This window comes from Arthrobacter sp. MDT1-48-3 (genome assembly GCF_054511015.1).
On sequence record NZ_JBTNDL010000005.1, the window covers coordinates 57512 to 171232 of the forward strand.

General features: G+C 68.5%; 104 protein-coding genes, 5 tRNA genes and 1 other RNA gene (2 of these 110 only partly in view). 46 read left to right on the forward strand and 64 right to left on the reverse strand.

Annotated elements, in window-relative coordinates; translation table 11 throughout:
• Positions 1–306, forward strand: partial view of a sulfurtransferase gene (locus tag ACX80L_RS12275; protein ID WP_459289974.1) — the 3' end only. Its footprint begins 612 nt before the window's first position; 306 of the gene's 918 nt are visible here — the last part of the coding sequence; its start codon lies off the left edge, out of view; its stop codon occupies positions 304–306.
• Positions 303–743, forward strand: coding sequence for a SufE family protein (locus tag ACX80L_RS12280; protein WP_133080610.1), 441 nt, complete (start codon positions 303–305; stop codon positions 741–743). The genes ACX80L_RS12275 and ACX80L_RS12280 overlap by 4 nt, the downstream gene beginning before the upstream one ends.
• On the opposite strand, the gene ACX80L_RS12285 is transcribed toward ACX80L_RS12280, so the two are convergent.
• A complete protein-coding gene (locus ACX80L_RS12285; protein WP_459289976.1) occupies positions 727–1995 on the reverse strand; it encodes an alpha/beta hydrolase family protein in 1269 nt (422 codons plus the stop codon). The two genes, ACX80L_RS12280 and ACX80L_RS12285, sit on opposite strands and share 17 nt — an antisense overlap.
• 89 nt (positions 1996–2084) lie before the next feature.
• Here ACX80L_RS12285 and ACX80L_RS12290 point away from each other — a divergent pair, with 89 nt between their 5' ends.
• The 9 genes from ACX80L_RS12290 to ACX80L_RS12330 all read left to right on the forward strand — a co-directional run bounded on the left by ACX80L_RS12290 (position 2085) and on the right by ACX80L_RS12330 (position 11975).
• Positions 2085–2570, forward strand: coding sequence for a universal stress protein (locus ACX80L_RS12290; RefSeq protein WP_133080612.1), 486 nt, complete (start codon positions 2085–2087; stop codon positions 2568–2570).
• A 14-nt stretch (positions 2571–2584) separates the two neighbouring features.
• Positions 2585–3010 carry a peptide-methionine (R)-S-oxide reductase MsrB gene (msrB, locus tag ACX80L_RS12295; protein ID WP_133080613.1) on the forward strand — a complete coding sequence of 142 codons (426 nt, stop codon included), beginning with the start codon at positions 2585–2587 and terminating at the stop codon, positions 3008–3010.
• A gap of 240 nt (positions 3011–3250) precedes the next feature.
• Positions 3251–4615 carry a DUF6421 family protein gene (locus tag ACX80L_RS12300; RefSeq protein ID WP_459289979.1) on the forward strand — a complete coding sequence of 455 codons (1365 nt, stop codon included), beginning with the start codon at positions 3251–3253 and terminating at the stop codon, positions 4613–4615.
• Entirely contained in the window at positions 4612–5331 is a 720-nt protein-coding gene (locus ACX80L_RS12305) for an SDR family NAD(P)-dependent oxidoreductase (protein WP_459289981.1), read from the forward strand. Before ACX80L_RS12300 ends, ACX80L_RS12305 begins: the two co-directional genes overlap by 4 nt.
• Positions 5332–5338: 7 nt before the next feature.
• Positions 5339–6409 (forward strand): threonine aldolase family protein, encoded by a 1071-nt coding sequence (locus ACX80L_RS12310; protein WP_133080616.1) that lies wholly within the window; start codon positions 5339–5341, stop codon positions 6407–6409.
• Positions 6410–6516: 107 nt separating this feature from the next.
• On the forward strand, positions 6517–7143 hold the full coding sequence (locus ACX80L_RS12315) for a DUF3000 domain-containing protein (RefSeq protein WP_133081008.1): 627 nt from the start codon (positions 6517–6519) through the stop codon (positions 7141–7143).
• Between the two features lie 83 nt (positions 7144–7226).
• The gene (locus tag ACX80L_RS12320) at positions 7227–8516 is read left to right on the forward strand and encodes an HRDC domain-containing protein (protein WP_133080617.1); all 1290 of its coding nucleotides are present in this window, start codon (positions 7227–7229) and stop codon (positions 8514–8516) included.
• 49 nt (positions 8517–8565) lie between these two features.
• Positions 8566–9852, forward strand: coding sequence for a thiolase family protein (locus tag ACX80L_RS12325; protein ID WP_459289983.1), 1287 nt, complete (start codon positions 8566–8568; stop codon positions 9850–9852).
• Positions 9849–11975, forward strand: a complete 2127-nt coding sequence (locus tag ACX80L_RS12330; protein WP_459289985.1) for a 3-hydroxyacyl-CoA dehydrogenase NAD-binding domain-containing protein — start codon at positions 9849–9851, stop codon at positions 11973–11975. Before ACX80L_RS12325 ends, ACX80L_RS12330 begins: the two co-directional genes overlap by 4 nt.
• A gap of 107 nt (positions 11976–12082) precedes the next feature.
• Here ACX80L_RS12330 and ACX80L_RS12335 read toward each other — a convergent pair whose 3' ends face one another.
• From ACX80L_RS12335 to ileS, 5 genes are all read right to left on the reverse strand, one after another.
• Entirely contained in the window at positions 12083–13048 is a 966-nt protein-coding gene (locus ACX80L_RS12335; protein ID WP_459289987.1) for an aldo/keto reductase, read from the reverse strand.
• A 62-nt stretch (positions 13049–13110) separates the two neighbouring features.
• Positions 13111–13527: a nucleoside-diphosphate kinase gene (gene ndk, locus ACX80L_RS12340; protein ID WP_133080621.1), complete on the reverse strand. Its 417-nt coding sequence runs from the start codon at positions 13525–13527 to the stop codon at positions 13111–13113.
• Between the two features lie 90 nt (positions 13528–13617).
• On the reverse strand, positions 13618–14049 hold the full coding sequence (locus ACX80L_RS12345) for a DUF4233 domain-containing protein (protein WP_133080622.1): 432 nt from the start codon (positions 14047–14049) through the stop codon (positions 13618–13620).
• A 7-nt stretch (positions 14050–14056) separates the two neighbouring features.
• Positions 14057–15442 (reverse strand): bifunctional folylpolyglutamate synthase/dihydrofolate synthase, encoded by a 1386-nt coding sequence (locus ACX80L_RS12350; RefSeq protein WP_459289990.1) that lies wholly within the window; start codon positions 15440–15442, stop codon positions 14057–14059.
• On the reverse strand, positions 15435–18731 hold the full coding sequence (gene ileS, locus ACX80L_RS12355) for an isoleucine--tRNA ligase (protein ID WP_459289992.1): 3297 nt from the start codon (positions 18729–18731) through the stop codon (positions 15435–15437). The genes ACX80L_RS12350 and ileS overlap by 8 nt, the downstream gene beginning before the upstream one ends.
• A 422-nt stretch (positions 18732–19153) precedes the next feature.
• Between ileS and ACX80L_RS12360 the strand changes: the two genes are divergently transcribed.
• Complete coding sequence (locus ACX80L_RS12360; RefSeq protein WP_459289994.1) at positions 19154–20509, forward strand: cytochrome P450; 1356 nt, start codon at positions 19154–19156, stop codon at positions 20507–20509.
• A 65-nt stretch (positions 20510–20574) separates the two neighbouring features.
• Here ACX80L_RS12360 and ACX80L_RS12365 read toward each other — a convergent pair whose 3' ends face one another.
• The 4 genes from ACX80L_RS12365 to ACX80L_RS12380 all read right to left on the reverse strand — a co-directional run bounded on the left by ACX80L_RS12365 (position 20575) and on the right by ACX80L_RS12380 (position 22729).
• Entirely contained in the window at positions 20575–20970 is a 396-nt protein-coding gene (locus ACX80L_RS12365) for a DUF7793 family protein (RefSeq protein WP_133080626.1), read from the reverse strand.
• 123 nt (positions 20971–21093) lie between these two features.
• Positions 21094–21408, reverse strand: a complete 315-nt coding sequence (locus ACX80L_RS12370) for a winged helix-turn-helix domain-containing protein (protein ID WP_208741298.1) — start codon at positions 21406–21408, stop codon at positions 21094–21096.
• Positions 21405–21854, reverse strand: coding sequence for a hypothetical protein (locus ACX80L_RS12375; RefSeq protein ID WP_208741300.1), 450 nt, complete (start codon positions 21852–21854; stop codon positions 21405–21407). The genes ACX80L_RS12370 and ACX80L_RS12375 overlap by 4 nt, the downstream gene beginning before the upstream one ends.
• Before the next feature lie 74 nt (positions 21855–21928).
• On the reverse strand, positions 21929–22729 hold the full coding sequence (locus ACX80L_RS12380; RefSeq protein WP_459289997.1) for an SDR family oxidoreductase: 801 nt from the start codon (positions 22727–22729) through the stop codon (positions 21929–21931).
• 135 nt (positions 22730–22864) lie between these two features.
• Between ACX80L_RS12380 and ACX80L_RS12385 the strand changes: the two genes are divergently transcribed.
• A complete protein-coding gene (locus tag ACX80L_RS12385) occupies positions 22865–24385 on the forward strand; it encodes a SulP family inorganic anion transporter (protein WP_459289999.1) in 1521 nt (506 codons plus the stop codon).
• 53 nt (positions 24386–24438) lie between these two features.
• Positions 24439–27063 carry a valine--tRNA ligase gene (valS, locus tag ACX80L_RS12390; RefSeq protein WP_459268160.1) on the forward strand — a complete coding sequence of 875 codons (2625 nt, stop codon included), beginning with the start codon at positions 24439–24441 and terminating at the stop codon, positions 27061–27063.
• A 68-nt stretch (positions 27064–27131) separates the two neighbouring features.
• Here the strand turns inward: valS and ACX80L_RS12395 are convergent, their stop codons facing one another.
• Positions 27132–27749, reverse strand: coding sequence for a mycothiol-dependent nitroreductase Rv2466c family protein (locus ACX80L_RS12395; protein WP_459290001.1), 618 nt, complete (start codon positions 27747–27749; stop codon positions 27132–27134).
• A 209-nt stretch (positions 27750–27958) separates the two neighbouring features.
• Between ACX80L_RS12395 and ACX80L_RS12400 the strand changes: the two genes are divergently transcribed.
• Positions 27959–29467, forward strand: coding sequence for a glyceraldehyde-3-phosphate dehydrogenase (locus tag ACX80L_RS12400; RefSeq protein ID WP_459290003.1), 1509 nt, complete (start codon positions 27959–27961; stop codon positions 29465–29467).
• Between the two features lie 63 nt (positions 29468–29530).
• Here ACX80L_RS12400 and clpX read toward each other — a convergent pair whose 3' ends face one another.
• From clpX to ACX80L_RS12425, 5 genes are all read right to left on the reverse strand, one after another.
• Positions 29531–30823, reverse strand: a complete 1293-nt coding sequence (gene clpX / locus ACX80L_RS12405; protein WP_133080633.1) for an ATP-dependent Clp protease ATP-binding subunit ClpX — start codon at positions 30821–30823, stop codon at positions 29531–29533.
• A gap of 164 nt (positions 30824–30987) precedes the next feature.
• A complete protein-coding gene (locus ACX80L_RS12410; RefSeq protein WP_133080634.1) occupies positions 30988–31662 on the reverse strand; it encodes an ATP-dependent Clp protease proteolytic subunit in 675 nt (224 codons plus the stop codon).
• Positions 31663–31702: 40 nt separating this feature from the next.
• The gene (locus ACX80L_RS12415) at positions 31703–32329 is read right to left on the reverse strand and encodes an ATP-dependent Clp protease proteolytic subunit (protein WP_279628600.1); all 627 of its coding nucleotides are present in this window, start codon (positions 32327–32329) and stop codon (positions 31703–31705) included.
• A gap of 252 nt (positions 32330–32581) precedes the next feature.
• Positions 32582–34102, reverse strand: coding sequence for a trigger factor (gene tig, locus ACX80L_RS12420; RefSeq protein WP_459290005.1), 1521 nt, complete (start codon positions 34100–34102; stop codon positions 32582–32584).
• Positions 34103–34171: 69 nt separating this feature from the next.
• A tRNA-Pro gene (locus ACX80L_RS12425) sits at positions 34172–34245 on the reverse strand.
• A gap of 114 nt (positions 34246–34359) precedes the next feature.
• Between ACX80L_RS12425 and ACX80L_RS12430 the strand changes: the two genes are divergently transcribed.
• Positions 34360–34430, forward strand: a tRNA-Gly gene (locus tag ACX80L_RS12430).
• A gap of 97 nt (positions 34431–34527) precedes the next feature.
• On the opposite strand, the gene ACX80L_RS12435 is transcribed toward ACX80L_RS12430, so the two are convergent.
• On the reverse strand, positions 34528–35406 hold the full coding sequence (locus ACX80L_RS12435; protein ID WP_459290007.1) for an Fpg/Nei family DNA glycosylase: 879 nt from the start codon (positions 35404–35406) through the stop codon (positions 34528–34530).
• Complete coding sequence (locus ACX80L_RS12440) at positions 35399–35869, reverse strand: ribose-5-phosphate isomerase (protein WP_133080637.1); 471 nt, start codon at positions 35867–35869, stop codon at positions 35399–35401. Before ACX80L_RS12440 ends, ACX80L_RS12435 begins: the two co-directional genes overlap by 8 nt.
• Positions 35870–36078: 209 nt before the next feature.
• Here ACX80L_RS12440 and pepN point away from each other — a divergent pair, with 209 nt between their 5' ends.
• The 4 genes from pepN to ACX80L_RS12460 all read left to right on the forward strand — a co-directional run bounded on the left by pepN (position 36079) and on the right by ACX80L_RS12460 (position 40495).
• The gene (gene pepN / locus ACX80L_RS12445; RefSeq protein WP_133081010.1) at positions 36079–38631 is read left to right on the forward strand and encodes an aminopeptidase N; all 2553 of its coding nucleotides are present in this window, start codon (positions 36079–36081) and stop codon (positions 38629–38631) included.
• A 70-nt stretch (positions 38632–38701) separates the two neighbouring features.
• Positions 38702–39202 (forward strand): OsmC family protein, encoded by a 501-nt coding sequence (locus ACX80L_RS12450; RefSeq protein WP_208741316.1) that lies wholly within the window; start codon positions 38702–38704, stop codon positions 39200–39202.
• A gap of 124 nt (positions 39203–39326) precedes the next feature.
• Positions 39327–39959, forward strand: a complete 633-nt coding sequence (locus ACX80L_RS12455) for a mechanosensitive ion channel domain-containing protein (protein ID WP_133080639.1) — start codon at positions 39327–39329, stop codon at positions 39957–39959.
• Complete coding sequence (locus ACX80L_RS12460; RefSeq protein WP_133080640.1) at positions 39956–40495, forward strand: globin domain-containing protein; 540 nt, start codon at positions 39956–39958, stop codon at positions 40493–40495. The genes ACX80L_RS12455 and ACX80L_RS12460 overlap by 4 nt, the downstream gene beginning before the upstream one ends.
• Before the next feature lie 121 nt (positions 40496–40616).
• On the opposite strand, the gene ACX80L_RS12465 is transcribed toward ACX80L_RS12460, so the two are convergent.
• Positions 40617–41285, reverse strand: coding sequence for a hypothetical protein (locus tag ACX80L_RS12465; RefSeq protein WP_459290009.1), 669 nt, complete (start codon positions 41283–41285; stop codon positions 40617–40619).
• 7 nt (positions 41286–41292) lie between these two features.
• Positions 41293–41757 carry an acyl-CoA thioesterase gene (locus tag ACX80L_RS12470; protein ID WP_459268154.1) on the reverse strand — a complete coding sequence of 155 codons (465 nt, stop codon included), beginning with the start codon at positions 41755–41757 and terminating at the stop codon, positions 41293–41295.
• A gap of 201 nt (positions 41758–41958) precedes the next feature.
• On the opposite strand from ACX80L_RS12470, the gene tesB reads away from it, so the two are divergent.
• Entirely contained in the window at positions 41959–42879 is a 921-nt protein-coding gene (tesB, locus tag ACX80L_RS12475; RefSeq protein ID WP_459290011.1) for an acyl-CoA thioesterase II, read from the forward strand.
• Between the two features lie 128 nt (positions 42880–43007).
• Here tesB and ettA read toward each other — a convergent pair whose 3' ends face one another.
• Positions 43008–44690 (reverse strand): energy-dependent translational throttle protein EttA, encoded by a 1683-nt coding sequence (ettA, locus tag ACX80L_RS12480; protein ID WP_133080644.1) that lies wholly within the window; start codon positions 44688–44690, stop codon positions 43008–43010.
• A gap of 56 nt (positions 44691–44746) precedes the next feature.
• The gene (gene ssb / locus ACX80L_RS12485) at positions 44747–45349 is read right to left on the reverse strand and encodes a single-stranded DNA-binding protein (RefSeq protein WP_459290014.1); all 603 of its coding nucleotides are present in this window, start codon (positions 45347–45349) and stop codon (positions 44747–44749) included.
• Between the two features lie 195 nt (positions 45350–45544).
• On the opposite strand from ssb, the gene ACX80L_RS12490 reads away from it, so the two are divergent.
• Positions 45545–45988, forward strand: a complete 444-nt coding sequence (locus ACX80L_RS12490; RefSeq protein ID WP_133080646.1) for a DUF6098 family protein — start codon at positions 45545–45547, stop codon at positions 45986–45988.
• 74 nt (positions 45989–46062) lie between these two features.
• Here ACX80L_RS12490 and ACX80L_RS12495 read toward each other — a convergent pair.
• From ACX80L_RS12495 to mptB, 3 genes are all read right to left on the reverse strand, one after another.
• Positions 46063–46135: transfer RNA gene (locus ACX80L_RS12495), tRNA-Arg, on the reverse strand.
• A gap of 68 nt (positions 46136–46203) precedes the next feature.
• Complete coding sequence (locus ACX80L_RS12500) at positions 46204–46623, reverse strand: DUF3224 domain-containing protein (RefSeq protein WP_133080647.1); 420 nt, start codon at positions 46621–46623, stop codon at positions 46204–46206.
• An 83-nt stretch (positions 46624–46706) separates the two neighbouring features.
• Positions 46707–48227, reverse strand: a complete 1521-nt coding sequence (gene mptB / locus ACX80L_RS12505) for a polyprenol phosphomannose-dependent alpha 1,6 mannosyltransferase MptB (protein WP_208741324.1) — start codon at positions 48225–48227, stop codon at positions 46707–46709.
• A 350-nt stretch (positions 48228–48577) separates the two neighbouring features.
• On the opposite strand from mptB, the gene orn reads away from it, so the two are divergent.
• From orn to def, 4 genes are all read left to right on the forward strand, one after another.
• Complete coding sequence (gene orn / locus ACX80L_RS12510) at positions 48578–49180, forward strand: oligoribonuclease (RefSeq protein WP_208741325.1); 603 nt, start codon at positions 48578–48580, stop codon at positions 49178–49180.
• 124 nt (positions 49181–49304) lie between these two features.
• Positions 49305–49377 (forward strand) — tRNA-His (locus ACX80L_RS12515).
• Between the two features lie 163 nt (positions 49378–49540).
• Positions 49541–50701 carry an acyl-CoA dehydrogenase family protein gene (locus ACX80L_RS12520; protein WP_459290016.1) on the forward strand — a complete coding sequence of 387 codons (1161 nt, stop codon included), beginning with the start codon at positions 49541–49543 and terminating at the stop codon, positions 50699–50701.
• Positions 50702–50706: 5 nt separating this feature from the next.
• Positions 50707–51279 carry a peptide deformylase gene (gene def / locus ACX80L_RS12525; RefSeq protein WP_459290018.1) on the forward strand — a complete coding sequence of 191 codons (573 nt, stop codon included), beginning with the start codon at positions 50707–50709 and terminating at the stop codon, positions 51277–51279.
• Between the two features lie 33 nt (positions 51280–51312).
• Here the strand turns inward: def and ACX80L_RS12530 are convergent, their stop codons facing one another.
• From ACX80L_RS12530 to ACX80L_RS12540, 3 genes are all read right to left on the reverse strand, one after another.
• A complete protein-coding gene (locus ACX80L_RS12530; RefSeq protein ID WP_459290020.1) occupies positions 51313–52614 on the reverse strand; it encodes an MFS transporter in 1302 nt (433 codons plus the stop codon).
• A 1515-nt stretch (positions 52615–54129) separates the two neighbouring features.
• Positions 54130–54330 carry a hypothetical protein gene (locus tag ACX80L_RS12535; RefSeq protein ID WP_133080652.1) on the reverse strand — a complete coding sequence of 67 codons (201 nt, stop codon included), beginning with the start codon at positions 54328–54330 and terminating at the stop codon, positions 54130–54132.
• A 303-nt stretch (positions 54331–54633) separates the two neighbouring features.
• Positions 54634–55905, reverse strand: a complete 1272-nt coding sequence (locus ACX80L_RS12540) for an ATP-grasp fold amidoligase family protein (protein WP_459290022.1) — start codon at positions 55903–55905, stop codon at positions 54634–54636.
• Between the two features lie 403 nt (positions 55906–56308).
• Here ACX80L_RS12540 and ACX80L_RS12545 point away from each other — a divergent pair, with 403 nt between their 5' ends.
• The gene (locus ACX80L_RS12545; RefSeq protein ID WP_459290024.1) at positions 56309–57430 is read left to right on the forward strand and encodes an alginate O-acetyltransferase AlgX-related protein; all 1122 of its coding nucleotides are present in this window, start codon (positions 56309–56311) and stop codon (positions 57428–57430) included.
• Positions 57431–58058: 628 nt separating this feature from the next.
• Here the strand turns inward: ACX80L_RS12545 and ACX80L_RS12550 are convergent.
• Positions 58059–58544: a hypothetical protein gene (locus tag ACX80L_RS12550; RefSeq protein ID WP_459290026.1), complete on the reverse strand. Its 486-nt coding sequence runs from the start codon at positions 58542–58544 to the stop codon at positions 58059–58061.
• Between the two features lie 283 nt (positions 58545–58827).
• On the opposite strand from ACX80L_RS12550, the gene ACX80L_RS12555 reads away from it, so the two are divergent.
• The gene (locus tag ACX80L_RS12555) at positions 58828–58959 is read left to right on the forward strand and encodes a hypothetical protein (RefSeq protein WP_459290028.1); all 132 of its coding nucleotides are present in this window, start codon (positions 58828–58830) and stop codon (positions 58957–58959) included.
• 233 nt (positions 58960–59192) lie between these two features.
• Here the strand turns inward: ACX80L_RS12555 and ACX80L_RS12560 are convergent, their stop codons facing one another.
• Complete coding sequence (locus ACX80L_RS12560) at positions 59193–60407, reverse strand: choice-of-anchor P family protein (protein ID WP_459290030.1); 1215 nt, start codon at positions 60405–60407, stop codon at positions 59193–59195.
• A gap of 422 nt (positions 60408–60829) precedes the next feature.
• Positions 60830–61226, reverse strand: an RNA gene (rnpB, locus tag ACX80L_RS12565) — RNase P RNA component class A.
• An 80-nt stretch (positions 61227–61306) separates the two neighbouring features.
• Here rnpB and ACX80L_RS12570 point away from each other — a divergent pair.
• Complete coding sequence (locus ACX80L_RS12570) at positions 61307–62068, forward strand: YaaA family protein (RefSeq protein WP_459290032.1); 762 nt, start codon at positions 61307–61309, stop codon at positions 62066–62068.
• Positions 62069–62071: 3 nt separating this feature from the next.
• On the opposite strand, the gene ACX80L_RS12575 is transcribed toward ACX80L_RS12570, so the two are convergent.
• From ACX80L_RS12575 to ACX80L_RS12585, 3 genes are all read right to left on the reverse strand, one after another.
• Entirely contained in the window at positions 62072–63007 is a 936-nt protein-coding gene (locus ACX80L_RS12575) for a reverse transcriptase-like protein (protein WP_459290034.1), read from the reverse strand.
• Between the two features lie 2 nt (positions 63008–63009).
• Positions 63010–63753: a CT398-like coiled coil hairpin domain-containing protein gene (locus ACX80L_RS12580; protein ID WP_133080664.1), complete on the reverse strand. Its 744-nt coding sequence runs from the start codon at positions 63751–63753 to the stop codon at positions 63010–63012.
• An 85-nt stretch (positions 63754–63838) separates the two neighbouring features.
• Positions 63839–64765 (reverse strand): Nif3-like dinuclear metal center hexameric protein, encoded by a 927-nt coding sequence (locus ACX80L_RS12585; RefSeq protein WP_459290036.1) that lies wholly within the window; start codon positions 64763–64765, stop codon positions 63839–63841.
• A 105-nt stretch (positions 64766–64870) separates the two neighbouring features.
• Here ACX80L_RS12585 and msrA point away from each other — a divergent pair, with 105 nt between their 5' ends.
• The 3 genes from msrA to epsC all read left to right on the forward strand — a co-directional run bounded on the left by msrA (position 64871) and on the right by epsC (position 67092).
• Positions 64871–65395, forward strand: a complete 525-nt coding sequence (msrA, locus tag ACX80L_RS12590) for a peptide-methionine (S)-S-oxide reductase MsrA (RefSeq protein WP_208741727.1) — start codon at positions 64871–64873, stop codon at positions 65393–65395.
• A gap of 110 nt (positions 65396–65505) precedes the next feature.
• The gene (cysK, locus tag ACX80L_RS12595; protein ID WP_459290038.1) at positions 65506–66441 is read left to right on the forward strand and encodes a cysteine synthase A; all 936 of its coding nucleotides are present in this window, start codon (positions 65506–65508) and stop codon (positions 66439–66441) included.
• A gap of 63 nt (positions 66442–66504) precedes the next feature.
• Positions 66505–67092 (forward strand): serine O-acetyltransferase EpsC, encoded by a 588-nt coding sequence (gene epsC, locus ACX80L_RS12600; RefSeq protein WP_133080667.1) that lies wholly within the window; start codon positions 66505–66507, stop codon positions 67090–67092.
• A gap of 58 nt (positions 67093–67150) precedes the next feature.
• Here the strand turns inward: epsC and gndA are convergent, their stop codons facing one another.
• Positions 67151–68590, reverse strand: a complete 1440-nt coding sequence (gene gndA / locus ACX80L_RS12605) for an NADP-dependent phosphogluconate dehydrogenase (RefSeq protein WP_133080668.1) — start codon at positions 68588–68590, stop codon at positions 67151–67153.
• A 232-nt stretch (positions 68591–68822) separates the two neighbouring features.
• On the opposite strand from gndA, the gene rlmN reads away from it, so the two are divergent.
• The 3 genes from rlmN (at position 68823) to ACX80L_RS12620 (ending at position 71934) form a co-directional block, all read left to right on the forward strand.
• Entirely contained in the window at positions 68823–70049 is a 1227-nt protein-coding gene (rlmN, locus tag ACX80L_RS12610; RefSeq protein WP_459290040.1) for a 23S rRNA (adenine(2503)-C(2))-methyltransferase RlmN, read from the forward strand.
• A 97-nt stretch (positions 70050–70146) separates the two neighbouring features.
• Positions 70147–70222: transfer RNA gene (locus tag ACX80L_RS12615), tRNA-Val, on the forward strand.
• A 689-nt stretch (positions 70223–70911) separates the two neighbouring features.
• A complete protein-coding gene (locus tag ACX80L_RS12620; protein ID WP_459290042.1) occupies positions 70912–71934 on the forward strand; it encodes a glycosyltransferase family 61 protein in 1023 nt (340 codons plus the stop codon).
• A 348-nt stretch (positions 71935–72282) separates the two neighbouring features.
• On the opposite strand, the gene ACX80L_RS12625 is transcribed toward ACX80L_RS12620, so the two are convergent.
• From ACX80L_RS12625 to ACX80L_RS12650, 6 genes are all read right to left on the reverse strand, one after another.
• Positions 72283–73560, reverse strand: a complete 1278-nt coding sequence (locus ACX80L_RS12625) for an ATP-grasp fold amidoligase family protein (RefSeq protein ID WP_459290044.1) — start codon at positions 73558–73560, stop codon at positions 72283–72285.
• Positions 73561–73827: 267 nt separating this feature from the next.
• On the reverse strand, positions 73828–74043 hold the full coding sequence (locus ACX80L_RS12630; protein WP_208741349.1) for a hypothetical protein: 216 nt from the start codon (positions 74041–74043) through the stop codon (positions 73828–73830).
• A 44-nt stretch (positions 74044–74087) separates the two neighbouring features.
• Entirely contained in the window at positions 74088–74573 is a 486-nt protein-coding gene (locus ACX80L_RS12635) for a hypothetical protein (protein WP_459290046.1), read from the reverse strand.
• Between the two features lie 235 nt (positions 74574–74808).
• Positions 74809–75654 carry an NAD-dependent protein deacetylase gene (locus tag ACX80L_RS12640; RefSeq protein ID WP_432206152.1) on the reverse strand — a complete coding sequence of 282 codons (846 nt, stop codon included), beginning with the start codon at positions 75652–75654 and terminating at the stop codon, positions 74809–74811.
• Positions 75655–75764: 110 nt separating this feature from the next.
• Positions 75765–76229 carry a redoxin domain-containing protein gene (locus ACX80L_RS12645; protein WP_459290048.1) on the reverse strand — a complete coding sequence of 155 codons (465 nt, stop codon included), beginning with the start codon at positions 76227–76229 and terminating at the stop codon, positions 75765–75767.
• A 2-nt stretch (positions 76230–76231) separates the two neighbouring features.
• Positions 76232–76651: a DUF3052 family protein gene (locus ACX80L_RS12650; protein ID WP_133080676.1), complete on the reverse strand. Its 420-nt coding sequence runs from the start codon at positions 76649–76651 to the stop codon at positions 76232–76234.
• Between the two features lie 355 nt (positions 76652–77006).
• Here ACX80L_RS12650 and aceE point away from each other — a divergent pair, with 355 nt between their 5' ends.
• The 6 genes from aceE to fabF all read left to right on the forward strand — a co-directional run bounded on the left by aceE (position 77007) and on the right by fabF (position 84983).
• On the forward strand, positions 77007–79760 hold the full coding sequence (gene aceE / locus ACX80L_RS12655) for a pyruvate dehydrogenase (acetyl-transferring), homodimeric type (RefSeq protein WP_133080677.1): 2754 nt from the start codon (positions 77007–77009) through the stop codon (positions 79758–79760).
• Positions 79761–79882: 122 nt separating this feature from the next.
• A complete protein-coding gene (locus ACX80L_RS12660) occupies positions 79883–81211 on the forward strand; it encodes a PucR family transcriptional regulator (RefSeq protein WP_459290051.1) in 1329 nt (442 codons plus the stop codon).
• A gap of 78 nt (positions 81212–81289) precedes the next feature.
• Positions 81290–82255 carry an ACP S-malonyltransferase gene (locus tag ACX80L_RS12665; protein ID WP_459290053.1) on the forward strand — a complete coding sequence of 322 codons (966 nt, stop codon included), beginning with the start codon at positions 81290–81292 and terminating at the stop codon, positions 82253–82255.
• On the forward strand, positions 82252–83313 hold the full coding sequence (locus ACX80L_RS12670) for a beta-ketoacyl-ACP synthase III (RefSeq protein ID WP_459290055.1): 1062 nt from the start codon (positions 82252–82254) through the stop codon (positions 83311–83313). Before ACX80L_RS12665 ends, ACX80L_RS12670 begins: the two co-directional genes overlap by 4 nt.
• 76 nt (positions 83314–83389) lie before the next feature.
• Complete coding sequence (locus tag ACX80L_RS12675; protein WP_133080681.1) at positions 83390–83635, forward strand: acyl carrier protein; 246 nt, start codon at positions 83390–83392, stop codon at positions 83633–83635.
• 112 nt (positions 83636–83747) lie between these two features.
• Positions 83748–84983, forward strand: coding sequence for a beta-ketoacyl-ACP synthase II (fabF, locus tag ACX80L_RS12680; protein WP_133080682.1), 1236 nt, complete (start codon positions 83748–83750; stop codon positions 84981–84983).
• A gap of 127 nt (positions 84984–85110) precedes the next feature.
• On the opposite strand, the gene ACX80L_RS12685 is transcribed toward fabF, so the two are convergent.
• The 6 genes from ACX80L_RS12685 to ACX80L_RS12710 all read right to left on the reverse strand — a co-directional run bounded on the left by ACX80L_RS12685 (position 85111) and on the right by ACX80L_RS12710 (position 90579).
• Positions 85111–85614, reverse strand: coding sequence for a DUF3145 domain-containing protein (locus tag ACX80L_RS12685; protein WP_133080683.1), 504 nt, complete (start codon positions 85612–85614; stop codon positions 85111–85113).
• A gap of 213 nt (positions 85615–85827) precedes the next feature.
• Positions 85828–86760 carry a tyrosine recombinase XerC gene (locus ACX80L_RS12690; protein ID WP_459290058.1) on the reverse strand — a complete coding sequence of 311 codons (933 nt, stop codon included), beginning with the start codon at positions 86758–86760 and terminating at the stop codon, positions 85828–85830.
• A 30-nt stretch (positions 86761–86790) separates the two neighbouring features.
• The gene (locus tag ACX80L_RS12695; RefSeq protein WP_459290060.1) at positions 86791–87396 is read right to left on the reverse strand and encodes a methylated-DNA--[protein]-cysteine S-methyltransferase; all 606 of its coding nucleotides are present in this window, start codon (positions 87394–87396) and stop codon (positions 86791–86793) included.
• Positions 87393–88682, reverse strand: a complete 1290-nt coding sequence (dprA, locus tag ACX80L_RS12700; protein WP_459290062.1) for a DNA-processing protein DprA — start codon at positions 88680–88682, stop codon at positions 87393–87395. The genes ACX80L_RS12695 and dprA overlap by 4 nt, the downstream gene beginning before the upstream one ends.
• Positions 88679–90214, reverse strand: a complete 1536-nt coding sequence (locus ACX80L_RS12705) for a YifB family Mg chelatase-like AAA ATPase (RefSeq protein WP_459290064.1) — start codon at positions 90212–90214, stop codon at positions 88679–88681. Before ACX80L_RS12705 ends, dprA begins: the two co-directional genes overlap by 4 nt.
• Positions 90214–90579: a YraN family protein gene (locus ACX80L_RS12710; RefSeq protein ID WP_459290066.1), complete on the reverse strand. Its 366-nt coding sequence runs from the start codon at positions 90577–90579 to the stop codon at positions 90214–90216. Before ACX80L_RS12710 ends, ACX80L_RS12705 begins: the two co-directional genes overlap by 1 nt.
• Positions 90580–90769: 190 nt before the next feature.
• Between ACX80L_RS12710 and ACX80L_RS12715 the strand changes: the two genes are divergently transcribed.
• Positions 90770–91063, forward strand: a complete 294-nt coding sequence (locus ACX80L_RS12715; protein WP_459290068.1) for a hypothetical protein — start codon at positions 90770–90772, stop codon at positions 91061–91063.
• 16 nt (positions 91064–91079) lie between these two features.
• Here the strand turns inward: ACX80L_RS12715 and ACX80L_RS12720 are convergent, their stop codons facing one another.
• The 13 genes from ACX80L_RS12720 to ffh form a co-directional block, all read right to left on the reverse strand.
• Complete coding sequence (locus ACX80L_RS12720; RefSeq protein ID WP_087075985.1) at positions 91080–91403, reverse strand: DUF2469 domain-containing protein; 324 nt, start codon at positions 91401–91403, stop codon at positions 91080–91082.
• A gap of 7 nt (positions 91404–91410) precedes the next feature.
• On the reverse strand, positions 91411–92151 hold the full coding sequence (locus tag ACX80L_RS12725) for a ribonuclease HII (protein ID WP_459290070.1): 741 nt from the start codon (positions 92149–92151) through the stop codon (positions 91411–91413).
• Complete coding sequence (lepB, locus tag ACX80L_RS12730; protein WP_459290072.1) at positions 92148–92990, reverse strand: signal peptidase I; 843 nt, start codon at positions 92988–92990, stop codon at positions 92148–92150. The genes ACX80L_RS12725 and lepB (ACX80L_RS12730) overlap by 4 nt, the downstream gene beginning before the upstream one ends.
• A gap of 83 nt (positions 92991–93073) precedes the next feature.
• Positions 93074–93679, reverse strand: coding sequence for a signal peptidase I (lepB, locus tag ACX80L_RS12735; RefSeq protein ID WP_459290074.1), 606 nt, complete (start codon positions 93677–93679; stop codon positions 93074–93076).
• 88 nt (positions 93680–93767) lie between these two features.
• The gene (rplS, locus tag ACX80L_RS12740) at positions 93768–94127 is read right to left on the reverse strand and encodes a 50S ribosomal protein L19 (protein ID WP_087075993.1); all 360 of its coding nucleotides are present in this window, start codon (positions 94125–94127) and stop codon (positions 93768–93770) included.
• 214 nt (positions 94128–94341) lie between these two features.
• Positions 94342–95133 (reverse strand): tRNA (guanosine(37)-N1)-methyltransferase TrmD, encoded by a 792-nt coding sequence (gene trmD, locus ACX80L_RS12745; RefSeq protein ID WP_459290076.1) that lies wholly within the window; start codon positions 95131–95133, stop codon positions 94342–94344.
• The gene (rimM, locus tag ACX80L_RS12750) at positions 95133–95708 is read right to left on the reverse strand and encodes a ribosome maturation factor RimM (protein ID WP_133080693.1); all 576 of its coding nucleotides are present in this window, start codon (positions 95706–95708) and stop codon (positions 95133–95135) included. The genes trmD and rimM overlap by 1 nt, the downstream gene beginning before the upstream one ends.
• Positions 95709–95814: 106 nt before the next feature.
• A complete protein-coding gene (locus ACX80L_RS12755) occupies positions 95815–96060 on the reverse strand; it encodes an RNA-binding protein (protein WP_104118497.1) in 246 nt (81 codons plus the stop codon).
• Between the two features lies 1 nt (position 96061).
• Entirely contained in the window at positions 96062–96466 is a 405-nt protein-coding gene (rpsP, locus tag ACX80L_RS12760; RefSeq protein ID WP_104118496.1) for a 30S ribosomal protein S16, read from the reverse strand.
• 154 nt (positions 96467–96620) lie between these two features.
• Positions 96621–97520, reverse strand: a complete 900-nt coding sequence (locus ACX80L_RS12765) for a VOC family protein (protein WP_459290078.1) — start codon at positions 97518–97520, stop codon at positions 96621–96623.
• A 58-nt stretch (positions 97521–97578) separates the two neighbouring features.
• Positions 97579–98685 carry an amidohydrolase family protein gene (locus tag ACX80L_RS12770; RefSeq protein WP_459290080.1) on the reverse strand — a complete coding sequence of 369 codons (1107 nt, stop codon included), beginning with the start codon at positions 98683–98685 and terminating at the stop codon, positions 97579–97581.
• 25 nt (positions 98686–98710) lie between these two features.
• Positions 98711–99421 (reverse strand): alpha/beta fold hydrolase, encoded by a 711-nt coding sequence (locus ACX80L_RS12775; RefSeq protein ID WP_459290082.1) that lies wholly within the window; start codon positions 99419–99421, stop codon positions 98711–98713.
• Positions 99422–99429: 8 nt separating this feature from the next.
• Positions 99430–101016, reverse strand: coding sequence for a signal recognition particle protein (gene ffh, locus ACX80L_RS12780; protein ID WP_459290084.1), 1587 nt, complete (start codon positions 101014–101016; stop codon positions 99430–99432).
• A 179-nt stretch (positions 101017–101195) separates the two neighbouring features.
• Here ffh and ACX80L_RS12785 point away from each other — a divergent pair, with 179 nt between their 5' ends.
• Complete coding sequence (locus ACX80L_RS12785; RefSeq protein WP_244186251.1) at positions 101196–102635, forward strand: glucose-6-phosphate dehydrogenase; 1440 nt, start codon at positions 101196–101198, stop codon at positions 102633–102635.
• A 103-nt stretch (positions 102636–102738) separates the two neighbouring features.
• On the opposite strand, the gene ACX80L_RS12790 is transcribed toward ACX80L_RS12785, so the two are convergent.
• The 3 genes from ACX80L_RS12790 to ftsY all read right to left on the reverse strand — a co-directional run bounded on the left by ACX80L_RS12790 (position 102739) and on the right by ftsY (position 105804).
• Entirely contained in the window at positions 102739–103077 is a 339-nt protein-coding gene (locus ACX80L_RS12790) for a P-II family nitrogen regulator (protein WP_043445797.1), read from the reverse strand.
• Entirely contained in the window at positions 103074–104405 is a 1332-nt protein-coding gene (locus ACX80L_RS12795) for an ammonium transporter (RefSeq protein WP_459290086.1), read from the reverse strand. The genes ACX80L_RS12790 and ACX80L_RS12795 overlap by 4 nt, the downstream gene beginning before the upstream one ends.
• A gap of 205 nt (positions 104406–104610) precedes the next feature.
• Complete coding sequence (gene ftsY / locus ACX80L_RS12800; protein ID WP_208741381.1) at positions 104611–105804, reverse strand: signal recognition particle-docking protein FtsY; 1194 nt, start codon at positions 105802–105804, stop codon at positions 104611–104613.
• A gap of 64 nt (positions 105805–105868) precedes the next feature.
• On the opposite strand from ftsY, the gene ACX80L_RS12805 reads away from it, so the two are divergent.
• Positions 105869–107212: an MFS transporter gene (locus tag ACX80L_RS12805; RefSeq protein ID WP_459290088.1), complete on the forward strand. Its 1344-nt coding sequence runs from the start codon at positions 105869–105871 to the stop codon at positions 107210–107212.
• A 44-nt stretch (positions 107213–107256) separates the two neighbouring features.
• Here the strand turns inward: ACX80L_RS12805 and smc are convergent, their stop codons facing one another.
• Positions 107257–110871 carry a chromosome segregation protein SMC gene (smc, locus tag ACX80L_RS12810; protein ID WP_459290090.1) on the reverse strand — a complete coding sequence of 1205 codons (3615 nt, stop codon included), beginning with the start codon at positions 110869–110871 and terminating at the stop codon, positions 107257–107259.
• Between the two features lie 240 nt (positions 110872–111111).
• Between smc and ACX80L_RS12815 the strand changes: the two genes are divergently transcribed.
• Together ACX80L_RS12815 and ACX80L_RS12820 are read left to right on the forward strand one after the other, a co-directional pair.
• Positions 111112–112137 (forward strand): 3-oxoacyl-ACP synthase III, encoded by a 1026-nt coding sequence (locus ACX80L_RS12815; RefSeq protein WP_459268126.1) that lies wholly within the window; start codon positions 111112–111114, stop codon positions 112135–112137.
• A protein-coding gene (locus ACX80L_RS12820) for an alpha/beta fold hydrolase (protein ID WP_459290092.1) crosses the window boundary here: on the forward strand, positions 112131–113721 show its 5' portion. It continues 1040 nt past the right edge of the window; only the first 1591 of its 2631 coding nucleotides appear in the window; it begins with the start codon at positions 112131–112133; its stop codon lies beyond the right edge, outside the window. Before ACX80L_RS12815 ends, ACX80L_RS12820 begins: the two co-directional genes overlap by 7 nt.

Consider the following 113721-nt stretch of genomic DNA (forward strand, 5'->3'; position numbering starts at 1 on the left):
ACCGCGCGCTCCGTCCCCTGGGCGCGTGCGGCCGCCGAGGACGGGACCTTCCGGACGCGCGCGGAGCTCGACGCCATCTACCGCGGCGAAGCCGGCCTGCAGGACGGCGACGACGTCGTCGCCTACTGCCGGATCGGAGAACGGTCGAGCCACACGTGGTTCGTCCTGACGCACCTGCTCGGCTTCCCGAACGTGCGCAACTACGACGGCTCCTGGACCGAATGGGGCAATGCTGTGCGCGTACCGATCGTCCGGGGCACCGAGCCCGGCGACGTGCCCGCGAGCCCGGTACGGGCGGCCCGATGACCACCGGGGCCGTCCCGGCGAAGCTCGCCGAGATCATCGACGACTTCCAGGACCTGACGGAGCCGGACCGGCTGCAGCTCCTGCTCGATTTCTCCCGGGAACTCCCGGACCTGCCGGAGCGCTACGGGAACCACCCCGAGCTCCTGGAGCAGGTGGTCGAGTGCCAGAGCCCGCTCTTCCTCACCATGGAGATCGGCGAGGAGCCCGAGCGCCGCGTGCACCTGTTCTTCTCCGCCCCGCCGGAGGCTCCCACGACCCGCGGATTCGCCGGCGTGCTGCTCGAGGGACTCGACGGGCTGCCTGCCGCGGACGTCCTCGCCGTTCCCGACGACGTCCCCGACCGTCTCGGCCTGACCCGGGCGATCACCCCGCTGCGCATGCGCGGCATGGCCGCGATGCTGGGCCGGATCAAGCGGAAGATCAGGGAAGCGCAGTAGTCTCCGGGCCGGGCACCTTCCCACCGGGGAGGGCCCGGCCGTTCAGGTGTGCGTCCAGCCAGCGTTCGACGACGGCCTCCCACCGTTCCGGATCGAGGTTCCACTCCTTCGTGTGGCGGGCGCGGTGGAACCGCTCGAGGGTGACGAAGGCCGGGTTCCTGGCGGCCAGTTCCGCCGAGGGCCCGATGGGCACGAACTCGTCGTCCTCGCTGTGCAGGACGAGCGTGGGCAGGGTCAGCTGCTCGGCGCGGGCGATCCAGTCCATGCTCTTGAGATCCAGTGGGGCTGCCAGTCCGGTGATCCGCCGTGCGCGCCGGCTGGCGAGGAGGTACTGCCCGAACCGCCCGACAGGGGCGGGGATCCGGTTCAGCTCGGCGTGGTGCGCGAGCACCTCGATCCAGTTGACGACGGGGCCGTCGAGCACCAGCGCGGCGATGCGCCGCCGGTGCCGGGAGAGGTCGGCGGTCTGCAGGACGATCGCGCCGCCCATGGACCAGCCGAAGAGCACGACGTCGCGGGCACCGGAGGACACGGCGAAATCGATCGCGGCGTCGACGTCGTGCCACTCCGTCATCCCGAGGCCGTAGCGGCCGTCCGGCGCGGACGGCGCCTCGCCGTCGTTCCGGTAGGACAGGACGAGGCTGGTCATGCCGAGCCGGCGCGCCGGCGGTACGGCGCGCAGCGCCTCCGCCCGGGAGGCTCCGCGGCCGTGCACCATGATGGCCCAGGTACGGGCAGGAGCTTCAGCGCGGACGAGCCAGGCCGGGGCCGAGCCGCCCTCGACGGGGATGCTCACCTCCTCCTCGGCGAAACCCATCGCGGCCGGTGACGGGTAGACGGCCCCGCCCCACCACCCGCGGGTCGCCGAGGTCAGGTCGCCCGCATAGACCTCCTCCACCTCACGCTCCACCGTCCCCTCCCGGGGCACGTAGGACCGGATGGCGCCCACGCGGGCGTGGCCCGCTCCCCCGTCGAAGTGCAGGCTGTAGGTACCCTCGATGGTCGTGTCCTCGTTCGCGGGGAGGATCACGGTGCGGTTGCCCGCCTGTCCGACCACCGCGAGGATCTCCAGGTTCTCGTCGCGCCTGCGCGCCGGTGTGACGATCTGCCGGGCGAAGTACACGGCGAGCCCGGACACCGCGCCGGCCGCGGAGGACGCGAGCGCGGCTCCCGCGCCCACCCCGAGTGCGGTCCACTTGAGCCAGGGAGCCCGAACCCGCTGCGTCGCGGCCGTCGACGTTCCAGTTGCCATAGCTCCATTTCTACCCTGCGCCGCAGGCGCCGTCGATTCGCGGCCCTGCAGCACCGCGGGCGGGCGGGGCGCCGCAGTACAGTGGCGCCATGAGCCGAACAATACTGGTGCTGACCGAGGAAGCCCTGACCCACCCCGATCTCCGGAACCTGCGGACCCTGCAGGGTGAGGACCCCGCCGAGGTCGTCGTCCTGATCCCCGAGGACCGCAACGAGTCCGTCCTGGGCGAGTTCTTCCGCCACCTGAGCCTCCTCGAGGTCGGTGAGGCGTTCCGCTCGTTCTCCGGCGACGACCGCCGCCATGACGAAGCCGCCGCCCGCACCGCCCTCGACGCGTCCCTCCGCCTGCTGCGGGACGAGGGGTTCGCGGCGGGCGGGCGCACGACGACGGGGAATCCCGTGGACGCCCTCGTGCGGGAGGCCACGGAGAGTGGGGCCGAGCAGGCGGTGGTGATCACGCGTCCGCACGCCATGGCCGACACGTTCCACACCGACTGGGCCAACAGGGCACAGGACAAGCTCGGTATCGCCGTGCTGCACCTGTACTCGGGTTCGGGATTTATCGGCGACTCGTAGGCGTTGCACCGGATATGACTACCGAACGCGACACCTACCGGCCCGAGATCGAGAAGTCCGATGACGAGTGGCGCCGGGAACTGACTCCCCAGGAGTTCCAGGTCCTGCGCAAGGCGGGCACCGAGCGCCCCTACACCGGGGAGTACTACGACGCGAAGACGGCCGGCACCTACGCCTGCCGCGCCTGCGGTGCCGATCTGTTCACGAGCAACGAGAAGTTCGACTCGCACTGCGGGTGGCCCTCGTTCTGGGCGCCGCTGGCGGACGACAGGGTGCGGTACCTGCATGACAGGTCGATGGGCATGGAACGCATCGAGGTGCGCTGCGCCAGATGCGACTCCCACCTCGGGCACCTGTTCAAGGGCGAGGGCTTCGACACCCCCACGGATCAGCGGTTCTGCATCAACTCGATCTCCATGAAGCTCGTTCCGGCGGAGTAGCCCGGACGAGAGCGTGCGGAAAGGCCGGCCGCGAGCCGGCCTTTCCCGTGTCCGGCGTGTCCGGGTACGTCCCTTGTGCGTCCCATAGCGGGGAAAGCCGGTCTGGTCCTCTCCCGCGGTCGTCCGCCTCCGAGCATAAGACTTTCTGGAACTTCTCCCTTCGGAGTGTAAGAGGAGCTGTCCTGGTTGCTACGCTCGCGGCAACGGATCCGACATCCACGACCAGAGAAAGCAGGAGCCATGACCGTCACCCCCCTCGCGCCCGTCGACACCACGCCCCAGGAGCAGCCCGCCTGGCTCTCCCTCAAGGCAGCAGCCCAGGAGCTGCGCCTGTTGCAGGTCAAGGACGGTTCCATCCCGGAGCCGGAGCACCACGCTCCGGCCGCCGAGCTCACGGCCGCCATCACGGCCGCGATCACGGAGCTCGCTCCCCTGTTCCCCCACGACGCCGAGTACCTCCGGCGCACCGTCACGGCATTCGACGCCTGGCGATCGAGCGGATTCGCCGTTCCCGACTTCCTCGAGCCGCTGCTCGCCTTCCAGCCCCAGCAGGACCGCACGGACGGCCTCCAGCACCTCGTGGTGTTCCCCATGTACACCCAGAACGGCAGCACCAGCCGGCTCGTCGAGGCGGTGCTGATCGAGGTCCTCTGGCCCGAATTCATCGCCGAGCTCGAAGCGGGCGCATACTCGAACGGCCTGTTCGTGCCCATCCGATTCCTCGACTTCACCGAGGGCTACAACACGAACTCCGCCGTCCTGTTCCCCGAGACCGTCGCGGTGAGCGAGACCCCGACCTTCACCTGGGGAGCCATCTTCGCCGACCGCGAGGCCGCCCGGTTCCGCCGCGTGGTCCGGGCAGCCGCCGACATCACGCGCCTGGAACTGCCGCAGGACGCCCTGGAACTCCTCGACGACCAGAAACTCACCGAGGAGACCTTCGTGATGTGGGACCTCATCCACGACCGCACGCACATGCGCGGCGACCTCCCCTTCGACCCCTTCATGATCAAGCAGCGCATGCCCTTCTTCCTGTACTCGCTCGAGGAACTGCGCTGCGACCTCACCGCCTTCCGTGAATCCGTGACGATCGAGAAGGACGAGGACGCGTCACCCGAGGCGCGGAAGCACGCGAAGCTCGTGCAGTACGCGGTCATCTTCGACCGCATCTTCCGCTTCAGCATCACCGGCAGCCGCGTGCGCAACTACGACGGCCTCGGCGGACAGCTCCTGTTCGCGTGGATGCACCAGCACCGCGTCCTGCACTGGACCGACACCGAGCTCACCATCGACTGGGACGAGGCGGCGGACGTCGTCGTCGCCCTCGGCGAGCAGATCGAGCAGCTGTACTGGCGCTCGATCGACCGGCCGAAGATCGCGCACTGGCTGGCCGCCTACGACCTGGTATCCGCCACGGTCACGCCGCACCCCGCATCGGTCTGGGCCAAGGGTCCCGACGCGCTCGAGCTCCTCGGCCCCCCGCGTGGCCTGACCGACGCCGTGCTCGACGACGAGTTCCCGCTCTCGATGTTCTTCGAGGCCCTCGACCGCAAGATGAAGCCGGTCATCGAGTCCACCGCGGGCATCACGGCGGACGCGGCATGAGCGAGAGCACCGGCGGCCGGACCGCCGTCGTCGCCGGTGCCACCAGCGCATCCGGCAGGGCCCTCACGCGACGGCTCCTCGCGGACGGACTGACGGTGGTCGCCGTCGGCTCGGACGCCGGGCGGCTCGCCGAGGCCTTCGCGACGCTCGAGGGCGTGGACCGCCAGGAGTGCGACCTCACGGACGAGGCGGCGGTGCGGGTCCTCGCCGACCGCGTACGCGCCGACCACGGCGGCGCAGACGCCCTGTTCCACCTCGTCGGCGGCTGGCGGGGCGGCAAGGGGATCACCGCCCAGTCCACGGCGGACTACGACGCCCTGCACTGCTCGGTGTTCGTCACCCTCTTCAACACCAGCAGGGCCTTCTACGACCAGTTGGCCGAGCGGAGCGGACGCCTCGCGGCGGTGTCCGCCACCGCCGTCGCCGCCCCGACGGCCGGCAACGCCTCCTACGCCGCGGTCAAGGCCTCCGTCGACGCCTGGCTCCAGGCCGTCGCCGACGGCTTCGCCAGGGACGGCAGCGCGGCGGCATCGACCGCCGTCGTGGTCAAGGCGCTGGTCGACGACACCCTGCGGCAGCAGCACCCCGACCGGAAGTTCCCGGGCTACACGCACGTCGACGATCTCGCCGGCATCCTGGCGTCGCTGCTCGGGGCGCCTCCGGCGGACGTCAACGGGGCCCGCATCGACGCGGTGCGCGACGCGCATCGGGGATAATGGAACCGTGACCGACACCCTGACAACAGCCCCGTCCCTGCACGACCGCACCCAGCGGAGCTTCGCCTCCGACAACTACTCGGGCGTGCATCCGGAAGTCCTCACCGCGCTCGCCGCAGCGAACGAGGGCCACCAGGTCGCCTACGGCGAGGACCAGTACACCGCACGCCTGCAGGAGGTGATGGAGCACCACTTCGGCGAGGGCATCTCCATCTACCCCGTCTTCAACGGCACGGGCGCCAACGTGCTCTCGCTGCAGTCGATCCTGCCGCGCTGGGGCGCCGTCGTCTGCCCGCGGACGGCCCACATCAACGTGGACGAGAACGCGGCTCCGGAGCGGGTGGGCGGCATCAAGCTGCTGACGGTCCCGACGCCGGACGGCAAGCTGACTCCCGAGCTGATCGACCGTGAGGCGTGGGGCTGGGGGGACCAGCACCGCGCGCAGCCCCTGGCGGTCTCGATCACCCAGACCACCGAGCTCGGCACGCTGTACTCCGTCGCGGAGATCAAGGCGATCGCGGACCACTGCCACGCCCGTGGCATGCGGGTCCACATGGACGGTGCCCGGCTCGCCAACGCCGCGGCCGCCCTCGGCCAGCCACTGCGCGCCTTCACGCGCGACGCCGGCGTGGACATCCTGTCCTTCGGCGGCACCAAGAACGGCCTGATGTTCGGTGAGTGCATCGTCGTCCTGAACCCGGAGGCGTCCACGGGCCTGGAGTACCTGCGCAAGCTCAACATGCAGCTGGCGTCGAAGATGCGCTTCGTCTCGGCGCAGCTCATCGCCCTGCTGGAGGGCGACCTGTGGCTCCGCTCGGCGGGGCATGCCAACGCGATGGCCGCACGCCTGACCGAGGGCGTCCGCGGCATCAAGGGCGTGACGCTCACGCAGGAGACCACGGCCAACGCGGTCTTCGCCATCCTGCCTCCAGGCTCGGCCGACCGCATCCGCGAGAGCTTCCGCTTCTACGACTGGGACCAGGCCACCGGGGAGGTCCGCTGGATGTGCTCGTTCGACACCACCGAGGAGGACGTCGACTCCTTCATCGAGGCGATCCGTCGGGAAGTCTCCGCCTGACGCGGGCGGTGCGTCCCGGGCCGGATGCGCCCGCCCGCACACCCGTTGCGACGGCGCGCCGCCGCAGCAGCCACCCCCGCAGGGCATAACCTGCGGGGGTGAGTGCAATCGGCGGTATAACGCAACTACCTGCGGAATTCCTGGACGCCCTCGCCGGCCTGCGGCAAGCAGCCCGTCGCAGCGAGATCCGGCTCGAGGAGATTCCGGCGCCGTCGCGCCTGGCCCCCTTCGCGGTGGCACTCGGGGCCGAGGTCTTCGAGGCCACGCCCGTCCTGCCGCCACCGCTCCACGGCCCGGCCCGCACCCTCCTGCTCCCGCCCGAGCCCGAGGAGCTGGCGACCGGACGGTTCATCCTCCTGTACGATCCCGACGGCTCCGAGGTCTGGAACGGCCGCTTCCGGATCGTCACCTACATCCGGGCACAGCTCGAACCGGACATGGGCAACGACGCGCTCCTCGGCTCGGTCGCCTGGACCTGGCTGGTAGAAGCACTGGGCAATCACGGGGCACGCCACCACAGCACCGGGGGGACGGCCACGAGGATCCTCTCGGAGAGCTACGGGACGCTCGAGGACCGGCCCGACACCATCGACATCGAACTCCGCGCGTCCTGGACACCGGAGACCTCTGACGTGCGGAGGCACCTCGAGGCGTGGTCGGAGATGGTCTGCACCTTCGCCGGGCTGCCGCCGCTGCCCGACGGCGTCGCGCACCTTCCGCACCGCAGGTCCTGACTCCGCGCTGCACCGTCCGGTCCCGGGAGCAGCACCGGGTGCTTTCCGGGCGCACACGCCCGCGGGGATAGACTGAAATCACCATGAGTTCCCATACCTCCGAACACACGGACAGCACCGACGCGTCCGATCCCGGCATACCCGCCGCACTCCCCCTGCTGACCGAACCGCGCGAAGGCGTCCCCCTCGTGATCGACACGCCCGCCGGGCTCGAGCGGGCGGCAGCGGCCCTCGCGGCCGGGACGGGACCCGCGGCTGTCGACGCCGAGCGCGCCTCCGGCTTCCGCTACGGACAGCGCGCCTTCCTCGTCCAGATCCGCCGGGAGGGTGCCGGGACGTGGCTGATCGACCCCGAGCCCTTCGACGACCTCCAGATCATCGACGACGCCCTCGACGGCGTCGAGTGGATCCTGCATGCCGCGAGCCAGGACCTCCCCTGCCTCGCCGAGCTCGGGATGTGGCCGGACAGGCTCTTCGACACGGAGTTGGCGGCGCGCCTCGCCGGACTCCCCCGGGTCGGCCTCGCCGCCGTCATCGAGTCGCAGCTCGGCTTCAGCCTGGCGAAGGAGCACTCGGCGGCGGACTGGTCCAAGCGGCCGCTGCCCGAGCCGTGGCTCCGCTACGCCGCGCTCGACGTCGAGGTCCTGGCGGAACTGCGGGACAAGCTCGCCGGCCTGCTGGAGGAGGGCGGAAAGCTAGGCATCGCCGAGGAGGAGTTCGAGCACATCCGCCGCACCCCGCCCGCCGAACCGCGCGTGGATCCGTGGCGCCGCACCTCGGGCCTGCACCAGTTGCGCGACCGCCGCCAGCTCGCCGCCGTCCGCCAGATGTGGCTGGAGCGCGAGGACCTCGCACAGCGTCGCGACGTGGCACCCGGCCGCCTCATCCCCGATTCGGCGATCGTCGCGGCCGCGCGCGCGATGCCGGCCACCGTCCCGCAGCTGCTGGCCACGAAGGGGTTCCACGGCCGGGCAGCGCAGAAGGAGGCGCCCCGGTGGCTGAGATGCATCAGCGACGCGAGGAAGCTCACCGACCTCCCACCCCTGCACGTGCCGACCAACGCGCCGCCCCCGCCCCGCATCTGGCCCGAGAAGGATCCCGAGGCCGCGGCCCGCTTGCAGACCGCGCGCCCGCGCGTCGCGCAGTGTGCGGAGAAGCTGGACATGCCGGTGGAGAACCTGCTCACGCCTGACTACCTGCGCCGCATCGCCTGGCGTCCGCCGGCCGAGATCTCGCTCGAGTCCGTCTCGGCGGCACTCGCCGACCTGGGGGCGCGCCCCTGGCAGATCGAGCAGGTGGCGGCGATCATCACCGTCGCATTCCTGGACCCCGATCCCCTGCCTGCGAAGGTGCGGGAGACGCCCGAAGGCTGAATCCCGGGCCGGCTCCTGTCGCTTGCACGCTATGTTACTCACCAGTAACATGATCGCTGACCTACATCTCGAAGAGGAGCAACAGGTGAGCCTAGATACCGGGACGGTGCCCGCACGCAGCGCGTCACGAGCCGTCCGCGACGTCGTCTTCGTCGACGGAGTACGCACCCCCTTCGGCAGGGCCGGCGAGAAGGGCATCTACGCCGGCATGCGCGCGGACGACCTCGTGGTGAAGTGCATCCGCGACCTGCTGCGCCGGAACCCGACCCTGCCGCCCGAGCGGATCGACGACGTCGCCATCGCCGCCACCACCCAGACCGGGGACCAGGGCCTCACCATCGGCCGCACCGCTGCCCTCCTGGCCGGGCTCCCCCGCACGGTCCCAGGATTCGCCATCGACCGGATGTGCGCCGGCGCCATGACGGCTGTGACCACCACCGCCTCGGGGATCGCCTTCGGCGCATACGACGTCGTCATCGCAGGCGGTGTCGAGCACATGGGCAACCACCCCATGGGAGCGGATGCCGATCCCAACCCGCGCTTCGTCTCCGAGCGCATCGTCGATCCGGCGGCACTGAACATGGGCAACACGGCGGAGAACCTGCACGACCGCTTCCCGTCGATCACCAGGGACCGGGCGGACGCCTATGCGGTCCGCAGCCAGCAGAAGCTGGCGCAGGCCTACGAGGCAGGGCGGATCCAGCCCGATCTGGTACCCGTGGCCGGCAGGAAGCCCGGTTCCGGCTGGACCCTGAACACCGTCGACGAGCCGCCCCGCCCGGGGACCACAACCGAGGACCTCGCAGCGCTCCGGACACCCTTCCGTGCGCACGGCCGCGTCACCGCCGGGAATGCTGCCGGACTGAACGACGGCGCCACGGCAGCCCTGCTCGCCTCCGCCGACGCAGCAGCCGACTTCGGTCTGCCCGTCCGCATGCGCCTGGTCGCCTACGCCTTCGCCGGTGTAGAACCGGAGGTGATGGGCATCGGGCCCGTCCCGGCCACGGAGAAGGCACTCCGGCAGGCAGGCCTGGAGATCGGCGACATCGGGCTGTTCGAGATCAACGAGGCCTTCGCGGTGCAGGTGCTGAGCTTCCTCGACCACTTCGGCATCGACGACGAGGACCCCCGCGTGAACCGTTACGGCGGCGCGATCGCCGTGGGACACCCGCTGGCCAGCTCCGGCGTGCGGCTCATGAACCAGCTCGCCCGCCAGTTCGAGGAGGACCCGGGCGTGCGCTACGGCATGACGACGATGTGCATCGGCCTCGGCATGGGCGCGACGGTCATCTGGGAGAACCCCCACCACGAGCACTACGGACAGGACGCAGCATGAGCTTCGAACGCTACGACGAACTGGCCGGCCTCGTCCCGGCCGAGATCGTCACCCACTCCTACGTGCAGGACATCACACTGCCCGAGGGCGCGGGCGTCCTCGCGCTCATCACGCTGGACAACGACCTCGACTCCACGAAACCCACCACGCTGGGCCCCACCACGCTCATCGAATTCGGCCGCACCCTCGAGGAGCTGAAGGAACGCGCGGCGCGCGGCGAGATCTCCGCCGTCGCCGTGACGGGCAAGCCCTACTTCCTCGTGGCCGGCGCCGACCTCAGCACCGTCAAGAGCGTGAAGTCCGAGCACCTCGGCCGGCTCATGGCCGAACTGGGACACGAGGCGTACGACCTCCTCGCCGACCTGGGCGTGCCGAGCTTCGCCTTCATCAACGGTGTCGCTCTGGGTGGCGGCCTCGAGATCGCCCTCGCCGCGAACTACCGCACGGTGTCCTCCGGGGCCAACGGCATCGGCCTGCCCGAGGCCTTCATCGGACTCGTGCCCGGCTGGGGTGGCGTCTACCGCCTGCCGCGGCTGATCGGCCCCGCCCATGCCGTCAAGGTGATGATCGAGAACCCGCTGAGCAACAACCGCAGCCTCGACGGCAGGGCCGCCTACGGGCTCGGCATCGCCGACGCCCTCTTCGAACCCGCCGACTACCTCGAGCAGTCCCTGCTGTGGGCGGCGCAGGTGCTCCGGGGCGGCGCAGCCGCAGCTGCCGTCGAGGAGCGGCGCGCCGCGCTCGCGCAGTACGACGACGCCGCCTGGACCGCAGCGGTCGCCGCAGGCAGGGCCTTCGTCGAGGCGAAGACCGGCAACGCCGCTCCCGCGCCCTCGCGCGTGCTGGATCTGCTCGAGTCCGGCCTCACCTGGTCGAGGCAGGAGTCGGCGGCGGCGGAGTGCACCGCACTGGCGGAACTGATGCAGACGCCCGAGTTCCATGCAACGGTCTACGCCTTCCTCGACCTCGTGCAGAAGCGCGGCAAGCGCCCGGCAGGAGCTCCCGACCGGAAGCTCGCGCGCCCGGTCTCGAAGGTCGGCGTCGTCGGCGCGGGTCTCATGGCCGGCCAGCTCGCGCTCCTGTTCGCCCGCCGGCTCAAGGTTCCGGTGGTCCTCACGGACATCGACCAGGACCGCGTGGACAAGGGCGTGGCGTACGTGCACGCGGAGATCGAGAAGCTGCTCGGGAAGAAGCGCCTGTCCCAGGACGCCGCCAACCGGACGAGGTCACTGGTGACCGGCTCGGTCTCCAAGGACGTCTTCTCCGACGCCGATTTCGTGATCGAGGCCGTGTTCGAGGAGATGTCCGTCAAGAAGCAGGTCTTCGCGGAGGTCGAGGCCGTCGTCTCCCCCGAGTGCATCCTCGCGACCAACACCTCCTCGCTGTCCGTGGCGGAGATGGCCGCGGACCTCGTCCATCCGGAGCGGGTGGTCGGCTTCCACTTCTTCAATCCCGTCGCCGCGATGCCGCTGCTCGAGGTCGTGCGCGCGCCCTCGACGGACGACGCCGTGCTGGCGACGGCGTTCGTGCTGGCGAAGGGCCTGAAGAAGAACGCGGTCCTCGTGCAGGACGCCCCCGCCTTCGTGGTGAACCGCATCCTCGGACGCATGTTCGGCGAGATCACCGCCGTCTTCGACGAGGGCACGGACGCCGCGACGGCCGACGATGCACTGCGTCCGATGGGTCTGCCCATGACGCCTTTCCGGCTGCTCGCCCTCGTGGGGCTGCCCGTCGGCCAGCACGTCCAGGAGTCGCTGCACGAGGCTTTCGGGGAGCGCTTCCACGTCTCGGCGAACCAGCGGACACTCATCGACGCCGGGATCAAGGGGTTGTGGGTGAAGCAGGAGGACGGCACCGAGACCGTTCCCGACCAGACCCTGGCGCTGATGGAGCGCGGAACCAGCGCATCGTCCGCGGAGGACGTGCTGCGCCGTACGCAGGATGCGCTGGCCGACGAGATCGGGCGGATGCTCGACGAAGGCGTGGTCGCCGCGCCGGAGGACATCGATCTGTGCATGATCCTGGGCGCCGGCTGGCCGCTGCACCTCGGCGGCATCACGCCCTACCTCGATCGCGTCGGAGCATCCGAGCGCGTCATCGGGAAGACGTTCCACCGGGCCTGAACCGTACGCGCGGACAGGCAGAACGACGATGGACCCCCGGCACGAGCCGGGGGTCCATCGGCGTCCGGTGCGGCGACCACGCGGCCCGGCACGGGACTGTCGCCGGGTCAGGCCGCCGGGCGGGGAAAGATGCCGTCCAGTCCGGCCAGATCCTCGTCCGACGGCGTCCAGTCCGCTGCGGCGGCATTCTGGCGCACCTGCTCGGGAGATGTGGCACCGGCGATCACCGAGCCGACGGACGGCTGGGCGGCGAGCCACGAGAACGCCACCTGGACCTCGCTGAGTCCACGTTCGGCCGCGAAGGCCGAGAACGCCTCGAGCTGGTCCCAGTCCGCCGTCTCCCGCACGTTCTTCCGGGAGTGCGTGAGCCGGCTCCCGGCGGGGACCTCGTCGCGGCGGTACTTGCCCGTCAGCAGACCGTTCGCCAGGGGGAAGTAGGGCAGCACACCGATCCCGTACGCCTCGACGGCCGGGACGACCTCCCGCTCCAGGCGGCGGTCCAGCAGGTTGTAGGGGTTCTGCGCGGAGATGAACGGCGTGTACCCACCGCTGCGTGCGGTGAACTCGGCCTCGGCGATCTGCCAGCCGGCGAAGTTGGAGTGTCCGAGGTACCGCACCTTGCCGCTCGTCACGAGGTCGTCGAGGGCTGCGAGGGTCTCCTCGATCGGCGTCGCGGCATCGGGGGCGTGGTACTGGTAGAGGTCGATCCACTCGGTGCCGAGGCGGCGCAGCGACGCCTCGACGGCCCGGATGATGTAGCGCCGCGATCCGCGCGCCCCCCAGTCGGGTCCGTTGACCCCGTTCATGTCCAGTCCGAACTTCGTGGCGAGGACGACGTCATCGCGACGGCTGCCGAGCGCCTTGCCCAGCTGCATCTCGCTGACGCCGGGCGCCTTCCCGTACATGTCGGCCACGTCGAAGAGCGTGATGCCGGCGTCGATCGCGGCATGCACGACGGCGTCGGTGCCCTCCTGCGATTCGGAGGTGGTGCCGGCCCTGCCGAGGTTGTTGCAGCCTAGCCCGACGGTGGAAACGCTGAGTCCGGAGGAACCCAGTCTGCGGTAGGTCATCATGGCCCTAACCTATCAACACAGTTGCCCCGGGCACATGACCCGGGGCAACCGATGACGCGGTATCAGGCGAACCAGATGCCGATCTCGCGCTCCGCCGACTCCGCCGAGTCGGAGCCGTGCACGAGGTTCTGCTGCACCTTGACGCCCCAGTCGCGGCCGAGGTCGCCCCGGATGGTCCCGGGCGCCGCTGCCGTCGGCTCGGTGGTTCCCGCGAGCGAACGGAACCCCTCGATGACGCGCTGGCCCTCGAAGACCGCGGCGACGATCGGACCGCTGAGCATGAACTCGACGAGCGGCTCGAAGAACGGCTTGCCCACGTGCTCCGCGTAGTGCTCCTCCAGGAGTTCGCGGGTGGCACGGACCTGCTTCAGCTCCGCGATGGTGTAGCCCTTCGCCTCGATGCGGGACAGGATGGTACCGGTCAGGCCTCGGGACACGCCGTCGGGCTTGACGAGGACAAGGGTGCGCTCAACGCTCATGGGAACTCCTGGGGTGGGCGCCGTCCGGGACGGCGCGGTGTCGGGTCGGGGAGGTGGTGGTATCAGGACCGACTCTACTAAAGCGGGCGGCTATTCCGGATTCGCCTTCTCCCACTCGGCCTGCAGCCGGTCCCGCTCCACGTTCTCGCGGTCCACGCGCATCCCCTGCCGGATGCCGTAGAGCCAGGTCAGCGCGAACGCGACGCCCACCACGAACATGGCCGGTTCGAGGATGCCGCCCGCGATGATCACCAGCTGCAGGATCCAGCCGAGGCCGATCCCCCACCGCTTGGTCAGCACGGCGCACGTCAGCACGAGGACGACGCTGAGGAGCAGGCCCGAGGTCAGGATGACGGCGGGCGGGATCTCGTCGCGTCGCAGTCCGAAGACCGCGAGCGTCGCGAAGAAGACGACGAACGCCTCGAGCAGCAGGACCGTGGAGGCGAAGAGGATCTTCGTGGACCTCCGCTTCTTCGGCATGCCGGGCCGCCACTCGCGCTGTGCCCTGGTTCTGCGTGCCATGGCCTACCTACTTCCCCAGGAGCGTGCGGGCCTCGCCGACCACGGTGATGGAGCCGGTCACGAGGATGCCACCGGCGAGGTCGTTGTTCTCCTCGGCCTTCATGACGGCCCATTCGAGGGCGTCGTCGAGACCGGGGGCGATGTTGATGTTCTCCTCGGCGAAGCCGGCCGCGAGGGCGGCCTGCAGGAGGTCCGCGGCGGGGATCGAGCGGGGCGAGGTGGACTGCGTGAGGCAGACGTCCTCGAGGATGCCGCCGAGCTCCTCGTGGAGTTCGGCGAGGATGCCTGCGGCGTCCTTGTCCTCGAGGATGCCGATGACCAGCACGAGCCGGGAGAAGTCGAACGCCTCGCTGATGCCCTTCGCGGCGGCGCGGGCGCCGGCCGGGTTGTGGGCGGCGTCCACGATGATGCTCGGCGCGGTCCGGACGACCTCGAGGCGGCCGGGCGAGGTGACGGCGCGCAGCCCGTTGCGGATCAGCTCGGTCTCGAGCCGGCGCTCACCGCCGCCGAGGAATGCTTCCACCGCGGCGACCGCGACGGCCGCGTTCTCCGCCTGGTGCTCGCCGTGGAGGGGTACCAGCAGGTCGCCGTAGCGTCCGGCGAGTCCGGTGAGGGACACCACCTGCCCGCCGACGGCGACGGTGCGCGACTCGACACCGAACTCGACGCCTTCGAACCGGAACTCCGCACCCACCTCCCGGGCGCGCTCCAGGAGCACCTGCGCGGCATCCCGCGGCTGGATCGCGCTGACGAGGAAGGAGCCGGGCTTGATGATGCCGGCCTTCTCCAGGGCGATGTCCTCGACGGTGTCGCCGAGGAGGTCGGTGTGGTCGAGCGAGATGGGGGTGACGACCGCCACCTGTCCGTCGCCGACGTTCGTGGCGTCGGTGATGCCGCCGAGTCCCACCTCGATCACGCCGACGTCGATCGGCTCGTCCGCGAAGATCGCGAACGCGAGGATCGTGACGCACTCGAAGTAGGTGAGGCGGGGTTCGCCGGCGACCAGGAGCTCGCCGTCGATGATGTCGAGGTAGGGCTTGATCTCGTCCCAGACGCGCACGAACGTGTCGTCGTCCACGGGCTCACCGTCGATGCTGATGCGCTCCGTGACACGCGAGAGGTGCGGGCTGGTGAAGCGGCCCGTCCGCAGGTCGTGTGCCAGCAGGATGCTCTCGATCATGCGGGCCGTCGACGTCTTGCCGTTGGTGCCGGTGATGTGGATGATCGGGAAGGCCCGGTTCGGCTCCCCCAGGATCTCCATGGCCCGGTGCAGGGGGGCCATGCGCGGCTCCATCCTGTTCTCCGGCGCGCGGCCCAGGAGTTCCGCGTACACACTCTCCACCGAGAAGGCGTCCAGTCCTGGGCCGCCCCCGGTGCCGTTGGTGTCATCCATGCTGCTGTTCCCGCTTTCCGACGGTGATGCTGAAATCGCTGCCGGCGTCCTCGGCAGCGGTGATGCGGAGCTCCACCGTGAGGGTCTCCGCCCGGATCAGGTCGGCGTTCGCCTCGAGTGCCCCGACCTGCCCGGGCGCGACACCGATGGTGGTGGTGATGCGGTCGCTGATGTCGAGGTCGGCGTCGCGCCGTGCCTGCTGGATGGCGCGGATCGCGTCGCGCGCCGTGCCCTCCGCCGCCAGCTCCTCCGTGACCTCGGTGTCGAGGACGAGGAATCCACCGCCGGGCAGGACCGTCACGGCTTTCGACGCGGCGTCGTTGCCTTCCACCACGGTGTCGAGCGTGTACTCGTGCGGCTCCAGTCCGAGGCCACCGGCGGTGACGCCGCCGTCCTCGTCCACAGACCAGTCGCCGGACTTCGACGCCTTGATGACGCTCTGCACGTTCCTGCCGAGGCGCGGGCCGGCGGCGCGGGCGTTGACCACGAGGCGCTGGGTGATCCCGAACTCGGCCGGTTCGGCATCGGCCGAGTCGACCAGGCGGACGCCCTTCAGGTTCAGTTCGTCCGCGATGATCGCGGAGTATTGGCCCGAGAGGTCCGCTGCGCCGGGCGCGACGACGGTCAGCTCCCGCAGCGGCAGGCGCACCCGCAGGTTCGCGGCCTTGCGGAGGCTGGAGCCCACGGAGCACACCTGGCGCGTGCGGTCCATCTGCTCGACGAGGTCCGGGGCGGCGGGGAACGCGGCGGCCTCGGGCCAGTCCGTGAGGTGCACGGACCGACCGCCGGTGAGCCCTCGCCAGATCTCCTCCGTCACGAGGGGAAGCAGGGGCGCCGCGACGCGGCACACGGCCTCGAGGCACGTGTAGAGCACGTCGAAGGCGTCCGTGTCCTCGTCGAAGAACCGCTGGCGGCTCCGGCGGACGTACCAGTTGGTGAGCGTGTCCAGGTAGCGGCGCAGGGACTCGCAGGCGTCGCTGATCGTGAAGGCGTCGAGTGACTCGGTGATGTCGCGCACGAGGTTGCCGGTGTTCGCGAGGATGTAGCGGTCGATCGGCTCACCCAGCCGTGCCGCGGCCTCGGGTGTCACGGTCTTCGCCTCGTAGCCCGCGCCGCCGGCGGCCGCGTTGATGTACAGGCTGAAGAAGTGCCAGACGTTCCACAGCGGCAGGATGACCTGCCGGACGCCGTCGCGGATGCCCTGCTCGGTGACCACGAGGTTGCCGCCGCGGAGGATCGGCGAGGCCATGAGGAACCAGCGCATGGCGTCCGAGCCGTCGCGGTCGAACACCTCGGAGACGTCTGGGTAGTTGCGCAGGCTCTTGGACATCTTCTGCCCGTCCGAGCCGAGCACGATCCCGTGGCTGATGACATTGCGGAACGCCGGACGGTCGAACAGAGCCGTGGACAGGATGTGCAGCATGTAGAACCAGCCGCGCGTCTGCCCGATGTACTCGACGATGAAGTCCGCGGGGTTGTGCGTGTCGAACCACTGCTCGTTCTCGAACGGGTAGTGCACCTGGCCGTAGGGCATGGATCCGGAGTCGAACCAGACGTCGAGGACGTCCTCGACGCGGCGCATCGTGGACCGGCCGGTCGGGTCGTCCGGATTGGGCCGGGTGAGTTCGTCGATGAACGGACGGTGGAGGTCCACCTCGCCCTGCTTGTTCAGCGGGAGCCTGCCGAAGTCGGCCTGCAGCTCGGCGAGCGAGCCGTACACGTCGGTGCGCGGGTACTCGGGGTCGTCCGACTCCCAGACCGGGATGGGGCTGCCCCAGAAGCGGTTGCGGCTGATGGACCAGTCGCGGGCGTTGGCGAGCCACTTGCCGAACTGGCCGTCCTTGACGTTGCCGGGGATCCAGGTGATGTCCTGGTTGAGCTCCACCATGCGGTCGCGGATCTTCGTCACCTCGACGTACCACGAGGACACGGCGCGGTAGATGAGCGGGTTGCGGCACCGCCAGCAGTGCGGGTAGCTGTGCACGTAGCTGGCCTGCCGCACGAGGCGTCCCTCGGACTTCAGCACGCGGGTGATGTGCCGGTTCGCCTCGAAGACCTGCAGCCCGACGATCTCCGCGAGCGGGCCCCTGCCGAACATCGGCAGGAACTTCGCGCCCTCGTCGACAGAGAGGATCACCTGGATGCCGGCGTCCTCGCAGACCTTCTGGTCCTCCTCGCCGTAGGCGGGTGCCTGGTGCACGAGGCCGGTGCCGTCCGTCGTGGTGACGTAGTCCGCCACGAGGATGCGGAAGGCGTTGCGGTAGCCGCCCTCCTCGGGGTCGGCGAGGTAGTCCCACAGCGGCTCGTAGGTGAGCCCTTCCAGCTCGGTCCCGCGGTGGCGGGACATGACGGCCTCGCGTGCGGCGGCGGCGTCGGCGAAGCCGAGGTCCTTGGCGTAGTTGCCCAGCAGGTCCTCCGCCAGCAGGTAGCGGCCGGCCTGGCCGTCGCGCTCCCCGGTGACGACGACGTAGGAGATGTCGGGCCCGACGGCGAGTGCGGCGTTGGTGGGCAGCGTCCACGGCGTCGTGGTCCAGGCGAGGGCCTGCACGCCCGCGAGGTCCTTCGACAGGGCCGTTGCGCCGGCGAGGATCGGGAACGTGACCGTGACGGTCTGGTCCTGCCGGTCCTGGTACACGTCCTCGTCCATCCGGAGTTCGTGGTTGGACAGGGGCGTCTCGTCGTTCCAGCAGTACGGCAGAACCCGGTACCCGCTGTAGGTCAGGCCCTTCTCGTGCAGCGTCTTGAACGCCCAGAGGACGGACTCCATGTACTCCGGGTTGAGGGTCTTGTAGTCGTTGTCGAAGTCCACCCAGCGGGCCTGGCGGGTCACGTAGTCGCGCCACTCCCCCGCGTACTTCATGACGGAGGCCCTGGCGGCGTCGTTGAAGTTGTCGATACCCATGGCGAGGATCTGCTGCTTGTCCGTCATCCCGAGCTGCTTCATGGCCTCGAGCTCGGCGGGCAGGCCGTGCGTGTCCCAGCCGAAGCGCCGTTCCACGCGGTGGCCGCGCTGCGTCTGGTACCGGCCCACGAGGTCCTTCGCGTAGCCGGTGAGGAGGTGTCCGTAGTGCGGGAGGCCGTTGGCGAAGGGCGGGCCGTCGTAGAACACGAATTCGTTGGAACCGTCGACGCCGGGATCCCGGGCGTCGATCGACGCCTGGAAGGTGCCGTCCTCCTGCCAGTAGCGGAGCACGCGTTCCTCGAGTTCGGGGAAGCGCGGGGAGGCGCTGGTTCCGGAGGAGGCACCGCTGTCGTCGGGCGACACGGCTTTGGGGTAGATCTGCGGCATGGTTCTCATCCTGTGTGCGGCGGCGTCGGGGAGTGCAGGAATCCTGCCGTGAGGACGGTTCCCCTTCCGCCCACCGCCGGTTGCCTGACCGGCCGCGGGGGTCCAGGACCCGCGGTACCACCTCACTTGCCGCCGTCGTCCGCCGTGCCACTGGCACGGCAGCCGGGGCCGCCGCTCGTTCCGGCTGTGACGGGCCACCCGTCCGGTTCTACGGGCCGCCACGGAGGGCGGCCTTTCTTCCGGAAGCTCACCGGTGATCGCCGGGTCGACGCTTGTGCCCCCAGTCTAGCGCCGCCGCGATTTCCTTGTCGAAAGGGGACCTGCACATCCGCCGGGCCGGCGGGCGCCGCGAAAGGCGTTGTGGTCCCCACCCGCGCGCGGCAGGCTGGAAGGGACCCCGACTGCGACAGGATGGATACCGCATGCCGACCCCGACCCTCCCCACCGCGTCCGCATCGGACACCGCCCGGCTGCTGCTGGGAGTCTTCCTGCCGACCGTGGCGAAGGGACCCATCATCCGGCGTCCGAGGGTGGTCGGGCTCTCCGCCCGCCTCGGCCTCGACACGAGGGCCGTCCGCATCCTGCAGGCGATCCACGCGAAGTACCCGTCCGGCCCCCTGATGCTGAAGCTCCCGATCCGGAAGCAGGCGGTGGTGCTGGCTCCCGAAGACGTCCACACCGTCCTGGCCGGGTCGCCCGAGCCGTTCTCGCCTGCGACCACCGAGAAGCGCGCCGCCCTGTCCCACTTCCAGCCCGCCAACGTCCTGATCTCCCAGGGGCAGGTCCGCACCGTCCGGCGCGCCCTGCAGGAGCAGGTCCTCGACACCAGCCATCCGGTACACCACCTCGCGGATCGATTCGTCCCGGTGGTGGAGGAGGAGATGCAGCAGCTGCTCGCGGGAGCCTCGTCCCGCGGGTCCCTGCCGTGGAGCGATTTCCTGGACGCGTGGTACCGCGTGGTCCGCCGCGTGGTCTTCGGGGACCACGCGCGGGACGACAAGGAACTCACCGCGATGGTGATCAGGCTGCGCAAGGACGGCAACTGGGCGTTCCTGAGGCCGGTGCGCAGGAGGACTCGCGAGCGGTTCCTGGCCCGCGTCGGGCACGAGCTCGCCCACGCCGAACCCGGGAGCCTCGCCGCGGTGCTGGCCGCCGCCCCGAAGGGCGACGGCGCAGAGCCCGCGGAGCAGGTCCCCCAGTGGCTCTTCGCCTTCGATCCGGCCGGGATGGCGACCTTCCGGGCCCTGACGGTCCTCGCCACGCATCCGGAGGCGATGGCGGTCGCCCGGGACGAGGTGGACGGGGACGAGTCGGGGCGCCGGTTCCTCCCCTACCTGCGAGCCGTCGTCCTCGAATCACTGCGGCTCTGGCCGACCACCCCGATGATCCTGCGGCAGACGACCGCGCCCGTGCAGTGGGCGCAGGGTCGGATGCCCGCGAAGTGCGGCGTCCTGATCTACTCGCCGTACTTCCACCGGGACGAGCGCCACGTCCAGGGTGCCCACGATTTCTCCCCGGAGCGCTGGCTGTCCGGCGAGCGGGACGACTGGCCCCTCGTGCCGTTCAGCGACGGACCGGTGGTGTGCCCGAGGAAGCAGTTGGTGCTCCTCCTGACGAGCGCCGCGCTGGCCTCGCTGGTGCACGGGCACGATTTTGGCGTCGAGGACGGTCAGGCCCTCGATCCGGCCCGCCCCCTGCCCGGCACCCTGGACAACTTCTCGGTGCGCCTGCGCGTCGCGTCGCGGACGAGCGCCCACGACACGGCTCCTCCGGCCTGAGGGGCAGGCGGCGGTCCCTCCCGGATCCGCCGACCTTCCGGCCGGGGACTCCGGGGACGCAGTCCTCAGGTTGCGGCCCCGCTGTGCGGATGATCGCCCAGCCAGGCCCGCGCCCGGTCGGAGTCCTCGAAATGACGGGTGGGGTACGGCGGCCGGTGCACCCGCGTGAAGAACTCGGTCAGGGTCCGGTCGACGGCTGACGGTCCCACCAGGGCCATGGCTGCGATGTTCAGGCCTGAGGCGAACCGGTGCAGGGCGCCGCGGCTCAGCGACACCATGCCGTTCAGCTCCACGAGCATCGGCGGACAGAGGTCCGGGCTGAGCCGGTTCGCCCGCTCGACCAGGGCCTCGGCCATCTCGTCGCTGACCGTCGCGCTGCGGCTCCACTCCACCCAGAGGACCGCGTCCCTCATCTCGGCCGCGAATGCTGCCACGTCCGTCCCGCTCGGCTGATCGTCCACGCTGTCCGTCCCCCTGTCGGTGCAACACCTGCCCACAGGCACCCTACTCCGGGTCGGGGAGCGCCGGACGGAATCGGCAGCGGGCGGCAGGGCCCTCCGTGGCGGAGAGCTCTGCCGCCCGGCTCAGAAGGTGCCGGCGATCTCCCGCAGCGCCGCCAGATGGTTCCGCCACACGGCGTCCCCGGCCTTCGTCATGGTCAGCCAGGTGCGGGGGCGCTTCCCGATGAAGCCCTTGCGGACGCCGACGTAGCCCGCGGCCTCCAACGCCGCCACCTGCTTGCTGAGGACCGAGTCCGAGACCTGCAGGTGGTCGCGGAGGGTCGCGAAATCGATCTCCTGGGTCTGGGCGAGCGCGGCCATCAACGAGAACCGGACCGGGTGGCCCAGCGTGTCGTCCAGCTGGTGGCGCGGGTGGGCGGGCGTGCCCTGCGTGCTCACCTGCGGGCCTCGTACCAGGCGCACGCCGTCGTCGTGAGGGTGATGAGCGCCGCCATGAGGGCCGAGAACCACAGCTCGCCCTCGAGGACCGTGCCACCGAGCACCATCGCCGCCACCCACAGCAGGGCCCACGCCCCGATGTAGTACGCCCATCGGACGCCGAAACCGCGCTTGTTCGCCTGGGTGAAGACGGCGGCCATCGTCGTGAAGATCAGGATCCAGACCATCATGGTGACGATCGGGAGGACGACGGGCGTGCCGGGCGCCTGCGCCGCGAGTCCGAGGGCGACGACGCCCATCGCCGAGACGGCGCCGAGACCGAGCAGCGTGGCGATCTGCGGCCAGCCCGCACCGGTTCTCACACTTGCGCCGATCTGGTCCGCCTGCGCGAGCAGTGCCTGCGCCTCCCCCGCGCCCGGGTGACCGGTCTTCGTGGTATCGCTCATCGTCGTGCCCCTTCCGAGTAGTTGCTGATGGAACCACAATCGCAACTACTTTCCGGATCGGCAAGTACTTTCGATCAGGTAGTGGAGCGGAGCACCTTGTGGTTCGCCGCCTGGGCCAGCGGGCGCAGGACGAGCTGGTCGATGTTCATGTGATGGGGAGCGTTGAGGGTGAAGGCCACGGCATCGGCGACGTCCTCGGCCGTCAGCGGGTACTCCACGCCCTCGTACACCCTGTCCGCTGCACCCTGGTTCCCGCCGAGTCGGTTGAGCGAGAACTCCTCCGTGCGCACCATGCCCGGGGACACCTCGATGACCCGGATGTTGTTCCCGGCCTCCTCCAGCCGCAGCGAACGCGCCATCGACTCCTGTGCGGCCTTCACGCCGCAGTACCCGGCTCCCCCCTCGTAGGCCGCGAGCGCGGCGGTGGAGGTCAGGAACAGGACGCTGCCCTGGCCGCCGTTGCGCAGTGCCGGCAGCAACGCGCGGGTCATGCGCATCGAGCCGAGCACGTTGACGTCGTACATCCGCTGCCAGTCCTCGATGACGGACTGCCCCACCGGGTCGGCCCCGAAGGCTCCGCCGGCATTGTTGACGAGCGCGTGCACGGGGCCGCCGGCGGTCGCTGCGGCCGTGAAGGCATCGACGGACGTTTGGTCGGTGACGTCCAGGGCGAGGGCCGTGGCGCCGGTCTCCGCCGCGAGGGCCTCGAGCCGGTCCACCCGGCGGGCTGCCGCGACGACGTCCCAGCCGTCGCGACGGAGGGCGCGCACGGTCGCCGCGCCGATGCCGGAACTGGCTCCGGTGACGATGGCGCGCAGGGCGGAGGGGGCCGGGTCGGCGGGCGCGCCGAGGGGCGCCGGGGATGTCTGGGTCATGGGGCCACTGTAGCCATCCCGGGGCGGTCCTGTGCCTCCGATGGACCCACCCGGAGAAGGCCGCGCGCAGGTAACGTTGAGCGGGGCCCGCGCTCTTGTGCCCTCCGCTGTCCCACCAGAAGGAACCGACGCACCATGACATCCGCAGGACGCACCACCACGGACACCCCCCTCTCGCCCAGGGAACGATCCTCGGTGAGGCTGGCGCTCCGGACCCCGCGGCTCCTGAAGACCGAGGTGCTCGCCGGCCTCGTCGTGGCGCTGGCGCTGATCCCCGAGGCCATCGCGTTCTCGATCATCGCCGGTGTGGACCCCCGGCTCGGCCTGTTCGCATCGTTCACCATGGCGGTCTCCATCGCCTTCCTCGGCGGCCGGCCCGCGATGATCTCCGCCGCGACCGGCGCGGTCGCCCTCGTCATCGCACCCCTGGTGGATAGCCACGGCATCGACTACTTCATCGCGGCCGTCATCCTCGGCGGGCTCATCCAGGTGATCCTCGGGATCGCCGGCGTCGCACGGCTCATGCGCTTCATCCCCCGCTCCGTCATGGTCGGTTTCGTGAACGCCCTCGCCATCCTGATCTTCGTGTCCCAGGTCCCCGAACTCCTCGGCGTCCCCCTCCTCGTCTACCCGATGGTCGCCGTGGGCCTGCTGATCGTCTTCGGCCTGCCCCGCCTCACCAGGGCCGTGCCCGCACCCCTGGTCGCGATCGTGGTCCTGACACTGTTCACGATCCTCGCCGACGTGCCCGTGCCGACCGTCGGCGACAAGGGAGACCTGCCCGAGAGCCTGCCCTCGCTGTTCCTCCCCGACGTCCCGCTGACCCTCGAGACCCTGCGGATCATCGCTCCCTTCGCCCTGGCGCTCGCCGCCGTCGGACTCCTCGAATCCCTCATGACCGCCAAGCTCGTGGACGACATCACCGACACCCGGTCCGACAAGACCCGCGAGTCGTGGGGCCAGGGTGCCGCGAACATCATCACCGGCTTCTTCGGCGGCATGGGCGGCTGCGCCATGATCGGCCAGACCATGATCAACGTGAAAGCCTCAGGGGCCCGCACCCGCATCTCGACGTTCCTCGCCGGGATCTTCCTGCTCGTCCTCGTCGTCGCCCTCGGCGACATCGTCGCGCTCATCCCCATGGCCGCGCTCGTCGCGGTCATGATCTTCGTCTCGATCGCCACCTTCGACTGGCACAGCATCACCCCCGCCACCCTGAGGCGCATGCCCAGGAGCGAGACCACCGTCATGCTCGCCACCGTGATCGTCACCGTCTGGACGCACAACCTGGCGATCGGCGTCGGCGTGGGTGTCCTCGTGGCCATGGTGGCCTTCGCACGCCGCGTGGCCCACTTCGTCACCGTCCACCGCACCGAGGACACGGTGGACGGCGAGCGGCGCGTCACCTACGTGATCGACGGCGAGCTGTTCTTCGCCTCCTCCAACGACCTCTACATGCAGTTCGAGTACGCGGCGGACCCCCACCACGTCACCATCGACCTGCGCCGGTCGCACCTGTGGGACGCGTCGACCATCGCCGCCCTCGATGCCGTCTCGGAGAAGTACCGCTCCCACGGCACGGAGGTGGCCGTCGTCGGCCTCAACGAGGCGTCCGCGTCGATGCGCGACCGGCTGCGCGGACAGTTCGGCGCCTGAGCCGCGGGAGCACCGCGCACGGCGGGCCCGCCGCCGTAGGGAACAATGGAGGCATGGCCGACACGACCCAGGGCACAGACACGCCCTCACCCCAGCCCGTTTCCGTTCCCGACAAGCCCGCCCTCGAGGGCCTCGAAGAGAGGCTGTCCCGCCAATGGCGGACGGACGGCACCTACTCCTTCGACCGGGCCACCACGCGTGAGCAGGTGTACTCGATCGACACACCCCCGCCCACGGCGTCGGGATCGCTGCATGTCGGGCACATGTTCTCCTACACCCAGACCGACGTCCTCGCCCGCTTCCAGCGCATGCGCGGCGCCAACGTCTTCTACCCCATGGGCTGGGACGACAACGGTCTGCCCACCGAGCGCCGCGTCCAGAACTACTACGGGGTGCGCTGCGATCCGTCGGTCGCCTACGACCCCGACTACCGGCCGCCCGCCGAGCCGGCCAAGAACCAGCGCGACTTCGACGCGGTGTCCCGCCGCACCTTCATCGAGCTCTGCGAGGAGCTGGCGGTCGAGGACGAGAAGGTCTTCGAGAACCTGTTCAGCACGCTCGGCCTCTCGGTCGACTGGGACCTGACCTACCGGACCATCGACGACACCTCACGGGCCGTCTCGCAGCGCGCCTTCCTCGAGAACCTGAGGGCCGGGGACGCCTACCTCGCCGAAGCGCCCACCTTGTGGGACGTCACCTTCCGTACCGCCGTCGCGCAGGCCGAGCTCGAGGACCGCGAGCAGCCCGGCGCCTACCACCGGATCGCCTTCTCCACACCCGACGGCGGACAGATCCACATCGAGACCACGCGGCCCGAGCTCCTGCCGGCATGCGTCGCCCTCGTCGCGCACCCCGACGACGAGCGCTACCAGCCCCTCTTCGGCACGACCGTCACCTCCCCGCTGTTCGACGTCGAGGTCGAGATCAAGGCGCACCCCCTCGCGAAGCCCGACAAGGGCAGCGGCATCGCCATGATCTGCACCTTCGGCGACCTGACCGACGTCACGTGGTGGCGCGAGCTGCAGCTGCCGACCCGCGCGGTCGTCGGTCGCGACGGGCGCATCCGCTCGGAGACCCCCGAGTGGATCGCCACCGGGCGCGCCCGCGAGAACTATGCGCAGCTGGCCGGCAAGACGATCTTCAGCGCCAAGGAGGCCGTCGTCGCACTGCTCCGCGAGAGCGGGGACCTCGACGGCGAACCGAAGAAGATCGTGCACCCGGTCAACTTCTACGAGAAGGGCGACAAGCCCCTGGAAGTGGTGACCAGCCGCCAGTGGTACATCCGCAACGGCGGACGCGACGCCGGCAAGCGGGACGCACTGATCCAGCGCGGCCGTGAGATCGACTTCCACCCTGCCTTCATGCGCTCGCGCTACGAGAACTGGATCGAGGGCCTGAACGGCGACTGGCTGGTCTCCCGGCAGCGCTTCTTCGGGGTCCCCGTCCCCGTCTGGTACCGCCTCGACGCCGACGGCGAACCCGAGTACGACCATCCCGTCGTTCCCGCGCTCGAGTCCCTCCCGGTCGACCCGGCGGCCGACCCCGCCCCGGGCTTCGAGGAATCCGCACGCAACCAGCCGGGCGGCTTCATCGGCGACAACGACGTCCTGGACACCTGGGCGACCTCGTCCCTCACACCGCAGATCGTCGGTGGCTGGGCCCGCGACGAGGACCTGTTCGGCAAGGTCTTCCCCTTCGACCTCCGCCCGCAGGGACACGACATCATCCGGACCTGGCTGTTCTCGACGGCGGTCCGCGCCGACGCGCTGCAGGACTCGGTGCCGTGGAAGCACGCGGCACTCTCGGGTTGGATCCTCGATCCCGACCGGAAGAAGATGTCCAAGTCCAAGGGCAACGTCGTGGTACCGACGGACGTCCTCGAGCAGTTCGGTGCCGACGCCGTGCGCTACTGGGCGGCATCCGCCAAGCTCGGCGCGGACACCGCGTACGAGGTGAACCAGATGAAGATCGGCCGGCGCCTCGCGATCAAGCTGCTCAACGCCTCCAAGTTCGTCCTGAACCTGGGCGTCACCGAGGCGTCGGTGGGCGAGGGTGCTGTCGGGCGCGTCTCCAACGCCCTGGACCTGTCCCTGCTGGCACAGCTACGGACCGTGACCGACCAGGCGACCGCGGCGTTCGAGAAGTACGACTACGCCCGCGCGCTCCAGCTGACCGAGTCCTTCTTCTGGACCTTCACCGACGACTACGTGGAACTGGTCAAGGACCGTGCCTACGGGGACTCCGCGGACGCGGGCACGCAGTCCGTCCAGACAGCGCTGGCCACGACGCTCGATGCCCTGCTGCGCCTGTTCGCCCCGTTCCTGCCGTTCGCCACCGAGGAGGTCTGGAGCTGGTGGCGCCAGGGCTCCGTCCACCGGGCGGCCTGGCCGAGCGCGGACGCGCTGGCCGGCCTGCCGGACACCGCCGACGCCGGTGTCCTCACCTCCGTCGCGTTGGCCCTCGGAGGCATCCGCAAGGCCAAGTCCGAGGCGAAGGTCAAACAGCGCACCGAGGTCGAGACCGCCGTCGTGACGGCACCGTCGGTGCAGGTGGAGCAGGTCCGTGCCGGGCTGTCCGACCTCCTCGCCGCGGGCAACGCCAGGGACCTCCGCTTCGCGGAAGGAGACGGCACCCTGGCCGTCTCCGACGTCGAACTGGTCGCCCAGCCCGCCGAATAGGCCTCCCGGGCGTAGAACGCGGAAGGGGACCCACCGTACGGTGGGTCCCCTTCCGTCTGTCCTGCGGACTAGTCGAACGTCGGGCTCTTCGTGCGGGACCGCTTCAGCTCGAAGAACTCGGGGAACTCCGACAGCAGCACGGCGCCGTCGAAGATACGGCCGGCTTCCTCGCCGCGCGGGATCCTCGTCAGGACCGGACCGAAGAACGCCGTGCCGTTGAAGGCGACCACCGGGGTGCCGACCTCGTCGCCGACACGATCGATGCCGTCCTTGTGGGACGCCCGGAGCTTCTCGTCGTACTCATCGGTGGTGGCGAACCGGGCCAGGTCCGCCGGTAGGCCCACCTCCTCGAGGGACTCGCGGATGACCCGCCCGAAGTCCTTGTCCTGCCCGATGTGGATGCGGGTGCCCATCGCGTCGTACAGCTTCTTGATGTACTCGTTCCCGTACAGTTCCGCAGCGGCGATGATGACCCGGACCGGCCCCCAGCCCTGCAGCATCATGGCCTGGTATTCCTCCGGCAGGTCTCGTCCCTCGTTCAGGACGGACAGGCTCATGACGTGCCAGTCGACGGAGATGTCGCGGACCTGCTCCACCTCGCCGATCCAGCGCGACGTGATCCAGGCGAACGGACACAGGGGGTCGAACCAGAAATCGGCCTTCTCGACGGTCGTGGACTCGCTCATGCAGTACTCCTTCTGAGATTGGGAGGCCGTAGCCTTCTTCCGTGCAACCCGCCCTGTCGACGTCGTATTCCGCCCCGAGTTGGTGCCGTGCTGCCGGAGGCGGTCTAATGAAAGGACACGACCAGCCGACGGTGCCTGGCGCTATCCCTGCGTCGCATCGGGCTGGATGAGTTCGCACCGGACTTCCCGGTGATGGAAGGGACGCCGTTTTGCAGCAGCACCGGACCGAGGACCACGCCGACACCCCCGCCGACACCCACGACGGCTGGCTCGACCGCGAGGAACTCGCCGAAGCCATGATCCCGCTCATCGGACGCCTGTACCGGAAGAACAACGTGGTCACGAGCATCCACGGACGCAGCCTCATCAACAAGTCCACGATGAACATCCTCAAGGCCCACCGCTTCGCCCGCCGCATCACCACCGAGGAACTCCGCCTCGAGGACACCGCCCCCATGCTCGCGATCCTCGCCGACCTCGACCTCGGCGCCGCCGCCATCGACATCGGGCGCCTGCGCCTGTCCTACGACGCCTCGACCGCCGCCGGGGACGAACGCTCCCTGGAGGAGTTCCTGCGCACCGAGCTCGCCGACATCGTCGGCCAGGGCGGGCACGACGAGCGCACCAGCACCGACGTGGTCCTCTACGGCTTCGGGCGCATCGGCCGGCTCGTGGCCCGCCTGCTCATCGAGAAGGCCGGCGGCGGCCACGGCCTGCGCCTGCGCGCGATCGTCGTCCGCCGCGGCTCCGCCAACGACCTCACCAAACGCGCGAGCCTGCTGCGCCGCGACTCCGTGCACGGGTCCTTCGAGGGCACGATCCAGGTCGACGAGGCGTCGAACACCATCACCGCCAACGGCACCCGCATCCAGGTGATCTACTCCGACGACCCGGCCTCGATCGACTACACCGCCTACGGCATCACCGACGCCCTCGTCGTGGACAACACCGGCCGCTGGCGCGACGAGGCGGGCCTCTCCCAGCACCTCGAGAGCACCGGCGTCGCCAGGGTCCTGCTCACCGCACCTGGCAAGGGCGCACTGAAGAACATCGTGCACGGCATCAACCACGGCACCATCGAAGACACCGACCGGATCATCACCGCGGCGTCCTGCACCACCAACGCCATCACCCCGGTCCTGAAGGCCATCAACGACCGCTACGGCGTCGTGCACGGCCACGTCGAGACCGTGCACTCCTTCACCAACGACCAGAACCTCATCGACAACTTCCACAAGGGCGACCGCCGGGGCCGCTCCGCGGCCCTGAACATGGTCCTCACCGAGACCGGCGCCGCGACCGCCGTCACCAAGGCCCTGCCCGAACTCGCGGGCAAGCTCACCGGCAGCTCCATCCGCGTGCCCACCCCGGACGTCTCCATCGCGATCCTGAACCTCACCCTCGGACAGGGCACCACCAAGGAGGAGGTCAACACCTACCTGCGGGAGATGTCCCTGCACTCGGGCATGCGCAAGCAGGTCGACTACATCGACAGCCCCGAGGTCGTCTCCACCGACTTCGTCGGCTCTCGCCGCGCCGGCATCGTCGACGGCCTCGCGACCATCTCCGAGGACATCCACCTCGTCCTCTACGTCTGGTACGACAACGAGTTCGGCTACAGCTGCCAGGTCGTCCGCGTCATGGAGGAGATGGCAGCCGTCCACCCACCGAGCTACCCGCAGGCGGACGCCGGAGCCACCGCGGGCGCCATGGCCTGAGGACACAGGAAGGGCCCGGCCGATCGGCCGGGCCCTTCCTGTCGGGTCGCTGTCCGCCGCGGGTCAGGCCGACTTGTTCCGCCGCTTCGCGACCACTTCGTGCGAGATGAGCGTGGGCTCCGCCCGCTTGGCGACGACGTCGTCCGTGATGACCACGGTGGCGATGTCCTCGCGGCTCGGCAGGTCGAACATGACGGGGAGGAGGACCTCCTCCATGATGGCGCGCAGTCCCCGGGCGCCCGTGCCGCGGTCGAGGGCGAGGTCGGCGATGGCCTCGAGCGCCTTCGGTTCGAAGACGAGCTCGACCCCGTCCAGCAGGAACATCTTCTGGTACTGCTTCATCAGCGCGTTCTTCGGCTCCGTCAGGATCTGCATGAGCGCCGGACGGTCCAGGTGGGTGACGGTGGTGATGACGGGCAGTCGGCCGATGAACTCGGGGATCAGCCCGAACTTCAGCAGGTCCTCCGGCATGACATCGCCGTAGCTCGCCTCCTCGTTCTTGAGGGAGCTCAGCGGCGCGCCGAAGCCGATGCCCTTCCGTCCCGCCCGGGACCCGATGATCTCCTCGAGCCCCGCGAACGCCCCGGCCACGATGAACAGCACGTTCGTGGTGTCGATCTGGATGAATTCCTGGTGCGGGTGCTTGCGCCCACCCTGCGGCGGCACCGACGCCACCGTGCCCTCGAGGATCTTCAGCAGCGCCTGCTGGACGCCCTCGCCGGAGACGTCGCGCGTGATCGAGGGGTTCTCGCTCTTGCGGGAGATCTTGTCGATCTCGTCGATGTAGATGATGCCCTGCTCGGCCTTCTTCACGTCGTAGTCGGCGGCCTGGATGAGCTTGAGGAGGATGTTCTCGACGTCCTCGCCCACATATCCGGCCTCCGTCAGTGCCGTCGCATCGGCCACGGCGAACGGGACGTTCAGCCTGCGCGCCAGGGTCTGGGCGAGGTAGGTCTTGCCGCACCCGGTGGGGCCGATCAGCAGGATGTTCGACTTGGCGATCTCCACGTCCTCGGTCTCGGCCGCGTCGGCGAGGGTTCCCGCCGCACGCGGACCGCTGCCGGACTGGATGCGCTTGTAGTGGTTGTAGACGGCGACGGCGAGGGAACGCTTCGCGGGCTCCTGGCCCACCACGTACTCCTGCAGGAAGTCGAAGATCTCACGGGGCTTGGGCAGCTCGAACGTACCGAGATCGGCCACCTCGGAGAGCTCCTCCTCGATGATCTCGTTGCACAGGTCGATGCACTCGTCACAGATGTACACGCCGGGGCCGGCAATCAGCTTCCGCACCTGCTTCTGGCTCTTCCCGCAGAAGGAGCACTTGAGCAGATCCGTGCTCTCACCAATGCGAGCCATGGTTCAATCCCCTTAGGTATTACGCGATTGCTAGAACCACTCTAGGCCACATGGCCGTGGTAGCCGGTATCAAAATGCCCGTGGTGCCTTGCGGCGCCACGGGCGATGACCGGACGATCGGGCGGATCCGGCGGCCCCCTGGACCATCGGATCCGCCCTGCCGACTAGGGCGTGTTGATCTTCGGCGGGGTGATCTTGCGCGAGGTCAGGACCTCGTCCACCAGGCCGTACTCGACGGCGTCGGCGGCGGTGAGGATCTTGTCGCGCTCGATGTCGATGTTGACCTGCTCGGCCGTGCGGCCCGAGTGCAGTGCCAGCGTGTCCTCGAGCCAGGTGCGCATGCGCATGACCTCGTTGGCCTGGATCTCCAGGTCGGAGGCCTGCCCGCCCTGGCCGCCGGACAGCGCGGGCTGGTGGATCAGCACGCGCGCGTTCGGCAGCGCGAGGCGCTTGCCGGGTGCGCCTGCAGCCAGCAGGACGGCCGCGGCGCTGGCAGCCTGGCCGAGGCACACGGTCTGCACCTCGGGCCGGATGAACTGCATGGTGTCGTAGATCGCCGTCATCGCGGTGAAGGATCCGCCGGGCGAGTTGATGTACAGGGTGATGTCGCGCTCGGGGTCCGTGGACTCGAGCACGAGCAGCTGCGCCATGACGTCGTCCGCGGAAGCGTCGTCGACCTGGGTGCCGAGGAAGATGATGCGGTCCTCGAACAGCTTCGTGTACGGGTCCTGGCGCTTGAAGCCGTACGGCGTGCGCTCTTCGAACTGGGGAAGGATGTAGCGGCTGGTCGGCAGGTTCTGCGCCGTGGATCCCGCTGCTGCCTGGAAATCGTGGTTCATGGTGTCTCCTGTAGGACGACTGGTGGAAGGCTGCTGCGGACTACGCGTTCTGCTCGGTGCCGCCGCCGCCGGCGACGGAGCCCGAGTGCGCGGAGATGTGGTCGAAGAAGCCGTAGTCGAGGGCTTCCTGGGCCGTGAACCACTTGTCGCGGTCATTGTCCTTGAGGATCGTCTCGACGGTCTGGCCCGTCTGCTCCGCCGTGAGTTCGGCCATGACGCGCTTCATGTGGAGGATGAGTTCTGCCTGGATGCGGATGTCGGTGGCCGTTCCGCCGATACCGCCGGAGGGCTGGTGCATCAGGATGCGGGCGTGGGGCGTCGCGTACCGCTTGCCCTTCGTACCCGAGGACAGCAGGAACTGCCCCATGGAGGCGGCGAGGCCCGTGGCGACGGTGACGACGTCGTTCGGGATGAACTGCATCGTGTCGTAGATGGCCATGCCCGCGGTCACGGAGCCGCCCGGGGAGTTGATGTAGAGGAAGATGTCGCGCTCGGGGTCCTCGGCCGACAGCAGGAGCAGCTGCGAGCAGATGGCGTTCGCGTTGTCGTCGCGGACCTCGGAACCGAGCCAGATGATGCGCTCCTTGAGGAGCCGGGTGTAGATGTACTCGTCACGTCCGCCCATCTCGGGACCGGCCATGCTCGGGGTACTTGGTTCGGTTGCCATTGCGTTAACCTCTCACTCTGGCGGGCCGCTGCCACTTCGGCCGACCCGTCCGTTTGTCTCTCCTTGGACACTAACCCGCTGCGGCGGTGAATTGCTCCCGCACCGCGAACTGTTCGCTGACGGCGCACGGTGGCGGGCGGGGTCCCGGGAGCCGCTTCGCGGGGGCCTGGAAACGGCTCCGGCAGCGCTTAACGAGACAGCGGTGCCGCCGCCCGGAGGCTGCGGCACCGCTGTCGGCGCTGCGGAGGAAGGCTACTTCGTGGCGGCCTTCTTCTTGGGTGCCTTCTTCTTCGGAGCTGCTTCGGTCTCGGCCTCTGCGGCTGCCTCCGGAGCCTCTGCGGCTTCGGAAGCCTCGGCGGTCTCGGAAGCCTCTGCAGCCTCGGGGGCCTCAGCGGTCTCCGACTCGCCAGCCTCGATGCCCTCGACGGCGTCCTGCTCGGTCTCGACGTCGTCGACGGTGATCGTCTCGGCGTCGTCCCCGGCGGGACGGACGAATTCGCTCAGGTCGACGGCGGCACCGCTGGTATCGGTGACCGTCGCGTACTCGAGGACCTTGGCGAGGGCCTTGCGGCGGCGGACTTCTCCGACGATCATCGGGACCTGGCCGCTCTGGTCCAGCATCTGGGCGAACTGGTTCGGCTCCATGCCGTACTGGCCGGCGGTGGAGACGATGTAGTCGATCAGCTCGCTCTGGCTGACGCCGACCTCTTCCTTCTCGGCGACGGCGTCGAGGATGACCTCGTTCTGGAAGGCGCGCTCCGTGTTGGTGCGGACCTCGGCTCGGTGCTCCTCGGTGTCGTGGTCCTCGCCGGCGCTGTGGGCGTTCTCACCGTTGAAGTGCTGCTCCAGCTGCTCCTCGACGACGCTGGCCGGGACGGGCACGGCGACGAGCTCGACGAGACGGTCGAGCACCTTGTCGCGCGCCTCGACGCCCTGGTCCATGAGCTTGGACTCGGAGGCCTGCTTGGCGAGGTCGGCCCGCAGTTCCTCGGCGGTGTCGAACTCGGAGGCGAGCTGGGCGAATTCGTCGTCGACGGCGGGGAGCTCGCGCTCCTTGACGGCCTTGACGAGCACGGTGACCTGGGCGTCGGCGCCGGCATGCTCACCACCGGCGAGCTTGGTCTCGAAGATCGCGGTCTCGTCCGTGGACAGCCCGGTGACGGCCTCGTCCATACCCTCGAGCATCGTGCCGGAGCCGATCTGGTAGGACAGGTCCTGCGCCGAGTCGACCTCTTCGCCGTCGACCGCTGCGGTCAGGTCGATCGTGAGGAAGTCGCCGTCCTTGGAGGGGCGGTCGACGGCGGCCAGGGTGCCGAAGCGCCCACGCAGCTCATCCATCGCCTTCTCGATGTCCTCGTCGGACGCCTCGACGGGCTCGACGGTGACTTCGATGCCCTTGTAGTCGGGCAGCTCGATCTCGGGACGGACATCCAGTTCCACGGTGAAGGTGAGCTGGCCGTCCTTCTTCGCAGGATCGGGGACCTCGGTGATCTCGACCTCGGGGCGGCTGAGGGGACGGATTCCCGTCTCCTGCACGGCGCTCTGGTAGAAGCCGTTCAGGCCGTCGTTGATGGCGGTCTCGATCACGTAGCCGCGGCCGACACGCTGGTCGATGAGCTGCTGCGGAACCTTGCCCTTGCGGAACCCTGGAACCTGGACCTGGGTGGCGATGGTCTTGTAGGCCTCGTCGATGCTGGGCTTCAGTTCCTCGAAGGGAACCTCGACGTTCAGCTTCACCCGGGTGGGGGAAAGGGTTTCAACAGCGCTCTTCACAGCGTAGGACTCCTGAGATGATTGGGATTGGTTCTGCAGCGGAGGCACTTTCCTCATCACACGACAGAGTCGGGGTGACAGGAGTTGAACCTGCGACTTCCTGCTCCCAAAGCAGGCGCTCTACCAAGCTGAGCTACACCCCGTAAGTGCGAGTGTCAGTCTACGCACCTTTACGTCCACCGCGCACATTTGGCGATCGCGCGGCAGCTGTGGTGTAGTTATATGCGTTCCACGGGGTCCCGAGAGGGGCCCGCTTCGGGGATGTAGCTTAATGGTAAAGCCTCAGTCTTCCAAACTGATTACGCGGGTTCGATTCCCGTCATCCCCTCTCCTTCCGCTGTGAAGCGGCCCACCCGGACTCCTCGTCCGGGTGTTCCTGTTTAAGTACACCGCTTTGAGCACACCGCCTGGCGGCCGCGGGGGCGTCAGTCCGGCTGGCAGGACGGGCACCAGTAGACGGTGCGCGCGGCCATCTCCGCACTGAAGACCGTGGTCCCGCACCGGCGGCAGGGCTCGCCCGTCCTCTTGTAGACGTAGTTCGGAGCCGATCGCTTCGGCCTCCCGTTACGGGCCTCGACCGTCGTCGTGATGATGCGGCCCTCGCGCACGCCGTCCCTCATCAGCCGGACGGTGTCGGCCCAGATCCCCACCGCTTCGTCCTCCCTCAGCTGCTTCCCCGGGCGCCAGGGGTTGATGCCCTGCAGGAACAGCACCTCGGCGCGGTAGATGTTGCCGATCCCCGCGATGACCGCCTGGTTCATGAGCTGGATCCCGACGGGCGTGATGCTCGACAGGACCTTCGCGACGAAGGCCGACCCGTCCGGCCGGGGCTGGAGCGGATCCGGGCCGAGCTTCGCGCGGGCCGTCGTCTCGTCAGCGGTCGTGATCACCTCGCAGGCGGTCGGCCCGCGGAGGTCGGCCCAGCCGTGCTCGGACACGAACCGGACACGCACAGCGCCCACGGGTTCCGGTGGTCCCGCATACGCCGTCGGACCGCCCTCCGACGGCTGCTCGGACTCCCCCACGCGGCGGGGCGCTCCGATGCTCGAGGACCCACGGAATGTGGCGTCCCCGCCGAAGGTCCACGCGCCGTACAGCCCGAGGTGCACGCGCAGCACGCGGTCGTTGTCAAAGCGCAGGAACAACTGCTTCCCGTGGGCGAGGGCGCTGAGCAGGGTGCCGCCGTCGAGTTGCGCCGCGCCCGCGGCGAAGCGGCCCTGCGGACTGGACACGGCCAGCGTCTCGCCGACGAAGACGGACGAGAACTGTTGCGCCAGCCGGTGGACCGAGTGGCCCTCAGGCAACGCTGCCCGTCTCCTCGTAGCGCGCGATCTGGCCGATCCGGCGGCTGTGCCGTTCGGCGCCGCTGAACGGCTCGGCGAGGAAGGCCTCGATGATCCCGGTGGCTTCCTCCACGGAGTGCTGGCGGCCGCCGACGGCGATGACGTTCGCGTCGTTGTGCTGGCGGGCGAGGCGCGCCGTGTCGAGGTTCCAGGCGAGTGCCGCCCGGACCCCGCGTACCTTGTTCGCTGCGATCTGCTCACCGTTCCCCGAGCCGCCGAGCACGATCCCGAGCGCCTCGGTCCCCGCTGCGCGATCATCGACGACGGCCTGCGCGGCGTCGATGCAGAAGGAGGGGTAGTCGTCCTCGGGATCGTAGGACGTCGGACCGTGGTCGACGACGTCGTGGCCGGCCGCCGTGAGGTGGGAGAGCAGGTGGGCGCTCAGCTCCATGCCGGCGTGGTCGGTGGCGAGGTGGACGCGCATGGCGATCTGTTCCTTCTCGTGGCGCCGGGAAGAGCCGGCGGTGGCTGCGGGATACGTCCGCCCAGCGTGGCAGGACCCTTCCAGCCTAGTCCGGACCCGCTGCGCACCGGGCCACCCTCACGCCGGCGCCCGGTCGTCTGAGAGAATACGAAACGCCGCGGTCACCTGCGAGCACCCGCACACCACCCTGGAGGCGATCCTTGCCCGGTCTGAACCTGACGCGCGACGAAGCTCGTACACGCGCCGATCTGCTCACTGTCCACTCCTACGAGATCACCCTCGACCTGACCCGCGGCGACCGCGTGTTCGGATCGACGACGGTGATCTCCTTCGACGCGCAGCAGAGCGCCTCGACGTTTATCGACGCCGTGACGGACACGGTCCACCGCGTCGAGCTGAACGGCGTGGAACTGGACCCGGCGGAGGTCGCCGACGGTGTCCGGATCCAGCTGCCCGTGCTGGCCGCCACCAACAGGCTCGTCGTCGAGGCCGACATGCTCTACATGAACACGGGCGAGGGTCTCCACCGCTTCACGGACCCCGTGGACGGCGAGGTCTACCTCTATACCCAGTTCGAGGTCCCCGACTCCCGGCGGGTCTTCGCCGTGTTCGAGCAGCCGGACCTGAAGGCGACGTTCCGCTTCGCCGTCACGGCGCCGTCGCACTGGGACGTCATCTCGAACACCACCACGCCGGAACCGGTCCAGGCAGGGGCCGGCGCGGACGGCGGCGCCTGCGCGACGTGGTACTTCGAGCCCACGCCCGTCCTGTCGTCCTACGTCACGGCCCTCATCGCGGGCCCGTACCAGTCCGTGCGCAGCGAGCTGACGAGTTCCGACGGCAGGACCATCCCGCTCGGCGTCTTCGCCCGGAAGTCGCTCATGCAGTACATGGATGCCGAGAACATCTTCGCGCTGACGCGGCAGGGCTTCGCCTTCTTCGAGGAGCAGTTCGGCGCACCGTACCCGTTCGAGAAGTACGACCAGCTGTTCGTCCCCGAGTTCAACGCCGGCGCCATGGAGAACGCGGGCGCGGTCACGTTCGTCGAGACCTACGTCTTCCGCTCGCGGGTGCCCGATGCGACCGTCGAGCGGCGTGCCATCACGATCCTGCACGAACTCGCCCACATGTGGTTCGGCGACCTCGTCACGATGCGCTGGTGGAACGACCTCTGGCTGAACGAGTCCTTCGCCGAGTTCATGTCCACGCTGGCCGCGGCCAGGGCGACGGAGTTCGAGCAGGCCTGGACGACCTTCGCCATCCTCGAGAAGGGCTGGGCGTACCGCCAGGACCAGCTCCCCTCGACGCACCCGATCGTCGCGCAGATCAACGACCTCGAGGACGTCCAGGTGAACTTCGACGGCATCACCTATGCCAAGGGCGCCTCCGTCCTCAAGCAACTGGTCGCGTGGGTGGGGCAGGAGGAGTTCATGCAGGGCGTGCGGCAGTACTTCGCCAAGCACTCCTGGCAGAACACGGAACTGGCCGACCTCCTCTCGGAACTCGAGGCCGCCAGCGGCAGGGACCTCCAGGCGTGGTCGGCCCTCTGGCTCGAGACCGCAGGCGTCAACACCCTCCGCCCCGAGTTCGAGACGGACGACGACGGCACCATCACCTCGTTCGCCATCCTCCAGACGGCCATCGAGGCCTTCCCGACCATCCGCCCGCACCGGCTCGCCGTCGGTTTCTACGACCATGACGACGACGGCGCCCTGGTGCGCGTCCACCGCCTCGAGCTCGACGTCGACGGCGAGCGCACCGAGGTGCCCGAGCTTGTGGGCCTCGCGCGCCCGGCGCTCGTCCTGCTGAACGACGACGACCTCGCGTACGCGAAGATCCGCCTCGATCCCGCCTCCCTGAAGACCTCCGTGCGGCACGTGAAGGACTTCCGCGACTCCCTCCCCCGTACGCTCGTGCTCGCGTCGGCCTGGGACGCCGCCCGCGACGGCGAGACGGCCGCCCGCGACTACGTCGAACTGGTCCTGCAGAACATCGGGGCGGAGTCCGACTCCTCCGTGGTCCTGGTCCTGCTCCGGCAGCTCGCCTCCACCCTCGCGTTCTACGTCAACCCCGACGACCGCGAGGCGATGGGCGACGCTGCCGCGGACAGCCTCCTCGAGCTCGCCCTGGCCGCCGATGCCGGCTCCGACGCCCAGCTGCAGTTCACGAGGGCCTTCTCGGCGCACGCCCGCACGGCATCCCAGCTGGACACCGTGTCGGCGATGCTGAGCGGCGAGCAGGTCCCCGAGGGCCTCACCGTGGACCAGGACCTGCGCTGGGAGCTGCTCACCAGCCTCGTGGTGGGCGGGCGCTCCGGCGAGGCCGGCATCGACGCGGAACTGCACCGCGACTCGACGGCCACCGGGCAGCTCGCGGCAGCAGCGGCCCGGGCCGCACTGCCGACCCCGGAGGCGAAGGAAGCGGCCTGGGCGGCACTCGTCGACGCGACGGACCTGCCGAACGCCACCCAGCGCTCGATGATCTCCGGGTTCACGCGGGTCCATGACCGCTCCCTCCTCGAACCGTTCGTCGACCGGTACTTCGCGTCCATCCAGGAGGTCTGGGCCACCCGTACCCACGAGATCGCCCAGCAGATCGTCGTGGGGCTCTACCCCTCGCTGCTCACCACGCCGGCGACGCTCGAGCGGACCGACGCCTTCCTGGCGGGACTCGGGACCGACTCGCCGTCGCTGCGGCGCCTGATCCTCGAAAGCCGGGACGGCGTCGTGCGCGCACTCGCGGCGCAGGCCGCGGACAGGTAGGCGGCCCCGGTACGGGGAGGACACCCGTCCTCCCCGTGTCCGGGCCCGCGCCGCGTACTAGGTTGGATCCATGAACCTGCAGGAACACCACTACTCGGCGCGGGTCCGCTGGACGGGCAACCTCGGCTCGGGGACCTCCGGCTACCGGTCCTACAGCCGTGACCACGAGATCGAGGTCGACGGGCCCGGATCCCTGGCCGGCACCGCGGATCCCACCTTCCACGGGTCGAAGGACCGGTGGAACCCCGAACAGCTGCTGCTCACCGCCGTGGCCCAGTGCCATCTGCTGTCCTACCTCCATGTCGCGGTGAAGGCCGGCGTCGTCGTGACCGGATACCGGGACGCAGCGACCGGCACGCTGCGCCTGAACAGCGACGGCAGCGGGGAGTTCACCGGCATCACGCTGCACCCGCACGTGGAGGTGGCCGACGCCGCCCAGACCGCCCTGGCCGATTCCCTGCACGCGGAGGCGAACCGGCTGTGCTTCATCGCGCGATCCCTCGACTTCCCGGTGCACCATGAGCCGAGCTCGGCGGGCCCCTCGAGCAGCACCGCGGGCGCCCAGGGGTAAGGGACGCACCACCTCGTGGGACCGCCCTGCCGTCGCTGTAGCCTGTTAAGGCGTCCCCGCGCCCCGGTCATCGACCGATGATCCCGAGCGGACCTCACCCGGGCGCCTGCACGAAAGCGACAACATGACATTCCTTCCCTCCCTCGGCTACGGCGGCCAGGTCATCGGCGCCGTCATCATCCTGATCGGCGCCCTCCTCCTGTGGCTCGTCGTCCGCTTCCTCATCGCACGGTCGGTCAAGCGTGTCCAGGACGGCTACAACGTCTTCAAGAAGCCGCACTTCAAGTGGGCGCAGCCGGCCCTCCGCCCGTTCGACAGCGCGCGGCGCGTGCAGCGGGCCGAGACGATCGGCGGCCTGATGTCGAGCATCGCTGCCGGGACCATCGCCATCGTGGCCATCCTCATGGCCATCGAGACCCTCGGCTTCAACATCGGTCCCATCCTGGCCAGCGTCGGCATCGTCGGTATCGCGATCGGTTTCGGTGCCAGGGAGGTCATCCGTGACGCCTTCCTCGGCTTCTTCATCACCATCGAGGACCAGTACGGGATCGGCGACACCATCGAGGTGGGAGACACGGTGGGCGTCGTACAGTCCCTCGGCCTCCGGATCACCCGGATGGTCGATGCCGACGGAGCCATCTGGTACGTGCGCAACGGAGACATCACGAAGGTGGGCAACCGATCGCAGGGGGACTACGTGGCACCGCCGGCCGAAGGGGCAGCGCCCGCTGCCGCTGCTACGGAGGGACGGGCATGAGCACCAGCGAGCACGACGGGGCAGCTTCCCCGGGCGAGAACAGGCCGCAGGGCGAGGTTCCTCCCGCTCCCGGCCTCCCGCTCCCGGTCTCCGGCGTCCGTCCCCCGTTACCGGCCGAACGGCTCGTCGTGGCGGGGCAGCAGTTCAGCCAGCCGCAGTACACGGACAACTTCTACGAGGCGATCGGCGGCCATGCGACGTTCGTGACGCTCGTCGACGCGTTCTACGACGGCGTCGCCGGCGACGACGTCCTCCGGCCCATGTACCCGGAGGAGGATCTGGGGCCCGCGAAGGAGCGGCTCCTGCTGTTCCTCGAGCAGTACTGGGGCGGTCCGAAGACCTACGGGGAGCAGCGTGGACACCCCAGGCTGCGCATGCGGCACATGCCCTTCCGGGTCGGCCCTGAGGCGCGGGACCGCTGGTTGCACCACATGCGTGCCGCCGTGGACGCCCTGGCTCTCGCTCCCCTGCACGAGGCCACGCTGTGGGACTACCTCGACCGCGCCGCACACTCGATGGTCAACGCGGCGGACTGAGTCCCCGTGCGCCGGGGACGGCACGCGCACGGAGTTTCGCGGCCGCGCCGGGGACGCAGGTGACCCCGTCCCGGGGACTCGAGCGCTGGTGGTCGTGGCCGGAGTCGTCCTGGTGCGCTCCCTAGAGGATGGCTGCCGCGCGGACCAGGATGTGCCCGCGACGGGTGCTCAGGCGGGACCAGCGGCCGTTCGTGTGCAGCGTCGCCGTCCCGCCCGGCTCCAGGAACCCGAGACTGAAAGCCCCGAAGGCGGCTCCCGCCGGTACCGCGCCGGCTGCACCTGCGAGGGCCCGGCCCCACACGGCGGTCCGGGCGCTGCTCACGAGCGGGGCGCCCGCCCGGTCCGGCAGGCTGCGGGCCACTTCCCCGATGCCGTCCCTCGCAGCCCGGTCGAGGGCATCGCAGCCGATGGTCCCGGCGTGCTCCCAGCCGGAGCGGGGCGGCAGGACGCCGGCCCAGTTCTCCGTCGCCGTGACCGTAGGCACGGCGAACTCGACGTCGGTGTCCCCCATCCGGGCGAGCCGGTCGAGGACGGATCCCAGGGACACCGTGACATCCACGGCGGTCGCGGCGCCCGCGTCCGCCGCGAGCGCCATGGTGCGCAGGCCGAGAACCGTGGGGACAGGCTCCCCCAGCACCGTGGGGCGGAGGGTGCAGACATAGGCCGCGAGGACCGGGCCCGCCGCGACGAGCCGCATGCCGCCGTCGTCGTTGGCCCTGGCGCGCGCGGTGAAGGTCCGGAAGTCGGCGACGGTCTGCAGGTCCGCGAGGCGCACGAAGGGGGAGGTCATCCGGGTGCTACTTGCTGCGCGCGCGGCGGAACGGGACGGCAGGGCCGGCCCAGGCGGAAAGGATGCGCTTCTGCGCCTCCGACAGGCGAACGGGTCGCCCGGTGCTCCGGCTGACCAGCACCATGGTGGTCGCAGCGATCGCGCTGGTGGTGCTTCCCTCGCTCTCCACGCGGTCCCGCACGGCATAGCCCAGTTCGAAGCTGGAGCCGCCGACGGCGGTCACCCAGAGGTCGACGGCGGCAGGTGTGGTGCTGAAGTTCAGCGGGGCCCGGTATTCGATCTCCTGCCGGCCCACGAGCGTGAAGTGATCGGCATCGACCAGGTCCATGAACGACCCGCCGGGCTGGGGCTCGCTCATCAGCAGCACGCGCGCGTCCTCGAGGAACTGCAGGAAACGGACGTTGTTGACGTGGCCGTAGGAGTCCTCGTCGCCGAACCGCAGCTGGAGGGGGATGGTGTGCACGGGAGACATAGGGCCATACTCTCAAAAGCTGCTCGGCCGGAGCGATCCGCAGGTCCCGTTCAGGCTCCGGTGTGAGCAACGCCATGCCGTCGTGCGACCGGCATGTTGAGCGCCGGTAGGACGGCGTCTACTGTCAGTAGATGCCCGGGACCGCCTCGCGCGGCTGCCGGGCTCCACTGCACCAGACGCCCTACGAGGAGACACCGAACCATGGCAGAACACGCGCCCCCGGCTGAAGCACCGGCGGAGGGAGGACCGCGGAAGGATCCGACGGCGACGCTCCTGGACCTCCTCGACCTCAGCAGAGCGGAGGGCGCCCAGACGGACGAGGAGATCTTCGTCGGGACCTCGGTCCGGCAGCCGAGCCGCCGCGTCTTCGGGGGGCAGGTGCTCGCGCAGTCGCTCGTCGCGGCGATGCGCACCGTGGAGCCCAGCCGGGACGTGCACTCGATGCACGCCTACTTCCTGCGTGCCGGGGATGCGGACCAGCCGATCACGTTCGGGGTGCAGCGCCTGCGGGACGGGCGCTCGTTCTCGGCGCGCCGCACGCACGCCTACCAGAACGGCGTGCCCATCCTGTCGATGATCGCTTCCTTCCAGGAGCCGGATGACGGGATCGTCCACCAGGACACGATGCCGGCGGACGTGCCGGACCCCGAGAGCCTGCCCTCGACGGTCGATCTCCTCGGCGGTTTCGACCACCCCGTGGCCCGCGCCTGGGCCTTCGACCGTCCTTTCGACATCCGGCACATCGACGCTCCCCTGTACCTGTCCAATGAGGGGTCTCGGGAGCCACGGAACGCTGTGTGGATGCGCAGCCTCGGGCCGATGCCCGACGACCCCGACCTCCACCGCGCGGCCCTGGCGTACGCGAGCGACTACACCCTCCTGGAGTCCATCCTGAGGCCGCACGGGCTGAGCTGGATCCAGCCCGGCATGAGCGTGGCCAGCCTCGACCACGCGATGTGGTGGCATCGCCCGGTCCGCGTCGACGACTGGCTGCTCTACGTCCAGAGCTCCCCCAGCGCGTCGGGATCCCGCGGGCTCGCTGCCGGACGCATCTACAACCGCAGCGGCGACCTCGTGGCCAGTGTGGCGCAGGAGGGCATGGTCAGGATTCCGTCCGCCTGAGGGATTCTGCCAGGTCCCGCCGGTGCCCGCGGGCTTGCAGGGCGCGGATTCGAGCGCATACAAGCGGATACCAAAGGAGGGACACGGCATGATGCCGTGTCCCTCCTTCGTATCCGGTCGCGGTGCCCCTAGTCGCGGGTGAGGCGGCGGTGCGTGACGCGGTGCGGCTTCGCGGCGTCCGGTCCGAGCCGCTCCACCTTGTTCTGCTCGTACGCGTCGAAGTTGCCCTCGAACCAGTACCAGTTGTCCGGGTCGTCCTCGGTGCCCTCGTAGGACAGGATGTGCGTTGCCACCCGGTCGAGGAACCAGCGGTCGTGCGAGACGACGACGGCGCAGCCGGGGAACTCGAGCAGTGCGTTCTCGAGGCTCGAGAGCGTCTCGACGTCGAGGTCGTTGGTCGGCTCGTCGAGGAGCAGGAGGTTGCCACCCTGCTTGAGCGTCATCGCGAGGTTCAGGCGGTTGCGCTCACCGCCGGAGAGCACGCCCGCCTTCTTCTGCTGGTCGGGTCCCTTGAAGCCGAACGCCGAGACGTAGGCGCGGGACGGCATCTCGACCTGGCCCACCTGGATGAAGTCGAGTCCGTCGGACACAACCTCCCACAGGGACTTGTTGGGGTCGATGCCTCCACGCGACTGGTCGACGTAGGAGATCTTCACCGATTCGCCGATGCGCAGTTCCCCGCCGTCGAGGGGCTCGAGGCCCACAATGGTCTTGAACAGCGTGGTCTTGCCGACGCCGTTGGGACCGATGACGCCGACGATGCCGTTGCGGGGCAGCGAGAAGGACAGTTCGTCGATGAGGACGCGGTCGTCGTACCCCTTGCGCAGGTTGCGCGCTTCGATGACCTGGCTGCCGAGCCTCGGGCCCGGCGGGATCTGGATCTCCTCGAAATCGAGCTTCCTCGTGCGCTCGGCCTCCGCTGCCATCTCCTCGTAGCGGTTCAGGCGTGCCTTGGACTTCGTCTGGCGGCCCTTGGCATTCGAGCGGACCCACTCGAGCTCCTCGGTGAGACGCTTCGACAGCTTCTGGTCCTTCTTGCCCTGGACCTCGAGGCGCGCGCGCTTCTTCTCAAGGTAGGTCGAGTAGTTGCCCTCGTAGGGGTAGAGGTGCCCCCGGTCCACCTCCGCGATCCATTCGGCCACGTGGTCGAGGAAGTACCGGTCGTGGGTGACGGCCAGGACGGCACCGGCGTAGGACTTCAGGTGCTGCTCCAGCCAGAGGACGCTCTCGGCGTCGAGGTGGTTGGTGGGCTCGTCGAGGAGCAGGAGATCCGGCTTCTGCAGCAGGAGCTTGCACAGTGCCACACGGCGGCGCTCACCGCCGGACAGCACACGCACATCGGCCTCCGGCGGCGGGCAGCGCAGTGCATCCATGGCCTGCTCGAGCTGGGAGTCGAGGTCCCAGGCGTCGGCGGCATCGATCGCTTCCTGCAGCTTGCCCATCTCGTCGAGCAGCGTGTCGAAGTCGGCGTCGGGGCTTGCCATCTCCTCGGAGATCTCGTTAAACCGCTGGATCTTCCCGTAGATCTCGCCGACGCCCTCCTGGACGTTGCCGAGTACGGTCTTCTCCTCGTTCAGGGGCGGTTCCTGCAGGAGGATCCCTACGGTGTAGCCGGGGCTCAGGCGCGCTTCGCCGTTCGACGGGGTGTCGAGGCCCGCCATGATCTTCAGGATGGTCGACTTACCGGCACCGTTCGGTCCGACGACGCCGATCTTCGCTCCGGGGAAGAAGGACATGCTGACGTCGTCGAGGATGACTTTGTCGCCAACGGCCTTGCGGGCCTTGGTCATTGTGTAGATGAATTCCGCCATGCGTCTAAGGCTAGTGGTTGCCCACCGTGTTCTCCCATTCGGGGCGGCCTGCGACGCTAGAACGGCGCGGACGCCTCCTCCAGCACCTCGGTCCGGTTGACCGTGTCCGCTCCACCACCCGATCCGGCCGCCACCCCCTCCGCGAGCTGTCCTGCGTCGTCGTCCGAGGACGCTCTGGCGGCGGGAGCGCCGTACACCTCGCCGGTGGCGGCGTCGACTCCGTCGGGGACGCCGTGATCCACCGGGATGTCCGCCGACTGCTCGTCCGCGCCGACGCCGGGCTGCGCCTCGGTACGGTCCGCGGCTGTCCGCCGGAAGTTCGCGGTGCCCCACATCAGGTCGTGGCCGGCGGTGTCCGCATCGATCTCGACGGACGTGCCGGTCCGTCCTTCCGCGTTGATCCACGGGCGGATCTTCAGTCGCCCGGTGACGATCACGCGGTCGCCCTTCCTGATGCTCGCTCCGGCGTTGGTGGCGAGCTGACGGAACATCGAGACGGAATACCAGTTGGTGTGGCCATCGACCCACGCGTTGGTTTCCTTGTCGAACCGGCGTTCGGTGGAGCACATGCGGAATCCTGCGATGGGCAGCCCGCTCTGGGCCAGGGTGAGGCGCACGTCGGTCGCCACGTAGCCCCGCACGGTGATGATGTCGGTCATGATTCGTCCTTCCGGTGGTGTCGAGGGCGGCGGTACCTTCCCGCCCGGCTCAAGTCTCGAGGGGCCGACACCGGGGCGGCGGCCGGACCCGTCCTATGTGGACAACGCCTAGATCACCGGGGGGCGGAGCGGAAGCCCGGCAGGAGTACCAATTACTCCTTGAGGCGGTCGGACCGGGATTCCTAGCGTGGAGGTATGGACACCGCATCACCGCCCCAGGCCACAGCAACCCACCAGCGCATGATCGGCACGCTCCGCGAGCTGGTCGATCTCGTCCAGGGCTCGGAGACGGTGTACCTGCGTTATTCGTGCGGCTTCGAGGCCGACCGCGACTCGAACAGCAGGGACGGGGAGAGCGGACTCGCCCTGCCGGGCCTGTCCGTCAATCCGCTGACACCCGAGGAGTGGTGGACGCGGCCCCTGGAGGACTGGTTGGCACGGCAGATCTGCCAGTACCGGCATCTGGCGGAGGACGAGGAGCGCTTCCCCTGGGTGCTCACCGGATCGTGCGTGGGCCGCGGCCCGGATTGCGAGCCCTTGCTCGCCGACGTGAAACCCCTCGGCAGGCTGCACGGGGACCTCCTGCAGGAGGCCGGACGCGTGTACGACGAGAACTTCGACACGGGCAACCGCCCCTAGGCAGGCGCCCGCCACCGAGCATCACAGGCGGGACGGGAAAGGGCCGGACACCATGGTGTCCGGCCCTTCTCCCGTGCCCCCGGCAGGATTCGAACCTGCGACCAGAGGATTAGAAGGCCCCTGCTCTATCCCCTGAGCTACGGAGGCAGTCCGTCCAGTTTACTATGGGCCGTTCCGGCCCGTCCCAGGCCCGCGGACGGCGGCCCTGGGGAACGCTATGCCTCGTCCTCGGCGAAGGCCACCCTCAGCTCGAGGCGATGCTGGCCGTCCGGATCCTGCGAGTAGATCGCCTTGCCCGAGATACCCCGGAGTCCCTCCGTCCCCGAGCCGGGGATGATGTGCCCCGAACTGGCCGCGTCGGCTCCTTCGGCGACACCCCAGTGCTGGACGGTCATCGAGCCGGTCCTGTCCCCCACCGTCCCGACGAACTGTTCGGACGCCACATAGCCTGCGCCGACGTCGTTCCCGGCCATCAGCAGTTCCGCGGTGCTCGTGCCGCTGATCTCCCCCTCGAACACCTTCGCGGCGCGCACGCGTGACAGTTCTCCGGTGCTGCCGGGCTCCGAGTAGGGTTCGGCGTCCCAGGCGGTGATCTCGAACTCGCCGCTGTACGTCGTCGTTCCTGTTTCAATCATCTGCATAGTATTGCCGCTCATCGCCCGTACCGCATGCCGGAATCCGACGGAGGGCGGTACGGCGGGTCCGCTGCGCGGGCAAGTCAGCGCAGTTGCCCGGGTGACAGCGGGCGGTAACGACGGCGGAACAGGACCTTCGTGCTGCGGTCCACGAAGACGAGGTAGAGCGCGAATCCGAGCGCGACGACGGCTGCCACCTGGCGTGCCATCATCAGGCTGAGGTCGAAGTACGGGAAGATGTCCAGCTGGTCCGTGATGGCATACACCATGAAGAAGGCCACCGTGAGGTAGAGGAACTTCACCTGCCAGTCGTTCCGGATACCCGTGACCGCGAACAGCGGGATGAGCCACACCACGTACCAGGACTGGATCATCGGCGAGAGGACGACGACGGCCGCGAATGCTATGGCGAGCCGGCGGACCAGCCGGCTGTGGTCGCCGCGGAAGATCTGGAGCGCGATGATCACCAGCGAGCCCAGCCGCGCCAGGGTGTGGAACACGCCGGCGAGGTCCCAGCCGGGAAGGCCGACGGCGTCGCCTAGCGTCGCGATGACCAGCCCGATGAACCCGATCGGCGCGTACCAGATCCAGACGCTGCCCGGAGTGCTGAGCGCACCCACCCAGCCGAACCCGAAGGTGTTCACGAGGCCCATGACCCACAGGATGCCGAGGGACAGTCCGGCCGTGAGGAACCAGTAGAGGAACCGCCTCGGCCAGGACGCACCCTTGCCCGCCCACATCAGCCCCACGAACGGCAGGAAGATCAGGGTGATCGGCTTGATGCCGACGGACAGGGTGATCAGCAGGATGCCCAGGAGCGGCCGCTTCGTCGCCGCGAGGTACAGCCCGGCGAGTGCGAGTCCGATCATCAGGGAATCGTTGTGGATGGCGGCGACGAAGTTGATCAGGAACAGCGGGTTGGCGACGGAGAGCCAGAGCGCGCGGTTCGGATTGATCGAGTGGAGCTGCGCGAGTTTCGGGACGATGTAGACGCAGAGGGCCACACCGATGAGGGCGACGACCCGGAACAGGATGATCGAGGTGTCCGGGTGCCCGCCCGTGATGCGGACGATCCCCTCCTCGATCCAGAGGAAGACCGGCCCGTAGGGCGTGGGGCTCTGCGCCCAGAGATCGTCGGCGCCGATCTGCAGATAGTTGGAGATCTGGGAGTAGCCGTCCACGTAGGGATTCAGCTTGGCCACCATGACCTGGCCCTGGGCGATGTAGGCGAAGACGTCCCGGCTGAACAGCGGCAGCGCGGCTGCGAGCGGGATCGTCCACGCGATGATCGCCCGGAGCAGGTACGGGCGGGTCTCATCCGACCAGCCGTTGAGCCGCTGGCCCAGCCGGAGCCACGCCCGGATCAGGAGCATGCCGCCCAGCGCCAGGAGCAGCACGGACAGCACGGCACCGGCCGGCTCGAAACGGAGCCAGATGATCACGGGGTTGCGGCGGAGCTCCGCCGAGGCGAGGGAGAGCCAGCCGACGCCGAGCGACCCCATCCACATCAGCAGGGATCCGATGAACCCCTGCACCACGGCGACATTGGGATGATGCGGGCCCGGCTGCGTCTCGACCTCGGTGAGCGGGACCTGGGCGGGCATCTGGGAAATCCAATCGTCGGCAAGCAGAAGGGGCGGGAACGCCCATGTCCTCAGGCCGTCAGCCGGGGGCTGGACGGCGGGCATACCGCAGAGCGGTGCCCTGGCCGGAAGCAGCAGGGTTACCCAGATCTCCCCGCAGCCCTGAGCGAACTGTTCGAATATTAGCACCGGCACCAGGGGCTGCCGGGGAAGGGCACAGGGCCCAGCCCCGTCGACAGGCCCGCCGATGCGTGGGCCGACACGGGGGGGTCGACACGTGGGCCGACACGGGGGGGGGGGGGTCGACACGTGGGCCGACACCGCGGTTCCCGCCGCCGGGAGGCGTCCCTACCGGGCGGTACATTGGTCGGATGCCGATATCGAGTGAACACATCGTCTGGATCGACTGCGAGATGACGGGGCTGGACCTCGTGAACGACGCCCTGATCGAGGTCGCCGTCCTCGTCACCGACGCCGAACTCAACATCCTGGGCGACGGCGTGGACGTGGTGATCAAGCCCACGCCCGAGGCCCTGGCCCAGATGGGCGACTTCGTGCGGAACATGCACACGACGTCGGGCCTGCTCGAGGAGCTCGACGGCGGGATCCCGATGGCGGAGGCCGAGCAGCAGGTCCTCGACTACATCCGGACATGGGTGCCGGAGCCGCGCAAGGCCCAGCTCGCCGGTAATTCCGTGGGCACGGACCGGAACTTCCTCGTGCGTGACATGCCGAGCGTCGTCGACCACCTGCACTACCGGATCATCGATGTGTCGACCATCAAGGAACTGGCGCGCCGCTGGTACACCCGCGCCTACTTCCAGGCCCCGGCGAAGACCGGTGGGCACCGCGCCCTGGGCGACATCGAGGACTCGATCCGGGAGTTGCGCTACTACCGCGCCGCCGTCTTCGTTCCCGCACCTGGACCCGATTCCGCAACCAGCAAGGCCATCGCCCGCACGATCGCCCCCTGACGCCCTGCGCTCCCCCGCTCCAGGCGGTCCGGAGCACGGGAAAAAGTGTGTAAACTTGTATCCGCTGCCTTTCGCAGACAGCCTGGCCGGAGATCCTCGGTCTGGCTGGCGGCGAAGACACATGGTGGGTATAGCTCAGTTGGCAGAGCGCCTGGTTGTGGTCCAGGAGGTCGCGGGTTCAACCCCCGTTACTCACCCTCAGTTGCCAGGGAAGACCCTGGCCACCTATGCCGTCCCGGAGACCGTCCGGGACGGCATACGTATTTCCGGCCCAGCACGCCCGCCCCGGAGGGCAGCCATGACGGTCTGCGTGATCCTCCGGTCGACAGCAACGAAGGACCAAGAACGATGGAACGCACGGTGTTCGAAGAAGATCACGAGCTTTTCCGCGATGTCGCCCGCGAATTCAACGAACGCGCCGTCGCCCCCCACTACGCGGGCTGGGACCAGCAGCACATGATGGACCGGTCGGTGTGGACGGCGGCGGGAGAGCAGGGACTGCTCGGACTGGCCGTCCCCGAGGAGTTCGGCGGCGCAGGGATGCCGGACTACCGGTTCCGCGCCGTGCTCGACGAGGAATTCGCCCGCAGCAATCACCTCGCCGTCGGACTCGCCTTCCACCTGCATGACGACCTCGTCCTGCCGCACCTGCTGGCCCACGGCTCCGACGACCTCAAGGAGCGCTGGCTGCCGGGCATGGTCTCGGGCGAGATCGTGACGTCCTGCGCGTGGACCGAGCCCGGCGCCGGCAGCGACCTCCGCGGCATCCGCACCAAGGCGGTGCGTGACGGCGACGACTGGCTCATCACGGGGCAGAAGGTCTTCATCGGCAACGGCATCAGCGGTGATGCCTCACTCGTCCTCGCCCGCACGGACGGCAGCTCGGGTCGCGGCTCCAGCGACTCCTTCTCCCTGTTCATGGTGCGCAGGGGCGAGGGGTACACCCCCGGCCGCCAACTGGACAAGATGGGGCTCCGGGCCTCCGACACCGCCGAGCTGTTCTTCGACAATGTGCGCGTGCCCGGCGCCGATCTCGTCGGTGAGGTGGGACAGGGTCTCCGCTACAGCCTCGAACAGATACCCCAGGGCCGCCTCGGCATCGCCGTCGCGGCCGCAGCCCTCGCACGTGCCACCTACGAGCAGACGGTGCGGTACGTGACCGACCGGAGTGCCTTCGGCGAGCGTGTGCTCGACTTCCAGGCGACGCGCCACGTCCTCGCCGATATCCTGACGGAGGTCGAGGTGACCGAGACTTTCGTCGACCGGGCAGTACTGGCCTTCAACGCCGGATCGCTCACCCCCACCGCCGCCGCGCAGGCCAAACTGTGGGCGAGCGAGCGGGCCAAGTCCATCACGGACCGGTGCCTGCAGCTGCACGGCGGCTACGGCTACATTCTCGAGTATCCGGTGTCGCAGGCCTTTTTGGCCGCGCGGCTTCTGACCATCTTCGGCGGCACGAGCGAGATCATGCGCGAGTCCATCGGGCGGTCGATCGCCGGCCGCCCCACGCAGAACAGGTAGGTCCCATGGCTGTCCACCCCATCACCATCACGGGCGAACCGGTCCTCCATCGGCGGGCCCAGCCGGTCGAGGCCTTCGACGACGAGCTGCGCACGCTGATCGCCGACATGTTCGAGACCATGGACGTCGCCAACGGCGTGGGCCTCGCGGCGCCGCAGATCGGCGTGGGACTGCGCATCTTCGTCTACGGCATGGAGAACGACGACGGCGTCGCCCCGCGCGGCGTGCTCGTCAATCCGACGCTCGTGACCTCGAAGGTGCCCGGATCCGATCCGGACCCGGACGAGGAGTCCGAGGGCTGCCTCTCCGTCCCCGGGGAGGCGTTCCCGCTCAAGCGCGCCGACTGGGCACGGGTCTCCGGGTTCGACGGCGACGGAGCCCCGGTCGAGTTCGAGGCGACGGGCTGGTTCGCCCGGTGCATGCAGCACGAGTACGACCACCTGGACGGGAAGCTGTACGTCGACCGCCTCGACAACCGGCAGTCCAGGAAGGCCAAGAAAGCCCTCAAGAACCACGGGTGGGGCGTGCCCGGGCTCACCTGGATGCCCGGCGTCGATCCCGACCCGTTCGGCCACTAGGACACCGGTCCCGCGTGGGCCTGCTCATCCCGGTCAGGCGTTCTCGGACGCGCCGAGACGATCGGCGGTGTCGGCGGGCACGGGAGCCTCGGAGAGGTCCTCCAGCCGCCGGACACGGCGCAGCGGCCCGAGCAGGGCGACGAGCGGAGCGCCGCACGCGATGACGACACCGATGAGGATCCCCTCGCGGATCCCGACGGTCTCCGCCAGGATTCCGGCGATCAGGCTCGCCAGTGCGAGCATCCCCCAGCTCACCGTCCGGGATGCGGCACCGAGGCGGCCCATCATCCCCGGCGGGCAGACCCGTTGCCGGAAGCTGGAGCCGACCACGATGTTCCAGGCGACACTCGCGCCCATCACGAACATCCCGATGATTCCCCACGCCATCCCCCACCCGGGTGTGAGGATCAGGAGCGAGGCATAGCCGAGGACGCCGGGGACCATCGACCAGCGCCAGAGCGGGCCGGAGCCGAAACGCTCCCCGAGCGCATTGGCGGTGACCCCGCCGACCGCCCCGCCGAGGGAGGCAGCCGCCAACAGGAGACCGAGCCACACCTCTGATTCCCCGATCGTCCTCAGCACCAGCAGGACCAGCAGGGAGGCCACGATGTTGCCGCCGAGGTTCCACAGGGCGGCATTGAAGAGGATGGCCCGCAGGGGGCCCGTGCTGAATGTGTACCGCAGGCCGTCGTACATCTCCCGCAGGATCCTCCGGTCGCTCTGCGGCTGCACCACCTCCTTGACGTCGAGGCGCTGGACGGCGACGAGGGACACGATCGAGGTCGCCACCTGGACGAGCAGGGAGTTCGATGCCCCCGCCGAGCTCGTGAGCCACCCCGCGACGGAGCGACCCGCCGCGTCGGCCGCGGCCCCGGAACCGGTGATGAGCCCGTTGCCCTCCATCAGCTCATTCGGCGTCACGGCCTGCTGCACCAGGGCGGCGTCGGCCAGCTGGAAGAACACGGACGTCACTCCCACGACGAATGCCGTTCCGAACAGCAGCGGCACGCTGAGGAACCCCAGCCAGTACCCGAGGGGCAGGAGACCGAGCACGAGGACCCGCACGACGAGCGAGGCGAGCATCACCGGCTTCCGGGGCAGCCGGTCCACCCACACGCCGATGACGAGGCCGAGGAGGAGCCAGGGAAGAAAGGTCATCCCGGCGAGCGCCGCGACCTCGAAGTTGCCGGCCTGCAGTTCCACTGCGGCGATCACCGGCAGCGCGACGGCCGCCACGGCGTTCCCGAGCACGCCCGAGGTGCTCGAGACCATGAGGGCGCGGAAGTTGCGGTTGCGCACCAGCAGGTGTCTGTCTCCGGTACCGCCAGCGCTCATCCGATCACCCTAGTCGAGGCGGCGTGCCGTCTCCGGACGGAATGGTTCAATGCACGGCTCCACTTCGGCAGCTCTTGACCGCCGGAGGAGCACGACCGATAATAGTTCGTTTCGGCAATGACCATTCGGACTCCCCTCGGAAAGTTCCCGATTCCTCCCTTGGCTTACCGGGGCCCGATCCGATTGCCGAGCCTCGACGGGAAGCGGAAAATGGGGCGTGGAGGCCGTCCCGCGGTCGTTCCCCAGCAGTACCGCTGTGGATGACCTCCAGAGGCGGCTATAGACGCCGGGCGGTCCCCCTACCTCTTGAGACCGGGTACGGGGGACCGTTTTCCGCCCTGGCACGGCCGTTACCGAGGTGAACGGGCCAACCCCGAAGCCCCAGCAGTGGGTCGGCCCGTTCATACCGTCGCGTTTGCGTACGAGACCCACGGCGGTTCCCATAGAGTAGGCCGACATGCGGCGCGGAACAACGTGCGACGCGCCGGACGCTCGACTGTTGCCGATTCGGTATCCGCCGGCGGGTCGTGCCGTGCGGGAGGGAGCGCGTCAGTACGACAGTTCGTCGGGTCCCGCGAGCACCACGAGGTTGTTCCTCAGCCGACGCACACATCGGGTGACGGCCATGACGCACTTCTTCAAGATCTCCATTGATCTCCGCATTTCCCTCGAGTTGCCGGGAGTAAGCCCCTCCCCTGTTTGTACGCCCGAATGCTGCGGAAAGAGCGAGTAGTCGCCACTGCAGTACGGAAGGCCGACACCTGCTTATTTGGCGTAGCTACTGCGCTGAGGCCAAGGAGCTCGCCGGCCTCGGTCGATATCATGACAAGGGGAGCGGGATGGGTCGAACGATACGCCAGGTAGCTACACGGCCAGCTCCTGAACTACGGCGCCCCCCCCTCGGGTGAGACTGGGGTGAGAACCGCCGGGCAGAGGGTGAGGACACCATCGGTCAGCGCCGCAGCCCGGGTGTCGTCGTCATGCCACCGTTGGGAGTAGCGGCGAGGGTCTCGTTGGCGTCCGTATGTCCAGCCGGTGTGCGACGGCCACCGACGACATGCAGGCCGCGATGAGCTGCGACGCGTGATACGGCCGCAACTGGTGGTACCCGTCGCCGGTCGACACCTTCTCACGTGCGGCCCGCCTGGCACCACCGGCGTTCGTCCGGGTGAGCGCCCGGCCGTCATTCGTGAGGACCAGCTCCCCGGCCCTCGGCCGTTGCTCGAACACGGCCACGGTCGACGCCCCCACGCTCATCCTGCGGACACTCGCCGACATCTTCGAGGTCTCCATGCGAACCGCGTCACACCGCGGGCTTCCACGTGCCGGTCCACCGTCACGGATCCGCGCTTCAGGTCGATGCGGTTTTCGGTCAGTTTGCATTTCTCCGACCCGCGGCTCAGTTGCCTTTGACGCGCATACCAGGCGCAACATACAACACCACACCATAGCTGTAGCTGTAGCTGCTAATCGCACGGGAGCTAAAACCAGAGCGACGGCCGCTGCCCCACTAGGTCAATCGACCTCAGACTCAGTGAACTTGATCGACATGTTGACGCCGGGCCCGATAAGGAGATGCAGTATTTCCTTGCCCTTCGGCACGGACACGAAGCCAGCGCTTCCTTTAGCAAGAAAGCCCTTTGCATCCTCGAGCAATGCTTCGGCAGCCGATTTGCGGATAGTCCAAGACTCTCCGTTGTACTTGATCATGGCCATGATTCCCCCTTGATGGCGCACCCAACAGTGCGATAGTAGAGACTTCAAACATTACCTGCATGCGATCCAGCTGAGGAGCACGCTGCCACCACCAAGCACGGGCTCTACTTCCAAGACCTCGGCCTGGACATGGCGTGGGATGCCGTGCAGTTCGGGACCACCTGAACGCCCATCCCGAAGGGCTCAGCGCGTTTGACGACGGCCGCGCCGAACTCAAGCCGCTACCGATATAGCCTCGATGCGAACCGCGACTTCGTGAGGGTTAGGAAAGCGTTGAAGACGCCCGCTAGGGCCCAGGGCTGCCTATACCGTGCTTGTCGCCACGTGATTAGCTAGCACTTTCGCCGCGTGCTGATAACCATCGTCCGCGAGCGACCGGATTACGTTGAGGGCCGACCGATCACCCGAAGCGAGCCGCACCTCTGCCGCCCGAGCCGTATGCCAGGCGTTGCCTTTGGCCCGAGCATCGTGAAACTGCAACGCTGCCTCTTCAAACTCCTTCAATCGAGAATCCCCCACGAGTATCTTGTTGCGTCCACGCAGGACCTGTTGAATTCCGAAAGCCCGGCTCTGATCACCGTTCAGCCAGCCCACAAGATTGATGGCTAAGGTGAAGGCGTTTCGGTTGGGGCCTTTCAGGTGGGTCAACAATTTAGTCGCGTATCGGGTGTCGCCTTGGACCGCGCCGGCTGAGAGCCGGGAAAGAACCAAGTTGTCGGACACGAAGGTTGGGTCCTTTGTCAGCGCGTCTCGGAAGGCCTTCATATCGATGTCGAACCCTGACAGGGCAGGCACCCGGCCCGTCTGCATCGCTTTGTCTAGCGCAGCATGGATCGCGGGGCTGTATCTCAGCATCCCGATGTCGTCCGGGCCCGAAGCGAAGGTGAACTCGCCGAAGACCGGGCCGTCCGGGCCGTCGTAGCAGTCAACGCGAACGAACCGCGTATCCAAGCCCGCCGAGAGTGTGGATGCCATCTCGAGAATCGCACCAGCGTGCTTCGGTAGGACATGGTTTTCGTGCTTCCAGCGGCTCGGATCCGTTGAGTAGTCCTTGCCGGGCTGCAGCGGGATGAAAGCGCCATCGAAGACAGCGATGCGGGGCGGGTACACGTTTCGGTCGATCTGCACTACGTGGCTGACCGCTCCTTTGAAAGCGTAGACCTTGTAGTCGAACGGCAGTGGCCGCCCAGCGACAGTTGACGGCAAGCATTCTTCGGCGAGCCAGTAATCAGGCTCCGGAGGGACGCTCTTCACCTGAGCGGAAGTTAGCTCACTCATGCTGAACAGATCGAGAAAGCGTCCGTCGCCCAAGCTCTCCAGGATGTAGATGCCCATTGTGGAGTGACGGTTTGGTTGCTTCACCACGAATCGGCCACCGAAACGCTCGCCTACCGCAAGCGCCTCCATGGCGCTACTCACCTTCTCGTACCGCGGCACCGCGTATCCGGCCTTCTGCACATAGGAGTACGCGGTGTCTTTGTCGTCGAGAACCCAAGGGACAGGATCAATCAACTCATCATTTTTCCTATCGAACCGGGCGCGCATCAGCGAAAGGAAAGTGTTTGAGGAGACCATGAACAAATCTTAGCTGCACGGCCGGGCATCCTCGTGTTGATCTGGGCTCACGCTGGGCGCGCCCATCGCCGGCGGCTTGGACGCGCCCATCTGGAGGATGCTAGGCAACATGGGAGGATCAAGACAGGATCAACCGGGAAAGTGATGAGGGAAAATGCGGCAAGGCTACGTCGATTCGGTGTCACAGGATAAGCGGACGCTCACTGGGTGGGTCGAGGTGAGTCAGGATGGTCAAGCACCGCGAATCTTTCTTGCGCGCGACGGCGCGGAAGGAGGAAACGCAGTGCTCGGTCGGGAGCGGGCAGACGTGCGAGGTTCCCTACGAGTACCAAATCGGGCTTTCACGCTCACCCTGGATCAGCCGACCGACAGTGCTCAACTTCTCGCGAATTCCCATGCTGTGATGGCCGAGGCTGATGGGGCTTGCAGCATGATTCAGCTGGGAGGGAAGGCTTTTCATCAAATGATTGCTGACTTCGTAAAGACGGCGTCTGCGAATACCAGAGGCACTCGCGATGTCATCCTAGACGCGCTTCAGGCAGGGACCGGGACGGGCGTGGCACCCTTGTCGAAGTACGCACATGAGGTCGTTTCTGCGGGCAGTGCTGGCGAACTCTCGTTTCTGGGCTTCCCCGTCGGCTTGAGATCCGGCGATGACGTGGCGCAGATCGGGAGAGAGGGACATCTTTTCCTCACCGGAGGTAGCAATGCTTTGCGCGACCAGTACCTGGAACCTCAAGACCAGGCCGGCGCTGCGGCGCTTGAGGCGAAGGCCCGGCAGTGGGAGGGGGCTCTGAGCGCCAGCGGGCAGGCGTTGAAGACGCTTGGGATTCCCTTCTTAACGGCCGTCATTCCCGAGAAGTTGACGGCGCTCCGGCACTTGGCTCCGATACCTGTGGCGGGTCCCACTCCGCTCTACACCCGAGTGAACGAGCTACTGGCTGCATCCCCGAATCATCTGGACCTACTTCCAGTGTTCGACAACTGGGACAGCGAGATTGAGGGATGGCAGCGGAACGACACGCATTGCTCTCCCGCAGGTTCCCTCGCAATCACCCGCGCCATGATGGACTGCCTACCTGGCTGTAACCGGGAAACCTTGAACGGGATCAGGTTGAACGACGTTGTGTACCGAAACGGCGACCTTGCAGGTAAATTCTTTGACATCCCGCTTTGGGACAAGCAATATCGTCCTGCGCCCGAGGCACTCGGGCCTACCGCAATCGAGAACACGTACTCGTTCTCACCCGGTCATTTTGTGGGGTCGCACAACGTCTGGAAGAACGCAGCTGCTCCAAATAAGAAGAAGGTAGTCGTCTTTGGCAACTCCTTCTTTGGCGGCGTGGAGAGCCCGACACGGCTTGGTTGGTGGTTCTCTCGATTGTTTGAGGAATACCACATGAAGTGGGAAAACGCTGTTGACCTGGACTACGTACGTGAGGTCCGACCGGACTATGTGATCTTCCAAACGATCGAGCGTTTCCTAGTTCGTCCGCCCAAGATGCCGCCCCACCTGGCAATCTAGATTAATCGTGAACACGAGAGGCACGCTCACATGGGTGCGTTTCTTTTGCCCGGAAAGGACAGCATGAGCAATCACGCCCGGCCGAGGAGCAAGAAGCCCATCGTGGTCGCCTTGGAGTGATTCCTGGTCTCCGACCGAAAGGAGCTCTCCGAACTGACGAAGCTGATCGTAGACGGCGTCTTCACCCGGACCTTCAAGCGACAGGGGCCGGCGAGAGCGGCGAGACGACGTGGGAGGCTGTCATTCCTGATACAACGCCAACATGCGGAAGTCGCAGAAGCAATGGCGACGACCCAAGCTGCTCACCCGCGGCGGGCGACTCTCCGCACGATCGTCGCCCGCCGCGGGCCTCTTCCCGCTGCTTGACAGAATTCTCAACACGTCCATGGACTGGCTGACCAAGAACACGGCGATCGTTCCGGAGTGGCCGTACGTGGTCCTCAACGGGTCCTCGTCGCGGCGATCGCGCTTATCGCCGTCGTGACCCGGAGCCTCGCCGTCCCAGGTGTAGTCGAGTGGACGCGCAAGCACCTCGTTCCTCTCCCCCGACGGTGACATACCCGGCGGCCACCAAGCCGTATTGCAGGAAGCCCCACCCTTCCGAGGGTGGGGCTTCCTGTCGTTAAACCTACTTCGACTCGGCTGAAGTGACTTCGATTGATCCAATGGTGAGTGAGCCACCGGTCGTCTCGTTGCCGAGTGTGTCCTTCAAGTCGGTGACCATGACGTCCCATGTTCCTGCAGCGGCGCCGCTGGGAATCTCGACGTCCGCTTTCCAGGCGCTGTCGGCCGGGGTGCCAGCAGTCCTGGCGAACGTGCCCGAGACCGACTCGCCAAATTCCTCGTTGCTGAGTTCCACGTTCGCGGCGTCTTCGACGCCGTCCGCGTCGGCGAGCTGAACCCGCACCTCGATAACCGCGGCCTTGCTCGTGACGTCGACCTTGGACGGCGCGACAAAGCTCTTGGTGATAGCGGGCCCCTCGCCGGCCGAGCCCTCAGAGGTGGCGCTCGGTGCAGGCGTTGCTGCATCAGCCGGAGCTTGCGACGTGCTCTGACTTTCGCTTCCGGCTGGCTCGGTAGTGCCGGCGCATGCTGTCAGCAGCAGTGCTGCCATGGTCGATAGAGCTACTGCTCGCTTCAACGGTTCCTCCATGTGATGTTGTTCTTGCCCCGATGATCCTAGTCAAGAGTCTCGTCAGCGGTGGTTAGGCTCGGCCGGGTGGAGGAGAGAGCGGCGCGGCCAGGCTGGCACGGGATACCTCCGTCGAAGAACAGGTTCGTCCCGCCCGAGTCCCTACCGGAGCCAGCGGAGGGCGTGCACCGGACGATAGAGAAGGCCACGGCAGTGTGGGCTGAGTTGATGTACCCGGATGGGAAGATACAGACGGTGAAAGTTTTTGCGATGGCATGAGCTCGTGCAGGTGCAGTGGGTCGAGTACTCGATGGCCCGCTCGGCGTGGGTCCTTGTCCTTGCGGGCAAGGTTTGGCGCCGGCAGCTCGAGGGACGCAGGCTGCACGGGGACGGCTAGTGGACCTATTGTGATGACTGCCGCCGCACGCTCAGGGCGATCGTCCGGAGACGCAGAAGGTGATTCTGAATACAGAAGAGCCTCAACGCGTCGGGCCGGACTTGCGCGAATCAATATTGGGCTTTCAGCAATGCCACCCTGCTGCGCCGCCGGAAGCCGAGACTTCACTAACAAGGCCGCGCCCCGGGAACGATTTCCCGGGGCGCGGCCCTGTCATGGTCGAAGTGCAGGTGCTAGTTACGCACTCCGGAGTTCGAGTAGCCGATTTCGATCTTCGAACCCGTGGGCAGGGTTCCCAAAGCCTGACCCAGCACGACCTCGATCATGGTGACTGAGACACTCGTGGAAGTCTTGGTCACCTTGTGGAGTGTGACCTTGCCTAGGCCTGGTACCTGGATCACCGTATTTGGGGCGACGGTGGCGTTGATGCCGGCCAGGCCCTTGATTTTGAGGTTTGTGAACGTCGAGGTGTCGGTGAGGGCCACTGTGCCGCCCGAAGGTGCCCGAGTAGCTGACGTTTCGGCCTTGATGGCGTCGGCCGTGATTAGTCCGCCAAGGACGTCCAAACCCGCCAGCTTGTCGGTTACGGAGACTTTGAGGGAGGGTGTCAGGACTCCCGTGGTAGTGGTGGTAGCTGCGCCTGCGGTCAGGAGACCAGGCACGGAGACTCCGGCAACGTTCGCAGTAGTGGTCCCGCCGTCGCACTTCACCTGAGCCAGAGCTGTTGCCCCGGATCCCGCGAGACCGTTGAGTAGTGTTGCCTTAGTGCTGAAGCCGGTACCCGTCAGGAACCCGGCTTGCGGCGGAGTGAGGCGGGCGTTGCTGACGCCGAGGCGGATGTCCGTCCCGACGTTGAGCCCAGGCAGTCCTGCCTTGAGGATCTGGACGCGCAACGCGGTCGTCTCCACCTGGTACGTGCCGTTGACCACCTTCTTTGATTGACCGTTCAGCGTGACCTTGCCAATTGATCCAAGCACCGCAACGTTGAGGTCGATGACGGTGTTGGGAGTCGGGTTGACGCTGACTGGTAGGCCCAGAATCTTGAGGTCGGCGATTGTCGTCTTGTTGGAGCCGGAAAAAGTACCGGTGACGCTCTTATCGGCTGTGCTCTTGGAGGTGATAGCGCCGGCGGTGATCAACCCTCCCAGCAGATTGGTGCTTGCAACGGTCGAAACGGCTTCTGCGCGCTTGCCCGTGCTCGTAAGGAGCGTCTTGATGTTCGTATTGGCTGCGCCGACCGTTCCGACCAGGGGCACGTTGGTCGCAGCGACATTGTTCGTGGCGGTCAGGCCGGTCGCCGAGGTGCATGTGATTGACGAGGAAGCGGTGGGACCAGACACGAGAGTTTTGTCGTTGTTGACGATGTAGGACCCGTAGGCCGAGCCGGAGAACCCGGTCTGAACCTGCGCGGGTGTGACGGCGGGAACGATGGCTTGAGCGGAGGCCATAGGGCCAGCAAGAACAAGCGATAGCGCCCCGAAGAGACCAATTATTGACTTTTTCATATTTCCCCATGTGAACGAACAGGACCCCATATCCTGTTGTGTCCACAAGCTACGTCAGTAGCCGAGACAGTGCAACGCAAGAAGAACGCAAGTGATATGAACTTGAGTGCTCGTGCAGGTGCAGTGGGTCGAGTACTCAATGGCCCGCACGGCGTGGGTTCATTCGGACAAGGTTCGGCGCCGGCACATTGAGGACCCACGATCCCACCGTGACGGGTGAGACTCGGGTGATGAGGAGTCGGCTGGGTGAGGACTGGGTGATCGACTTGCCACTACTACCGGTCGCTTTCACCCACTTCAAAACCGAGAAGTTGCCAGTCATGTGCGGAAAAGCGCCAGAATCAGCGTTCTATCAGGGCCGGTGCGGGATGGGTCGACCGATACGCCGGGTTCTGTCATCGCGCGACGTCACCGTCGCGCGAGTGGCGGCCATCCATCTACGAACGCCGTTGCCGACGCCCTCCAGCGGCCTACCCGTGCACTCGGGCGGGCAGCCCTCGAACGCGCACTGTCTGGCCTTGCTCCGGGTGGGGTTTACCGAGCCATGCCGGTCACCCGGCATGCTGGTGGTCTCTTACACCGCCTTTTCACCCTTACTGACCGTGAGGACCGAAGCCTTCAGCGGTCAGCGGTCTCTTTTCTGTGGCACTGGCCTGCGGGTTACCCCGAGTGGGCGTTACCCACCACCCTGCCCTGCGGAGCCCGGACGTTCCTCGGTGGAGCGGTGCGGACACCGTCCAACGCGGCCGCCTGGTCGACCCATCCAGGAACCATTCTAGGCGGCCCGGCCGGGAGCCGGGTGCACGGGGCCAAGGGCTGCACGGGTTGGGTACAGTGGATCGGTGCTGATCCTGCTTCCCCCGTCCGAAGGTAAGTCCGCCGCCCGCAGGGGCGGCCCGGTGCGGCTGGAGAACCTGCACTTCCCCGACCTGAATCCCGCCCGCCGGACGGTCCTCGCCGCCCTGAAGGACGCCAGCGGTGCGGACGACGCGCATGCGGTGCTCGGCGTCGGGGAATCCCTGGCCGCCGATGTGGCGCGGAATCTGGTGCTCGACGTCGCCCCCGCCGCACCGGCCCACGACGTCTACGCAGGAGTCCTCTACGACGCCCTCGGGTACGCCGGTTTGACGCCGGTGCAGAAGCGCAAGGCCCGCGAGTGGTGCGTCGTCGTCTCCGCACTGTGGGGCGCCATCGGGTTCGGCGACCCGATCCCTGCGTACCGCCTGTCGATGTCGGTGGACCTGCCGGGCGCGGGGCGGCTCGCAGGCTACTGGCGGAAGCACCTCGGTGACGCCCTGGCGCAGCACGCGGGTACCGGGCTGGTCGTCGACTGCCGGTCGAGCACCTACGCCGCGGCCTGGGCTCCCCCACCGCTGCAGAGTGCCGCGATCAACGTGTTCCAGGTACGCGGCGGCAAGCGCACGGTCGTCTCACACTTCGCGAAGCACACGCGCGGCGAACTCGCCCGCCACCTGCTGACGCGGCGGGGAGCGGTACCGGCGACGCCCGAGGCCCTGCTCCGGGCAGCCCGCGAGAAGTGGACGGCGGAGCTCGTACCGGCGACCGCGCGCAGACCGGCCCAGCTCGACATCGTGCTCGACTGAGCCTCAGTCCGCGACCAGCTCCACTTCGAAGCCCTCGGCGTTCTCGAGGTAGGCCGCGTAGTGGTCCGGTCCGCCGGCGAACGGGTGCCGGTCCGCGAACATCAGCGACCACCCGTGGCTTGCCGCGCGGCGCGCCAGCAGGTCGACGTCGGGCCTGGACCCGGCACGGAACGCGAGGTGGTTCACCCCGGGACGACGGCGGTCGGAACCGCCCGGCACCACGTCGGGTCCGCTCTCCAGGACGACGTAGAACTCGTCGGAGCCGTAGCGGACACCGTCCTTCCAGGCTTCCCCGCGCGGGAAGCCCAGACGTTCGAGCAGCCAGCCCAGGCTCTTCTCCGCGGAAGCGAGATCCTGGGTCCACATCTCGAGGTGGTGGAGCCTGCCCGCCGGTCGCGGCAGCTCCTCCGATGCGGCGGCCTCCGGTTCCGCAGCGGGTTTCGCCGCAGCGCGCGGCTTCCACTCGACGCCGGCCATGCCGGCGTCCATCGCCTCGTTGGAGAGCCGGTCGGCGTCCTTGTTGCGTTCGCGCGGGATCCATTCGTAGGTCACCCGGCGGGGATCCAGGACCTTCCGCGCCTTGGCGGCGAGCACGCGCATGTCGGCGTGCTTGATCTGCCACCGCCCGGACATCTGCTCGACCACGAGCTTGGAGTCCATCTTCACGTGCACGGACGCGCCGGGGTTGATCTCGCGTGCCAGTTCCAGTCCCGAGACGAGGCCGGAGTACTCGGCGACGTTGTTGGAGGCCTTGCCGATGTAGGCGGCCTTCTCGACGAGGATCCGGCCGGTGTCGGGATCGCGGACAAGGGCGCCGTACCCGGCGTGCCCGGGATTGCCACGGGACCCGCCGTCCGCCTCGACGACGAGCCGCGTGGGCGCACCCGCCGTCGCCTGGTCGTCGCGTGCATGGGGGTCGAACAACTGCTGTTCCGTCACGGCTACTGGTTCCCCCAGTCGCCGGAACGGACCAGAATGCACCCGGAGTCGGGGCAGAGCACGACGTCGTCGGGTGCCGCACTGGAGATGTCGGCGAGGTCACCCGGACTCAGCTGCATCCCGGACCCCTCGGACTTGCCGTGGAACAGGCGGGCGGCACCGACGCCGCGCTTGGCGAGGATCCGCTCATAGATGGCCAGGAGCCCGGAATCGAACGTCGAGGCGAGCTCGTTGCGGCGTGCCTGCACGTCGACCCGCTGCAGCTCGATGTCGGCGAGCTCGATGTCGCGTGCCTCCTCGAGGGCGCGGAGCTCGGCACGGACCGCATCCGTGCGGCCCTGCACCTCGGCCTGCGTGGTGCGTGCCGCCTCCACCCGTTCCATGACGTCCAGCTCGACGTCCTCGAGGTCCGAGCGCCGCTTCGTCAGGGACGCGACCTCGTGCTGCAGCGCCGTCAGGTCCTTCGAGGTGCCGGTACCGCTGTTCAGCCGCTTCTCGTCACGCTCCAGCCGGTTCACGACCGACTGCACCTCGTCCTCCGCACGCGTCAGTTCGCGCTGGAGGTCGCCCAGCTCGGTGGTGGCGCGCACGAGCTCGCCGTCGACCTCACTGACCCGGGCGGCGACGACGCCGAGCTCGGGATTGCCGCGCGCAGCAGCGGCCTGCCGTGTGAGTTTGTTGAGAGTCGAATCGAGGGCCTGCAGGTCGAGCAGGCGGAGTTGTTCCTCGGGTGCAGCCTTGGCCACGGTTAACCTCCAGATGGGACGGACGGGGCACGACGAGCGGGCGTGGGCGTCGTCCCAGCCTAGGCCACGGCGCCCTTCCCGGTCGTCAGTGACCGGGAGTGAGGACGAAGTCCCACGGGTCGGTGTTGACCCCGCTGACCCGGATGTCGGTCGCGAAGCCCTGGTCGGAGAGCATCGTGCCCAGGGCGTCGGCGGCGGGCGTGAGCCACAGCCATTCACTGCCGAAGTGGGAGACGTCCACGAGGTAGGGGGTACCGCCGGCGGCCGCCTCCCTCACTTCGGAGGCAGGATGGTGCCTCAGGTCGGCCGTCACGTAGACGTCGGCATGGCTGGCCCGGACGTGCTCGAACAGGGAGTCTCCCGCGCCTCCGCACACCGCGATCCGGCGGACCAGCGCGTCCTTGTCCCCGGCGACCCGCACGCCACCGGCGACGGCCGGCAGGATGGAGAAGACCGCCTCCGCGAAGGCCCCGAGCGCTACAGGTTCCTCGAGGTCCCCGACTCGCCCGATTCCTTCCTCGGGCAGCCCGTCCGCAGCGGGAACCAGGGGCTCGACATCACGCAGCCCGAGGGCGTCGGCCAGGACGTCGGACACGCCGCCGACGGCGCTGTCCCCGTTGGTGTGGACGGTGACCAGGGCGCACCCCGCCTCGATCAGGCGATGGACCGCCTCGCCCTTGAAGCCGGACGCGGCGACGGAGGAGACGGGCTTCAGCAGGAGGGGATGGTGGGAGACGATCATCGTGGCTCCCCAGGCCAGCGCCTCGTCCAGGACGGCAGCGGTGGGATCGACGGTGAACAGGATCTTCGCCGCCCGGTTCCCCGACCGGCCCGCGACGAGCCCGACCGCGTCCCAGCCCTCGGCGAGGCTCTCCGGCCACAGCTCCTCGATGGCACGGAGGACGTCTCCCACGGTCGGCGCCGGGACTCCCTGCGCGGCACCGTCGCCCTTGCGGGAGGCCCACGCAGTGCCGGACGGAGCGACACCGCGGCCGTGCTCGTGCTGTTCCATGACACCAGTAATACCCGCCGCCGGCGGCCCCTCCAACTCAGCACCGTCCGCTGGGGGATGATCGGCACCGGGAATCATCGGAGCGTGCCGCGCATTGACAAGGACATGAAGACTTTCGTGCTTGGAGGGGGCTGTTTCTGGTGCCTCGATGCCCTTTACCAGAAGACCCGCGGTGTCACCGAAGTGGTGTCCGGCTACACGGGAGGCCACACGAAGCACCCCGATTACGACTCCGTCTGCTCCGGCATGACCGGTCACGCCGAGGTGGTCGCGGTGACGTTCGACGAGTCCGTGATCCCGGAGGACGTCATCCTCGACATGTTCTTCGTGTCCCATGACCCCACCACGCTGAACCGGCAGGGCTACGACGTCGGCACGCAGTACCGCAGCGTCATGTACTACCAGGACGCCGAGCAGAAGGCACTGTTCGAGGACGCGATCAGCCGAAACCAGCAGAACTGGAAGAACCCGATCGTGACCGAGGTCAGCAGGCTCCCGGAGTTCCACGTGGCGGAGGACTGGCACCAGAACTACTACGCGAAGCACCCCGAGCAGGGCTACTGCCAGGTGATCATCAACCCCAAGCTGTCCAAGGCCCGGAAATATTACGCCCAGTGGCTCGCCGCGTAGGCGCACCGGACCCCACCCGTTAAGCTGACCGCCGTCGGTCCCGGGCAGTCCCTGACAGTGCCCCGGCCGGCGCCGCATCCCTCCACCCCCGAACAGGCAGGCTCCCGCGCATGGCAAAGATCTACGACGACGTCACCCAGTTGGTGGGACGGACCCCCCTCGTCCGCCTCAACCGCCTGACCGAAGGGCTGGATGCGCAGGTAGCCGTCAAGCTCGAGTTCTACAACCCTGCCAACAGCGTCAAGGACCGCATCGGCGTAGCCATCATCGACGCGGCGGAGAAGGCCGGCGCGCTTCGCCCGGGTGGCACTATCGTCGAGGGGACCTCGGGGAACACCGGCATCGCCCTCGCCATGGTCGGTGCCGCACGCGGCTACAAGGTCGTGCTGACCATGCCGGAGACCATGTCCACCGAACGCCGTGTGATGCTGCGGGCCTACGGCGCCGAGATCGTCCTGACGCCGGGCTCCGAAGGGATGCGCGGCGCCGTCGAGCGCGCGAAGGACATCGTCGCGAGGACGGAGAACGCCATCTGGGCACAGCAGTTCGCCAATGCCGCGAACCCGGCCATCCACCGTGCCACCACGGCCGAGGAGGTCTGGGAGGACACCGACGGCGAGGTGGACATCTTCGTCGCGGGCGTCGGCACCGGCGGCACCATCACCGGCGTGGGCCAGGTGCTGAAGGAGCGCAAGCCCGGCGTGCAGATCGTCGTCGTGGAGCCCGCCGACTCCCCCATCCTCAACGGTGGCGCACCGGGTCCCCACAAGATCCAGGGCCTCGGCGCGAACTTCGTCCCCGAGAACCTCGACCGCGACATCTACGACGAGGTGCTCGACGCGACCGTCGAGGACTCCGTACGGGTGGCACGCGCGCTCGGCACCCAGGAGGGCATCCTCGGCGGCATCTCGTCGGGGGCGATCGTCTGGGCCGCCCTCGAACTCGCGAAGCGCCCGGAGAACGCCGGTAAACTCATCGTGGCTGTTGTCTGCGACTTCGGCGAGCGCTACATCTCCACGGTGCTCTTCGACGACATCCGCGGCTGATCCCGCCGCGGAGGACTCTCCGACACTGCTGAACCCCATGACACCCCCACGAGAAGGTAGCCGGTGAGCTTTCTAGAACGACTGCGCGAGGACCTCGAGACCGCGCGCACCCACGATCCGGCTGCCCGCGGCTCCTTCGAGAACACCGTCGTGTACTCCGGGCTCCACGCCATCTGGATGCACCGCCTCACCCACCGCATGTGGCGGAACGAGAAGCTGCGCTTCCCGGCGCGTGCCCTGGCGCAGCTCGCACGCGCCCTCACCGGGGTCGAGATCCACCCTGCGGCCACCATCGGGCGCCGGTTCTTCATCGACCACGGCATGGGGATCGTGATCGGCGGCACCGCGGAGATCGGCGACGACGTCATGCTCTACCAGGGTGTGACCCTCGGCGGACGCTCGCTCGAGAAGGTGAAGCGCCATCCCACGATCGGGGACCGCGTCACCATCGGTGCGGGCGCGAAGGTGCTGGGTCCGATCACCATCGGTGCCGGCAGCGCTGTCGGCGCGAACGCTGTCGTCGTGAAGGACACTCCGCCCGACTCGATCGTGACGGGCATTCCGGCGACGTTCCGCCACCGCGATTCGCGGCGCGAGACGCAGCCGGCGGTCGACCCCGCGGAGTACGTGGACCCCGCCATCTACATCTGACCCGAACGCAGGGAGGCCCCGGACCACGGTCCGGGGCTTCCCTGCGTTCGGGGTGCTGTCAGTGGGTGTCGACGGCTTCGATCTCGGACTTGTCCTCGCCCCAGAGGGTGTGGAACGTGCCCTCGGTGTCGACGCGGTTGTAGGTGTGCGCGCCGAAGAGGTCGCGCAGGCCCTGGGTGAGCGCGGCCGGCAGGCGCGTGCGGCGCAGGCCGTCGTAGTAGGCCAGCGACGCGGAGAAGACCGGCACGGGGATGCCCAGCTGCACGGCGGTGGCGACCACCCGGCGCCAGGCCGGGACCGCGCCGGCGATGGCCTCGGTGAACGCCGGTGCGAGCAGGAGGTTGGCGGGACGCTCGTCGGCCACTGCATAGGCCTTCATGATGTCGTCGAGCAGTTCTGCGCGGATGATGCAACCGGCACGCCACAGCGAGGCGATCTCGTCGAGCTTGAGCTCCCAGCCGTACTCCTTTGCCGCGGACGTGAGCATGTCGATGCCCTGGGCGTAGCTCACGAGCTTCGAGGCGTAGAGGGCGAGCCGGACATCCTCGACGAACGTGTCGGGCAGCTCGACGGTGTCCTCGTGGCCCTGCAGGAGGTCCTGGGCCAGCACGCGCTGGTCCTTCTGCGAGGACAATGCCCGGGCGAACACCGATTCGGCGATGCCCGACGTCGGGCTGCCCAGTTCCAGCGCGGAGACCACGGTCCACCGGCCGGTCCCCTTCTGCCCTGCGGCGTCGACGACGACGTCGACGAAGGGCTTGCCTGTGCGCTCGTCCGTGTGGCCCAGCACTTCGGCGGTGATCTCGATCAGGAAGGAGGACAGCGTGCCGGAGTTCCAGTCGCTGAAGATCTTCGCCTGCTCGGCAGGCTCGATCCCCGCACCCGAGCGCAGCAGGTCGAAGGCCTCGCCGATGACCTGCATGTCCGCGTACTCGATGCCGTTGTGCACCATCTTCACGAAGTGACCGGCGCCGTCCGTGCCGATCCAGCGGCAGCAGGGCTCGCCGTTGTACTTGGCGGAGATCTTCTCGAGCATCGGCCCGAGCGAATCGTAGGACTCACGGGAGCCACCGGGCATGATCGACGGGCCCAGGAGCGCGCCCTCCTCGCCGCCGGAGACGCCGACGCCGACGAAGTGGAGGTCCTGCTTCGACAGCGCGGCCTCACGGCGGCGCGTGTCCTCGTAGTGCGAGTTTCCGCCGTCGATCACGATGTCACCCGGCTCCAGCAGCGGAGTGAGCTGATCGATCACCGAGTCCACCGGCTTGCCGGCCTTCACCATGATCAGCACCCGGCGGGGCTTCTCGAGGGAGTCCACCAGTTCCTGCAGGGACTCGGTGCGGATGAACTCACCGTCGGCGCCGTGCTTCTCCAGCAGCGAGTCGGTCTTCTCGATGGACCTGTTGTGCAGGGCCACGGTGTAGCCGTTGCGGGCCAGGTTCCGGGCGAGATTCGCTCCCATGACTGCCAGGCCTGTGACGCCGATCTGTGCGCTCAATGTGTTCTCCGTCGTTTGTCAGCTGCATGCATAGCACTGCATGTGCCGGTGCTTCCGGCGCGTTTCCGCGCGGGCCATCCGATCGCTTTCACACTATTACCGACGTATCGCCCGCCGCCACACCGACCGCCCTCGGCGCCGTCATGTTTCGGCCGCTTCCAGCCACCGGACGTGTCGCGGCCGACACGCCGTCGACTGGGCCGCTGGTGCCATCCGTGAAAGAATGGTAGTGATGTCCGACGTTACCGTTACCCCCGTTGCCCCCGCTTCCGTCTCCTCGCGCCCCCAGGTGCGCCCTGAGGTCGAGGGCGCCGAGCCGATCGTGTCCAGCGACGGCCGGCCGCTGCTGCAGTTCAAGTCCCCCCGGGTCAGCCAGCCGCCGGTGCACCTCGCCGACCTCACACTGGCCGAGCGGCAGGACCGGCTAAAGGAGCTGGGACACCCGGGTTTCCGCGCCAAGCAGCTGTCGAAGCACTACTTCTCGCACTACACCACGGATCCTGCGGCGATGAGCGATCTCCCGAAGGCCGGGCGGGAGGAGCTCGTCTCGGCGATGTTCCCGCCGCTCCTGACCGAGGTGAAGCGGCTGACCACGGACAACGGCGACACCATCAAGTTCCTGTGGCGGCTGTTTGACGGCGCCCTCGTGGAATCGGTCCTGATGCGCTACCCGGGCCGGGTGACGCTGTGCGTCTCCTCCCAGGCCGGCTGCGGCATGAACTGCCCGTTCTGCGCCACCGGCCAGGCGGGCCTGACCCGCAACATGTCCACGGCGGAGATCGTCGACCAGGTGGTCGCCGCGAACCGCGCCCTCGCGGAGGGCGCCCTGGGCGACCTGCGCACCGATGGCGGGCACGACGCCGACCGCGTCACGAACATCGTCTTCATGGGCATGGGTGAGCCGCTGGCCAACTACAAGCGCGTGATGGCGGCACTGCACCGCTTCATCGACGACTCCCCCGAGGGCCTCGGCATGTCCGCCCGCAACATCACCGTCTCCACGGTGGGGCTGGTGCCTGCCATCAACAAGCTGGCCGCCGAGTCGCTGCCCGTCACCTTCGCGCTATCCCTCCACGCTCCCGACGACGAACTCCGCGACGAGCTGATCCCCGTCAACACGCGCTGGAAGGTCGACGAGGCCCTCGACGCGGCCTACAACTACTACCGGACCACGGGGCGCCGCGTGAGCATCGAGTACGCACTGATCAAGGACATGAACGACCACGCCTGGCGTGCGGACCTGCTGGCGAAGAAACTGAACCAGCGCGGCCGTGGCTGGGTGCACGTCAACCCGATCCCGCTCAACCCGACGCCGGGCTCCATCTGGACGGCGTCGGAGAAGAGCGTCTCGACGGAGTTCATCAACCGCCTCCGCGCCGCCGGTATCCCCACGACCCTCAGGGACACCCGGGGCAAGGAGATCGACGGCGCCTGCGGGCAGCTCGCGGCCGGCGAATAGCGCCACCCGGATTGGCGCGATCCTGCGGCAAGCCGGTATAGTCGATCCTCGTGATGGCGCCCGATCGGCAGGAGCCGGTGGCGGCATCACAGGACGAGGGTCTTTAGCTCAGCTGGTAGAGCGCCACGTTTACACCGTGGATGTCATCGGTTCGATCCCGGTAGGACCCACCACGAGGAAACCCCGTCGCTCCAGGGAAATTCCTGGAGCGGCGGGGTTTCTGCTGCCTGGAGCGGCATCGCCGGCGCCAACTTTGCACACCGCTCGATGCCCTCGAGTGAAGGCATTAGGCACCACTCACAGCTAGCTACACTGGCTCGTCCGGGACGCGGCGCTATCACGTCGCGAAGAAATACGCAGTGCTCCAGTTGAGCGACGACCTGCACGATCCGCAGTGCACTGGCTCAACAGTAGAAGCCCGATCCAATGCGCGGAGCCCTCCCGAATTGCACCCCTCCCCTTCCAAGACCTGCGACCCCTACTCGAACCACACGTTGTCTCGATAGCCGAATACGCGGGTCCGCTCTCCGTGCCATTAGTGGCCAACCCGCGGGTGATCAACCGGCACCGCCACACTCTGTCAACAGCAGCGTTCAACAATCGACAGAACTACTGCTCGGTTCGATGACTCCTCGTTGTATTGATTATCTGGCCCGTCTGATACAACGAGAAGGTACCTTTCCCATCCGGAACGTGGTTCACCATCAGTGTCGCCAGCAACCTCCTACATACCGCTGGAAAGACAGTGCGGGACGACACCGGTGAGCGAAAAAACGTGTGCCAGCGCACCTTACCCACGCTGAGGAGCCGCGTCGCTTGGCGCCTAAGATGAGAATAGACACCCCCACACATAAGGATTGCCGTGCCTCAACACTGGACAATTTACCGTTACGCAGAGACTCCCGCCGCCCAGATCACTATGAGTGAAGTGCGGCTCGCCTACTTGTCCGCGTCGGACAGCGGCCACATTTACTGGGACCATCCAGCACCATTGGCATACGTGCGCGGTGCGGTCCACGAGTCGAACGGCAAGCTCGTTGCAGAATCACAACGCAGAGGAGGAATGGACGGGGATTTCGTCATATCGGTCAACCCGCCGTTTCTTTCTCCTCGAGAGCGGGAAGAGGCACAGCATCGAGTGCTGCGAGGTCGTTGGCTTTATGCCGGCAGTTGGATGTACGGTTTCGGGCACTTCCTCATTGAAACTCTGCCGACGCTTTGGCCACTCCTCGACGAACAGGCAAATTTTGATGGAATCGCTGCCCATCGATTCAATTTCAATCAGGTGCACTCCTGGCAGAACGAGATCGTCGGACTCATCTTCGCAGGCGGCATCGAAATTGTAAGAGAGGGCCCGATGCGTGTGGAGAACTTGACAGTACCAGTCCGTCCTTCGCAATATAAGCGCAGCATTGCTCCGATAGCTGCGCGAGTCTGGGACACTGTCGCAGCGAACGCGGGTGAAGGAGGTCGTCGTCCGGTCTATCTAAGTCGGACCCTTTTCGAAGAAAATATGACTGCCAAGGGTGTCGATCAGGGAAGGAAATATTCCAACAGTTCCGCGGTTGACGATTTATTCCGCGCACGCGGTTTCGACGTCCTCTTCCCTGAGAGCATGTCGGCGACGGATCAGATTCGCGCAGTCAAAACTGCGCCAATTGTTGCAGGTCAATCAGGGTCGGCCCTACACCTAGCTGCCTTCAATCAAGGTGGAAAGATCCTCGAAATCGGCGACAGGCGAACACCTGACGCAGTATTGAGCGCACAACAAGCCATCTCCTTTGCCAAGAATCAATTGGTGGCAAAAGTTCCCTACGAAGGGGACGGGAACCAGAATCTTGACCTGAATCATTTGGTCAACTGCCTTGATACACTCGGCATTTAGAGATATATGAGAGCCCGCTCCCCGCTTACTGTTCTATTGTGACTTTTTCGACTACTCACGAATCAAATAGTTTGACGGTCTGTATTCGTACTTTGGTGGAGTGCACAGCCCAACCGAGCTAGGTTGGTGATTCGCACGCTCCTCAGCGACAACCAGCTCGAGCGGTAGAACAGAATTGATTTTGACCATATCCGCAAGGTGGAACCGGCATACGTAATCTTTCAGACCATCGAACGTTTCCGGGTACGGCCACCGGCGCTGTAGGCACGCCGATGAGCGCTTACAGCGTCGCCCCGTGAGCCGTGGAGGGCATCGCATGTCGCGTAAGAATTCTGATGCGGTTGACCCTTACTGTTTGAGATGAGCGCGCTCATACTGATCGAGTACGCGCTGAGCATGCTTGTATCCGGATGCGGCCACGTCACGCAGCACCGCTAACGCGCCTGAATCGCCGCTCGCAATCCGAACTTCGGCCGCGCGCGAGGTGTGCCAGGGGTTGCCATCCGACCTTTCATCATGAAAACTTAAGGCCTTTACCTCAAACTCCCTAAGCCGCGCGGATCCGTTAAGCGGCGGGACCGATGCTCGTACCAAGTGTTGTATGGCGAAAGCGCGGCTGCGATCTCCGTTGAGATAGCCCGCTAAATGAGCGCCCAACGCGAATACGTGACGGGAGGTACCGTCTGCGAGGTTCGAGGCCAGCAGCGGCGCGTAGCGCCTGTCTCCTTGGATCGCTCCGCAGGACATTCGTGAGTACATGTACGGGTCACACGTGACCGTAGGGCCCACACCAAGCGATTGTCGGAAGCTTCGCATATCGATATCGAATCCCGACAGGGCTCCGATCTCTTGCCCGTCCATAGCTCGATCCAACTTCTCGAGAATCTCACTGCTATACCGAATCATTCCAGTATCATCGCCCCCGGAGGCGAAGGTAAACTCGCCGAATATTGGGCCCTCAGGTCCGTCGTAGCAATCAACCTTCACAAAGCGAGTATCGAGCCCAGCTGAAAGGCTTGCCGCCATTTCCAACATGGCGCCGGCGAATTTCGGTATCACGTGATTTTCAGGTAACCAGCGATTCTCATCGATGGTGAAGTCTTTGTTCAACTCAAGGGGAATGAAGGCGCCATCGAACATCGCCATCCTTGGCGGGGAAACATTACGATCGATCTGATTGACGTGTGTTACGCGGCCATTGAAAGCATAGATCTTATAATCGAAAGGAATAGGCTTTCCTTCGATGCCAGAATCTATGCATTCTTCCGCAAGCCAGTAATCAGGTTCGGGCCCGTCCGTCTTCAGATCGTCCACAGACATCGTCCTCAGACTCAACAACTCGAGATATCGTCCTTCGCCGATCGACTCAAGCACATAAATGCCCTTGGTGGAGTGGCGATTAGGCTGCTTGACCACAAACCTTGGGCCGAAACGTTTTCCTGCTGCCAAAGCCTCGGCGGCAGAACTCACTTTTTCGTATCGAGGGACCCGATAGCCTGCGGCTTTCACGTAGGCATAAGCGGTGTCCTTATCGTCGAGCTCCCATGGCACTGGGTCGACGTTGTGGTCGTTCAGCATGCTGAAGCGTTCGCGCATGAGGCGCAGATAAAGGCTTGGAGAGCTCACTCGTGAATCCTAGCTGCAACCGAGCCAGCGCCGCCGCTCTGATCTCGGCCAGACGGAGCACCGAGGAGTCCTGACTTGTGGCTGACCGGACTCTCTCGCCGCGGTCGGCGCTGGCGGCCAAGGAAGATGCTCGCCGATCTTCCGACGCTCTACTGTCCCTGCCAAGCTTCGACCTGCTAGTTCATCGGGTCCCCTTGCCCGGCTCTCGCGACGGATGGAACTTCCGGCCGGGGGGTGAATGCGGAACTCCCTCGTCGGGTTTTCAGTTCAGCGCTTCCGCAGGATCGCGACCAGCCGCTCGACCAGGACCACCAGCACGAGTGCTGCCCCGATGATGAACAGCAGCGCCAGCCAGAGGGACGGCCCGGAACCGGCTTCACCGACGCCGATACCCAGCCTGCGTGCCGCAACGCACAGTGCGAGCATGGCGGCACCGGCCACGAGCATTCCGGTTCGGCGGTCCCATCGGCGTCGGTTCCTCATGGTTCCAGTCTAGGCAGCGCCCACTGGCGTCCTGACCGCACGGACTACTGCCGCGCCTCCATGACCCCCACGGGCTTCCCGTCCGAGAAGGTGACCACGTACTCCTGACCCATGATCGTGACGGTGCACTGAAGCGCTCCGATGGTGCGGCAGTCATCACCGGGGCCGGGCGGGGTGCCGGGCTCCTCGAAGATCGGCTCGAGGAGCTCGGGGTCGATGCCCGGCGGCGTCGGCTCGTGGAAGGGCACGGACCCGGGCGGGAGGCACGTGTACGGGTCCGCCGGGTCGGTCCACCATGCCCCGGCGTCGGTGACAGGGCACTGCGGGTACGGCGGGAGGGGCAGCAGTTCCGGCGCGAGGTCGCCGCCCATCCCGCTCCCGGTCGCGCCGGGGGGAGTGCTCGGACCGGAAGCCGGCGAGGGGGCGACGGCGGTGTCCCCGGCAACGGGCTCCTGCACGTCCCCCGCCGGGACGGCGCTGCTGCCGGCAGACACGTCGGTGACCTTCGACAGCGTCGGAGTGGTGTCCACCACAGCCACCGCGTGTTCGTCCGACGCCTGTCCGCCCTGGTCGAGTGCGAGAGGGACGACGGCGACCGCTGCCGCCGTGCCGAAAGCGATGAGAAGAGACCTGGTTGAAGAACGGATTATTTCACCCCACGTGAGAGACCTATGAGATGAACCTATGGCGATAGAGGGAGCAGAGCGACAGTAATCAATACTCGCTTTCGGACCGGACTACCTGTATGAACCGGGTAGAAACCACCTACTGCGGAGGAAGGTCCGGGAGAAGCTCGGCAAGATAGGTGAGCGCCTCCGAGACGCCGGTCTCGATCTTCAGCGAGGCGAACTCGTCCCCGCGTGTCCATCCTCGGTTGATGATGACGACGGGCTTGCCCGCTTTGAAGGCGTGCCGCACGAACCGCAACCCGCTCATGACCGTCAGGGAGGAGCCGGCCACCAGGAGCGCCCCCGCAGCGTCCACCATGGCGTAGGCCTCGGCGACGCGGGCCTTCGGCACGTTCTCGCCGAAATAGACGAAGTCGGGTTTCAGCATGCCCCCGCAGACCGGGCACGGCGCCATCTGAAAGTCCCCGGTGTCGTCGACGTCCGCATCGGCATCCGGCGCGACGTCCCCGGCGTCGGACGCGCGCTCGAGGTAGCCCGGGTTCAGGTCCTCGAGGATCTCGGCGATGCGCGATCTCGGGAAGACCGATGCACACTGCAGGCACACCACGCGGTCGAAGGTGCCGTGCAGGTCGATCACGTTCACACTGCCCGCCGACGAGTGCAGCTTGTCCACGTTCTGCGTGATCAGTCCGGTCAGCAGCCCACGCTGCTCCAACGTCGCGACGGCGGCATGGCCGGCGTTCGGATCGGCACGGCGCAGGTGGCGCCAACCCACATGGTTCCGAGCCCAGTAGCGCCGGCGCAGCGCTTCGTCGCCCACGAACTGCTGGTAGGTCATGGGATTCCGCGGCACGGACTGCGGACCCCGGTAGTCCGGGATGCCGGAGTCGGTGCTCAGACCCGCACCCGTCAGCACAGCGAGCCGGAGACCCGCGAGGACGGCGACGGCCTGATCGAGGAGCTCCCGGTCCTCGGGCCCCAGCGCAGCGAGGCCGGACGCCGGGGTGTCGCTCACGAAGCCGGTGAGGCCGAGCCGCGGGTTGGACTCGGGCCCGGGAAGATCCCGTTCGCGCCGACCGTCCTCCGCTCGGGTCACAGTGCAGCTTCGACGGAACCCACTGCCCGTGCGTAGTCGGCGATCGGCCTGCCCTGGCCGTGCGGGGAGGACACCACGGCGCGCACCGTCCCGGAACCGTCCAGGACGTAACTGACCCGCTCCGCGTAACCGTGGACCTCGTCGAACGCGTCGAAGGCCCGGGTCACGGAACCGTGCGGCCAGAAGTCCGCCAGGAGGTCGAAGGAGATGTCGTTCGCATCCGCGAAGGCGCGCAGCGTGTACTTGTGGTCGACGGACACGGCGACGAGCGAGACACCCGCGGCGTCGAACAGTTCGAGGTTGTCCCGGAGCTGGCCGAGTTCGTCCGTGCACACGCGGGAGAAGGCGAAGGGGAAGAACACCACCACCGATCCTCCGACCAGAGATGTGTTCGCTACGGTCTCGCCGAACTGGTTCGCCAGGGCGAACGAAGGGGCTACCGACCCCACCTCGAGCGGCAAGGCTACTGCTTCCGCCGGCTGACGAGCCGGGTCGCGGCCCATTCCTTGGAGACGCCGGCCGACGACGTCGAGTGGAGTCCGGCGGTCGGTGCCGATTCCTGGACGTCGGCGGGCGCCACGTAGCCCGGGCGACCGGACTTGGGGGTGAGGAGCCAGACGACGCCGCCGGCACCGAGCGAGGTCAACGCGTCGACAAGGGCGTCGACGAGATCCCCGTCACCGCTGCGCCACCACAGGATCACGCCGTCGACGACGTCCTGGTCGTCCTCCGTGAGCAGTTCGGACCCGACGCCGTCCTCCAGGGCCTCCCGGAAGTCGAAGTCGACGTCGTCGTCGTAACCGAGCTCCTGAACAAGGTCTCCATCCTTGAAACCCAACTTGCCTGCCACGTCGACCGCAGTGGCGGCTTCAGCCTCGCTCACTTAGCTCCTCCTGGAAAGACGGGACTGTCGCCTGACGCGCCCCCGTGTAGATATGCATGGCTACCAGCCAACACCTTTATACGCCAAGCATCAAGCCGATGCGGTGATTTGGCGCCCGGCGGCGGACCGGTCCCGGACATACGGCCGGAGCAGGACCGGAGGCACGCCCTCGGCGTAATCTGTCCCGCCGCCCCGATCCCGCTACGCATCGGCGGCATGGCGGCGATAGAGTGAATCGGTATATGGCCGCGGCGCTAACGCCCATCGGCCGAGCATGCATCTCTGCGCGGGCCCACGAGTCGTGCGCAGGCATAAAGCGACACAGACAAGATCTGTGGAAGTGGAGAGATATCGCGTGGCTGCAGAACAAGGTACGGCGGATATTCTGAGCGGTCTGACCGTCGGCAAGCCCGATGGGGATCCCGAGGAGACCGCGGAGTGGATCGAATCCCTCGATGAGCTGATTCGCACCCAGGGCACCGAGCGCGCGCAGTACATCATGCGTTCGCTCCTCCAGCGTGCCGGTGCACAGTCCGTGGGCGTGCCCATGGTCACCACGACGGACTACGTCAACACGATCCCGGCGGACCAGGAACCGGAGTTCCCGGGCGACGAGGAGATCGAGCGGAAGTACCGCGCATGGATGCGCTGGAACGCCGCGGTCATGGTCCACCGCGCGCAGCGCCCGGAGATCGGGGTCGGTGGCCACATCTCGACCTACGCCGGCGCGGCGACGCTCTACGAGGTGGGCTTCAACCACTTCTTCAAGGGCAAGGACCACCCCAGCGGAGGCGACCAGGTCTTCTTCCAGGGGCACGCCTCCCCCGGGATGTACGCCCGCGCCTACCTCGAGGGGCGCCTCACGGAGGCGGACCTCGACGGGTTCCGCCAGGAGAAGTCCAAGGAGGGCAATGCACTGTCCTCCTACCCGCATCCCCGCCTGATGCCGGACTTCTGGGAGTTCCCCACGGTCTCGATGGGCATCGGCCCCATGAATGCGATCTACCAGGCGCAGGCCAACCGCTACCTGCACAACCGTGGCCTGAAGGACACCTCCGGGCAGCAGGTCTGGGCGTTCCTCGGTGACGGTGAGATGGACGAGCCCGAATCGCGCGGCCTGCTCCAGCTCGCGGCGAACGAGAAGCTGGACAACCTGAACTTCGTCATCAACTGCAACCTGCAGCGCCTGGACGGGCCGGTGCGCGGCAACGGCAAGATCATGCAGGAACTCGAGGCGTTCTTCCGCGGCGCGGGCTGGAACGTCATCAAGGTCGTCTGGGGGCGCGAGTGGGACTCGCTGCTCGAGAAGGACAAGGACGGCGCGCTGGTGGACATTATGAACCAGACCCCGGACGGCGACTACCAGACGTACAAGGCCGAGTCCGGCGGATTCGTCCGGGACCACTTCTTCGGGAAGTCACCCGAGACCAAGGCCATGGTCGAGGACCTCTCGGATGCCGAGATCTGGAACCTCAAGCGCGGCGGGCACGACTACCGCAAGGTCTTCGCGGCGTACAAGGCGGCCACGGAGTTCAAGGGCAAGCCGACCGTCATCCTCGCGAAGACCGTCAAGGGCTACGGCCTTGGCCCGCACTTCGAGGGCCGCAACGCGACCCACCAGATGAAGAAGCTGACCAACGCCGACCTCAAGGCGTTCCGCGACCACCTGCGCATCCCGGTCACCGACGAGCAGATCGACGACGACCTCTACAACGCGCCGTACTACCACCCGGGCGCGGATTCCCCGGAGATCAAGTACCTGCTGGAGCGCCGCCGCGAACTCGGCGGCTTCGTGCCGGAGCGCCGCACCAAGCATGCCGAGGTCGTCCTGCCGGGCGACAAGGCGTACGAGATGGGAAAGCGTGGATCCGGCAAGCAGCAGGCCGCCACCACGATGGCGTTCGTGCGCATCCTGAAGGACCTCATGCGGGACAAGGAGTTCGGCAAGCGCATCGCGCCGATCATCCCCGACGAGGCACGCACCTTCGGCATGGACTCGTTCTTCCCCACGGCGAAGATCTACAACCCCAACGGGCAGAACTACCTCTCCGTGGACCGCGACCTGGTCCTGGCGTACAAGGAGTCCGTCGAGGGTCAGATCCTCCATGCAGGCATCAACGAGGCCGGTTCGATGGCCGCCTTCACGGCGACGGGCACGGCCTACGCCACGCAGGGGGAGCCGCTGATCCCGATCTACGTCTTCTACTCGATGTTCGGGTTCCAGCGCACCGGGGACTCCATCTGGGCCGCCGCGGACCAGATGGCGCGCGGCTTCATCATCGGGGCCACCGCCGGGCGCACCACCCTGACCGGTGAGGGCCTGCAGCACGCCGACGGGCACTCACCGATCCTGGCCTCCACCAACCCGGCCGTGGTGACCTACGATCCGGCGTTCGGCTACGAGATCGGGCACATCCTCCGCGACGGTCTGAACCGGATGTACGGGGACATCGGCGACAAGCCCGAGTCCTTCCGCAACGTCATGTACTACATCACCGTGTACAACGAGCCGTTCGTGCAGCCCGCCGAGCCCGAGGAGCTGGACGTCGAGGGCCTGCTCAAGGGCATCTACCTGCTCAAGCCCGCGAAGGTCGACGGGCCCCGCACGCAGCTGCTCGCCTCCGGCGTCGCTGTGCCGTGGGCGCTCGAGGCACAGAAGATCCTCGCGAAGGACTGGGGCGTCTCCGCGGACGTCTGGTCCGTGACGTCCTGGAACGAACTGCGCCGCGACGGCCTCGACGCCGAGGAGGAAGCCTTCCTCAACCCCGGAGCCGACGCGCGCAAGCCGTTCGTCACGCAGCAGCTCGAGGGAGCCACGGGCCCGATCGTCGCGGTCTCGGACTTCATGAAGGCCGTCCCGGACCAGATCCGCCAGTTCCTGCCCAACGAGTTCGCGACCCTCGGAGCCGACGGCTTCGGGTTCTCCGACACACGCGCGGCAGCACGACGGTTCTTCAAGATCGACAGCCACTCCGTCGTCGTCCGCGCCCTGGAGATGCTCGCCCGCCGTGGCGAGGTCGACGCGAACGCGCCGAAGGAAGCCATCGAGAAGTACCGCCTGCTCGACGTCAACGCCGGAACCACCGGCAACGCCGGCGGCGAATCCTGACCCCACCCGCCCGGTAGGGGGGGGCGACGGCGGAAGCAGCATCAGCGCTGCTCCCGCCGTCGCCCTTTTTGTAGCCTCCCCACAAATGGAAGCGCGCAGCACCGAGACCGTATGCTCGGAGGATGCCGCAGCCCGCAGAAGCCCCGACCGGTGCCGGAAGCGCACCCGGAGCGACGAACGCAGGGATCGCTCCCCCGGACCCCGCCACCGTCGAGAAGCTGCGCGCGACGATCGGGTCGCTGTCCACCGCGACCCTGAAGCAGCTCGACGCCGACCTGCCCTGGTACCGCGGACTCCGCCCCGACGAACGGTCCGCGCTCGGCATGGTGGCCCAGAAGGGCATTGCGTCCTTCGTCAACTGGTACCAGAAGCCCGTCTCCCCGGCATGGGTGCTGAGCGACGTCTTCGGCACCGCACCCACCGAACTCACGCGGTCCATCAGCCTGCAGAAGGCCCTCCAGCTCATCCGCGTGGTGGTGCAGGTGGTCGAGGACCATGTGCCGTTCCTCGCCCCCGCCGCGGACCAGGGTCCGCTGCGGGAAGCCGTCCTGCGGTACTCGCGCGAGGTGGCGTTCGCGGCAGCGGATGTCTACGCCCGCGCGGCGGAGACCCGCGGATCGTGGGACACGCGCCTCGAAGCACTCGTGGTCGATGCGATCCTCCGCGGGGAGAGCTCCGACGCCCTCCGCTCGCGCATCGCCGCGGTCGGCTGGAAATCCCAGGCGCGCATCACCGTCATGGTCGGCAGCGCCCCGCAGGAACCGAACGTCGGATTCCTCAACGAACTCCGCCGCGTCACCGGACGCCTCGCCGAGGACGTCCTGGTCGGCATCCAGGGCGAGCGGCTCATCCTCGTCCTGGGCGGCGTGCGGGATGCCGCGAAGGCCTACCCGCGCATCAGCGAGCTCTTCGGGGAGGGCGCCGTCGTGTTCGGGCCGGAGGCGGAATCGCTCGTCGCGGCCAGCAGTTCCGCACAGGCCGCCTTCGCGGGACTCACGGCCGCGCGCGCCTGGCCGGCAGCACCGCGCCCCGTCTCCTCCGAGGACTTGTGGCCCGAACGGGTAATGTCCGGCGACGACACGGCCCGCCGGGCTCTCGTGCGCACCATCTACCGGCCGCTCCTCGCCGCCGCCAACGGCCTCGAGCCGACACTCTCCGCCTACCTGACCCTCGGGCACTCACTGGAGGCGACCTCGCGGTCGCTCTTCGTGCACGCGAACACCGTGCGGTACCGCCTCCGGCGCGTCTGCGACGTCACTGGCTGGGACCCGCTCATCCCCCGCGAGGCCTACGTCCTGCAGACCGCCCTGGTGGTCGGACGCCTGTCGACGATGCCCTCCGCCTCTGCCGCCGGCACCGGGGGTGCGGGCGCGGGCAACGGTCGGACGCCCCGCGTCGCGGCGTCCGAGAGGGGCGCTCCCGCGACGGCAGGGAAGACAGCCGCCTTGTAGACTTCCTACAACGAGGCGCAGCCAGCTTGGTTCAGCCGAACACCCGATAATGCTCCGCCGATTTGGAAAGCTGGAAGAGTGCTTGCAATCGCCTGCCCCGGACAGGGCTCACAGACCCCGGGCTTCCTGAGCCCCTGGCTCGACCTACCGGGAGTACGGGAGCACCTCGAACAGCTCAGTGACCGTGCCGGTACCGACCTGGTGAAGCACGGCACCGTCTCCGACGAGGAGACCATCAAGGACACAGCCGTCGCCCAGCCGCTCATCGTCGCCGCGGGCCTCGTGACGGCGCGGCTCCTCCTCGAAGGCCACACGCTGACCGCAGCCACGGTCGTGGCGGGTCACTCGGTGGGTGAGCTGACGGCGTCCGCGGTCGCGGGCGCACTCACCGAGGACGACGCCGTCGCCTTCGTACGGGTCCGCGCCAACGCCATGGCGTCAGCCGCCGCCACCACGCCGACCGGCATGAGCGCCGTCCTCGGTGGCGACCCGGACGAGGTTGCCGCCCGCCTCGCGGAACTGGGCCTCACGGCCGCGAACGCCAACGGCGGCGGCCAGGTGGTCGCTGCAGGAACGCTGGAGCAGCTCGCCGCCCTCACGGCCGATCCACCGGCGAAGGCCCGCGTCATCGCCCTCAAGGTGGCCGGAGCATTCCACACCATCCACATGGCTCCCGCCGTCACGGCGCTCGAGGAGCTGAGGACGTCGCTGGCGCCGACGGATCCGGTGGCCACCCTGATGTCGAACCATGACGGCCTGCCCGTCGCCTCCGGCGAGGGCAACCTCGACAGCCTGATCGCGCAGGTGTCGCGTCCCGTCCGCTGGGACCTGTGCATGGACACCATGCAGGGCATGGGCGTCACCGGACTGGTCGAACTCTCACCCGCCGGGACGCTCACGGGCCTCGCCCGGCGCGGAATGCGCGGTACGGCCACGCTCGCCGTAAAATCGCCCGAGGACCTGGACGCCGCCCGCGGCTTCATCCTGGAGCACTCGCGGACCACGGACCTCGATCCGTCCCTTACCCCCGAAGGACCTCAGTGAGCATCACCGCCCTCCAGCAAGCCCCCCTCCGCGAACACACGCGCATCCTCGGCGTCGGCGCCTATCGACCCGAGATCATCGTCACCAACGACGACGTGTGCCAGTGGATCGACTCCTCCGACGAGTGGATCCGGCAGCGGACAGGCATCGTCACGCGCCACCGTGCACCGCGCGACGTGAGCGTCATCGACATGGCGGAAGCAGCGTCGAGGGAGGCCCTCGTCGCTGCGGGCATCGACGCGTCCCAGCTCAACGCCGTCCTGGTCTCGACCGTGACCCACCCCCACGCCACACCGTCCGCCGCCGCACAGCTCACCGACCGCCTCGGCGCGACGCCGGCCCCGGCCTACGACATCTCGGCGGCCTGCGCGGGCTACTGCTACGGCATAGCCCAGGCCGACGCACTGGTCCACGCCGGCACGGCGGAGTACGTCCTGGTGGTCGGCGTCGAGAAGCTCTCCGACTTCATCGACAACTCCGACCGCACCATCTCCTTCCTCCTCGGCGACGGCGCGGGCGCCGTGGTCGTCGGTCCCGGTGACGCCGCGGGTATCGGGCCGTCCGTATGGGGCTCCGACGGCAGCAAGCACGAGGCCATCCGCATGACCCGCCCGCTCACCGACATCCGCGACTACGCGATCGGCGCGGTCGCCTCCGACACCGAGCGGGAGCAGGATGTCGATGCAGGTCGGGAGAGTCTCTGGCCGACGATGCGCCAGGACGGGCCGACGGTCTTCCGCTGGGCCGTCTGGGAGATGGCGAAGGTCGCGCAGCGGGCGCTCGACGCGGCAGGTATCTCCGCCGAGGATCTCGCCGCGTTCCTCCCCCATCAGGCCAACATCCGTATCATCGATGAGATGGTGAAGCAGCTGAAGCTCCCCGAGCACGTCTACGTGGCCCGGGACATCGTGGATGCCGGCAACACCTCGGCAGCCTCCATCCCGCTGGCGATGCACCGCACGCTCAAGGAGCAGCCGTCCCTCAGCGGCAAACTCGCCCTGCAGATCGGTTTCGGCGCGGGCCTCGTCTTCGGAGCCCAGGTAGTGGTGCTCCCCTAGTTTTCAAGCCCAGACCGCGACTGCGCGGTTTGACCATCCCCGCCGGTGCACCGGCAAGAACAGAAAAGGAGCCACCATGGCTAACAACGAAGAAATCCTGGCCGGCCTGGCCGAGATCGTCAACGAAGAGACGGGCCTCGCCCCCGAGTCCGTCGAGATGGACAAGTCCTTCACCGACGACCTCGACATCGACTCGATCTCGATGATGACCATCGTCGTCAACGCCGAAGAGAAGTTCGGCGTCCGCATCCCCGACGAAGAGGTCAAGAACCTCAAGACCGTCGGTGACGCCGTCAACTTCATCTCGGGCGCACAGGCCTAGTTCCTGCATTCCCGGCGCTGCGGCCGCTCCCGGTGTTCCCGCCGTGGGCGGCCGTAGTCGTCATCCTCCCGCCCCGGTCCTGCCGGCGCACTCCAGCTTCGAAAGAGTGACCATGCCACGCAAAGTCGTCATCACCGGACTCGGTGCAACCACCCCCATCGGCGGAGACGTCCCGACCATGTGGGCCAACTCCCTCAAGGGAGTCTCGGGCGCCCGGACCATCGAGGCCGACTGGGTCCAGAAGTACGAACTGCCCGTGACCTTCGCCGCTCAGATCGCCACTCCGGCCTCGGAGGTCCTCTCGCGCGTGGAGGCCAAGCGCATGGATCCCTCGACGCAGTTCGCCGTCGTGGCCTCGCGCGAGGCATGGCGGGACTCCGGCATCGAGGACGTGGACAAGGACCGCCTGGCGGTGGCTTTCGCCACCGGCATCGGCGGGGTCTGGACCCTCCTGGACGCCTGGGACACTCTCCGGGAGAAGGGCCCCCGGCGCGTGCTGCCCATGACGGTGCCGATGCTGATGCCCAACGGCCCCGCTGCCGCTGTGAGCCTCGACCTCGGAGCGCGGGCAGGAGCCCATACTCCGGTGTCCGCCTGCGCCTCCGGAACCGAGGCCCTGCACCAGGGACTCGAACTGATCCGGTCGGGCAAGGCCGACGTCGTCGTCTGCGGCGGCGCCGAGGCCGCCATCCACCCGATGCCCATCGCGGCCTTCGCCTCCATGCACGCGCTGTCGCGCCGGAACGACGAGCCCGAGCTCGCCTCGCGTCCGTACGACACGAACCGCGACGGGTTCGTCATGGGAGAGGGCGCCGGTGCCCTGGTCATCGAGGCCGAGGAGCACGCGCTCGCCCGCGGAGCCCGCATCTACGCCGAGCTCGGCGGCACGTCCGTCACCGCCGACGCGTACCACATCACGGCGCCGGACCCCGAGGGACTTGGTGCGACCCGTGCCCTGAAGGCTGCGCTGTTCGATGCCCGCGCCCAGGCCGAGGACGTCGTCCACGTGAACGCCCACGCGACGTCGACCCCGGTGGGCGACAAGCCGGAGTACACCGCGCTGAAGGCGGCCCTGGGGTCCCATGTGGACCACGTGGCCGTGTCGGCGACCAAGTCCCAGACCGGTCACCTGCTCGGAGCATCGGGCGCCGTCGAGGCGGTGATGACCGTGCTGGCCATCCACGAACGGAAGGCCCCGGTGACGATCAACCTCGACGACCAGGACCCGGAGATCCCGCTGGACGTCGTCACGACCGCCCGGGACCTGCCGTCGGGCGACATCGTGGCGCTGAGCAATTCCTTCGGATTTGGCGGCCACAATGCGGTCATCGTGCTCCGCAGCGTCTGACCGCCCCGATCGGGCACACAGGAAAGGCGCCACCCTCGCGGGTGGCGCCTTTCCTGTGTGCTGAGCTGCTCGATCGGAACCTGCTATGGGCGGTCCCGATCAGGGCTGGCGTTCTGCGCGGTGGGAGTCAGCCGACCTGGTGCAGCCAGCGCACGGGGGCGCCTTCGGCTGCGTGCCGGAAGGGCTCCAGTTCCTCGTCCCAGGACTCCCCGAGCGCGAGGGAGAGTTCGTGGTAGACGGCGGCGGGATCGCCGGCGCCTGCCTCGTAGGCGTAGCGGATGCGGTCCTCGGTCACCATGATGTTGCCGTGGACGTCGGTCGTGGCGTGGAAGATCCCGAGCTCGGGGGTGTGCGACCAACGGCCACCATCAGCTCCGGGGCTCTGTTCCTCGGTGACCTCGTAGCGCAGGTGGGCCCAGCCCCGCAGTGCCGACGCGAGCTGCGCGCCGGAGCCCTGTAGGCCGACCCAGGAGAGCTCGGCGCGAAGCATTCCGGGCGCGGCAGGTTGCGCTGTCCACTCCATGTCGATGCGCTTGTCCAGCACGGAGCCGATGGCCCATTCGACATGAGGGCACAACGCGGTAGGGGCAGAGTGCACGTACAAGACACCGCGCGCCATCACAACAGACATTCCATCCTCCATAGCTGTAGGTACGTCTTCCCCAACGACCTTCAGAGGCTGATGAAACTGCTTCGGATGTGCCAGAACTTCCCGAGACCCACCCACACATATCATGCAGGTTCGATTGAACTACTGCTCATTGTGCCCGAGATAGGTGAATTTCGCCACTGTGGCGACCCTCTGTGGGCCACGCGACGTCACCCTGGCATGCCCGGGAGCCGCTCAGGCACGGGGGTGGGCCTGCTCGTAGCTGCGCCGGAGGCGATCCACCGAGACGTGGGTGTAGAGCTGGGTGGTGGCGAGGCTGGAGTGGCCGAGGATCTCCTGCACCGCCCGGAGATCCGCCCCGCCGTCGAGCAGGTGGGTTGCCGCGCTGTGGCGCAGGGCGTGGGGACCACGAGCCGGCGTGTCGCCCAGGGCCTCGAGGGCGTCCCTCACCTGGGTGCGGACCGTGCGCTGGTCGATGCGCCCGCCGCGGCGGCCGAGGAACAGGGCCGGCCCGCTGCGCTCCGAGACCCAGCGGGGCCGCCCGCGGCGGAGCCAGTCGTCGATGGCATGCGCCGCCGGCACCCCGTACGGGACAGTGCGTTCCTTCGAGCCCTTGCCCAGGACGAGCAGCGTGCGGCGCTCCATGTCGACGTCGTCGATGTCGAGGCCGACCAGCTCACCGACGCGGACGCCGGTCGCGTACAGCAGTTCGAGCATCGCCCGCCGCTGGAGCTCGTAGGGGTCGCCCTGCCTCGCGCTCTCGTCGAGACCCTCGAGAAGAGTGGCGGCCTGCGGCTGGTTGAGGACGGCCGGCAGGCTGCTCGTCCTCTTGGGGGCCCGGAGGCGCAGCGCCGGGTTGGCAGGGACCAGCTCCTCGCGCACGGCCCAGTCCATAAAGGTGCGTACCGTCGATGCGCGTCGTGCGACCGTCGCACGGGACAGGCCGGCCTCGTTCAGTGCGCCGAGCCACGCCCGGAAGTGCCGGAGTTCGAGCTGATCCAACGACGCCGCACCGGCGCGAGACGCATGCGAGAGGAAGAGCGCAATGTCCTTCTCATACGCCCGCACGGTGTGCGCGGAGCGGTTGCGTTCCCTGAGGAGGTAGTCCACGAAGGCCTGAAGGGCGGCGTCGACGTCGGGGTGCAGCCCGTTACTGCCTCGTGTCATGGCCACCTCCCCTACCAGTATCCACGCTCCTCACCACTGCAAGGGCAGCCCGCAGGACACGATCTTCTCCAGCTCGAGGAGAGTGGTCTTGGCCTCGGGGCCTGCGGCGTACCCCACCACTGATCCGGTGCTGCTGACGACCCGGTGCCCCGGCACGATGATCGAGAGTGGATTGGCCCGGACAGCCGCCCCGATCGCCCGGCCCATGCGCGGATTGCCCAGCTGCTCCGCGATGTCCCGGTAGCTGCGACGTCCCCCGTACGGGATCCGGGCAAGTGCACCCCAGACGCTGAGCTGGAACGGGGTGCCCCGCAGACTGGTCGGGACCTCGAAGACGAGCCGCGACCCGTCGAAGTACTCACCCAGCTCCCGGGCCGCCGTGCCGAGGAGGTCGGCCGTCGCAGCCGGAGGGAACGAGCCGCCCGGAGGGACCACTGCCTGCCGTGCGCCCTCGGGTGTGCCGCCCTGCTCCCCCACCGCCCGTCCGAGGAGCAGGGGGGACGGTGGTGGATGGTGTTCGCCGTGATACACGCCGACGACTGCCGACCGATGAGCGACGACGCGCAGCGGTCCGACGGGTGATGGGAGTTCGACGAAGAACCGTTCCTCCTCGAAGTGCTGATCGATGGTGGTCACAGGAGTTCTCCCTCGTGTCTCGGTGGGTTCGGCCGTTCGGGTGGTCCGGCGCTCCCGGTGTCGGGTGGACCCGCCGGATGCGCGGGTGAGCGTTTCGCACGGTGCCAGCCGTCACCGGTCCGCTGCGCCAGGCCTGCGAGCTCGAGGCGGGCCAGCCCGCTGATGACGTCGCGCGGGGCGAGCCCCGCGACACGCGACAGCTTGTCCACCGTGGTCGCCGACCGGACGGGTAGCCCGTCGAGGAGCAACAGGTCGGGGACGGTCAGGCCGTCCTGGTCCCGTCCCGGAGCGGCCTCCTCCCTGGCTCGATCCCCGAAGGGGACCGCGCCCAGCGGCCCGGCCAGTTCCGCGATGTCGGCTGCATCGGTGACGCAGACGGCGCTTCCGTCCCGGAGCAGCCGATGGCAGCCCGCCGAGTTGGCGGAATGGACAGACCCGGGGACGGCGCCGACGGCCCTGCCGAGCCCGGCCGCGTGATGGGCCGTATTGAGCGCCCCTGACCGCCACCGGGCCTCGACGACCACCGTGACAGCACTGAGGGCCGCGATGAGCCTGTTGCGTTGCAGGAACCGCCACCGCGTGGGTGAACTGCCGGGAGGGACCTCGGAGATCAGCAGCCCCCGGTCCGCGATTCCGCGCTGCAGCTCCTCGTTGCCCGCCGGATAGTACCGGTCGACACCACAGGCGAGGATGGCGAGGGTCGCCGGCCGCTCGTCGACCGCGGACGTCGCGAGGGCTGCCCGATGTGCCTGCGCATCGATGCCGTACGCGCCACCCGACACGATGCAGAAGCCCTGCGTGGTCAACCCGGCGGCGAGGTCCGTCGTCACCGACGAACCGTAGGGCGTGCTGTCCCGCGACCCGACGAGGGCAACCAGTTCGCCGAGGTCGGGAATCGGGTGCCTGCCCCGCACCCACAGGCAGAGCGGAGCAGCGCCCTGCAGGTCGTCCAGCGCTGAGGGCCATTCCTCGGACTCCGGCACGACGAGACGCCCTCCCAGACGGTGCAGGGTCGCCAGATCGCGCTCGGGAGCGAGGTCGCGAAGGCGCGGCGACCAGCGGGCCAGTCCCTCCGGCAGGAGGTCCCGGCGCCCCGCGGGGATGTTGAGGACCCGGCACAGCTCGTCCGTCACCGCCGGTCCCGGGGTGATCTCCCTGCGGGCGATACGCAATGCGTCGACAGGCCCGACGACGGACACCAGCCCCAGGCCGAGGGTGTCGGACGCTTCGAACACCCTCGAGAGCGCTGCCCGGGCCAGAGCGGTCCCGCTGATCGGCGCCGTCACGCCGCACTCTCCTGCAGTCGGAAACCGAGCGCGGTGACGACGTCGTCGGCGTCGGGCCGGAGTCGGCCGGCGAGATCGGATATCGTCCAGGCGACGCGCAGGACCCTGTCCCACCCACGCGCACTGACCAGGTTCCGATCCAGGGCCTTGTCGAGGGAGGCCGTGACGGCGCGTGGCAGGGCGAGCTCACCGCGCAGGACCCTGCCCTGCACCTCCGCGTTCGTCGCGTAGTTCCAGGGGCGCAGCCGCTCACGCTGCGCGTCCCGTGCGGCGGCGACACGGAGGGCGACAGCAGCGGACGCTTCGGCGCTCGCTCCGCCGGCGTAGTCGGCGAGACCGACCCGTTGGACCGCCAACTGCAGGTCGACGCGGTCGAGCAGGGGCCCGGAGAGCCGGTTGAAGTACCGGCGGCGCTGCTGCGCCGTGCAGAGGCAATCGATCCCCTTGCCGCTGGCGAGGCCACAGGGGCAGGGGTTGAGCGCCAGGACGAGTTGGAACCTCGCAGGATACGAAGCTGTCCCCGAGGCCCGGTGCAGGACCAGGCGACCGCTCTCCAGCGGCTCACGCAGAGCCTCGAGCACCCGGCGCTCGTACTCGGGTGCCTCGTCGAGGAACAGGATGCCCCGATGTGCCCTGGACGCCGCACCGGGCCGGGGTATCCCGCTGCCACCGCCGATGATCGAGGCAGGAGTCGCGGTATGGTGCGGGCTCTCGAAGGGCGGCTGCCGGACCAGCGCGGTGCAGTATCGGTCCCCACTCAGGCTGTGGATCGCGGTCACCTCCATCGCGTGATCGTCCTCGAGGTCGGGAAGGATCCCGGGCAGCCGCTCCGCCAGCATCGTCTTTCCGGCTCCGGGCGGTCCGATCATGAGGAGGTGATGGGCGCCCGCTGCGGCGATCTCGAGCGCATACCTCGCCTCGTACTGGCCGGCGATGTCGGACAGGTCGAGCACCGGGGTTCGCTGAGCGGCGTGCGCCGGCAATTTCTGCCGTGTTGCCGGATCGGGTAGTTGCACCTGCGCCGCGTCCGCGCCGAAGGCAAGGGCCACCTCGGCCAGCGTCCGGAAGGAGCGCACCTCCACGGTGGCGACCAGTGCGGCCTCGGCCGCATTCTCCTCGGCGACCACCACCCGGTGGTGTCCAGCCCCCGCGGCGGCCATCACGGCGGGCAGCACGCCGCGGACGGGTCGGAGCTGTCCGTCGAGCCCCAGTTCGGCGAGGAAGACGGTCGAGCCGCAGCTCCTGACGTCACCGGCCGCCGCCAGTGCGGACATGACGATCGCGAGGTCGAAGGCTGACCCGCGTTTGGGCAGCGATGCCGGGATGAGGTTCACGGTGATCTTCCGGCGGCTCAGGGGCACTCCTGCGTTCCGGGCTGCCGCGCGAATGCGGTCCTTGGCCTCGTTGAGGGATGCATCCGGCAGGCCGAGCAGGACGAAGGCCGGCAGGGTCTGCCCGATGTCCGCCTCCACCTCGATGACGTGTCCGTTCATACCGATGAGCGACACGGCGTAGGTCCGTCCGAGCGCCATCAGATGACCGCCCGCACATGCTCGATCCGCGGGGTGCCGGAACCGTCGTCCAGGACGCCCACGGCCTCGATCCGGAAGTCGCTGAACCTCAGGTCGTGGGCCCGGGCCCATCTGGACGCGAGCAGGTACAGCCGCTCGAGCTTGCTCGCCGTGATGGCCTCCAACGGCTGTCCGAAATCGTCGGAGCTGCGCGTCTTCACCTCGACGATCACGAGCGTGGATCCGTCGACGGCGACGAGGTCGATCTCCCCGACCGGGCACCGCCAGTTCCGGTCGACGATCCTCAGGCCCGCCTGCTCCAGGAAGACCGCCGCCGTCTCTTCCCCGCGACGCCCGAGCTGATCCTTTGCCACCATGGCTTCCACCTCCTCCCCCAGCGTCGGGGAAGCGGCGCACGTTCATCGTGGGGGGGAGGGGCTATGTGGACAACGGGTGGTGCCGGGCGCCGGGGAACCGGGAAGAAAGCTGTGGCAGAGGCCCCCCGCCCCTCGTACCGTGGACGGAGAAGCGACGTCGTCCATCCGGCGTCGCCCCGGATGCAGAACGGAGGACACCATGTCAGAGTCGAGCGACATCCTGCCAGGCGGATCCGAGGCGGACCGGCAGGAGCAGGGAGCGCCCGTCCGAGCCGGCGCGGATCGCACCGGGACGGGAACAGGCGGCTCGGAGGCGGACCTCCAGGAACAGGGCATATCAGCCGTGTCGGGTGACGACGTCTCCGGCGGCGCCATCGCCGGTGAGGGCACCGGCGGATCGGAGGCTGACCGGCTCGAACAGGCGGCCGACGTCCCGCTGGACGGCGAGGACGCCTTCCCCCACGGCGGAACGGACGACGACCCGACCGCGTGAGCGGCCGGCACTCCGGTCAGCCCAGCGTGCCGTCCTTGGGCAGCGCGATGTCGTCGGACTTCGACAGCTCCTCGACGTTGACGTCCTTGAACGTGATGACGCGGACGTTCTTGACGAACCGCGCCGAACGGTACACGTCCCACACCCAGGCATCCTGCAGCGTCAGGTCGAAGTAGACCTCGCCATCGGCCGAGCGCGCCTGCAGGTCGACGTTGTTGGCCAGGTAGAACCGGCGCTCGGTCTCCACGACATAGCTGAACAACCCGACGACGTCCCGGTACTCGCGGTAGAGCTGCAGTTCCATGTCGGTTTCGTAGTTCTCAAGATCCTCGGCACTCATTCGACAATCATCCCCCACTTTCGACGCGTGGCATGCCGGGTCCCGCCGAGGTTCCCAGGCGCCACGTCTTCCGGTGATACTCGCTCGCTCCGACGGCGTCGATGGCCGAGCGGTGGCCCTCGGTGGCGTACCCCTTGTTCCCGTCCCAGCCGAACGCCGGATGGTCCCCCGCGAGTGCGACCATCAGGGCGTCGCGCTCCACCTTCGCCAGCACGCTCGCCGCAGCGACGCTCAGGCACTTCAGGTCCGCCTTGATCCTGGTGTGGACGGGCGCCGTGCAACCGACCGACTCGACCGGCGCCGTTCGGCCGTCCGTGTCGAAGAGCGCGCCCTGCGACCGGGCGGACAGCCAGTCGTGGTTGCCGTCGAGGATGACCGCGTCGGGCGTCACGACCTCCGTCACCGTCGCCCAGGCGCGGCTCCCAGCAGCGCGCAGGGCGGCCATCAGGCCGAATGCGTCGATCTCGGCCGCCGTCGCGTGCCCGACGGCGGACGCGACGGACCAGCGGCGGATGCGCGGGACCAGCGCCTCACGCTCCGCGGGCTGGAGCAGCTTGCTGTCGCGGACCCCGCGCAGGCCCGTGGCGGCAGCCAGGTCGACGACGACGATGCCGACGGACACGGGACCGGCCAGCGCTCCCCTGCCCACCTCGTCGCATCCCGCGATGTAACGGTGCCCGTCGACGGCGAAGGACTTCTCGACGCCGAGGTTCGGGGCGCTGGACCGTTTCTTACGGAGGGGGGTCATGGTCCTGCAGGGGTGGGCTGTGCCGCGGGCTCGGGATCGGGGACACCGCCGAACACGTCGGGGTGGTTGCCCAGGAATCCGATGCGGGTCAGCGGCCAGGCGATCACGGCCGCCTTGCCCTCGATGTTCTCGATCGCGACGAAGCCCTCCCCGGGCTTGTCCCGGTTCGCCCGCGAATCGGCGGAGGCGTTGCGGTGGTCACCCATCACCCAGACCTTCCCCTCGGGTACGGCGACGTCGAACGGGAGGTCGGAGGGACTGGCGCCGGGGAAGAGGTAGGGCTCGTCGAGGGGCTCACCGTTGACCGTGAGCCTGCCCTCGGCATCGCAGCAGATGACGTGGTCGCCGGGCAGCCCGATGACGCGCTTCACGAGGTGCTGCTGTGATTCGTCGGGAGCGAGCCCGATGAAGATGAGCGCTTCCTTCAGCCAGCTCACCTGGACCGCGGCCTGGGGCGGCAGCCAACCCTCGGTGTCGCGGAAGACGACGATGTCGCCGCGCTGCAGGTCGAAGGGCTGCGGCACGAGCTGGTTCACGAAGATGCGGTCGTCGATCTCGAGGGTCTCCTCCATGGAGCCCGACGGGATGAAGAACGCACGGAACAGGAACGTCTTGATGAGGAAGGACAGCACGAGCGCGATCACCACGATCGTCGCGATCTCCTTCAGCCACGCGCCGAAACCGTGGTCGGCGTCCTTCTTGCCGCGCTTCGAGGACCTCCCGGTGTCGCCCCCGTCGTCGGCAGCGGTCCCCGGGGCGCTCTCCGTGTCCGGATCGGGTGCATTGGTCGCGGGGGCCTCTGCGCCCGAGGGTGACTTCCTGCGGAAGCTCCGTGCCATGTGCTGGTGTCCTCTGTGGTCGGAATACCCGGCGGCCACCCACCGGAGGAAGTTCTACGAGAGCGCCGGTCCGGCCTCCCGGATCAGCCGGCAGGGCGCTCGATCGGCGCGAACCGGTCAAGGGGCCAGACTAGCTGAAAGGCACGCCCGATGATCCGATCCTCCGCGATCAGCCCGCCTCCCGGCGCGCCGAGGAGGGACCGGGAATCCATCGAGGCCGAACGGTGGTCGCCGAGGAGCCAGACGCGGCCCTCGGGCACCACGACGTCGAACGGGTTCTCACTCGCCGCGTCACCCGGATGGAGGTACGGCTCGTCCAGCCCGTTCCCGTTGACGGTCAGGCGACCGTCCACAGAGCAGCACACCACGTGGTCGCCGCCGACCCCCACGACACGCTTCACGTACACGGTGTCGCTGCCGCTGAGGCCCAGCCACTGCCCTGTCCCGGCGACGATCCGTTCGGGGAGACTGCGTGGATCGGTGATCGGGTCGAAGGACCCCCGGCCGTCGAAGACGACGACGTCGCCGCGCCGCACGCTGCCACGCGTGTCCTCGAACTTGCTGACGAGCACCCGGTCACCCTCGGTGAGCAGCGGTTCCATCGACGCGGACGGGATGAAGTAGACGTCGATGAGGAAGCCGCGAACGAGGCCCGTGAGCAGGGCCGCGACGAGGACGGCGGAGAACACGAAACGCCAGCCCGTACAGCGGGACCGGCGTTTCGTGTGCTCTCCGACCGGAGACCGGGAAGCGGGGGTTTCGTGCACCTTCGGGAGGTTACTTGACCGTCTTGGGGTCGCGCTTCTCCTTGATCTTGGCTGCCTTGCCGCGCAGTTCGCGCATGTAGTACAGCTTGGCGCGGCGCACGTCGCCCTTGGAGACGACCTCGATCTTGTCGAGCACCGGGCTGTGGACGGGGAACGTACGCTCCACGCCGACTCCGAAGCTCACCTTGCGGACCGTGAAGGTCTCGCGGATGCCATCGCCCTGGCGGCCGACGACGAAGCCCTTGAAGATCTGAACACGGGTGTTCTTGCCTTCGATGATGTTGACGTGGACGTTGACGGTGTCGCCGGCGCGGAAGTCGGGGACGTTGTCGCGGAACGATCCGGCGTCAACGGAATCGAGAATATGCATGCTGATGCTCCTGGTGAACGCCACAGGTCATTCACGTTGGTCACGACGGTCAAGGACCGGGCGTGGACCCGGGCAATGCCGTCGAAGAAAGGATTCCCGGTCGGTCCGGAGGTCCGGCGGCCGGTGTGTGGAACTGTTGGCTGGACTCCCCCTGTGGCAGGGTCCGGCCCAGTGGACACAATCTACGATTATTCCACAGGGGCGGCGCAGACTGCTAATGCGCCGGCCGGGTCAGCCTGCCGTCGACGACGTCGAATCCCGCTGCGCGCAGGGCCTTCAGGTCCGCCTTCGTCAGTGCCCCGGTGTCGACGCCTGCCAGGAGGTCCGGGCGCCGTTCGGCCGTCCGGTGGAACTGCTCGAGGCGCCGCCACTCGGCGATCTTCGCGTGGTTCCCGCTGAGGAGGACCTCGGGGATGTCCCGGCCGCGCCAGGACGAGGGTTTCGTGTACACCGGGTATTCGAGCAGGCCGTCGGAGTGGGACTCCTCGACGAGCGACTCCGGGTTGCCGACGACGCCGGGGATCAGGCGCCCCACGGCCTCGACCATGGCGAGGACGGCCACCTCCCCGCCGTTGAGGACGTAGTCGCCGAGCGAGACGGGCCGGACGTCGAAGTCCCCGCGCGCCCAGTCGATCGCCCGCTCGTCGATGCCCTCGTAGCGGCCGCAGGCGAACACCAGGTGATCGAGTTCGGCGAGCTCGTACGCCATGGCCTGGTCGAACACCGCGCCGGCGGGCGAGGGGACAATCAGGGTGGGGCGCCGCTCCGCCGCGGGGGCTCCGTCGAGGACGGATTCGAGGGCCTGCGCCCAGGGCTCGGCCTTCATGACCATGCCCGCCCCGCCCCCGTAGGGCGTGTCGTCGACGGTCCGGTGCCGGTCCGTCGTGAAGGAGCGGAGGTCGTGCACGCGTACGTCGAGGACGCCGTCCTGCCGCGCCTTGCCGATGAGCGACAGGTCGAGGGCGGCGAGGTACTCCGGGAAGATGGAGACGACGTCGATCCGCACTAGCCGCGCGCCCCGTCCTCGGGTGCTGCGACGTCGTCGCCGTCGTCGGGCGCCTGGTTGGAGCCCGGGGTGTTGAGGTCGAAGAGCCCGGCCGGCGGCACGATGGTCACGAAGCCGGCCTCGGGATCGACGTCGGGGACGATCTCGCCGACGAACGGGACGAGCGCCTCATGGCCGGTGGTGAGTTCGACGACGAGGAGGTCCTGGACGGCCATGGTCCGCAGGCCCGTCACCTTGCCCACGGATTCGCCGTCGACCCGGACGTCCAGTCCCACGAGCTCGTGCTCGTACCAGGCGTCGTCGTCCGCGTCCTCCGATCCGGCGGTATCGAGGAAGAGCTTCGCGCCGCGCAGCGTCTCGGCCTGGTTGCGGTCGGGGACCTGCTCGAAACCGACGATCAGGATGTCCTTGTTCCAGCGCGCCTTGACCACGGTCAGTTCGGTCACCGCGGCGTCCTCGACCCGGAAGGTCTCGCCCGGTTCGAAACGGTCCTCGGGAGCGTCCGTGAAGAGCTGGACCGTCACCTCGCCCCGGATGCCGTGGGGCTTGCCGATCCTGGCTACCAGTACTTCCATCGCGCTGCTCCTGCTGGGTGTGGTCGGTGTACATGAGATCGGCCCCACCACCAGGTACTGGTAGTGGGGCCGATCGGAAGTTCGTGCCGTGAAAGCTCTGGCGGGGTCAGCCCCGGCGGCGGTCGGTGTCCACGACGTCGACCCGTACCGGCTCGCCGTCCGCGAGGGCGGCGACCACGGTGCGCAGCGCCCGGGCGGTGCGCCCCTGGCGGCCGATCACGCGGCCGAGGTCCTCCTGGTGGACGCGCACCTCGAGCGTCTCGCCGCGGCGGTTGTTCTTCGCGGAGACCCGGACGTCGTCCGGGTTGTCGACGATGCCGCGGACGAGGTGCTCCAGAGCTTCGGCCAGCAACTTACTCTGCCTCGGTGGCTTCCGCGGCGGCGTCGTCGTTCTTCTTCGCCTTCGGCGTGATGGCCTCGGGGACGATCACCGAGCCCTTCTCGGGGGCGACGAACGACTCCTTGGCTGCCTTGGTCCTCAGGGTGCCTTCCTGGCCCTTGAGTCCCTTGAACTTCTGCCAGTCACCGGTGATCTTCAGCAGGACGGAGACCTGCTCGGTCGGCTGGGCGCCGACGCCGAGCCAGTACTGCGCACGCTCGGAGTTGATCTCGATGAACGAGGGCTCCTCGGTGGGGTTGTACTTACCGATCTCTTCGAGGGCACGGCCATCACGCTTGGAGCGTGCATCCATGACGACGACACGGTAGAAAGGTGCGCGGATCTTGCCCATGCGCTTGAGGCGAATCTTTACGGCCACTTGTGTGGTCACTCCTTGTAAATGAAAAGGGGCGAACCCGTCGTCCTGCTCCCGTGGGGCGGGCCATTTCGAGGGGTTCAAAGGACACAATTCACGCACAGAGAGAGGGGCTGCACGGATCGAGTACGAGTCCATTGTGCCAGACGGCGGGAAATTAGGCGATTCCGCCGCCCTGGCCGGGGGCGGCCACGCGCAGCCGGTTGCGCCAGGGATCCTCGAAGCGCAGCTCGGCCCCCGTGGAGTGGTTCGCGACGCCCGCGGTGGACAGCCGGTCGGCCAGGGCGCCCACCTCATCGGCGGACGGCACGCTGATCAGGACCTCGCCCAGGCCGAGCGTGTCCTTGCGGGGGCCGGCTCCCCTGCTGTTCCACACGTTCATGGCCATGTGGTGGTGGTATCCGCCGGCCGACACGAACAGTGCCTGGTCGTGCCAGCCCGCAGTCCGCTCGAAGCCGAGCACGTCCACGTAGAACCGGCGCGCGGTGTCGACGTCGCCCACCTGCAGGTGCACGTGGCCCACGTCCGCGCTCCTCGATGCGGCGTCGGACACGGCCGCCTCGGTGAGGTGCTCGTCGATGTACGCCTGCGGGGACAGGGGCAGGCTGTCCATGACGACCGATCGGTTCCCCCGCGCGTCCTGCGACCAGTCCCAGGTGTCCCTCGGGCGGTCGAAGTACAGCTCGATACCGTTGCCCTCCGGGTCGGTGAAGTAGAACGCCTCGCTGACGAGGTGGTCGGCGCTGCCGACGAAGGAGCTGAGCGGATGCCGGGCGGCCGAGGCGACGGCCGCTGCGAGGTCGGAACGGTCGGCGAACAGGAGCGCCGTGTGGAACAGTCCGGCCTCCCCGCGCGGCGGGAGATGCAGGTGCCGGGCCTCCTCGAGGCGGACCACGGCCTTCCCCCGGCGCCCGAGGACGACTGCATCGGCGCTGTCCTCGAGCACCTGGAGGCCGAGTGCCGTGGCGTAGTAGGTGGACAGGAGGGCGAGGTCGCCGACCTTGAGGGTCAGCGTCCCCATGGCGGTGTCGGTGGGCAACAGGTCCTGCGGGTGCATTGCGGCTCCTCGGGCGGTCGACGGTCGGTCACCCCGTACAACTAATTGAAGCTTCAAGTTATTCCGCTGCCGCGGTCCGCACCACGGCTCCGCGCAGGACGACGGCCCGGAGGGAGGCGAGGGTGCCGATGTCCTGGCGGGGATCGGAGGAGCACACCACGGCGTCGGCGCTCGCACCCTCCTCGATGCCGGGGAAGCCGAGCCAGCGCCGGGCCGCCCAGCAGCCGGCGTCGAGCGCCGCCGACGCGCCGAGACCCGCGGCGGCGAGCGCGGCGATCTCGTCGGGGAGCCGGCCGTGCGCGATCACGCTGCCGGCGTCGGTTCCCGCGTAGACCGGGATGCCGGCGTCGTAGGCACGGCGCACCATCTCCTGCCGCCCACCCCACAGGCGCCGCATGTGCGCCGCGTAGTCGGGGAACTTCTGCTGCGCGCCGTCGGCGATGACCGGGAACGTGTCGACATTGACGAGCGTGGGCACGATCGCCACACCCTGCTCCACGAAACGGGGAACGTGCCGGGGCAGCATGCCCGTGGCGTGCTCGATGCAGTCGATCCCGGCGTCGAGCATGCCGTCGAGCGTCGCGGCGGCGAAGCAGTGGGCGGTGACGCGCGCCCCCTCGGCGTGGGCGGCGTCGACGGCGTCCCTGAGCGCGGCGGGCGGGAAGGCGGGGACGAGGTCTCCGACGGACCGGTCGATCCAGTCCCCCACGATCTTCACCCAGCCGTCCCCGAGCCTCGCCTGGTCGGCCACGGCGCCGGCCAGCTGCGCGGGTTCCACCTCGACGGCATAGTCGCGGAAGTAGCGCCGGGTACGGGCGACGTGCCGGCCGGCCCGCACCAGGCGCGGCAGGTCCGCGCGGCGCTGCACCCACCGGGTGTCGTTGACGACGCCGGCGTCGCGGACGAGGAGCGTCCCCGCGTCCCGGTCCTGCAGGGCCTGCTGCTCGGCCAGGGCGTCCGGCACGCGGCCCCGCCGGTCGAGCCCGATATGGCAGTGCGCGTCGACGAGGCCGGGCAGCACCCAGCCCGAGAGGGTCTGCACGGGGGTGCCGGGCGGCCTCGCGAAGGTGAACCGGCCGTGCTGCACGTAGACGTCGGGCACCGTGCGCGTCGGCGACAGCAGCACCGTACCGGTGAGGTGGAGGAACCCCTCGGGATGCGTCACGGCGCCCGGCGGGCCGGGACGGCGGTTACGCCGCCGCCCGCACGGTACCGGCGCGCAGGAAGGCCCGGATCAGTGCGTCCCCCTGCGGCGTGTCGTGGGGGCGGTGGCCGCCGGGGACGACGCGGTGCACGGCCCCGGTCCCGGCGAGGTACTCGGCGACCTCCTCGTAGAGCGGCTCCCAGCCCCCGGTGAGGACCAGGGTCGGCACCCCGGGCACGATCGACAGCGGCGCCTCCCACGGCGGGCTCTGCAGCCGCAGCCTCGCGGCATCCCGACGCTCCTCCCCCGAGGTGGCCGGCCGCGCGTCCGCGGAGAACATGCGGCGCACGAACGCGCGGAGGAACTCCTCGTCGGACAGGGCGTGGCGCTCGGCGAACAGCGGCGCCATCAGCTCGATGTGGCCACGGGTGGCAGGGAGGTCCGCCGTCAGGGAGAGGCACGCCGGCTCGACGAGGGTGAGGGAGCGCACGAGGTCCGGGCGTTCGACGGCGAGCATCATCGCGGGAACCGCGCCCTGCGAGTGGGCGACGACGTGTCCGCCGTCGCCCAGAGCCTCGGCGACGATCTCCTGGTCACGGCCGTGGTCGGTCGGCAGCGGATCCGCATCCGGGGCGAACCCGTGCCGCCGCAGGTACAGGCAGTCGAAGTCGAGCGACAGTCCGTGCTGCTTCGGCCAGGCCGCGGCGCCGAAGCTGCCGCTGCCGTGGACGAAGACGACCCGCTCGAGGTTCGGCACCGCCCGCGCTACTTCCCGAGGAACTTCTCGAAGCCCTTCGGGAGGTTCATGGCCGACGGGTCGAAGTCCGGCTGCGCGCCGCCGAACGCGGCACCTGTGGGTGCCGCGGTACGGGCGGCGGAACGGCGTGCCTCGGCGTCCTGCAGCTCCTGGGCCGCCTTCGCGGGATTGCCCGAGCGGGGCTTCTTCTTGCCCTTGGCCGCAGCCGCCTTCGTCTTGCGGGGGCCGCCGAACCCGCCGGGGCCCGCCATGCCGGGCATCCCGGGGATGCCGCCGCCGGAAGCCATCTTCTTCATCATCTTCTGGGCCTGCGTGAAGCGTTCCAGCAGGCCGTTCACCTCGGACACGTGCACGCCCGAGCCACGGGCGATCCTCGCGCGGCGGGACCCGTTGATGATCTTGGGTGCGACGCGCTCGTGCGGTGTCATCGAGCGGACGATCGCCTCGACGCGGTCGATCTCCCGCTCGTCGAAGTTCTCCAGCTGCTCGCGCATGTTGGCGGCACCGGGCATCATCATGAGCATCTTCTTCATGGAGCCCATGTTGCGGATCTGCTGCATCTGCGCCAGGAAGTCGTCGAGCGTGAAGTCCTCCTGGTCGGCGAACTTCTTCGCCATCCGGGCCGCTTCGTCCTTGTCCCAGGACTGCTCCGCCTGCTCGATCAGGGTCAGGATGTCGCCCATGTCCAGGATGCGCGAGGCCATCCGGTCCGGGTGGAACAGCTCGAAGTCGTTCAGTCCCTCACCCGTGGAGGCGAACATGACCGGCTTGCCGGTCACGGACGCGACCGAGAGCGCCGCGCCACCGCGGGCGTCGCCGTCGAGCTTCGTCAGGACGACGCCGGTGAAGTCCACGCCCTCGTTGAACGCGAGGGCCGTGTTGACGGCGTCCTGGCCGATCATCGCGTCGATGACGAACAGGACCTCGTCGGGGCTGATGGCCGCGCGGATGTCTGCGGCCTGCTGCATCAGTTCGGCGTCCACGCCCAGGCGGCCGGCCGTGTCGACGATGACGACGTCGTGCAGGCGGGCGCGCGCCTCGGCGACACCCTGGCGGGCCACGGCGACGGGATCGCCCGTCGCGGCCTCGAAGTCGGAGCTGACACCCGGGTGGGGGGCGTAGACGGGAACACCGGCGCGCTCACCGTTGACCTGGAGCTGGCGCACGGCGTTGGGGCGCTGGAGGTCGCAGGCGACGAGCAGCGGGCTGTGCCCCTGGCCCTTGAGCCACTTGGACAGCTTGCCCGCGAGCGTGGTCTTGCCCGCGCCCTGGAGGCCGGCCAGCATGATGACGGTCGGCGGGTTCTTCGCGAGCTTGATGCGCCGGGTCTCGCCGCCGAGGATCCCCACGAGTTCCTCGTTGACGATCTTGACGACCTGCTGGCCCGGGTTCAGGGCCTGGGACACCTCGAGGCCGAGTGCACGTTCCTTGACGGCGGCCGTGAAGGCCCGGACCACGGGGACTGCGACGTCGGCGTCGAGCAGGGCGCGCCGAATCTCGCGGACGGTGGCATCGATGTCCGCCTCGGTGAGGCGGCCCTTGCCGCGGAGGTTCTTGAAGGTCGCAGTCAGCCGGTCGGAGAGTGAATTGAACACGTGCCGTGAACTACTTTCATCGGGAGATTTGGAGATCCAACTCCCAAGCCTACCAACTGGGGTCCGCCGAGGGGTGTCCTTCCGGCGGCAGGCGGCGGTGCACCACGTCCCGGGAGCGCAACCGGCGACGCATTGCCCGAGTGCGGGACAGGCACAGGGATAAGTGGCAAGGTGAAGAGGTGGATACTCACTCTCTCGCAGAACATGACACCATTCCCGCCGAGGCCGACACCCGGGTCAAGACACTCCTGATCCTGGGGGCGTCCGGGGACCTCACGGGGCGCCTGCTGCTCCCGGGTCTGGCGCGGCTCATCCGGCTCGGGCGCGCCGACGGGCTGAAGCTCGTGGGCGCGGGATCCGATGACTGGACGGACGAGCAGTGGCGCGAACGCGTCGACGGGGCGTTCGCCGCGGCCCTGGAGAAGGCCGACGACGCCGGTCGGGCGTCGCTCCAGCAGGTGCGGGACAACAGCTCGTACCATCTGATCGACGTCACCCAGGACGGCCTGGCCGACCTGGTGCAGACGCTGGAGGGGCCGGTGGCGCTGTACTTCGCCCTGCCCCCGGCGATCAGCCAGAAGGCCTGCAGCGCCCTGGGGCCGGACTCGCTGCCGAAGAGCACGCGCCTCGTCATGGAGAAGCCCTTCGGGACGGACCAGGCGTCGGCGCACAGCCTCAACGACAAGCTGGCCGGGCTCGTCCCGGAGCAGAACATCCACCGCGTGGACCACTTCCTCGGCAAGGCGACGGTCTTCAACATCCTCGGGCTGCGCTTCGCCAACCGGATCCTCGAACCCGTCTGGAACAACCTGCACATCGAGAAGGTCGAGGTGATCTTCGACGAGGATCTTGCGCTCGAGAACCGCGCGCGCTACTACGACGGCGCGGGTGCCCTGCGGGACATGATCCAGAGCCACCTGCTGCACGTCATGGCCCTCCTGGCGCTCAACGCGCCGTCGACCCTGCACGAACGCGACCTGCGGGACCATATCGGCTCGATCCTCCGGGCGAGTTCGGTGGACCTCGACAGCCCGGGCAGCAGCCGTCGCGCCCGGTACACCGCCGGCACCATCGGCGACCGGCAGATCCCCGACTACGCCGCGGAGCCCGGCGTCGATCCGTCGCGGGGCACCGAGACCCTCGCGGAGGTCACCGTGTCGATCAACAACGAGCGCTGGTCGGGCGTCCCGTTCGTGCTCCGCTCCGGCAAGGCCCTCGGCGTCAAGCGCAAGGAGGCGGTCATCACGTTCCGGCCCGTCAGCCACCTCCCCGTCGGCTTCACCGGGCAGGACGCCCCGACGAAGCTGCGCATCGGCTTCGGCCCCGACACCCTGCAGCTTGAACTCGACGTCAACGGACCGGGCGACATCTTCTCGCTGGACCGGGCGACCCTCAGTGCGGACCTCAACGAGACCGACCTGCTCCCCTACGGCGAGGTGCTCGACGGCGTGCTGGCGGGAGATCCGACCCTCTCCGTCCGTGGTGACACCGCCGAGGACTGCTGGCGCATCGTGGAACCGGTCCTGCGCGCCTGGTCGGAGGACCGGGTGCCGCTCGAGGAGTACCCGGCGGGGTCGGGCGGGCCCGAGTCCTGGCCCTCCTCACACGGCCGGGCCTAGCCGCCGGCCCGACGCAGACGAACGACGCATACGCAAAGGAAGGGTTGCCACATCGTGGCAGCCCTTCCTTGTGTATGACCGGTGTCCCGGTGCTTCCCCGTCCCTAGAGTGCGGCCTCTCCGCGCTCGCCCGTGCGGACGCGGACCGCTTCCTCCACGGGGATCACCCACACCTTGCCGTCGCCGGCCCGGCCCGTGTTGGCCGTGGAGACCAGGACGTCGACGATGTCGGTGACCCAGGCGTCGGCGACGAGGACCTCGACGCGCGCCTTCTGCAGGAGGTCCACCGTGTACTCGGCCCCGCGGTACACCTCGGTGTGGCCGCGCTGGCGGCCGTAGCCGCTGGCCTGGCTGACCGTGAGGCCCTGCACGCCGTAGTTCTCCAGGGCGCCCCTGACGCCGTCGAGCTTGTCGGGACGAACGATCGCTGTCACCAGTTTCATGAATGTATGCCCTCCGTGACGTTCTGCTGGGTGGTCTGTGGCTGCGCGGTCTTCTGCTGCGACAGCGCCTGCTCGGCGAACGGGTGGAAGGATCCGCCCACTCCCAGGCCGCCGAATTCGTAGGCGGTCTCGGCGTGCTCCGAGAGGTCGATGCCGGACACCTCGTTGTCGGAGCTGACGCGGAACCCGATGGTCTTGTGGATCGCGAGTCCGATGATCGCGGTCATGATCGCGGACAGCGCGATGGCGATGGCCGCCGCGACGATCTGGGCGACGAGCTGGCCGACGCCCCCGCCGTAGAAGAGTCCGCCACCCGCGCCCTCGACGGGCAGTGCGATGAACCCAAGGGACAGCGTGCCGACGATACCGGCGACGAGGTGGACGGCGACGACGTCGAGCGAGTCGTCGAAGCCGAGGCGGTACTTGATGCCGACGGCGAGGGCGCAGACCGCTCCCGAGACGATCCCGAGGCCCACGGCGCCGATCGGGCTGACGTTGGCGCAGGCCGGGGTGATGGCGACGAGTCCGGCCACGATCCCCGATGCGGCACCGAGGGAGGTGGGGCGGCCGTCGCGGATGCGTTCGGTCATGAGCCAGCCGACCATCGCGGCCGCGGGGGCCGCCATGGTGTTGACCCAGATGAGGCCGGCCTCCTCGGCCGTGCCCGCGGCGCCTCCGTTGAAGCCGAACCAGCCGAACCACAGGAGTGCGGCCCCGAGCATGACGAACGGGATGTTGTGGGGGCGCTGCGCGGGGTCCTTGCCGAAGCCCTGCCGCTTGCCGAGGATCAGCGCGAGGACCAGTGCGGCGACGCCGGCACTGATATGGACGACCGTGCCACCCGCGAAGTCGATGGCTTCACCGACAGCACCGCCGACGGCGCCGTCGGCGCTGAGGAGTCCGCCACCCCACACCATGAAGGCGAGGGGGCAGTAGACCAGGGTGACCCAGATCGGCACGAAGAGTGTCCAGGCGCCGAACTTCGCGCGGTCGGCGATCGCCCCGCTGATGAGCGCCACCGTGATGATGGCGAAGGTGGCCCCGTAGCCGGCGCCGATGAGGTCCTCGGTCCCGATCAGGCTGGTCAGCCCGAAGGAGGCGAAGGGGTTGCCGAAGAGCTGTGCGACGCCGTCCCCGCCGGTCATCGAGTAGCCCCAGAGGACCCAGACGACTCCCACGAGCCCGACGGCGACGAAGCTCATCATCATCATGTTCAGTGCGGCCTTGGCGCGCGTCATCCCGCCGTAGAAGAAGGCGAGGCCGGGGGTCATGAGGAGTACGAGGGCGGCTGAGATCATCACCCAGACGTGACCTGCTGTCAGATCCATCAAACACGATCCTTCCAAAGGGGCGGGGACTTCCCGCTCCTCCAGAATGCGATGATCGTGTTTCCGTCCCTGGGGCATCACATTGCCGGGAAGTTACAACACTCTCACCGACGTAAAAGACGCGTGACACCGATGTTTCCGGCAGGTTTCCCTCGCGTCGGATCGCTGCCGGCGTCCGATCGGGGACCGGGCGCCCCGCCCGGGCTCAGTTCAGCAGTGCGTCGACGAAGCTCTCGGCGTCGAAGGGTGCGAGGTCGTCAGCACCCTCGCCCAGTCCGATCAGCTTCACGGGCACCCCGAGGCTGCGCTGGATGGCCACCACGATGCCGCCCTTCGCGGTGCCGTCCAGCTTGGTCAGGACGATACCGCTGATGTTGACGACCTCGGCGAACACCCGCGCCTGGTTGAGCCCGTTCTGCCCCGTGGTGGCATCCAGGACCAGCAGGACCTCGTCGACGGTGCCCTGCTTCTCGACCACGCGCTTGACCTTGCCCAGTTCGTCCATGAGGCCGACCTTGTTCTGCAGCCGTCCCGCCGTGTCGATGAGGACGACGTCCACCTCCTGCTCGATGCCCGCCTTCACGGCCTCGAAGGCGACCGAGGCCGGATCGGCGCCGTCGACGTCGGACTTGACCGTGGGCACGCCGACCCGGGCACCCCACGTGGCCAGCTGCTCGGCGGCGGCTGCACGGAAGGTGTCCGCCGCCCCCAGGAGCACATCCTTGTCATCGGCCACCAGCACGCGTGCGAGCTTGCCGACGGTGGTGGTCTTGCCGACACCGTTGACGCCCACCACCATCACGATCGCGGGGCGGTCGGCATGGCGCTGCGTGGCGAGGGAGCGGTCCATCGACGGGTCCACGAGCTTCACCAGTTCCTCGCGGAGCATGTCCTTGACCTCGGCCGGGTTGCGGCTGCCGGCCACCTTCACCCGCTCGCGCAGGGCATCGACCAGTTCCAGGGTCGGCTCGGTGCCGAGGTCTGCGAGGAGGAGCGTCTCCTCGACCTCGTCCCAGACGTCCTCGTCGATCCTGTCCCTGGACAGCAGGGCGAGGAGGCCCTTGCCGAGGGCGTTGTTCGACCGCACCAGGCGGGCACGCAGTCGCGCCAGCCGGCCCTGGACCGGGTCCACGGTGTCGAGGCGCTCCGCGGGAGGAGCCTCCTCGAGGCCGCTGAGGTCGTCGGGCACCAGGACATCCGTGGTGACACCGTCCGGTTGGTCGAGGACATCCAGCGACGTGGCGCCGTGGGCAGGGCCCGCCACCTGGTCGTCGGCGTCGCGCGGTGAGGAGTAGAGCCCCGGCGGCGTGCGCCTGCCGCGCACCAGGAGGATCGCGAGCGACCCGATCACGGCGATCGCGAGGATGACGAAGATGACAGGCAGAAGGATGTCGTTCACTGATCCACCTTCTCATACGGGCCGATTGAGGATCCTGTCGACGCAGTGGCAGAATGCGAGGACCATGGCCGGACTCCCTCGCGCTCGCAAGCACTCCCCTTTCCGGTTCCTCCCGGGGAGCCGTCGGGTCCCGCGGACGCAGGAACCCGCCCCGGTGCGCGAGAGCATCCCCCGCGAGATCCGTGTCCTCATCGCCGCGGCCTTCGTGATCGCCATCGGCTTCGGGCTCGTGGCCCCGGTCCTCCCGCAGTTCGCGCAGAGCTTCGACGTCGGCGTGACCGCGGCGTCCGTGATCGTCAGCGCCTTCGCGCTCACCCGGCTGCTCTTCGCACCGGCGGGCGGCTGGCTCGTCGAGAGGCTCGGCGAGCGCCCGGTCTACATCCTCGGGCTGCTCATCGTCGCCCTGTCCACGGCCGCGTGCGCCTTCGCCGCCGACTACTGGCAGTTGCTGGTGTTCCGCGGACTGGGCGGTATCGGGTCGACGATGTTCACCGTCTCGGCCATGGGCCTGATCGTCCGGCTGGCCCCACCGGCCATCCGCGGCCGCGTCTCCGGTGCCTACGCCACCGCTTTCCTGCTCGGCAGCATCGGCGGTCCCATCCTCGGAGGCCTGCTGGCGGGTCTCGGTCTCCGCGTGCCGTTCCTCGTCTACGCCGGTGCCCTGCTCGTCGCCTCCGCCGTCGTCTTCTTCCAGCTCCAGGGGACGTCCCTGGCCGACCGCCAGGCCGCGCGCGACCAGGCTCCGCTGACGGTCCGCGAGGCGCTCCGCGACTCCGCCTACCGGGCGTCGCTCGTGTCGAGCTTCGCCAACGGGTGGTCCTCGTTCGGCATCCGCATGGCGCTGGTGCCGCTCTTCGCGACGGCGGTCCTGAGCGCTGGGCCGGGGATCGCCGGCGTCTCCCTGGCGTTCTTCGCGGCGGGCACCGCACTGGCCCTGACGGTGTCGGGACGGCTCGCCGACACCGTCGGCAGGAAGCCGCTGGTGGTCGCCGGGCTCCTGGTGAACGGCGCCGCCATGGCCGCCCTGGGATTCTCCGGCAACGTCGTCGTGTTCCTGGCGATCTGTGTGCTCGGTGGAGTGGGCACCGGCCTCCTGAACCCGGCCCAGCAGGCCGCCGTCGCGGATGTGATCGGCAACGGTCGCAGCGGCGGCAAGGTCCTGGCCGGCTTCCAGATGAGCTCCGACCTCGGTGCGATCTTCGGGCCGATCGTCGCCGGCGTGATCATCGACCGCCTGTTCGTGGGGTCCTACGACCTGGCCTTCGTGGTCACCGGCGCCCTGGCGGTCGTCGCCGCCGCCGTCTGGCTGGCGTCCCGGGAGACGCTCCCCCGCGTACCCCTCGGCGACCCGACCGCAGGCCGGTCGGGTGGCGACCGGACGGGAACGGCTCCGCCGCGCCGACCCTAGCCGGTCCTGCCCGCGAGCCCCTCGGGGCGGAAGGGGCGGTACGGCTAGGTGAGGACCTGCTCGACCTCGGCCGCGAGCCGCTGGCTGATGACGGTGGACACGCCGTCGCCGCGCATCGTGACTCCGTAGAGGGCGTCGGCCACCTCCATCGTCCGTTTCTGGTGCGTGATGATGATCAGCTGGCTCGACTCCCGGAGCTCCCGGAAGATCGTGATCAGACGGCCGAGGTTGGTGTCGTCGAGGGCGGCTTCCACCTCGTCCATGACGTAGAACGGCGACGGCCGTGCCTTGAAGATCGCCACGAGGAGCGCCACGGCGGTCAGCGACCGCTCGCCGCCGGACAGCAGCGACAGCCGCTTGATCTTCTTGCCCGCGGGCCGGGCCTCGACCTCGATGCCGGTGGTGAGCATGTCGGAGGGATCCGTGAGCACGAGCCTGCCTTCGCCGCCCGGGAACAGGGTCGCGAACACGCGCTCGAACTGCTCCGCCGTGTCGCGGTAGGCGGCCGTGAACACCCGCTCCACGCGCTCGTCGACCTCCCGGATGATGTCCAGCAGGTCCTTGCGGGTCGCCTTGAGGTCCGCCAGCTGGGTGCTGAGGAACTGGTGGCGTTCCTCGAGCGCCGCGAATTCCTCGAGGGCGAGCGGATTGACCTTGCCCAGCGCCGCGAGGTCGCGTTCGGCACGCTTCAGCCGCTTCTCCTGCTGCTCGCGGACGAACGGGACGCCCTGCGGCACCGGATTGCCGTCGTCGTCGACGGGTGCCCGCAGCGCAGCCCACCTGTCACCGCCGGCGGAGTCCTCCGGCACCGGCAGGTGCGGACCGAACTCGTCGACGAGGTGGTCCGGCGTCAGGCCGAGCTCCTCGATGGAACGGTTCTCGAGCGCTTCGATACGGAGCCTCTGCTGCGTGCGAGCGAGCTCGTCGCGGTGCACGGAGTCGGTCAGGCGGGCGAGCTCGACGCCGAGGTCGGCGTTCGTCGCGCGGAGCTCCTGCAGCTCCGCGTCCTGCTGCTCACGCAGGCGCTCCGCGGCGTCCCGCTGCTGCACGGCGACCTCGACCGATCCTGCGGCGAGCCGTTCGGCGTGGCGGGCGGCCCGCGCGACGGCGGCGGCCTTGAGTGCCTGGGCCCGCCGGATCCTCGCCTTCTCCGCGGCCTGCTCCCGCGCGCGGCGCTCGGACTGCGCCGCGCGCTCCAGCGATGCCGCCCGGTTGGCGAGCGCGGACAGCTGCTCCTCGCGGCTGCGCAGGGCGAGGCGGGCCTCCAGCTCGGCCTGGCGCGCGTCGACCGCTGCACGGTGCAGGGCGTCGCGCTGCCCGGTGGAGGGTTCGGCCTCGACGGGCTGCTCCTGCAGCTCCCGGAGTCGCCGCGCCGCCTCCTCGAGTCGTGTCTCCTCCTGGGCGAGGTTCGCCTCGGCTGCGTGCATCAGGGACGTCAGTCGTTCGGCCTCCCCGGAGGCCGACCGCAGGCCCGCGTTGAGCCGGCCGAGCCTCTCGGCGACGGCGGCCATCCGCGCATCCGATTCGTGGAGGCGCTCGAGCGCGGCGTCCACCCGCTGCTGCGCGGCGTCCCGTTCGGTCCTCGCCCCCGAGAGCCGGAAGCGCAGGCGCTCGGTCGAGGCGACCGCCTGCGCGAGCCGTTCCTCCGTCTCCTCGGCGGCCGCGCGGAGTTCGAGATAGCCCGCCGCGCCGGGGGTGCCGCCCGTTGCGGAATACCGGGACAGGACGTCCCCGTCGCGCGTGACGGCGACCGGGGTGCTGCCGTCCTCGATCACACCCCGGGCGTGGGCGAGGTCCGTGACCACGACGACGCCGTCCAGCAGGCTCTCGAGCGCGGCCCGGAGCGGCGGCGGAACGGTCACGACGGACAGCACGGGGACGGGGTCGTCGGAATCCCGGAGCGCCGGCCCGAACTCCGCCTTCGCCTGGAGCCCGCCCTCCACCGCGCCGGTGGCGACGACGAGCGAGACCTGGCCGGCGTCCTCGGTCTTCAGGAGCTGCAGGGCGTCGACGGCAGCGGCGATGCCCTCCACCGTCACGGCGTCGGCCCGCGCACCGAGGGCAGCGGCGACGGCCTTCTCGAAGCCCGGAGCGACCTGCAGCAGCTGGGCGAGCGGCATGGACACGCCGTCGAGCCCGGCGGCCAGGAGGGCACCGGACCCGTCACGCTGCTGCAGGCCTTCGCGCTGCGCCTCCAGCCGCGCGGCCAGTGCGCCGCGGTCCCGCTCCGCGGAGCGTTCCTCATCGACGAGGATCCGCAGCCCGTCCGTGATGGACGCGAGGACGGCCGATGCCTCCTCGTACTCGGCGTCGAGGCCCTCCTCGCCCTCCTCGTCCCCGGCCACCTGGCTCTCGAGCGCCGTGAAGTCACGCTCGGCGGTGCTGCGACGCTCCTCGGCAGCGGCGATGGACGCGCGGAGGCGGCCGAGTTCGGCGACGGCTGCCTCGACACGGGAGCGTGCGGCTCCCACCGTGCCCGCGAGCCGCGCATCGCCCTCGCGCCGGTCGGCCGCGGCGCGGAGCAGCCGGGCGAGCCGGGCATCCTCGGCCGATGCGGCGTCCTCGGCGACGCGGCGGGCAGTGAGTGTCTCCTCGAGCACGCGTCCCAGCGACGCCACCTCGTCCTGCAGCGCGGCCACCTCCGTACGGACACGCTCGGCCTGCCGGTCGAGGGAGTCGGGGTCACGCCCCGACTCGGGTTCCGTGCCTCCCTGGCCGAGGAGGTGCCCCCGGTCCTCTGCGCGGGCGGCGAGCGCGGAGAGCCTCTCGCGCGCACTCGACAGGGCGTACCAGGTCTCCCGCGCCCTGTTCAGGGCCGGGACGGACGCCGCCGCGGCCCGCTCGAGGTCCGCCTGGCGTTCCTGCCCGGCGCCGAGGGTCTTCTCGACCTCCTCGCGACGCGCCTGGAGCGCCGCCTCCGCGGCGACGTCCCGCTCGAAACCGGACCGGAGGGTCACCAGCTCGTCCGCGAGCAGCCGGGATCGCGCGTCGCGGACCGCGAACTGCACCTGCTGCGCCCGGCGGGCGACCTCGGCCTGCTTCCCCAGCGGGGTCAGTTGCCGTCGCAGTTCGGCCGTGAGGTCGGACAGCCGCGCGAGGTTGGCCTGCATCGCGTCCAGCTTCCGCACGGTCTTCTCCCGGCGGCGGCGGTGCTTCAGGATGCCGGCGGCCTCCTCGATGAAGCCCCTGCGCTCCTCGGGTGTCGCGTGCAGCACCTTGTCCAGCTGGCCCTGGCCCACGATCACGTGCATCTCTCGACCGAGCCCCGAGTCCGAGAGGAGTTCCTGGATGTCGAGCAGGCGGCAGTTCTTGCCGTTGATGGCGTACTCGGACCCGCCGGCGCGGAAGAGGGTGCGGGAGATGGTCACTTCGGAGTACTCGATCGGCAGGGCGCCGTCCGCGTTGTCGATGGTGAGCGAGACGTGGGCCCGCCCCAGCGGGGCACGGCCGGACGTCCCGGCGAAGATGACGTCCTCCATCTTGCCGCCGCGCAGGGTCTTTGCGCCCTGCTCCCCCATCACCCAGGCGAGGGCGTCGACCACGTTGGACTTGCCCGAGCCGTTCGGACCGACGACGGCGGTCACGCCGGGCTCGAAGTCGAAGGTGGTCGCCGAGGCGAAAGACTTGAACCCCCGCACGGTTAGACTCTTCAGATGCACAGTGTCAGGATCTCCAGGTGGAATGGGACCTCCCCAATCTACTGGAACGCACCGACTGTGCGGAGTATTGGGCAGGCAACACCATGGACGCGCACGATTTCGGCGTGACCGCCCGATGCAATCAGAAGTAGGCTTACAAAAGTTTCAGCAGTATCCAGTATTCAGAGGCGTCCGGGCCGATCCATTCGTGGGTCCCTCACGGCCAACCACCGGCGCTGACCAGTTGACGAGGCAGGAAATTTGACCGGTAACGCGACGTTTCGACATGAAAACACGGCCTTGCTCGCCGTCACGAGTGTGGAGGCGCCGGTAGTCGTCAGTTCCGCCGAGTTCGACGAACGACTGGCCCCCAGCCTGAAGAGGCTCCGCCTCTCGAAGCGGCTCCTCGAACGCGTGGCCGGGGTGACGGAACGGCGCTGGTGGTCTCCCGGGTCCGATTTCGACGACGCCGCGATCGAGGCGGGGGCCAAGGCCATGGCCGAGGCCGGTATCGAGCCGGGCGACGTCGGGCTGCTCATCAACACGTCGGTGACCCGCCGCAACCTCGAACCCTCGGTCGCCGTGAAGATCCACCACTCGCTGGGGCTGCCCTCGTCCGCGATGAACTTCGACCTGGCCAACGCCTGCCTCGGGTTCGTCAACGGGATGACCCTCGCCGCGAACATGATCGATTCCGGCCAGATCAAGTACGCCCTGATCGTCGCCGGCGAGGACGCCCAGCGGACCCAGGAGGCCACCTTCAAGCGCCTCAACCGCGAGGACTCGACGCGCGAGGATTTCCTGAGCGAGTTCGCGACCCTCACGCTCGGCTCCGGCGCGGCCGCCGCGGTGATCGGCCCGGCCGACGCCCACCCCGGGTCCCACCGCATCCTCGGCGGCGTCTCCCGTGCGGGGACGCAGCACCACGAGCTGTGCGTCGGCGGCATCGACGGGATGTACACCGACACGAAGGGACTGCTCGACGGCGGCCTGGAGCTCGTCGTCACGGCGTGGCACGAGGCGCAGGCGGACGGCTGGGCGTGGGACGCGATGGACCGCTACGTCACCCACCAGGTCTCCAACTCCTACACCAACGCCATCATCAAGGCCGTCGACCTCGAGCGTGAGCGCGTCCCGATCACCTTCCCGCACTGGGGCAATGTGGGGCCGGCCTCCCTGCCGATGACCCTCGCCCAGGAGTCGCAGTCCCTCACCCCCGGGGACCGGGTGCTGTGCCTGGGCGTCGGCTCGGGCCTGAACACCTCCATGATGGAGATTGCGTGGTAGAACTCCCCGGCGTCGACCCCTCGTGGTCGGCGTACATCGACGTGCCCTCGACCAGCGGGGCCGACGCCCCGGGAACCAGCCACCGCTGGCACTACCTCGACAACGGGCTCGGCGCAGGTGCCGATGACGAGGTCACGGGAACGCTCCTGTGCGTCCACGGCAATCCCACCTGGTCCTACCTGTGGCGGAGCTACCTCGCTGCCGGTCGCACGGCCGGCTGGCGCGTGATCGCGGTGGACCAGCTCGACATGGGCTACTCCGACCGCACCGGCGCGTTCCGGCGCCTCGAACACCGCATCACCGACCTCGAGGATTTCGTCGCCGCCGTCGGCCTCGCGGGTCCCGTGGTCACGGTGGGGCACGACTGGGGCGGCGTCGTCAGCCTCGGCTACGCCGACCGCAACCGCAGGGACTTGGCGGGCGTGATCCTGACCAACACGGCCATCCACCAGGATCCGGCCCGGCCCATCCCGGCACCGCTGCGGCTCGCCCTGGCACCCGGCGTGCACGGCCTGGGCACGAGGACCAGCACGGCCTTCCTCGACGTGACCCTCTCCCTCGCCCGGCCGGCGCTGGAGCGTGGGGTCCGCCGCGCGTTCCGCGACCCGTACCGCACGCCGGCAGCCCGCGAGGGCATCGCCAACTTCGTCTCCGACATCCCCGCCGACCCGTCCCACCCGAGCTTCGCCGCCCTCACCGCGGTCGCGGAGGGCATCCGCAGCCTGGCCGTGCCCGTGCTGATGATGTGGGGCCCGCACGACCCGATCTTCTCGGACCCCTACCTCGAGGACCTCGCCCGCCGCCTCCCCGCCGCGGACATCCATCGTTTCGAGCAGGCCGGCCACCTGGTGCAGGAGGACGCCGACACGGCGTCGACTGCCATGGAGTGGCTCGGCATCCGATCCGTGGGCGTGCCCCGACCGGACCGGTCCGGCGACAGCGCCCCGGAGGACCGTCCCTACACCCCGCTGGGCCGGCGGATCACCGAGCTCGCCGCCGGTCCCGAGGCAGGGACGACGGCGGTCGCCGAGATGGCTCCCGCGGGCACGCCGCGGACGCTGACCTGGCGCGAGCTCTCCGACAATGTCAACGCCGTGGCCGCCGGCCTCACCGCGCTCGGCTACGGCGCGGGCAGCAGGGTCAGCCTGCTCGTCCCGCCCGGAGTGGACCTCACCGTCCTGATCTACGCCTGCCTGCAGATCGGCGCCGTGATCGTCGTCGCCGATGCCGGCCTCGGCGCGCGCGGCCTCAACCGTGCCGTCAAGGGGTCCGCACCCGACGTCGTGATCGGCATCGAACGCGCCCTCCTCGCAGCCCGGGCCTTCGGCTGGCCGGGTCGGCGGATCAGTGCCGCTCCCCTGCCTGCCGCTAAGAAGAAGGCGCTGCGCGTCGAGGCTTCCCTGAACGACCTCCGTGCCGCCCGGCCGGTCGCCGGAGCACCGCGCGCCGCGCCCGCGCCGGACACCGACGCCGCCATCCTCTTCACCTCCGGGTCCACCGGTCCGGCCAAGGGCGTGGTGTACACGCACCGCCGGCTCTCGTCCATGCGCGACGCCGTGGAATCCACCCTCGGGCTGGGACCGG

What these genes read in the sequence shown, in the direction of transcription:
- ACX80L_RS12490 (WP_133080646.1), top strand. Translation starts at nt 45,545, where the DNA reads ATGGACACCGCATCACCGCCCCAGGCCACAGCAACCCACCAGCGCATG.
- ACX80L_RS12690 (WP_459290058.1), bottom strand. Translation starts at nt 86,760, where the DNA reads ATGACACGAGGCAGTAACGGGCTGCACCCCGACGTCGACGCCGCCCTT.
- ileS (WP_459289992.1), bottom strand. Translation starts at nt 18,731, where the DNA reads ATGCCGCAGATCTACCCCAAAGCCGTGTCGCCCGACGACAGCGGTGCC.
- ettA (WP_133080644.1), bottom strand. Translation starts at nt 44,690, where the DNA reads ATGGCGGAATTCATCTACACAATGACCAAGGCCCGCAAGGCCGTTGGC.
- ACX80L_RS12345 (WP_133080622.1), bottom strand. Translation starts at nt 14,049, where the DNA reads ATGGCACGCAGAACCAGGGCACAGCGCGAGTGGCGGCCCGGCATGCCG.
- mptB (WP_208741324.1), bottom strand. Translation starts at nt 48,227, where the DNA reads ATGCCCGCCCAGGTCCCGCTCACCGAGGTCGAGACGCAGCCGGGCCCG.
- ACX80L_RS12305 (WP_459289981.1), top strand. Translation starts at nt 4,612, where the DNA reads ATGAGCGAGAGCACCGGCGGCCGGACCGCCGTCGTCGCCGGTGCCACC.
- ACX80L_RS12455 (WP_133080639.1), top strand. Translation starts at nt 39,327, where the DNA reads ATGACATTCCTTCCCTCCCTCGGCTACGGCGGCCAGGTCATCGGCGCC.
- ACX80L_RS12290 (WP_133080612.1), top strand. Translation starts at nt 2,085, where the DNA reads ATGAGCCGAACAATACTGGTGCTGACCGAGGAAGCCCTGACCCACCCC.
- ACX80L_RS12795 (WP_459290086.1), bottom strand. Translation starts at nt 104,405, where the DNA reads ATGGATCTGACAGCAGGTCACGTCTGGGTGATGATCTCAGCCGCCCTC.
- ACX80L_RS12675 (WP_133080681.1), top strand. Translation starts at nt 83,390, where the DNA reads ATGGCTAACAACGAAGAAATCCTGGCCGGCCTGGCCGAGATCGTCAAC.
- ACX80L_RS12415 (WP_279628600.1), bottom strand. Translation starts at nt 32,329, where the DNA reads ATGGCAACCGAACCAAGTACCCCGAGCATGGCCGGTCCCGAGATGGGC.
- orn (WP_208741325.1), top strand. Translation starts at nt 48,578, where the DNA reads ATGCCGATATCGAGTGAACACATCGTCTGGATCGACTGCGAGATGACG.
- ACX80L_RS12440 (WP_133080637.1), bottom strand. Translation starts at nt 35,869, where the DNA reads ATGCGCGTCCACCTCGCCACCGACCACGCCGGCATGGAGCTGAGCGCC.
- ACX80L_RS12535 (WP_133080652.1), bottom strand. Translation starts at nt 54,330, where the DNA reads ATGGCCATGATCAAGTACAACGGAGAGTCTTGGACTATCCGCAAATCG.
- ACX80L_RS12410 (WP_133080634.1), bottom strand. Translation starts at nt 31,662, where the DNA reads ATGAACCACGATTTCCAGGCAGCAGCGGGATCCACGGCGCAGAACCTG.
- ACX80L_RS12360 (WP_459289994.1), top strand. Translation starts at nt 19,154, where the DNA reads ATGCCGACCCCGACCCTCCCCACCGCGTCCGCATCGGACACCGCCCGG.
- ACX80L_RS12280 (WP_133080610.1), top strand. Translation starts at nt 303, where the DNA reads ATGACCACCGGGGCCGTCCCGGCGAAGCTCGCCGAGATCATCGACGAC.
- ACX80L_RS12395 (WP_459290001.1), bottom strand. Translation starts at nt 27,749, where the DNA reads ATGAGCGAGTCCACGACCGTCGAGAAGGCCGATTTCTGGTTCGACCCC.
- ACX80L_RS12550 (WP_459290026.1), bottom strand. Translation starts at nt 58,544, where the DNA reads ATGGCAGCACTGCTGCTGACAGCATGCGCCGGCACTACCGAGCCAGCC.
- cysK (WP_459290038.1), top strand. Translation starts at nt 65,506, where the DNA reads ATGGCAAAGATCTACGACGACGTCACCCAGTTGGTGGGACGGACCCCC.
- tesB (WP_459290011.1), top strand. Translation starts at nt 41,959, where the DNA reads ATGGCAGAACACGCGCCCCCGGCTGAAGCACCGGCGGAGGGAGGACCG.
- ACX80L_RS12300 (WP_459289979.1), top strand. Translation starts at nt 3,251, where the DNA reads ATGACCGTCACCCCCCTCGCGCCCGTCGACACCACGCCCCAGGAGCAG.
- ACX80L_RS12765 (WP_459290078.1), bottom strand. Translation starts at nt 97,520, where the DNA reads ATGCACCCGCAGGACCTGTTGCCCACCGACACCGCCATGGGGACGCTG.
- ACX80L_RS12320 (WP_133080617.1), top strand. Translation starts at nt 7,227, where the DNA reads ATGAGTTCCCATACCTCCGAACACACGGACAGCACCGACGCGTCCGAT.
- ACX80L_RS12560 (WP_459290030.1), bottom strand. Translation starts at nt 60,407, where the DNA reads ATGGCCTCCGCTCAAGCCATCGTTCCCGCCGTCACACCCGCGCAGGTT.
- rplS (WP_087075993.1), bottom strand. Translation starts at nt 94,127, where the DNA reads ATGCATATTCTCGATTCCGTTGACGCCGGATCGTTCCGCGACAACGTC.
- ACX80L_RS12545 (WP_459290024.1), top strand. Translation starts at nt 56,309, where the DNA reads ATGGCCGAGGCTGATGGGGCTTGCAGCATGATTCAGCTGGGAGGGAAG.
- ACX80L_RS12470 (WP_459268154.1), bottom strand. Translation starts at nt 41,757, where the DNA reads ATGTCTCCCGTGCACACCATCCCCCTCCAGCTGCGGTTCGGCGACGAG.
- ACX80L_RS12460 (WP_133080640.1), top strand. Translation starts at nt 39,956, where the DNA reads ATGAGCACCAGCGAGCACGACGGGGCAGCTTCCCCGGGCGAGAACAGG.
- rimM (WP_133080693.1), bottom strand. Translation starts at nt 95,708, where the DNA reads ATGGAAGTACTGGTAGCCAGGATCGGCAAGCCCCACGGCATCCGGGGC.
- def (WP_459290018.1), top strand. Translation starts at nt 50,707, where the DNA reads ATGGCTGTCCACCCCATCACCATCACGGGCGAACCGGTCCTCCATCGG.
- ACX80L_RS12330 (WP_459289985.1), top strand. Translation starts at nt 9,849, where the DNA reads ATGAGCTTCGAACGCTACGACGAACTGGCCGGCCTCGTCCCGGCCGAG.
- valS (WP_459268160.1), top strand. Translation starts at nt 24,439, where the DNA reads ATGGCCGACACGACCCAGGGCACAGACACGCCCTCACCCCAGCCCGTT.
- ACX80L_RS12465 (WP_459290009.1), bottom strand. Translation starts at nt 41,285, where the DNA reads ATGACCTCCCCCTTCGTGCGCCTCGCGGACCTGCAGACCGTCGCCGAC.
- ndk (WP_133080621.1), bottom strand. Translation starts at nt 13,527, where the DNA reads ATGAGCGTTGAGCGCACCCTTGTCCTCGTCAAGCCCGACGGCGTGTCC.
- msrB (WP_133080613.1), top strand. Translation starts at nt 2,585, where the DNA reads ATGACTACCGAACGCGACACCTACCGGCCCGAGATCGAGAAGTCCGAT.
- ACX80L_RS12335 (WP_459289987.1), bottom strand. Translation starts at nt 13,048, where the DNA reads ATGATGACCTACCGCAGACTGGGTTCCTCCGGACTCAGCGTTTCCACC.
- ssb (WP_459290014.1), bottom strand. Translation starts at nt 45,349, where the DNA reads ATGACCGACATCATCACCGTGCGGGGCTACGTGGCGACCGACGTGCGC.
- clpX (WP_133080633.1), bottom strand. Translation starts at nt 30,823, where the DNA reads ATGGCTCGCATTGGTGAGAGCACGGATCTGCTCAAGTGCTCCTTCTGC.
- ACX80L_RS12630 (WP_208741349.1), bottom strand. Translation starts at nt 74,043, where the DNA reads ATGAGGAACCGACGCCGATGGGACCGCCGAACCGGAATGCTCGTGGCC.
- ACX80L_RS12530 (WP_459290020.1), bottom strand. Translation starts at nt 52,614, where the DNA reads ATGAGCGCTGGCGGTACCGGAGACAGACACCTGCTGGTGCGCAACCGC.
- ACX80L_RS12285 (WP_459289976.1), bottom strand. Translation starts at nt 1,995, where the DNA reads ATGGCAACTGGAACGTCGACGGCCGCGACGCAGCGGGTTCGGGCTCCC.
- ACX80L_RS12585 (WP_459290036.1), bottom strand. Translation starts at nt 64,765, where the DNA reads ATGGAACAGCACGAGCACGGCCGCGGTGTCGCTCCGTCCGGCACTGCG.
- ACX80L_RS12805 (WP_459290088.1), top strand. Translation starts at nt 105,869, where the DNA reads ATGGCCGGACTCCCTCGCGCTCGCAAGCACTCCCCTTTCCGGTTCCTC.
- ACX80L_RS12450 (WP_208741316.1), top strand. Translation starts at nt 38,702, where the DNA reads ATGAACCTGCAGGAACACCACTACTCGGCGCGGGTCCGCTGGACGGGC.
- ACX80L_RS12705 (WP_459290064.1), bottom strand. Translation starts at nt 90,214, where the DNA reads ATGGCGCTCGGACGGACCTACGCCGTGTCGCTCATCGGTATGAACGGA.
- ACX80L_RS12350 (WP_459289990.1), bottom strand. Translation starts at nt 15,442, where the DNA reads ATGGATGACACCAACGGCACCGGGGGCGGCCCAGGACTGGACGCCTTC.
- ACX80L_RS12685 (WP_133080683.1), bottom strand. Translation starts at nt 85,614, where the DNA reads ATGTCTGTTGTGATGGCGCGCGGTGTCTTGTACGTGCACTCTGCCCCT.
- msrA (WP_208741727.1), top strand. Translation starts at nt 64,871, where the DNA reads ATGAAGACTTTCGTGCTTGGAGGGGGCTGTTTCTGGTGCCTCGATGCC.
- ACX80L_RS12375 (WP_208741300.1), bottom strand. Translation starts at nt 21,854, where the DNA reads ATGAGCGATACCACGAAGACCGGTCACCCGGGCGCGGGGGAGGCGCAG.
- ACX80L_RS12790 (WP_043445797.1), bottom strand. Translation starts at nt 103,077, where the DNA reads ATGAAACTGGTGACAGCGATCGTTCGTCCCGACAAGCTCGACGGCGTC.
- ACX80L_RS12325 (WP_459289983.1), top strand. Translation starts at nt 8,566, where the DNA reads ATGATCGCTGACCTACATCTCGAAGAGGAGCAACAGGTGAGCCTAGAT.
- ACX80L_RS12720 (WP_087075985.1), bottom strand. Translation starts at nt 91,403, where the DNA reads ATGAGTGCCGAGGATCTTGAGAACTACGAAACCGACATGGAACTGCAG.
- lepB (WP_459290072.1), bottom strand. Translation starts at nt 92,990, where the DNA reads ATGGCACGGAGCTTCCGCAGGAAGTCACCCTCGGGCGCAGAGGCCCCC.
- rlmN (WP_459290040.1), top strand. Translation starts at nt 68,823, where the DNA reads ATGTCCGACGTTACCGTTACCCCCGTTGCCCCCGCTTCCGTCTCCTCG.
- ACX80L_RS12540 (WP_459290022.1), bottom strand. Translation starts at nt 55,905, where the DNA reads ATGGTCTCCTCAAACACTTTCCTTTCGCTGATGCGCGCCCGGTTCGAT.
- ACX80L_RS12380 (WP_459289997.1), bottom strand. Translation starts at nt 22,729, where the DNA reads ATGACCCAGACATCCCCGGCGCCCCTCGGCGCGCCCGCCGACCCGGCC.
- ACX80L_RS12660 (WP_459290051.1), top strand. Translation starts at nt 79,883, where the DNA reads ATGCCGCAGCCCGCAGAAGCCCCGACCGGTGCCGGAAGCGCACCCGGA.
- fabF (WP_133080682.1), top strand. Translation starts at nt 83,748, where the DNA reads ATGCCACGCAAAGTCGTCATCACCGGACTCGGTGCAACCACCCCCATC.
- ACX80L_RS12385 (WP_459289999.1), top strand. Translation starts at nt 22,865, where the DNA reads ATGACATCCGCAGGACGCACCACCACGGACACCCCCCTCTCGCCCAGG.
- ACX80L_RS12715 (WP_459290068.1), top strand. Translation starts at nt 90,770, where the DNA reads ATGTCAGAGTCGAGCGACATCCTGCCAGGCGGATCCGAGGCGGACCGG.
- ACX80L_RS12500 (WP_133080647.1), bottom strand. Translation starts at nt 46,623, where the DNA reads ATGATTGAAACAGGAACGACGACGTACAGCGGCGAGTTCGAGATCACC.
- ACX80L_RS12725 (WP_459290070.1), bottom strand. Translation starts at nt 92,151, where the DNA reads ATGACCCCCCTCCGTAAGAAACGGTCCAGCGCCCCGAACCTCGGCGTC.